The sequence below is a fragment of the Streptomyces sp. NPDC007863 genome (genome assembly GCF_040633895.1).
Classification (GTDB): domain Bacteria; phylum Actinomycetota; class Actinomycetes; order Streptomycetales; family Streptomycetaceae; genus Streptomyces.
Window position 1 is genome coordinate 168624 of record NZ_JBEYEI010000005.1, and the last position, 111731, is coordinate 280354.

Annotated in this window: 106 protein-coding genes, 1 tRNA gene and 1 pseudogene (2 of these 108 cut by a window edge); 37 read left to right on the forward strand and 71 right to left on the reverse strand. The window is 72.7% G+C overall.

Features of this window, described 5'->3' with window-relative positions; all coding sequences use genetic code 11:
• The 4 genes from ABZ621_RS09955 to ABZ621_RS09970 form a co-directional block, all read right to left on the reverse strand.
• Positions 1-307: the beginning of an aspartate kinase gene (locus tag ABZ621_RS09955; RefSeq protein ID WP_360602561.1), read on the reverse strand. The gene continues 962 nt to the left of window position 1, outside the view; 307 of the gene's 1269 nt are visible here — the first part of the coding sequence; the start codon lies at positions 305-307; the stop codon falls past the left edge of the window.
• A 115-nt stretch (positions 308-422) separates the two neighbouring features.
• Positions 423-1091, reverse strand: coding sequence for a DUF5063 domain-containing protein (locus ABZ621_RS09960; RefSeq protein WP_360602563.1), 669 nt, complete (start codon positions 1089-1091; stop codon positions 423-425).
• A 56-nt stretch (positions 1092-1147) separates the two neighbouring features.
• The gene (gene recR, locus ABZ621_RS09965; protein WP_360602565.1) at positions 1148-1747 is read right to left on the reverse strand and encodes a recombination mediator RecR; all 600 of its coding nucleotides are present in this window, start codon (positions 1745-1747) and stop codon (positions 1148-1150) included.
• A 58-nt stretch (positions 1748-1805) separates the two neighbouring features.
• Entirely contained in the window at positions 1806-2141 is a 336-nt protein-coding gene (locus ABZ621_RS09970) for a YbaB/EbfC family nucleoid-associated protein (protein WP_360602567.1), read from the reverse strand.
• A 288-nt stretch (positions 2142-2429) separates the two neighbouring features.
• On the opposite strand from ABZ621_RS09970, the gene ABZ621_RS09975 reads away from it, so the two are divergent.
• Entirely contained in the window at positions 2430-3134 is a 705-nt protein-coding gene (locus ABZ621_RS09975) for an SLATT domain-containing protein (protein ID WP_360603004.1), read from the forward strand.
• A 27-nt stretch (positions 3135-3161) separates the two neighbouring features.
• Here ABZ621_RS09975 and ABZ621_RS09980 read toward each other — a convergent pair whose 3' ends face one another.
• The 5 genes from ABZ621_RS09980 to ABZ621_RS10000 form a co-directional block, all read right to left on the reverse strand.
• Positions 3162-3812 (reverse strand): hypothetical protein, encoded by a 651-nt coding sequence (locus ABZ621_RS09980; protein WP_360602569.1) that lies wholly within the window; start codon positions 3810-3812, stop codon positions 3162-3164.
• Between the two features lie 112 nt (positions 3813-3924).
• A complete protein-coding gene (locus ABZ621_RS09985; protein ID WP_360602571.1) occupies positions 3925-4638 on the reverse strand; it encodes a GntR family transcriptional regulator in 714 nt (237 codons plus the stop codon).
• A gap of 113 nt (positions 4639-4751) precedes the next feature.
• A complete protein-coding gene (locus tag ABZ621_RS09990) occupies positions 4752-5828 on the reverse strand; it encodes a hypothetical protein (protein WP_360602573.1) in 1077 nt (358 codons plus the stop codon).
• Positions 5825-6493, reverse strand: a complete 669-nt coding sequence (locus ABZ621_RS09995; protein ID WP_360602575.1) for an NAD(P)H-binding protein — start codon at positions 6491-6493, stop codon at positions 5825-5827. The genes ABZ621_RS09990 and ABZ621_RS09995 overlap by 4 nt, the downstream gene beginning before the upstream one ends.
• Positions 6490-7431 carry a zinc-binding dehydrogenase gene (locus ABZ621_RS10000; RefSeq protein WP_360602577.1) on the reverse strand — a complete coding sequence of 314 codons (942 nt, stop codon included), beginning with the start codon at positions 7429-7431 and terminating at the stop codon, positions 6490-6492. The genes ABZ621_RS09995 and ABZ621_RS10000 overlap by 4 nt, the downstream gene beginning before the upstream one ends.
• A gap of 100 nt (positions 7432-7531) precedes the next feature.
• Between ABZ621_RS10000 and ABZ621_RS10005 the strand changes: the two genes are divergently transcribed.
• Positions 7532-8437: a LysR family transcriptional regulator gene (locus tag ABZ621_RS10005; protein WP_360602579.1), complete on the forward strand. Its 906-nt coding sequence runs from the start codon at positions 7532-7534 to the stop codon at positions 8435-8437.
• An 88-nt stretch (positions 8438-8525) separates the two neighbouring features.
• Here ABZ621_RS10005 and ABZ621_RS10010 read toward each other — a convergent pair whose 3' ends face one another.
• The 6 genes from ABZ621_RS10010 to ABZ621_RS10035 all read right to left on the reverse strand — a co-directional run bounded on the left by ABZ621_RS10010 (position 8526) and on the right by ABZ621_RS10035 (position 15632).
• Positions 8526-9614: a beta-ketoacyl-ACP synthase III gene (locus ABZ621_RS10010; RefSeq protein ID WP_360602581.1), complete on the reverse strand. Its 1089-nt coding sequence runs from the start codon at positions 9612-9614 to the stop codon at positions 8526-8528.
• Between the two features lie 26 nt (positions 9615-9640).
• Positions 9641-10348 carry an HAD-IB family hydrolase gene (locus ABZ621_RS10015; RefSeq protein ID WP_360602583.1) on the reverse strand — a complete coding sequence of 236 codons (708 nt, stop codon included), beginning with the start codon at positions 10346-10348 and terminating at the stop codon, positions 9641-9643.
• Positions 10348-11427 carry a ScbA/BarX family gamma-butyrolactone biosynthesis protein gene (locus ABZ621_RS10020; protein ID WP_360602585.1) on the reverse strand — a complete coding sequence of 360 codons (1080 nt, stop codon included), beginning with the start codon at positions 11425-11427 and terminating at the stop codon, positions 10348-10350. The genes ABZ621_RS10015 and ABZ621_RS10020 overlap by 1 nt, the downstream gene beginning before the upstream one ends.
• A gap of 92 nt (positions 11428-11519) precedes the next feature.
• Entirely contained in the window at positions 11520-12575 is a 1056-nt protein-coding gene (locus ABZ621_RS10025) for a ketoacyl-ACP synthase III family protein (RefSeq protein WP_360602587.1), read from the reverse strand.
• The gene (locus ABZ621_RS10030; RefSeq protein ID WP_360602589.1) at positions 12572-14071 is read right to left on the reverse strand and encodes an NAD(P)/FAD-dependent oxidoreductase; all 1500 of its coding nucleotides are present in this window, start codon (positions 14069-14071) and stop codon (positions 12572-12574) included. The genes ABZ621_RS10025 and ABZ621_RS10030 overlap by 4 nt, the downstream gene beginning before the upstream one ends.
• Before the next feature lie 88 nt (positions 14072-14159).
• Entirely contained in the window at positions 14160-15632 is a 1473-nt protein-coding gene (locus ABZ621_RS10035; RefSeq protein ID WP_360602591.1) for an MFS transporter, read from the reverse strand.
• 151 nt (positions 15633-15783) lie between these two features.
• On the opposite strand from ABZ621_RS10035, the gene ABZ621_RS10040 reads away from it, so the two are divergent.
• From ABZ621_RS10040 to ABZ621_RS10055, 4 genes are all read left to right on the forward strand, one after another.
• Positions 15784-16182 (forward strand): nuclear transport factor 2 family protein, encoded by a 399-nt coding sequence (locus tag ABZ621_RS10040; RefSeq protein ID WP_360602593.1) that lies wholly within the window; start codon positions 15784-15786, stop codon positions 16180-16182.
• Between the two features lie 34 nt (positions 16183-16216).
• Positions 16217-18685: an alpha/beta fold hydrolase gene (locus tag ABZ621_RS10045; protein WP_360602595.1), complete on the forward strand. Its 2469-nt coding sequence runs from the start codon at positions 16217-16219 to the stop codon at positions 18683-18685.
• A gap of 600 nt (positions 18686-19285) precedes the next feature.
• On the forward strand, positions 19286-20143 hold the full coding sequence (locus ABZ621_RS10050) for a helix-turn-helix transcriptional regulator (protein ID WP_360602597.1): 858 nt from the start codon (positions 19286-19288) through the stop codon (positions 20141-20143).
• A gap of 110 nt (positions 20144-20253) precedes the next feature.
• Positions 20254-21123 (forward strand): helix-turn-helix transcriptional regulator, encoded by an 870-nt coding sequence (locus tag ABZ621_RS10055; protein ID WP_360602599.1) that lies wholly within the window; start codon positions 20254-20256, stop codon positions 21121-21123.
• Positions 21124-21178: 55 nt separating this feature from the next.
• Here ABZ621_RS10055 and ABZ621_RS10060 read toward each other — a convergent pair whose 3' ends face one another.
• Positions 21179-22543: an aspartate aminotransferase family protein gene (locus ABZ621_RS10060; protein ID WP_360602601.1), complete on the reverse strand. Its 1365-nt coding sequence runs from the start codon at positions 22541-22543 to the stop codon at positions 21179-21181.
• Between the two features lie 161 nt (positions 22544-22704).
• Here ABZ621_RS10060 and ABZ621_RS10065 point away from each other — a divergent pair, with 161 nt between their 5' ends.
• Positions 22705-23607, forward strand: coding sequence for a hypothetical protein (locus ABZ621_RS10065; RefSeq protein WP_360602603.1), 903 nt, complete (start codon positions 22705-22707; stop codon positions 23605-23607).
• A gap of 4 nt (positions 23608-23611) precedes the next feature.
• Here ABZ621_RS10065 and ABZ621_RS10070 read toward each other — a convergent pair whose 3' ends face one another.
• Together ABZ621_RS10070 and ABZ621_RS10075 are read right to left on the reverse strand one after the other, a co-directional pair.
• Entirely contained in the window at positions 23612-24499 is an 888-nt protein-coding gene (locus ABZ621_RS10070) for a glycoside hydrolase family 19 protein (protein ID WP_360602605.1), read from the reverse strand.
• Positions 24500-24650: 151 nt separating this feature from the next.
• A complete protein-coding gene (locus ABZ621_RS10075) occupies positions 24651-25592 on the reverse strand; it encodes an NADP-dependent oxidoreductase (protein ID WP_360602607.1) in 942 nt (313 codons plus the stop codon).
• 216 nt (positions 25593-25808) lie between these two features.
• On the opposite strand from ABZ621_RS10075, the gene ABZ621_RS10080 reads away from it, so the two are divergent.
• Together ABZ621_RS10080 and ABZ621_RS10085 are read left to right on the forward strand one after the other, a co-directional pair.
• Entirely contained in the window at positions 25809-27371 is a 1563-nt protein-coding gene (locus tag ABZ621_RS10080; protein WP_360602609.1) for a substrate-binding domain-containing protein, read from the forward strand.
• Positions 27372-27456: 85 nt separating this feature from the next.
• Positions 27457-29367: a serine/threonine-protein kinase gene (locus ABZ621_RS10085; RefSeq protein WP_360602611.1), complete on the forward strand. Its 1911-nt coding sequence runs from the start codon at positions 27457-27459 to the stop codon at positions 29365-29367.
• 82 nt (positions 29368-29449) lie between these two features.
• Here ABZ621_RS10085 and ABZ621_RS10090 read toward each other — a convergent pair whose 3' ends face one another.
• Positions 29450-30733: an adenylosuccinate synthase gene (locus ABZ621_RS10090; protein WP_360602613.1), complete on the reverse strand. Its 1284-nt coding sequence runs from the start codon at positions 30731-30733 to the stop codon at positions 29450-29452.
• Positions 30734-30876: 143 nt separating this feature from the next.
• Here ABZ621_RS10090 and ABZ621_RS10095 point away from each other — a divergent pair, with 143 nt between their 5' ends.
• Positions 30877-31701 carry a diacylglycerol kinase gene (locus tag ABZ621_RS10095; protein ID WP_360602615.1) on the forward strand — a complete coding sequence of 275 codons (825 nt, stop codon included), beginning with the start codon at positions 30877-30879 and terminating at the stop codon, positions 31699-31701.
• On the opposite strand, the gene ABZ621_RS10100 is transcribed toward ABZ621_RS10095, so the two are convergent.
• Positions 31680-32225 carry a MarR family transcriptional regulator gene (locus ABZ621_RS10100; protein WP_360602617.1) on the reverse strand — a complete coding sequence of 182 codons (546 nt, stop codon included), beginning with the start codon at positions 32223-32225 and terminating at the stop codon, positions 31680-31682. The two genes, ABZ621_RS10095 and ABZ621_RS10100, sit on opposite strands and share 22 nt — an antisense overlap.
• Positions 32226-32300: 75 nt before the next feature.
• On the opposite strand from ABZ621_RS10100, the gene ABZ621_RS10105 reads away from it, so the two are divergent.
• Together ABZ621_RS10105 and ABZ621_RS10110 are read left to right on the forward strand one after the other, a co-directional pair.
• Positions 32301-33200 carry an ABC transporter ATP-binding protein gene (locus ABZ621_RS10105; RefSeq protein ID WP_360602619.1) on the forward strand — a complete coding sequence of 300 codons (900 nt, stop codon included), beginning with the start codon at positions 32301-32303 and terminating at the stop codon, positions 33198-33200.
• On the forward strand, positions 33197-34765 hold the full coding sequence (locus ABZ621_RS10110; RefSeq protein ID WP_360602621.1) for an ABC transporter permease: 1569 nt from the start codon (positions 33197-33199) through the stop codon (positions 34763-34765). The genes ABZ621_RS10105 and ABZ621_RS10110 overlap by 4 nt, the downstream gene beginning before the upstream one ends.
• A gap of 6 nt (positions 34766-34771) precedes the next feature.
• On the opposite strand, the gene ABZ621_RS10115 is transcribed toward ABZ621_RS10110, so the two are convergent.
• The 16 genes from ABZ621_RS10115 to ABZ621_RS10190 all read right to left on the reverse strand — a co-directional run bounded on the left by ABZ621_RS10115 (position 34772) and on the right by ABZ621_RS10190 (position 51304).
• Positions 34772-35971: a cytochrome P450 gene (locus tag ABZ621_RS10115; RefSeq protein ID WP_360602622.1), complete on the reverse strand. Its 1200-nt coding sequence runs from the start codon at positions 35969-35971 to the stop codon at positions 34772-34774.
• A 10-nt stretch (positions 35972-35981) separates the two neighbouring features.
• Positions 35982-36644, reverse strand: coding sequence for a response regulator transcription factor (locus ABZ621_RS10120; protein WP_360602624.1), 663 nt, complete (start codon positions 36642-36644; stop codon positions 35982-35984).
• Positions 36641-37909, reverse strand: a complete 1269-nt coding sequence (locus ABZ621_RS10125) for a histidine kinase (RefSeq protein ID WP_360603006.1) — start codon at positions 37907-37909, stop codon at positions 36641-36643. The genes ABZ621_RS10120 and ABZ621_RS10125 overlap by 4 nt, the downstream gene beginning before the upstream one ends.
• A gap of 137 nt (positions 37910-38046) precedes the next feature.
• Positions 38047-38916, reverse strand: a complete 870-nt coding sequence (locus ABZ621_RS10130) for an alpha/beta hydrolase (RefSeq protein ID WP_360602626.1) — start codon at positions 38914-38916, stop codon at positions 38047-38049.
• 123 nt (positions 38917-39039) lie between these two features.
• Entirely contained in the window at positions 39040-40260 is a 1221-nt protein-coding gene (gene kynU, locus ABZ621_RS10135) for a kynureninase (protein WP_360602628.1), read from the reverse strand.
• Positions 40253-41104 carry a tryptophan 2,3-dioxygenase gene (locus ABZ621_RS10140; RefSeq protein WP_360602630.1) on the reverse strand — a complete coding sequence of 284 codons (852 nt, stop codon included), beginning with the start codon at positions 41102-41104 and terminating at the stop codon, positions 40253-40255. Before ABZ621_RS10140 ends, kynU begins: the two co-directional genes overlap by 8 nt.
• Before the next feature lie 121 nt (positions 41105-41225).
• Complete coding sequence (locus tag ABZ621_RS10145; protein ID WP_360602632.1) at positions 41226-42134, reverse strand: DUF3152 domain-containing protein; 909 nt, start codon at positions 42132-42134, stop codon at positions 41226-41228.
• 61 nt (positions 42135-42195) lie between these two features.
• Complete coding sequence (locus ABZ621_RS10150; RefSeq protein ID WP_360602634.1) at positions 42196-42609, reverse strand: DUF3151 domain-containing protein; 414 nt, start codon at positions 42607-42609, stop codon at positions 42196-42198.
• Positions 42610-42659: 50 nt separating this feature from the next.
• The gene (locus ABZ621_RS10155) at positions 42660-44111 is read right to left on the reverse strand and encodes an MFS transporter (RefSeq protein WP_360602636.1); all 1452 of its coding nucleotides are present in this window, start codon (positions 44109-44111) and stop codon (positions 42660-42662) included.
• A gap of 37 nt (positions 44112-44148) precedes the next feature.
• Entirely contained in the window at positions 44149-45324 is a 1176-nt protein-coding gene (locus tag ABZ621_RS10160; protein WP_360602638.1) for a MalY/PatB family protein, read from the reverse strand.
• A gap of 74 nt (positions 45325-45398) precedes the next feature.
• Positions 45399-46421 (reverse strand): class II fructose-bisphosphate aldolase, encoded by a 1023-nt coding sequence (gene fbaA / locus ABZ621_RS10165; protein WP_360602640.1) that lies wholly within the window; start codon positions 46419-46421, stop codon positions 45399-45401.
• 232 nt (positions 46422-46653) lie between these two features.
• A complete protein-coding gene (gene pyrE, locus ABZ621_RS10170) occupies positions 46654-47202 on the reverse strand; it encodes an orotate phosphoribosyltransferase (RefSeq protein ID WP_359529726.1) in 549 nt (182 codons plus the stop codon).
• A gap of 10 nt (positions 47203-47212) precedes the next feature.
• Complete coding sequence (locus ABZ621_RS10175; protein WP_360602642.1) at positions 47213-48004, reverse strand: aldose 1-epimerase; 792 nt, start codon at positions 48002-48004, stop codon at positions 47213-47215.
• A gap of 91 nt (positions 48005-48095) precedes the next feature.
• Complete coding sequence (locus tag ABZ621_RS10180; protein WP_360602644.1) at positions 48096-48950, reverse strand: SRPBCC family protein; 855 nt, start codon at positions 48948-48950, stop codon at positions 48096-48098.
• Between the two features lie 72 nt (positions 48951-49022).
• Complete coding sequence (locus ABZ621_RS10185) at positions 49023-50711, reverse strand: polyamine aminopropyltransferase (protein ID WP_360602646.1); 1689 nt, start codon at positions 50709-50711, stop codon at positions 49023-49025.
• A 74-nt stretch (positions 50712-50785) separates the two neighbouring features.
• On the reverse strand, positions 50786-51304 hold the full coding sequence (locus ABZ621_RS10190; RefSeq protein WP_189944635.1) for a DUF2617 family protein: 519 nt from the start codon (positions 51302-51304) through the stop codon (positions 50786-50788).
• 585 nt (positions 51305-51889) lie between these two features.
• Between ABZ621_RS10190 and ABZ621_RS10195 the strand changes: the two genes are divergently transcribed.
• Positions 51890-53092, forward strand: a complete 1203-nt coding sequence (locus ABZ621_RS10195; protein ID WP_360602648.1) for a pyridoxal phosphate-dependent aminotransferase — start codon at positions 51890-51892, stop codon at positions 53090-53092.
• A gap of 61 nt (positions 53093-53153) precedes the next feature.
• On the opposite strand, the gene ABZ621_RS10200 is transcribed toward ABZ621_RS10195, so the two are convergent.
• Positions 53154-53684, reverse strand: a complete 531-nt coding sequence (locus ABZ621_RS10200; RefSeq protein WP_360602650.1) for a YbjN domain-containing protein — start codon at positions 53682-53684, stop codon at positions 53154-53156.
• A 331-nt stretch (positions 53685-54015) separates the two neighbouring features.
• Positions 54016-56601, reverse strand: coding sequence for an ATP-dependent chaperone ClpB (gene clpB / locus ABZ621_RS10205; RefSeq protein ID WP_360602652.1), 2586 nt, complete (start codon positions 56599-56601; stop codon positions 54016-54018).
• Between the two features lie 128 nt (positions 56602-56729).
• On the opposite strand from clpB, the gene ABZ621_RS10210 reads away from it, so the two are divergent.
• Positions 56730-57134 (forward strand): TIGR03618 family F420-dependent PPOX class oxidoreductase, encoded by a 405-nt coding sequence (locus ABZ621_RS10210; RefSeq protein ID WP_360602654.1) that lies wholly within the window; start codon positions 56730-56732, stop codon positions 57132-57134.
• Between the two features lie 104 nt (positions 57135-57238).
• On the opposite strand, the gene ABZ621_RS10215 is transcribed toward ABZ621_RS10210, so the two are convergent.
• Positions 57239-57568 carry a (2Fe-2S)-binding protein gene (locus ABZ621_RS10215; RefSeq protein ID WP_189944643.1) on the reverse strand — a complete coding sequence of 110 codons (330 nt, stop codon included), beginning with the start codon at positions 57566-57568 and terminating at the stop codon, positions 57239-57241.
• A gap of 345 nt (positions 57569-57913) precedes the next feature.
• Here ABZ621_RS10215 and ABZ621_RS10220 point away from each other — a divergent pair, with 345 nt between their 5' ends.
• Positions 57914-58894: a helix-turn-helix transcriptional regulator gene (locus ABZ621_RS10220; RefSeq protein ID WP_360602656.1), complete on the forward strand. Its 981-nt coding sequence runs from the start codon at positions 57914-57916 to the stop codon at positions 58892-58894.
• Positions 58895-58963: 69 nt separating this feature from the next.
• Here ABZ621_RS10220 and ABZ621_RS10225 read toward each other — a convergent pair whose 3' ends face one another.
• The 4 genes from ABZ621_RS10225 to dnaK are packed head-to-tail and all read right to left on the reverse strand — an operon-like array spanning position 58964 to position 63062.
• A complete protein-coding gene (locus ABZ621_RS10225; RefSeq protein WP_360602658.1) occupies positions 58964-59413 on the reverse strand; it encodes a helix-turn-helix domain-containing protein in 450 nt (149 codons plus the stop codon).
• A gap of 4 nt (positions 59414-59417) precedes the next feature.
• The gene (gene dnaJ, locus ABZ621_RS10230) at positions 59418-60593 is read right to left on the reverse strand and encodes a molecular chaperone DnaJ (protein WP_360602660.1); all 1176 of its coding nucleotides are present in this window, start codon (positions 60591-60593) and stop codon (positions 59418-59420) included.
• A gap of 34 nt (positions 60594-60627) precedes the next feature.
• The gene (grpE, locus tag ABZ621_RS10235; RefSeq protein ID WP_360602662.1) at positions 60628-61239 is read right to left on the reverse strand and encodes a nucleotide exchange factor GrpE; all 612 of its coding nucleotides are present in this window, start codon (positions 61237-61239) and stop codon (positions 60628-60630) included.
• Positions 61236-63062: a molecular chaperone DnaK gene (gene dnaK, locus ABZ621_RS10240; RefSeq protein ID WP_360602664.1), complete on the reverse strand. Its 1827-nt coding sequence runs from the start codon at positions 63060-63062 to the stop codon at positions 61236-61238. The genes grpE and dnaK overlap by 4 nt, the downstream gene beginning before the upstream one ends.
• A 246-nt stretch (positions 63063-63308) precedes the next feature.
• Here dnaK and ABZ621_RS10245 point away from each other — a divergent pair, with 246 nt between their 5' ends.
• Together ABZ621_RS10245 and ABZ621_RS10250 are read left to right on the forward strand one after the other, a co-directional pair.
• On the forward strand, positions 63309-63845 hold the full coding sequence (locus ABZ621_RS10245) for a sugar transferase (protein WP_360602666.1): 537 nt from the start codon (positions 63309-63311) through the stop codon (positions 63843-63845).
• A gap of 160 nt (positions 63846-64005) precedes the next feature.
• Complete coding sequence (locus ABZ621_RS10250; RefSeq protein ID WP_360602668.1) at positions 64006-66264, forward strand: heterodisulfide reductase-related iron-sulfur binding cluster; 2259 nt, start codon at positions 64006-64008, stop codon at positions 66262-66264.
• Positions 66265-66344: 80 nt separating this feature from the next.
• Here the strand turns inward: ABZ621_RS10250 and ABZ621_RS10255 are convergent, their stop codons facing one another.
• Entirely contained in the window at positions 66345-67055 is a 711-nt protein-coding gene (locus ABZ621_RS10255; protein ID WP_360602670.1) for a hypothetical protein, read from the reverse strand.
• A gap of 182 nt (positions 67056-67237) precedes the next feature.
• Between ABZ621_RS10255 and ABZ621_RS10260 the strand changes: the two genes are divergently transcribed.
• Positions 67238-68068 carry a Yip1 family protein gene (locus ABZ621_RS10260; protein ID WP_360602672.1) on the forward strand — a complete coding sequence of 277 codons (831 nt, stop codon included), beginning with the start codon at positions 67238-67240 and terminating at the stop codon, positions 68066-68068.
• 73 nt (positions 68069-68141) lie between these two features.
• Complete coding sequence (locus ABZ621_RS10265; protein ID WP_360602674.1) at positions 68142-68777, forward strand: hypothetical protein; 636 nt, start codon at positions 68142-68144, stop codon at positions 68775-68777.
• An 8-nt stretch (positions 68778-68785) separates the two neighbouring features.
• Here the strand turns inward: ABZ621_RS10265 and ABZ621_RS10270 are convergent, their stop codons facing one another.
• Both ABZ621_RS10270 and dcd read right to left on the reverse strand, forming a co-directional pair.
• A complete protein-coding gene (locus tag ABZ621_RS10270; protein ID WP_360602676.1) occupies positions 68786-69283 on the reverse strand; it encodes a phosphoribosyltransferase in 498 nt (165 codons plus the stop codon).
• Between the two features lie 14 nt (positions 69284-69297).
• Complete coding sequence (gene dcd / locus ABZ621_RS10275) at positions 69298-69873, reverse strand: dCTP deaminase (protein ID WP_360602678.1); 576 nt, start codon at positions 69871-69873, stop codon at positions 69298-69300.
• Between the two features lie 410 nt (positions 69874-70283).
• On the opposite strand from dcd, the gene ABZ621_RS10280 reads away from it, so the two are divergent.
• The 6 genes from ABZ621_RS10280 to ABZ621_RS10305 all read left to right on the forward strand — a co-directional run bounded on the left by ABZ621_RS10280 (position 70284) and on the right by ABZ621_RS10305 (position 76566).
• Positions 70284-70354: transfer RNA gene (locus tag ABZ621_RS10280), tRNA-Gly, on the forward strand.
• 239 nt (positions 70355-70593) lie between these two features.
• Positions 70594-71322, forward strand: a complete 729-nt coding sequence (gene cseB / locus ABZ621_RS10285; protein WP_360602680.1) for a two-component system response regulator CseB — start codon at positions 70594-70596, stop codon at positions 71320-71322.
• On the forward strand, positions 71319-72572 hold the full coding sequence (locus ABZ621_RS10290) for a HAMP domain-containing sensor histidine kinase (protein WP_360602682.1): 1254 nt from the start codon (positions 71319-71321) through the stop codon (positions 72570-72572). The genes cseB and ABZ621_RS10290 overlap by 4 nt, the downstream gene beginning before the upstream one ends.
• Before the next feature lie 144 nt (positions 72573-72716).
• Positions 72717-72950, forward strand: coding sequence for a hypothetical protein (locus ABZ621_RS10295; RefSeq protein ID WP_360602684.1), 234 nt, complete (start codon positions 72717-72719; stop codon positions 72948-72950).
• Positions 72951-73146: 196 nt separating this feature from the next.
• On the forward strand, positions 73147-73920 hold the full coding sequence (locus tag ABZ621_RS10300; protein ID WP_360602686.1) for an ABC transporter ATP-binding protein: 774 nt from the start codon (positions 73147-73149) through the stop codon (positions 73918-73920).
• Positions 73921-74007: 87 nt separating this feature from the next.
• Positions 74008-76566, forward strand: a complete 2559-nt coding sequence (locus ABZ621_RS10305; protein WP_360602688.1) for an FtsX-like permease family protein — start codon at positions 74008-74010, stop codon at positions 76564-76566.
• 709 nt (positions 76567-77275) lie between these two features.
• Here the strand turns inward: ABZ621_RS10305 and ABZ621_RS10310 are convergent.
• Positions 77276-77341, reverse strand: a pseudogene (locus ABZ621_RS10310) (cold shock domain protein CspD); the annotation flags it as partial.
• Positions 77342-77545: 204 nt separating this feature from the next.
• Between ABZ621_RS10310 and ABZ621_RS10315 the strand changes: the two are divergent.
• Both ABZ621_RS10315 and ABZ621_RS10320 read left to right on the forward strand, forming a co-directional pair.
• Positions 77546-79057 (forward strand): DEAD/DEAH box helicase, encoded by a 1512-nt coding sequence (locus tag ABZ621_RS10315; RefSeq protein WP_360602690.1) that lies wholly within the window; start codon positions 77546-77548, stop codon positions 79055-79057.
• Between the two features lie 1088 nt (positions 79058-80145).
• Complete coding sequence (locus ABZ621_RS10320) at positions 80146-80484, forward strand: MerR family transcriptional regulator (protein WP_033202319.1); 339 nt, start codon at positions 80146-80148, stop codon at positions 80482-80484.
• 148 nt (positions 80485-80632) lie between these two features.
• Here ABZ621_RS10320 and ABZ621_RS10325 read toward each other — a convergent pair whose 3' ends face one another.
• Positions 80633-81124 carry a DUF5994 family protein gene (locus ABZ621_RS10325; RefSeq protein ID WP_360602692.1) on the reverse strand — a complete coding sequence of 164 codons (492 nt, stop codon included), beginning with the start codon at positions 81122-81124 and terminating at the stop codon, positions 80633-80635.
• Between the two features lie 303 nt (positions 81125-81427).
• On the opposite strand from ABZ621_RS10325, the gene ABZ621_RS10330 reads away from it, so the two are divergent.
• The 4 genes from ABZ621_RS10330 (at position 81428) to ABZ621_RS10345 (ending at position 83992) form a co-directional block, all read left to right on the forward strand.
• Positions 81428-82033: a DUF5994 family protein gene (locus ABZ621_RS10330; protein WP_360602694.1), complete on the forward strand. Its 606-nt coding sequence runs from the start codon at positions 81428-81430 to the stop codon at positions 82031-82033.
• A complete protein-coding gene (locus ABZ621_RS10335) occupies positions 82021-82230 on the forward strand; it encodes a hypothetical protein (protein ID WP_360602695.1) in 210 nt (69 codons plus the stop codon). The genes ABZ621_RS10330 and ABZ621_RS10335 overlap by 13 nt, the downstream gene beginning before the upstream one ends.
• A gap of 112 nt (positions 82231-82342) precedes the next feature.
• The gene (locus ABZ621_RS10340; RefSeq protein WP_360602697.1) at positions 82343-82609 is read left to right on the forward strand and encodes a hypothetical protein; all 267 of its coding nucleotides are present in this window, start codon (positions 82343-82345) and stop codon (positions 82607-82609) included.
• A gap of 183 nt (positions 82610-82792) precedes the next feature.
• A complete protein-coding gene (locus tag ABZ621_RS10345) occupies positions 82793-83992 on the forward strand; it encodes a GAF domain-containing SpoIIE family protein phosphatase (protein ID WP_360602699.1) in 1200 nt (399 codons plus the stop codon).
• Positions 83993-84095: 103 nt separating this feature from the next.
• On the opposite strand, the gene ABZ621_RS10350 is transcribed toward ABZ621_RS10345, so the two are convergent.
• Together ABZ621_RS10350 and ABZ621_RS10355 are read right to left on the reverse strand one after the other, a co-directional pair.
• Complete coding sequence (locus tag ABZ621_RS10350) at positions 84096-85664, reverse strand: M23 family metallopeptidase (protein WP_360602701.1); 1569 nt, start codon at positions 85662-85664, stop codon at positions 84096-84098.
• A gap of 77 nt (positions 85665-85741) precedes the next feature.
• Complete coding sequence (locus ABZ621_RS10355; RefSeq protein WP_360602703.1) at positions 85742-86491, reverse strand: maleylpyruvate isomerase family mycothiol-dependent enzyme; 750 nt, start codon at positions 86489-86491, stop codon at positions 85742-85744.
• A 267-nt stretch (positions 86492-86758) separates the two neighbouring features.
• Between ABZ621_RS10355 and ABZ621_RS10360 the strand changes: the two genes are divergently transcribed.
• Entirely contained in the window at positions 86759-87427 is a 669-nt protein-coding gene (locus ABZ621_RS10360) for a M15 family metallopeptidase (protein ID WP_360603009.1), read from the forward strand.
• 27 nt (positions 87428-87454) lie between these two features.
• Here ABZ621_RS10360 and ABZ621_RS10365 read toward each other — a convergent pair whose 3' ends face one another.
• The 12 genes from ABZ621_RS10365 to ABZ621_RS10420 form a co-directional block, all read right to left on the reverse strand.
• The gene (locus ABZ621_RS10365) at positions 87455-88156 is read right to left on the reverse strand and encodes a 4'-phosphopantetheinyl transferase superfamily protein (protein WP_360602705.1); all 702 of its coding nucleotides are present in this window, start codon (positions 88154-88156) and stop codon (positions 87455-87457) included.
• Positions 88137-88871: a ceramidase domain-containing protein gene (locus ABZ621_RS10370; protein WP_360602707.1), complete on the reverse strand. Its 735-nt coding sequence runs from the start codon at positions 88869-88871 to the stop codon at positions 88137-88139. The genes ABZ621_RS10365 and ABZ621_RS10370 overlap by 20 nt, the downstream gene beginning before the upstream one ends.
• The gene (locus ABZ621_RS10375) at positions 88868-90142 is read right to left on the reverse strand and encodes a cation:proton antiporter (protein ID WP_360602709.1); all 1275 of its coding nucleotides are present in this window, start codon (positions 90140-90142) and stop codon (positions 88868-88870) included. The genes ABZ621_RS10370 and ABZ621_RS10375 overlap by 4 nt, the downstream gene beginning before the upstream one ends.
• On the reverse strand, positions 90139-91614 hold the full coding sequence (locus tag ABZ621_RS10380; RefSeq protein ID WP_360602711.1) for a DHA2 family efflux MFS transporter permease subunit: 1476 nt from the start codon (positions 91612-91614) through the stop codon (positions 90139-90141). Before ABZ621_RS10380 ends, ABZ621_RS10375 begins: the two co-directional genes overlap by 4 nt.
• A 157-nt stretch (positions 91615-91771) precedes the next feature.
• On the reverse strand, positions 91772-93208 hold the full coding sequence (locus ABZ621_RS10385; RefSeq protein WP_360602713.1) for a GNAT family N-acetyltransferase: 1437 nt from the start codon (positions 93206-93208) through the stop codon (positions 91772-91774).
• A 141-nt stretch (positions 93209-93349) separates the two neighbouring features.
• On the reverse strand, positions 93350-93913 hold the full coding sequence (locus ABZ621_RS10390; RefSeq protein ID WP_360602715.1) for an alpha/beta fold hydrolase: 564 nt from the start codon (positions 93911-93913) through the stop codon (positions 93350-93352).
• Positions 93914-93918: 5 nt separating this feature from the next.
• Positions 93919-95634 (reverse strand): chloramphenicol-biosynthetic FADH2-dependent halogenase CmlS, encoded by a 1716-nt coding sequence (cmlS, locus tag ABZ621_RS10395; RefSeq protein ID WP_360602717.1) that lies wholly within the window; start codon positions 95632-95634, stop codon positions 93919-93921.
• An 11-nt stretch (positions 95635-95645) separates the two neighbouring features.
• Entirely contained in the window at positions 95646-96284 is a 639-nt protein-coding gene (locus ABZ621_RS10400; protein WP_360602719.1) for a hypothetical protein, read from the reverse strand.
• Positions 96281-97678, reverse strand: a complete 1398-nt coding sequence (locus ABZ621_RS10405) for a long-chain fatty acid--CoA ligase (protein ID WP_360602721.1) — start codon at positions 97676-97678, stop codon at positions 96281-96283. Before ABZ621_RS10405 ends, ABZ621_RS10400 begins: the two co-directional genes overlap by 4 nt.
• 1 nt (position 97679) lies before the next feature.
• On the reverse strand, positions 97680-98378 hold the full coding sequence (locus ABZ621_RS10410; RefSeq protein WP_360602723.1) for an SDR family oxidoreductase: 699 nt from the start codon (positions 98376-98378) through the stop codon (positions 97680-97682).
• Between the two features lie 5 nt (positions 98379-98383).
• Complete coding sequence (locus ABZ621_RS10415; RefSeq protein WP_360602725.1) at positions 98384-99277, reverse strand: GNAT family N-acetyltransferase; 894 nt, start codon at positions 99275-99277, stop codon at positions 98384-98386.
• 35 nt (positions 99278-99312) lie between these two features.
• The gene (locus ABZ621_RS10420) at positions 99313-99624 is read right to left on the reverse strand and encodes a hypothetical protein (protein ID WP_360602727.1); all 312 of its coding nucleotides are present in this window, start codon (positions 99622-99624) and stop codon (positions 99313-99315) included.
• A gap of 423 nt (positions 99625-100047) precedes the next feature.
• On the opposite strand from ABZ621_RS10420, the gene ABZ621_RS10425 reads away from it, so the two are divergent.
• Both ABZ621_RS10425 and ABZ621_RS10430 read left to right on the forward strand, forming a co-directional pair.
• On the forward strand, positions 100048-100215 hold the full coding sequence (locus tag ABZ621_RS10425) for a hypothetical protein (protein ID WP_360602729.1): 168 nt from the start codon (positions 100048-100050) through the stop codon (positions 100213-100215).
• 117 nt (positions 100216-100332) lie between these two features.
• Positions 100333-100851 carry a thiamine pyrophosphate-binding protein gene (locus tag ABZ621_RS10430; protein ID WP_360602731.1) on the forward strand — a complete coding sequence of 173 codons (519 nt, stop codon included), beginning with the start codon at positions 100333-100335 and terminating at the stop codon, positions 100849-100851.
• 6 nt (positions 100852-100857) lie between these two features.
• Here ABZ621_RS10430 and ABZ621_RS10435 read toward each other — a convergent pair whose 3' ends face one another.
• A complete protein-coding gene (locus tag ABZ621_RS10435) occupies positions 100858-101904 on the reverse strand; it encodes a helix-turn-helix transcriptional regulator (protein WP_360602733.1) in 1047 nt (348 codons plus the stop codon).
• Positions 101905-102086: 182 nt separating this feature from the next.
• Entirely contained in the window at positions 102087-102566 is a 480-nt protein-coding gene (locus tag ABZ621_RS10440) for an SAM-dependent methyltransferase (RefSeq protein ID WP_360602735.1), read from the reverse strand.
• A 189-nt stretch (positions 102567-102755) separates the two neighbouring features.
• Here ABZ621_RS10440 and ABZ621_RS10445 point away from each other — a divergent pair, with 189 nt between their 5' ends.
• A complete protein-coding gene (locus tag ABZ621_RS10445; RefSeq protein ID WP_360602737.1) occupies positions 102756-103652 on the forward strand; it encodes an NAD(P)-dependent oxidoreductase in 897 nt (298 codons plus the stop codon).
• 15 nt (positions 103653-103667) lie between these two features.
• On the opposite strand, the gene ABZ621_RS10450 is transcribed toward ABZ621_RS10445, so the two are convergent.
• The 5 genes from ABZ621_RS10450 to ABZ621_RS10470 all read right to left on the reverse strand — a co-directional run bounded on the left by ABZ621_RS10450 (position 103668) and on the right by ABZ621_RS10470 (position 107459).
• Positions 103668-104105 carry a hypothetical protein gene (locus ABZ621_RS10450; RefSeq protein ID WP_360602738.1) on the reverse strand — a complete coding sequence of 146 codons (438 nt, stop codon included), beginning with the start codon at positions 104103-104105 and terminating at the stop codon, positions 103668-103670.
• Positions 104106-104265: 160 nt separating this feature from the next.
• Positions 104266-104676 (reverse strand): VOC family protein, encoded by a 411-nt coding sequence (locus tag ABZ621_RS10455; RefSeq protein WP_360602740.1) that lies wholly within the window; start codon positions 104674-104676, stop codon positions 104266-104268.
• Positions 104677-104769: 93 nt separating this feature from the next.
• A complete protein-coding gene (locus tag ABZ621_RS10460) occupies positions 104770-106092 on the reverse strand; it encodes a hypothetical protein (RefSeq protein ID WP_360602742.1) in 1323 nt (440 codons plus the stop codon).
• 63 nt (positions 106093-106155) lie between these two features.
• Positions 106156-106512: a GntR family transcriptional regulator gene (locus ABZ621_RS10465; protein ID WP_360602744.1), complete on the reverse strand. Its 357-nt coding sequence runs from the start codon at positions 106510-106512 to the stop codon at positions 106156-106158.
• 2 nt (positions 106513-106514) lie between these two features.
• Positions 106515-107459, reverse strand: coding sequence for a DUF1648 domain-containing protein (locus ABZ621_RS10470; RefSeq protein ID WP_360602746.1), 945 nt, complete (start codon positions 107457-107459; stop codon positions 106515-106517).
• A gap of 141 nt (positions 107460-107600) precedes the next feature.
• Between ABZ621_RS10470 and ABZ621_RS10475 the strand changes: the two genes are divergently transcribed.
• A complete protein-coding gene (locus ABZ621_RS10475) occupies positions 107601-108569 on the forward strand; it encodes a S8 family serine peptidase (protein WP_360602748.1) in 969 nt (322 codons plus the stop codon).
• Between the two features lie 43 nt (positions 108570-108612).
• Here the strand turns inward: ABZ621_RS10475 and ABZ621_RS10480 are convergent, their stop codons facing one another.
• Complete coding sequence (locus ABZ621_RS10480; protein ID WP_360602750.1) at positions 108613-109053, reverse strand: MarR family transcriptional regulator; 441 nt, start codon at positions 109051-109053, stop codon at positions 108613-108615.
• A 92-nt stretch (positions 109054-109145) separates the two neighbouring features.
• Between ABZ621_RS10480 and ABZ621_RS10485 the strand changes: the two genes are divergently transcribed.
• Positions 109146-109493, forward strand: coding sequence for a DoxX family protein (locus ABZ621_RS10485; protein WP_360602752.1), 348 nt, complete (start codon positions 109146-109148; stop codon positions 109491-109493).
• Between the two features lie 45 nt (positions 109494-109538).
• Here ABZ621_RS10485 and cobN read toward each other — a convergent pair whose 3' ends face one another.
• Positions 109539-111731 carry the 3' portion of a cobaltochelatase subunit CobN gene (gene cobN / locus ABZ621_RS10490; protein WP_360602754.1) on the reverse strand. Its footprint extends 1407 nt past the window's final position, so the window shows 2193 of its 3600 coding nt (coding positions 1408-3600); the start codon falls outside the window, past its right edge; its stop codon occupies positions 109539-109541.

The following is a 111731-nucleotide window of genomic DNA, read 5'->3' on the forward strand; positions in this document are numbered from 1 at the left end:
TGACACCCGCCTGGCTGCCGGTGAACGACTGGGCCTCGTGGCCCAGGTTTTTGATCGCCATCGCCAGCAGGGCCATGGAGATCCGCTCTCCGGCGGTCAGCAGCATGTCGAACTCACGTCCGGCAGGCATCGGAGACACCTGCTCGGCGAGATCGATCAGCTCGTCCGTCGTGTCGCCCATCGCGGAGACCACGACGACCACCTGGTGGCCGTTCTTCTTGGCTTCCACGATCCGCTTGGCGACGCGCTTGATGCCCTCGGCATCGGCAACGGAGGAGCCTCCGTACTTCTGCACGACAAGGCCCACGTGCGCTCCTCGCTCGGTCGGTGCCGCAGCCCGTGCTGCGGTCGGCTCAGTCTAACGAGCGACCGAAAAACACCGACCGGATATCACATCCTGAGACGCGGTGCTCAGAGAATGATCAAACCGGGTCCTGGACGCCCTTCATCCCCAGCGGTCCCGCGATCTCCCGCATCATCACCCGGCCCGCCTCCTCCGCGAGGTCGTCCTCGGTGAGGTCCTCGTCGGTGTCCAGGCCGTCGAGGGCGGCCAGGGGCTGGTCGAGGCGGACGTGGGCGACCAGGGACTGGAGGGCGCGGAGGGTGGCCGAGGCGGTGGGGCCCCAGTTGGAGAAGTACGAGAACTGCCACCACCACAGCGCCTCGGAGGTGCGGCCCTCGCGGTAGTGGGCGAGGCCGTGGCGGAGGTCGGCGACGATGTCCGCGAGGTTGTCCGAGATGCGGGCCGGGACCGGGGCCTTGCGGGGCTCGTACGGGTCGAAGACCTCGGAGAAGACGTCCACCGGGTCCAGCATCGCGGCGAACCGCTCCCGCAGGTCGTCCACGTCCGGCTCCGGGCCCGTGTCCGTCTCGTACCGCTCGTCCGGGAGGATGTCCGCGTGCGCGCCGAGCCGGCCGCCGGCGAGGAGCAGCTGGGAGATCTCCAGGAGCAGGAAGGGAACCGCGCTGTCCGGCTCGTCCCCCTTGGCGACCTCGGTCGTGGCGACGATGAAGCTCTCGACCGAGTCGGCGATCTGGACCGCGAAGTCGTCGGGGTTCTGCGTGATGGAGTGCAGCGTGGGGTCAGACATCGAGGAGCCTCCCTGAGAGCTCGCCGGCACCGGCCCGGTCCTCCCGCGCCCGGTCGTCATACATCTAGCAGCCTCCGCCCCTCGAAGGCACGGCCGAGCGTCACCTCGTCGGCGTACTCCAGGTCGCCGCCGACCGGGAGGCCGCTGGCGAGCCGGGTGACCTTCAGCCCCATCGGCTTGATCATCCGCGCCAGGTACGTGGCCGTGGCCTCGCCCTCCAGGTTGGGATCGGTCGCCAGGATCAGCTCGGTGACCTCGCCGTCCGCGAGGCGGGCGAGCAGCTCCCGGATCCGCAGGTCGTCGGGGCCGACGCCCTCGATCGGGCTGATCGCGCCGCCGAGGACGTGGTACCGCCCCCGGAACTCGCGGGTCCGCTCGATCGCGACGACGTCCTTCGGCTCCTCGACCACGCAGATGACGGTCAGGTCCCGGCGCGGGTCGCGGCAGATGTTGCACCGCTCCTGCTGTGCCACGTTCCCGCAGACCGCGCAGAACCGGACCTTCTCCTTGACCTCCAGGAGCGCGTGGGCGAGCCGGCGCACGTCCGTCGGCTCGGCCTGGAGGACGTGGAAGGCGATCCGCTGCGCGCTCTTGGGACCGACGCCGGGCAGCCTGCCCAGCTCGTCGATCAGGTCCTGGACCACGCCTTCGTACAACGGAACGCCCTTTCCGGGTGTGCTCTTGCCTTCTTACGGTAGTGGCTGGAAGTGCTCGCTAGAAGCCCAGGCCCGGCATTCCGCCCAGACCCTGCGCCAGCGGACCCAGCTTGGTCTGCTGGAGCTGCTGCGCGTTGTCGTTCGCGGCCTTGACGGCGGCCACGACCAGGTCGGCCAGCGTCTCGGTGTCGTCCGGGTCGACCGCCTTCGGGTCGATGACCAGGGCGCGCAGTTCACCGGAGCCGGTCACGGTGGCCCTGACCAGGCCGCCGCCCGCCTGGCCCTCGACCTCGGTCGCGGCGAGCTCCTGCTGGGCGCGGGCGAGGTCCTGCTGCATCTTCTGCGCCTGCTGGAAGATCTGCTGCATGTTGGGCTGGCCGCCACCGGGGATCACGGTCACTCCTCGTGGTTGAAAGTCGCCCGGTCACGTCTGGTACCGGTGTTCCGAGCCTACGTGGTCGGGGACCGCCCTGCCGCGACAACTCTTTCGAGTGAGAAACTGCGGGCTCCTCTACCTGATCAACACCCTCTTGCGGGCGGAAATCCCGGGATTCCGGGCCCGCCGCCCACCATTCGGCGGTAGGAAGGGCAGGCACCACGTGCACCGCACGTCACAGAAGGACACGAGCGCCACGAACGCTGGGCTGAGCAGAGGAGTCCCCCGGTGAGCCACCAGCCGGAGATGCAGCCGCCGGGGCAGCCCGGGGAAGACGTCCACAGAGATCTGACGGGGAAGCCCTTCCCCCTGGGCGACTGGGGCGAGCCCGCGGAGCGCCTCGACGAGCTCTACCGGTGGGTGGAGGCAGGCGCCCTGCGCACCGCCGAGTGGTACCTCTCGGACCGGGTCTGGAAGCGCCGCTGCGCCCGCGTGCTGCGGGTCGGCACGGCGCTCGGCGTGATCGCCGGGGCCGCGCTGCCGCTGCTCGACCTGACCGGGGTCGCCGAGGGCACGGCCGGCTGGGGCTATCTGTCGCTGCTGCTCGGCGCCGCCTGCATGGCCTGCGACCGGTACTTCGGCCTGACCTCGGGGTGGATAAGGGACGTGGCGACCGCGCAGGCCGTGCAGCGGCGGCTCCAGGCGCTCCAGTTCGACTGGGCCTCGGAGAGCGTGCGGGAGGTCCTCGGGCCGACGGAGGGCACCGCCAGCGAGGCCGCCGAGCGGTGTCTCGGGGTGCTGCGGCGCTTCTCGGAGGACGTCACGGAACTGGTCCGGGCGGAGACGGCGGACTGGATGGTCGAGTTCCGCTCGGGCCCGGCGCCGCTGGCGCTCCAGTCGGTCGGGGTCGTACCGGCCCGGCCGGAGGCGGCGCACCCGTCCGGCCGTTTCCCGCTGCCGCCGGGCACCCGGCCCAACATGCCGCGCCAGCGTCCCCCGGAGACCCGCTGAGGGCCTCCGGGGGCGGCGCCCGGAAGGTCAGCTGAGCATGATCATGGAGCCCTGGGCGAGGCTGCGGGTCGCCGCCGCGTGCAGCCCGAGCCAGACGTGCCGCTCGCGGGCGAAGGGGCCGTCGTCGTACGGGATCGGGGCGGCGGGCTCCTCCAGGCCGGTGGGCCGGGCGGGCGGGGCCGGGGCGGCCGGCGGGTTCGCCGGGTCGATGCCGAGGGCCGGGGCGACGAACTCCAGTTCCCTCAGCAGCCCGTGGGAGGAGCCGAGCGGACCGCCGCCCTCCAGGAGCTCGTCGTTGGAGAGCGGCACCGGGAAGTCGACCGGCACGTAGGCGCCCGCGTGGTCGTAGTGCCAGACCAGGTGGGACTGCTGGGCCGTCGCCTCGAACATCTCCAGGAGCTGCTCGTAGTCCCCGCCGAGCTCGCCCACCGGCTCCACCGGCAGCCCGCAGATGGCGAGGAGATAGGCCCGGCGCAGGAAGTGCAGGGCCTCGTAGTCGAAGCCGGCGACCGGGGCGACGTCGCCGGAGAGGCCGGGCATGTACGCGTACACGGGCACGGTCGGCTGGCCGGCGGCGCTCAGCACGGCGTCGTAGGCGGCGAGGTCTTCGGCGAAGGGGTTGTCGGGGCTGTGGCACAGCACGTCGACGAGGGGGACCAGCCACAGGTCACAGGCCAAGGGGCGCTCGCTCTCCGTCAGTTCCGGGGAGGGCCAGGGTAGTCGGCGGCGCCGACGACGCCCACCCGTGGGAGGCCTGCCCCGGGAAGGAGGGCCTCAACCCGGCGGCGGCTCACCGGCCGAGCCGGGCCTCCAGGCGGTCGGCCCATTCCAGGGCGTGCGCGTTGTAGGCGCGTACGACTCCGATGGCGGCGTCCGCGTCGCCGCGGGTCACGGCGTCGATCAGCTCGATGTGCCCCGACCACAGCCAGCCGTGGAGGGCGCGCTCGGCGCGCAGGTGGGGCACGGAGAAGGCCCAGGCCTGGACGCGGAGGCGGTGCAGGAAGTCGGCGATGGGGTCGTTGCCGGCGACGAGCCTGGCCAGGTCGCGCCAGTACCGCAGGTCGTAGCCGATGAGGACGTCCAGGTCGCCGGCGAGGGCGGCGCGGGCGGCGGCCTCGCCCCTGCGGCGTATCGACACCAGGACGACGCCGATGTCGGGGTCGGGCTCGTGGAGCACCGCCCCGGCCCGGGGGGCGTGGCCGCGGAAGATGCCGTCGGCGACGAGCATCCGGGCCTCGACCATCTGCCGGTAGTCGGCCACCGAGAAGCGGTGGACGCGGAAGCCGCGGTGCTGGTCGGAGTCGAGCAGGCCCTGGGCGCAGAGGTCGACGAGGGCCTCGCGGACGGGGGTGGCGGAGACGCCGTACTGCTCGGCGAGCTGCTTGACGGTGAACTCCTGGCCCGGCTGGAGACGCCCCGCGAGGACCTCGTCACGGAGCGCGTCCGCGATCTGCCGGCTGAGGGTGCTGCGGGTGACGGCGCTGTTCGCGGACGTGCCGGGCATGCGGATGGGGCCCCTCCGTGAGGTTCCGCACGACTCTAACGGATGCCCGGTCCGGGCCCTCCGGACCCGGCGCGCCCGGCACCGCCCGCGACCGGCGCCCCCGTGCCGCCCGCTCAGCGGGAGTCCGCCGCCAGGAACGGGAAGGCGCGGTCCCGGCGCACGGGCACCGCGAACGTGGCGCGGCTGCGGACCTCCATGAAGGCGTTGATGCCGTTGCGCCGCCGGACGCCGATGCGGCGGTCGTGCGTCGGCGCGTCGGCCGCGTTCATCGTCGCCCGGGTGGCGTTGAAGTCCTCCATGGTGCGCTGCAGCGACACGAAGTGGGTCCCGGGCGCCCCGTGGTCGAGGGTCGCGAAGTCCCTGCGGTTGATGCGCGGGACGCCGGCGAGCCGGGCGCGGCCGGTGGCCTGGGCGTGGCCCACGCGGCCGTGGTCGGCGGCCACCCGCGGCAGGCTGTCCGCGTCGCTCGTGGCGTCGTCGACCAGCTTCTCCGCCTCGTCGGCGCCGACGCGCGGCGAGTACATCAGGGCGCTGCGGGTGTCGGCGTCCTGTTCGTACCAACTGTCGACGTCGAGTTCGATGTAGCTGACGTGCATGGTGGTGCCGCCGCGCAGCGGGCCGGAAGGGACGGAGATCCGCTCCTCGGGGGCCTGGTTCCCGCGCAGTCCCGAGTGGAAGCCGAGCATCAGCGGCGCGCGGCCGGGGATGCCGGACCCGGGGCGGCGGGCGGCGGGCAGACCGCGCCCGACGAAGCCGGTGCGCACCTCGGTCAGCCGCAGCCGGCCCCGCTGGTCGAGGGGGCCGTCGCCGAAGAGCCGGCCGGTGACCTCGGCGAGGGTCTCCTCGTCGTCGGAGGCCAGGTGCAGGCAGGCGTCGAAGGATTCGAGGCGCGGGTTCTCCCAGCGGGCCATGGGGACGGGCCTGTTCACCGGGGACCGTACGCCGGTGTACGCCTCGAAGTAGCCGGGCCCCCAGCCCAGGCAGGTGAGCAACCCCTGGGGTCCGTAGGGGAGTTCGCGCTCCAGGGTGCGCAGTGCCGATTCCAGGTGCGCGGCGTCGGCGGGGGTGGGCGCGCCGCCGGTGAGGTCAAGGAGGAGGAGCCGGTGGAAGCGCGGCGCGAGCGGGCGGCCCTCCTCGTCGTGGCGGAAGGTGTCCTCCCAGGCGTGCTGGGCGGCGGGTAAGGCGGTCATGACAGCTCCTCCCGGTGGGGGTCGGCGTCGGCGGTGTCGGGGGCGTCCCGGCGCAGCCCGGTGAAGGCCGCGGCCCAGTCGGCGAGCGGCTCGCCCGGCTCGTTGAAGAGGGCGAAGGTCGTGCCGCGGGCGGACGGCTCCTCGACGGCGGCGATCATCGCCGCGGCGAGGTCCGCGCGGGAGATCATGCCGTCGGTGCGCGGGTCCTGGGTCAGGGTCAGGGCGTGCGAGCCGGGCGGATCGTCGGTCATCCAGGTGGGCCGGACGATGGTGTGGGGCGCGGGGCCCGAGCGCAGGGCCCGCTCGGCGGCGATCCGCGCGGGCAGCAGCGTGGCGACGGTCCGGTTGAGCGGGTGGGCGGGACCGTGGCCGACGGCGAAGGAGCTCAGCAGCACGAGGTGCGGCGGTGCCGGACGGGCGGCGGCCTCGGCGAGGAGCAGCCGGGTGGCGTGCTCGGTGTGGCGTACGGGGTCGCCCCGCTTCGGTACGAGGACGACGGCGTCCGCGTCGCGCAGCGCGGTCCGCAGGGCGGCCGCGTCCTCGACGTCGTCGACGAAGCGGACGTCGTGGCCCCGGCCGGCGGCGTGGTCGGCGACCCGGCGGCCGGTGGAGGCCGCGAAACCCGAGGAGACGACGGCGATGCGCGCGGCGGCCGGCGCGGTCACGGCGCGCCGCCGACGAGGAGGACGGCCTTGCCCGCGAGGCGGCGCTCGCGCAGGGCGGTCATCACCTCGGGCAGCCGCTCCCAGCCCTCGGCGCGGGCCACGACGGGCCGCATCCGGCCGTCCCGGACCGTGCGCAGCAGCAGGCCGAGGTCCTCGGCGACGGACTCGCCGGAGCCGAACACCCAGAAGGGGTGCAGGGTCTGACGGGCGTGCGGGACGAAGGAGGAGATGGAGAGGGCCGCCGTGCGCCCCGAGGAGGTGCCGAGGAGGACGAGGTGCCCGACGGGGGCGAGCATCCGCAGGGCGGCGGTCAGGACCTCGCCGCCGACGGACTCCAGGACGAGGTCGAAGGGGCCCTCGGCCTCGTCGAGCGAGGTGATGACGTGGCGGGCGCCGAGGGCGGTCAGGTCGAGCGTGCGGCGGCTGCCGTGCAGCGCCGTCACCTCGGCGCCCTCGGCGGCGGCGAGCTGCACCGCGAAGGAGCCCACGCCGCCGCTGGCGCCGGTGATCAGGACGCGGCGGCCGAGCAGGGGTCCGCCGCGCCGCAGCGCGCGCAGGGCGGTGAGGCCGGCCACGCCGAGGGTGGCGGCCTCCTGGGTGGCGACGCCGTCGGGGACCGGTGCGAGCCGGTCGGTGGGGACGGCGGTGTACTCGGCCCAGCCGCCGAAGTCGGCCATCGCCGCGACGCGGGTGCCGGCGGCCGGTCCGCTGCCGTCGGCGGCCTCCTGGACGACGACGCCCGCCAGGTCCTGGCCGGGCCGCCAGCCCTCGGCCCGCTTGGCGAACAGGCGCAGCTCGCCGCGGTTGACGGAGAACGCGCCGACGCGCACCAGGGCTTCGCCGGGAGCCGGGCTCGGCAGGGCGACCTTGCGCAGCTCGGGTCCTTCGGGCGTGCCGACGTAGGCGCGGATGGCCTCGGGAAGGGGTGTGAGGGTCATGTCCCCACGCTAGGAACGGGCGGCCCGGTGAGGGAAAGACCGGCTGGCTATGGATTCGGAAGCGCTGGTTATGAATGGGGGCGGCACCTAGGCTGACGTGGTGACTCCTGACGCCCGGCTGCTGCGCTACTTCCTCGCGGTCGCCGAGGAGGGCAACTTCACGCGCGCCGCCGAGCGGCTGCACATCGCGCAGCCCGCGCTGAGCGCGCAGATCCGCCGCCTGGAGAGCACGCTCGGCGTCCGGCTGTTCACCCGGACCACCCGGACGGTGCGTCTCACCGAGGCCGGGCAGGCCGCCCTCGAACGCGGTCCCGCCGCCCTGGAGGCGCTGGAGGAGGTCTGGGAGGCGGCCCGGCGCACGGGGCGCGGCGAGCGGGGGCTGCTGCGGCTCGCGTACAGCGCGACCACCGGGTACGGCACGGTGCCGCAGCTGGTGGAGGCCCTGGCGGAGCGCTATCCGGAGATCCGGGTCAGCGCGGAGATGACGCGGACGCCCGCCCTCGCGCAGGCGATCCGGGAGGGCCGCGCGGACGCGGGCGTGGTCCGCACCTCGCCCCCGGTCCCGGGGGTGCGGACCCGGCTGCTGCGCGAGGCGGCGCAGGGGCTGCTGGTCTCCGAGGACCACCCGCTGGCCGGCGTCGCGGCGGCGCGCCTGGCGGACGCGGCGGCGTACCCCGTGCTCGTCCACGCCCGCGAGGCGAACCCGACCGCGTACGACGCCCTCGTCGGCCTGTTCGCGGGGGCCGGGGTGCGCCCGGAACTGGTGGAGCGGCCGATCGCCTTCGATCCGACCCAGCGGCTGCTGCGCGACGGGCGGGCGGTCGGCCTGGTGCCGGAGACGTCCCGGGACGGGCTGGCCGACTGGCTGCGCTGGATCCCGCTGGAGGACGCGCCGCCGCAGCGGATCCACCTGGCGCTGCCGGACGGCCCGCTCGCGCCGGTGGCGGCCCGCTTCGAGGAGACGGCGCTGGAGCTGGCGGCGGCGGAGGGCTGGCTCCCGGTCTGAGTCCGGGGACGCTCCGCGCATGACGGTGCCCTCCCTTCCCGTACGCGCGTACGGGAAGGGAGGGCACGAACCGGGGGGAACCCCGGGTCTACAGGCCCGCCGGGAGCAGGGGGATCAGGCCCCGGTGGCGCTCGGCGAGCGGACGCGCGGCCCCTGCCGGGCGGGCAGGCGCCCCGGCGTGCGCGGTCGCGGCCCAGCCGACCAGGGCGGATCCCAGCGACATGCCGCCGCCGAACGCGGTGAGCACCAGCAGGTCGCCCTCGTCGAGGAGGCCGGCGCGGTGCACCTCGTCGAGGGTGACGGGCACGGACGCGGCGCCCGTGTTGCCGTACCGCTCCAGGGACAGGTGCATGGCGGCCGCGCCGAGCCCGAGCCGGGGCCTGACCTCGGCCAGCATGACGCCGTTGGCCTGGTGCGGGACGAGGTGCGCGATGTCCTCGGCCCGGGTGCCCGACCGCTCCAGGAGGGCGCGGACGGCGGCGGGCAGCCGCTCGTTCACGAACTCGCGCACGCCCCGCCCGTCCATGTGGAAGAAGTGCCCGCCGTCCTCCAGGGTCTCGGCCGACGCGGGCCGCCGGCTGCCGCCCGCGGGCACGCTGATCAGGCGGTGCGCGCCGCCTTCGGTGCGCAGGTCGGTCCGCAGGATTCCCCGCCCCTCGGGCACGGGCCCCAGTACGACGGCCCCCGCGCCGTCGCCGAAGAGGATCGCCGTCCTGCGGTCCGTGTGGTCGAGGATCCGCGAGTAGATGTCGGCGCCGATGACGAGGCCGTATCCGTGGCCGCCGTCCGCGCGGAGCATCCGCTCGGTGACGGCCAGGCCGTAGACGAAGCCGCTGCACACCGCGTTGATGTCGAAGCAGGCCGCCCGGCGCGCGCCGATCAGGTCCTGCACGATGCCGGCCGTCGCGGGCTGCGGGTGGTCGGGCGTCGACGTGGCCACGACGAGGTACGACACGTCCTCCGGGCTCAGGCCGCACTGTTCGAGGGCCGCCCGCGCGGCCGCTGCCGCGAGGTCCGAGGTGGCCTCGTGCGGGGCGGCCCGGCGGCGCTCGCGTATCCCGGTCTTGCGCACGATCCATTCGTCGGAGACGCCCGCGGCGCGGGCGATCTCCTCGTTGCCGACCACCTGTTCGGGCAGCCGGGAGCCGGTGCCCACGATCCCGACGGGGTTGCGCATGGCCTCTCCTGAGGGTGGATGGAAACTCATCGGATTCCGCTCGCCGCCGGCGCCGGTGCCGGGGCCGTCGCCAGACGCTCCCAGCCCAGCCGTGCGGCGTGTTCGGCGAGCACCGGGTCGTCGCCGACCACGACCGCCTTCCCGGCGAAGGCCAGCAGGTCGGCGTCGGTGCCGTGGTCGCCGTAGGCGGTGCACGCGGCCGGGTCCAGTCCGCGCACGGCGGCGACCGCGCGCGCCGCCCGGCCCTTGGCGGCCCCGATCATCGGGGTGACCACCTCGCCGGTGAGCACGCCGTCACGGGCCACGGGCCGGGTGCCGATCGCCCAGTCGGCGCCCAGGTGTTCGAGGACCGGGTCCAGGCAGGCGTGGAAGGAGCCGGACAGCAGGACCACGAACTCGCCCCGCTCCTTGTGCCGTTCGAGCCGGGCCACGGTCTCGCCGAGGAAGACGTCGCCGTCGGTCAGCAGCGCGTCGAACCAGGCCCGGCCGGTCTCGGCGAGCTCGGACCGCCGCTCGCCCGCGTACAGCCGGTAGTAGTTCCGGTTGATCTCCGCGCGGGGGACGCCGCGCGCCGCGTCCCGGTGCAGTCCCGCCGTCAGGCGGTCGTAGGTGCCGTCCGGCTCGCCGCGGCGGGCCAGGTGGAAACGGAGGAAGGAGAACATGCTCTTGACCCGGACGAGCGTCTCGTCCACGTCGAAGAAGGCCGCGCCGGGCCCGGCGCTCCCGCCCGCCATCAGCCCAGGTCCCCGACGCGCGAGAAGCTCAGGCCGAAGAGGCAGATCGACTCGCCGTCCTGCCGGGCGTCGACCCGCACCCGGAGCTGGTCCACGCCGGCCCGGTCGCCCTCGCCGTCGTCCTCGCCCAGCTCCACCACGCCGCCCTGCGTGTAGTACGCCCCGGTGGCGGCGTCGCGGTCGGACCGGAGGACTTCGCCGACCTCCGCCGTCAGCTCCGTGGCGTGCTCCAGCTCGCCGAAGCGGCTGAAGACCACCGACAGGTCCGTGGGGAAGGTCCGCGACGGGGACATGCCGTGCACTTCGAGCGCGCCGAACAGGGCGAGCTGGCGGGCCGCCTCGGCGAGCACCATGCCGGGCAGGTGGTCCTGCGGGTGGTCGAACATGCTCGGGTGGTCGCCCGGGACGCGCAGCAGCGCCTCCGCCGTGGCGCCCTCCCGCGTGGCGTGGTCGATCACGACGTTGTCGCTGTTCTTCCGGCCGACGCGGTACGGCTCGACCGAGCCGCCGCGGCCCGTGTGCGGGTACGCGTCCGAGCTGGGCAGCGCCTTGCCGTCGCGGTTGCGCAGCCGCAGCGCCAGGTAGTCCTCGGGGGACTTGAACCGCAGGCCGACCGAGGCGCGGCCGATGACGGTGCCCCGTACGTCGATGTCGATGTCGTAGTCGAGGCCGGTGGTGAGGCCCTCGCGTTTGCGGTGGCCGGACACGGCGACCCGCAGGGTCATCGCGCACGGCGCCGCGCCGACGACGATCCGCTCGGGACGGCTCAGGTGGATGCGCAGGTGGGTGAGGATGAACTTGTGGCCGGTGGGCACCCCGTAGAAGGCGTGCGCGCCGGCCAGGGCCGACTGCCGGCAGGCCTCCAGGAGCAGCACCGGGTCGTAGGTGCTGGGGCGCAGCAGGTGGTCGCCGTAGTAGGCGTGCGAGCGGGGCAGCTGGGCGCCCGCGAGGTAGCCGGTGTCGTCGATCGGCTTCAGGTCGGTGAGGAACACCTCGCCCACCGAGTCGCGGTGTACCAGGCCGCGGTCGACGGTGCGCGCGTAGCTCAGTTCGGGCGCCTCGGGAAGCGTTGCGGTCATGGAAGGAACCTGCCTTGTCGTGGGATGGGACGTGACGTGGTTCTCGGGGTGGAACGGTTCGGTGAGGGCTGCGGGACGGGACGGGGCCGGGCTCAAGCGGCCCGCTCCAGGAGCGCGCCGGTCCAGGTGAAGCCGGCGCCGGCGCCGAGCAGGAGCACCCGGTCCCCGGGCGCCGGCCCGTCCTGGGCGGTGAGGTGGTGCAGACCGGCGATCTGGTCGCCGGTGCCCAGGTGGCCGACGGTGCGGCCGAAGTCCCACAGGGACCGGTCCCGGCCGCCGGGGAACTCCGGGAAGTAGTTCTCGGTGAGCAGCGGGAGCCCCAGGTTGGGGTAGACGACGCGGCGCAGGGCGGGGTCGTCGCCGTCCGGCAGCAGCGCGGCGCGGATCTCCCGGACGGCCGCGCGGGTGCTGTCGCGCAGCTGGTCCTTGCCCCGCTCGGCCAGGTAGCGCCGCTTGGCCGCGCGGACGTCGTGTTCGGAGGCCAGCAGCTCGGGCAGTTCGGGCGCGGGGGCCTCGTCGCGGTGCAGGCCCTCCAGGTGCGGGGCGCTGACCGTGTGCCGGGCCAGCATCCGCCAGCCGCCGCGGCGGTCCCGCCCGGGCGGCTGCGAGGTGAGGACGGCGGCGGCCGCGCCGTCCCCGTAGACGATGCCGTAGTCGGCGGTGAAGCGGTCGAAGCCGGAGGAGGCGAAGCGGTCCGCGGCGACGACCAGGGCCGTGCCCCGGCCGCGCCCGCGGAGGAATCCGGCGGCCATGTCGAGGACGAGCATCTGGGCGTTGCAGCCCTGGTTGACGGTGAGCGGCAGCGCCTGCGGGCAGCCGAGTTCGGACTGCAGCCAGGAGGCCGGCGCCCACAGCCGCTTGTGGCCGTGGCGGTGTATCGACGTGATCACGACGAGGTCGAGTTCACGTGGCTCGACGTCGGCGGCGCGCAGGGCGTCGCGGGCGGCGAGGAGCGCCATGTCGGCCGGGTAGAGGGTGTCCTCCGCGCAGACGGCGGCGTATCCGGCGGAGCGGATACGGTCGCCCTCGCCGCTCGGGTCGTACGTTTCGGCGGCCTTCTCGACGTCGACGCGCTCGGGCAGGTAGCTGCCGGTGCCGGCGATCGTGACGACCTCGGCCTCGGGGGTGGTCGGGGCGGCCCGGTTCACGCGGCCACCTCCTCTCGTCGGGGTTCCGGTGTGCCGTCGGGCCGCCGCGTGCCCGGGGCGAGGACGGCCGCCACGTGCCGGTCGGGGCGGACCAGGACCGCGTCCGCCCCGGCGGGCAGCCACGCGGACTGGCGGGTGGTCAGGGCCAGGGGCCGGGTGCCCGCGGGGAGCACGCCGCGGTACGCCTCCGGGTGGATACCGGGGCGGAAGAGCGCGACGGGCCGGCTGGGGTGGGGTACGTGGCCGGGCACGCGGGCGCCCGGGACGAGCTGGTACGTCTCCCGGCGCGGCAGCGCGGCGGCCGGCCCGGGGGCGTACGTCGTGTAGAGCTGGCTCCATGCCTCGGCGTATCCGGCGAGCGTCTCCTGGACGCGCTGCCGCAGCTCCTGGGTGGTGGCCTCCCGCATGGCCTGGAGGAGGCCGAGGGCGCTGGTGGCCCGGCCCACCTCGGCGGCGGCGTGGCGGCGCTCCCCGGCGTAGTCGGCCAGGACGCGCTCGTCGGCCCGGCCCTCGACGAGGGCGGCAAGCCGCCAGGCGAGGGCGCTCGCGTCGGCGAAGCCGGTGTTCATGGCCTGGCCGCCGGCCGGCGAGTTGAGGTGGGCGGCGTCGCCGGCGAGGACGGCCCGGCCGCTGTGGAAGGTGGCGGCGAGCCGCTCGTGCACCTGGTAGTGGGCGAGCCGGTCGGTGCGCGCGAGGCGGAGGGTGGCGCCGAAGCCCAGCGCGTCGACGGCCCGGGCGAACGCGGCGCCGGTGACCGCCTCGTCGCGTCCGAGGAGTTCGGGGGCGGCGGGGCCGGCGATGCGGACGAGGCCGCCGGGCAGGGGCAGCAGCGAGACCGCGCCGCCGGGGCCGACGTACATGGCCGAGGCGTCGGGGTCGACGGCCTGCCGGGGGCTGCCCTCGGCGAGGAGGTAGCTCATGGGGTAGGTGACGCCGTCGAAGGCGATGCCGAGGTGCTGGCGGACGCCGCTGCTCGCGCCGTCCGCCCCGACCAGGTAGCGGGCCGGGAGGCCGAACACGCCCTGATCAAACTCCAGTTCGACGAGGAGGCGGCCGTCGGGACCGTCCGTCCGGTGGCCCGCGTAGCGGACCGGGCGGAGCAGCCGGCCGCCCCGGTCGGTGAACGCCGTGGCCAGGGCCTGCTCCACCACGGGCTGCGGGACGTTGAGGTAGTAGGGGTAGGGGGTGTCGAGTCCGGCGAACTCGACGGTGTGCGCGGCGCCGTGGTGGAGGTGGAAGGCGATGCGGTGCTGGCGCACCCCCTGCCGTTCGAGCCCGGCGCGCAGGCCGAGGTCCTCCAGGGTCTCCAGGCTCGCCGCGTGCACCATGACGGCGCGCGTCCGCGGGTCGATGCCCGGGGCCTGGTCGATGACGGTGCACTCGACGCCGAGGCGGCGCAGTTCGCATCCGAGCATCAGCCCGGTGGGCCCGGCACCGACGATCAGGACGTCGGTGCCGTCGCCCGGGAACGCCCCGGACTGGGGAGGGTGGTTCATCGTGCTCCTCTCGGGCGGAAGACGTGCGGGTGGCCGCGGCCGGGGCCGGGGGTGGACCCCGGCCGCGGGATCGGGGGGCGCCGGCCGGTCAGTCGGTGGCGGCGGCGCGGCGCTTGACGAAGAGCGCGACGAGCAGGCCGACGGCGACCAGGATCAGGCCGTTGGCGAGGATGGCGACGTTGATGCCGTGGAGCGTGGCGGCCTCGACGGAGGAGTCCCCGCTCGCGCGGATCTGGGCCACCGCGATGGCGCTCATGATCGGGATGCCGATGGTGATGCTGACCTGCTGGGTCAGGGTGGTGATGCCGGTGGCCAGGCCCTGCTGCTCGTTGGGCAGCCCGGAGGTGGCGGTGACCATGAAGCCGACGATGGCGACGACGTGGGCGTAGCTGCTGAGGAAGGCCAGGCCCAGCACGGCGTAGAGCCAGCCGCGGGCGTCGCCGGCGAAGTACAGCGCGCCGACGGTGAGGCCCTGGACGACCAGGCCGGCCACCAGGACCGGGCTGCTGCCGCCGAGGGCGCCGATCCAGCGCGGGGCGGTGACGCCGCCGAGGAAGGCGCCGACACCGAGCACGCCGAAGGTCAGACCGGTCGCCATCGCCGAGTACCCCAGCACGTCCTGGAGGTACAGGGTGATCAGGAAGATCATGGCGGTGAAGCCGATGAAGGTGGCGGCGCCGCCGATGTTGCCCCAGGTCACGCTCCGCAGGCCCAGGACGCGCAGCGGGGCCAGCGGCTCCGGGGCGCGCAGCTCGATGAGGCCGAAGGCGATCAGCAGGACGACGCCGACGGCGAGGGACACCAGGGTGGTCGAGTTCGCCCAGCCGTACTGGCCGGCCGCGGAGATGCCGTACACGAGGGCGATGAGGCCGGCGCTGACGGTGACGGCGCCGGGGATGTCCAGCTTGCCGCCGCGGCGCACCTCGCCCTTGGCGAGGAGCATCGGGGCGACGACGATCAGCAGGATGCCGATCGGGACGTTGATGAAGAAGCCCCAGCGCCAGCTCAGCACGTCGGTGAGCAGACCGCCGAGGATCGCGCCGCAGGTGAATCCGGCGGAGAGCATGGCGCCGTTGAGGCCGAGCGCCCGGTCGCGCAGCGGGCCCTCGGGGAAGGAGGTGGTCAGCAGCGCCAGGCCGGCGGGGGTGACCATCGCGGTGGCCAGGCCCTGGGCGACGCGGGCGGCGAGCAGCGGGCCCGACGCGTCCACCAGGCCCCCGAGCAGGGAGGCGACGGTGAGCAGGACGAGGCCGGCGAGGAAGACCTTGCGGGCGCCGACGAGGTCGGCGATGCGGCCGAACAGCAGGCTGAAGCCGGCCGCGCTCAGGGCGAAGGTGGTGGCGATCCACTGCAGGTTCTCCTGGGAGAAGTGCAGTTCGCGGCCGATGACGGGGACGGCCACGTTCATGATCGAGAAGTCCACGGCCAGGGTGAACTGGGCGCCGAGGAGGAGGAAGAGCACCATCGTCTGACGGCGCGTCATCTTCCCGTCGGCCGGCGCCGGGGGCGGCGCGGACGGCCGTCCCTCCAGCGTCTCCCCGGACTGGTTGATCGTTGACATGAGAGGCCTTTCGCTTCCTGTCGGTTGATTAGGCGTCGAGCATCCGGGGAAGAAGCGAAGGCGAGCCAGTACCCGCCCCTTCATATGGCTGCCGTGGGTACCACTGGCCGGGTCTGTCTCGTGACGCGATGCCGTGCGTACCGTTCCGGCCATGACCGCAGACACCCGTTCCACCGTCGAGGCGTTCTTCGCCCGCGTCAGCAAGGGCGACGTCGAAGGCGCCCTGGAGTTCATCGCCGAGCCGGTCGACTGGTTCACCCCCGGAGACACCGCGCTCATCCCCTGGATGGGCCGGCGGGAGAACCACTCCGACATCCGCGACTTCTTCCGGATGGCCGGCGAGAACATGACCCCCGAGTCCTTCGAGACCGTCCACACCCTCGTGGACGGCGAACTCGCCGTCGTCCTCGGCTCCTTCCGGTACCGCGTCGACGCGACCGGCAAGAGCTTCGCCTCGGAGTTCGCCCTCGAACTCCGCGTCACCGACGGGAAGATCACCCGCTACCACATGCACGAGGACAGCTACGCCATCTCCCTGGCCTTCCACTGAGCCGACCCGATCCGCGAGCACGCAGGAGACCACCATGTCGAACGAGAACGAGTGCGATGTGCTCGTCGTCGGCGCCGGCCCGACCGGACTCACCGCGGCCTGCGAGCTGCTGCGGCGCGGGGTCAGGGTGCGGCTGATCGACTCCGCGGCAGGCCCGAGCGTCTACTCCAAGGCCATGCTCGTCTGGCCGCGCACCCTCGACATCCTCGAGGACCTGGGCCTCTCGGAGCACCTGCGGGACGTGTCCGTGGAGCTCCGCCGGATGACGTACTACTCGGAGAAGCAGCCGGTGTCCCGGATGCGGATGACCGAGGGCATGGCCCCGTACTGCCTGCCCCAGCGCAGCACCGAGGAGATCCTCACCGCCGGGCTCAAGGGGCTCGGCGGCTCCGTCGAGCGGGGGGTGCGGCTCCTCGCCCTGCACGGCGTCGACTTCTCCGGCGCCATCACCCCCGGCACCGACGTCACCGCCACCCTCGAACACGCCGACGGCTCCGTCGAACGGTTCACCGTGCCCTGGGTGATCGGCGCGGACGGCGCCGCCAGCGCCGTCCGCAACCAGCTGGGCATCGCCTACGAAGGGGCCACGTACGAGAACCGCTTCCTCATCACCGACGCCCGTATCGAGGACAACCCGCTGGCCCCCGACGAGATCCACTACCACCAGTCCCGGCTGGGCGTCCTCGCGATCGTCCCGCAGCCGCACGGCCTGTACCGCTTCTTCACCAACGCGCCCGCAGGGCTCACCGAGGGCACCCTGGAGGACATGCAGCGCCTGGTCGACATGCGCGGGCCCGGCGGGCTGCGCCTCGTCGACCCCGACTGGGTCACCACCTTCCGGCTGCACCGCCGGCGCGCCGCCTCCTTCCAGCTGAGCCGGGTCTTCCTGGCCGGGGACGCGGCACACGCGCACAGCCCGATGGGCGGCCAGGGCCTGAACACGGGCATGCAGGACGCGCAGAACCTGGCGTGGAAGCTGGCCTCGGTGGTGCGGGGGCACGCGAGGCCCGAGCTGCTCGCCACGTACACCGCGGAGCGCGCTCCGGTGGCCGACGCGGTGGTCCGCGACACCGACCTGCAGACCCGCGCGGCCATGTGGACCGGCACCGGCCAGGTCCTGCTGCGCGACACCGCGATGAAGGCGCTCGACCGCACCCGCGCCCTCGACCGCTTCTACCTGCCGATCGCGGCCGGCCGGCGCTGGGTGTACGCACCCGAGCCGGGGGCCGCGCGCGAGCGGCGGACGCACCGCGCCACCTGGTGCTCGTTCCGGTCCACGCTGCGCAGGCACGCCCGCGAAGGGGCCGCCCTGCCCCGGGAACTCGCCGTCGACCTGGGCCTGGCCGGCCCCGGAGCCGATCCCGGCCCGTTCGCGGTGCTGGTGTCGCCCGATCCGAGGCGGGCCGCCGGGGCGGATCTCGCCGAGGCGGTGCGCCGGCTCGCGCAGCCCTTCGGCCGCGCGGTCCGCGTCGTGGACGTCACGGAGGCGCCGCGCCGCGGCGGGCGCGGCCGGAAGGCCGACCTCCCCCGGCGCGCGGCACGCGAACTGCACTGCGGACGGCCGGGTTTCCACCTGGTCCGCCCCGACGGACACATCGTCCTGCACGGACACCGTGAGGACCTCGACGAACTGCACGCGGAGCTCGGGCGCCTGCTGCTGCCCGGGCCCGGCACCGACCACGACACCGACCGGGCGCTCCGGTCCACCGATTCCCTCCTGGAGGCACCCATGGCCGTGACCGGCCGCTACGTCCCGCCCGCCCGCACCGTCGGAGACGGCCCGCACAAGGTGATCGTGCTGCACTCGCTGTTCGGCGGCCACGAGACCTTCAGCGCCTGGTGGCCGTACCTGGACGGGAGCCGCTTCTCGTACGCCTTCATGGACGCGCGGGGCTTCAGCCACGCCCGCGACGAGGCGGGCACGTACAGCACGGACGAGATCGCCTCGGACGTGCTGGCGCTCGCCGACCACCTCGGCTGGCAGGAGTTCTCCCTGATAGGCCACTCGCTGGGCGGCCAGCCGGCCCAGCAGGTGCTGCTCAAGGCCCCGCACCGGGTGCGCCGGCTGATCGGCCTCAGCCCGGTGCCGGCGTCCGGCATGCCGATCCCTGACGAGGACTTCCCGCTGTTCGCCGAGGCGGCGCACAAGGTGGAGAACCGCCGGATCGTCATCAACATGACGACGGGCGACAAGCTCTCGTCGACCTGGGTGAACGCCTGGGCGGACGCCTCGATGAAGGCGGTCGGCCCGGTCGCCTTCCGCAGCTACCTGGACTCCTTCCGCACCACGGACTTCTCGGCCCGGATCACCGGCTCCGAGGTGCCGGCCCTCGTGGTCGTGGGCGAGAACGACCCGGCGGTCACCGCGGAGGCGATGAACGGGACCTGGATGAAGCACTACCCCAACGGCGAACTGGCGGTGATCGGCAACGCGGGCCACTACCCCATGGTGGAGACGCCCATCGCGCTGGCCACGCTGCTGGAGGACTTCCTCGCGAAGTAGTCCGCGAGGAGGCGGCGGATATCCGGTATTCCACCTGTCGGTTGTCCGGATATCCGCCGCGATTCACCTGCCGCCCGGCAACCGCGGGCGCGCCGGCCGGCGTGGAGCCGGCCTTCCCCGGCGCCCCGGTCCTCAGGCCCCTGGTACCTCCCCCCACCAGGGGCCTGAGCCGTGCGGACCGGGCACGAGGGAATGATTGATTCCCGGAATATCAATCATTCGGTTTCTCCGGACACCCCTCTTGTCGCCGTCGGTAACTTCCGCCCCGCGAAGTCGACTTGATGGACTTCGGCCACTTGCTATGATCGCCGGACAACCGAATCACCGGGGCCGAGTTCGAAGCCTGAACGTTCAAGGGGCAACCGACTCGGCCCGGCAGGACAACAGGGGGAATCACATGGGGCTCGCCTTGCAGAGACCATGGCATTCGACACGCGCCGCGAATATGCCATCGAGAACGAACCCGTCCGGCGGCCCGTCGGGCCACCCGTACTTACCACCGCCCGGATCAAGACCGGCGGGGGATTTCCTCCTCGCGTGGATTAAGCGCACCGACCGGCCGCTCGTCACGCGCGGCGACGGCTGAGGGGGCGGTCATCCATGAAGAAGGCTACGGGGGAATTGGAACTCGGACGCTTCCTGCAGATCAGGCGCGGCCGGCTGAGTCCCGAGGACGTCGGGCTGACCGGTGACGCCGGGAAGCGCCGGCGGGTGTCCGGACTGCGGCGGGAAGAAGTGGCCCAGCTCGCCCGGGTGAGCGTCAACTACTACACACGCCTCGAACAAGGGCAGAACGGCACCGCCTCTCCCGAGGTGCTGGACGCCCTGGCGACCGCGCTGCGGCTGAGCCCGGACGAACGGGCCCATCTGCACGACCTCGCCGCCCGCTCCGGCCCGGCGCCGAGGAATCCGCAGCCCCTGACCGAGAAGGCCCGGCCGGCCGTGGCCCGGATGATCGCGGCGTACGAGAACGGGCCCGCCGTCCTGCTCGGGCGCCGGGTCGACATCCTGGCGTGGAACCGGCTCGCCCGGATCCTCTTCTCCGGCCACATCGACCTCGCCCCGACGGCCCGCGACGAAGACCTGCCCAACCTCGCCGAACTGGTCTTCCTCGAACCGGGGTCCCGCGCGCTCTATCCGCATTGGATGGACGAGGCCCACGAATTGGCGGGATATCTGCGTGTCATGGCGGGCCGATATCCCGGGGACCCCGAGCTTTCGGCACTCATTCACCGCCTCAACGACAAGAGTCCGGAGTTCGCCGAGATCTGGTCCGGACATGTCGTCTGGGACAAGACCCACGGCACCCGTTCCGTCCATCACCCCAAGGTCGGGCGGCTGACGCTGTCGTTCGAGACGCTCCGGCTTCCGGACGCCGCTGACCAGTGCATCGTCCTCTACCGGGCCGAATCCGGATCCCCGTCGGAAGCCGCGCTCGCCTCACTCCTCAAGGAATGAACCGACGGCCGCGCATGGCCGGATTAGGGAATGATCAATAGGGGCAGGCTGGGGGCTGGCGGGGCATTCCATGCCCATGGAACCGTGTTTCCATGAATGATGCAGCCCGCTTGGGCGATTTCCTCCGGTCCCAGCGCTGTCTCGTCACGCCCGAGAAGGTCGGCCTGCCTCCCGGCACGTCCCCGCGCCGCGTCCCCGGGCTGAGGCGGGAGGAGGTGGCGCTGCTCGGCGGGATCAGTCACGACTACTACGCCCGCATCGAACAGGGAAGGGCGCGGCGGGTCTCGCCCGCCGTCCTGGACGCGATCGCCCGCGCCCTGCTCCTCGACAGCACCCAGCGGGCGCACCTCTACTGGCTGGCCCACCAGGCCGCGGGCCGGGACGGCTCCGACGCGGTGCGGCGCGTCGCCTCGTCGATGCCGTCGCTGCCCGCGGTGGTGCTCAACCACCGCCACGACGTCGTCGACTGGAACCCGCTGGGGGGCGCGCTGCTCGCCTGGCACCTGCGCGGAACGGCGCCCCAGCCGGACCCCGCCGCGTATCTCGTCGTCCGGCCCAACCTGGCCCGGATGGTCTTCCTCGACCCCCGCACCCGGGCCCTGTTCGGACGGCGGGACCGGCCGGCGGCCGGGGTGGCGGCCTCGCTGCGGGGGGCCGCCCAGCGGTATCCGACGGACCGCCTGCTCACCGACCTGATCTCCGAACTGACCGAGAACAGCACCGAGTTCACCGAACTGTGGTGGCGCGCCGCCGCCGCGGAGGGCGCCGCGCCCGAGGACTCCTGCGGCCCGGTCACGTTCGACCATCCCGTGGCGGGGCGCCTGGAGCTGTCCGTCGTCACGCTGGAACACCGTTCGGGTTCCGGCGAGCGGGCCGTGGTGTTCAGCGCCGAGGCGGGCTCCTCCTCCGAACAGGCCCTCGCCCGGCTGCTCTCCCTGCTGCCCGGGCCGTCGCGGTGCGGCGCCCCGGAGAGCGGCTAGCGCCCCCGGTGGCCCCGGCGGCCCTCATGGCTGCCGGGGCCACCGGGACCGGCGGTCAGACCGTGTGCTCGTCGGCGACGGTGAGGGCCGCGTCGAGGGCCGCCAGGCCCTCCTTGACCTCGTCGTCGGAGACGTTGCAGGCGGGGACGGCGTGGGTGCGGTTCATGTTCACGAAGGGCCACAGGCCGTTCTTCTTCGCGGCGGCGCCGAAGGCGGCCATCGGGGCGTTCGCCTCGCCGGCCGCGTTGTACGGGACGAGCGGCTCGCGCGTCTCCTTGTTCCTGACCAGGTCGAGCGCCCAGAAGACGCCCATGCCGCGGACCTCGCCGACCGACGGGTGACGCTCGGCGAGCGCGCGCAGGCCGGGGCCGAGGAGCTGCTCGCCGACGCGGGCGGCGTTCTCGACGACCTTCTCGTCCTCCATCACCTGGATGGTGGCGACGGCGGCGGCGCAGGCCAGCGGGTGGCCGGAGTAGGTGAGGCCGCCCGGGTAGGGGCGGGTCTCGAAGGTGGCGGCGATCTCCTCGCTGATGGCGACGCCGCCGAGCGGCACGTAGCCGGAGTTGACGCCCTTGGCGAAGGTCATCAGGTCGGGGACGACGTCGAAGTGCTCGGCGGCGAACCACTTGCCGGTGCGGCCGAAGCCGGCCATGACCTCGTCGAGGACGAAGACGATGCCGTACCTGTCGCAGATCTCGCGGACGCCGGTGAGGTAGCCGGGCGGCGGGGTCATGATGCCGGCGGTGCCGGGGACGGTCTCCAGGATGATCGCGGCGATGGTGCCGGGACCCTCGAAGGCGATGGTGTCCTCCAGGTGCGCGAGGGCCCGCTCGCACTCCTGCTGCTCGGTCTCGGCGTAGAACGGCGAGCGGTAGAGGAAGGGCGCCCAGAAGCGCACGACGCCGGCGGAGCCGGTGTCGGAGGCCCAGCGGCGGGGGTCGCCGGTGAGGTTGATCGCGGTGGAGGTGGCGCCGTGGTACGAGCGGAAGGCGGAGAGCACCTTGTGGCGGCCGGTGTGCAGCCGGGCCATCCGGACGGCGTTCTCGACGGCCTCGGCGCCGCCGTTGGTGAAGAAGATCTTGTTCAGGTCGCCGGGGGTGCGCTCGGCGATGAGGCGCGCGGCCTCGGAGCGGACGTCGACGGCGAAGGCGGGCGCGAAGGTCGCGAGCTTCCCGGCCTGCTCCTGGATGGCGGCGACCACCTTGGGGTGCTGGTAGCCGATGTTGGTGTAGACGAGACCGCTGGTGAAGTCGAGGTAGCGGTTGCCGTCGTAGTCCCAGAAGTACGAACCCTCCGCGCCGGCCACGGCGAGCGGGTCGATCAGGCCCTGGGCGGACCAGGAGTGGAAGACGTGCGCGCGGTCCGCGGCCTTGACGGCGGCACCGGCCTGGGGATCGGGTTCGATGACATGAGGGGTCATGCATCCGAGGGTAAGGAACCGCAGGTGGGGCGGCCATGACCATCTTGTCCACCGAGAACGCGCCGGACACGACACTGTGCTCTGCCGGGCGGTCGGCTGCGGATTTCGTCGCGCCGCCGGAGGGTGTCTTCCGGCCGTGCGGGGCGCCTATGCTGCGCGCCATGGACAGGTCGGGGGGAACGGCCGCCACCAGGGTTTTCGGGTGGGGGATGATCGTCGGCGCGGTCGGCGCCGTGGGGTGTTCGCTGGCCGGGGTGTCGGCGTATCCGCCGCTGCTGCCGGAGGTGGCGCTCGCGGGGGTGTCGGCCCTCTGCGCGGCCGGGTGGGTGACGGCGTCGTACCGGGCGCGGGGGCGGGGTCACCTGGACGCGCCGCCGCGCAAGGAGCGGCGGGACAACAGGGTGCTGCCGTACCTCTTCGCCTTCGGGATCCCGGTGGCCACCCTGGCCGCCTTCCTCGTGGTCTTCACCCCGAGCAGCGCCCGGGGGCAGTGGGAGGAGCGGATGGAGGCGGCGGGGTACGGGGAGTACACGCTGCCGGTGGTGCGGCTGGCGGGGAAGCCGGAGTACGTCCCCGAGGGCGAGGACAACGACCCGTACTACCTGGCCGACGTCGTGGTGCGGGTGCCGTTCCGGGACGGGCCGCGCGAGGTCACCGTGGAGGGGTACTCCACCGCGCCCGAGCCGCCCGCGCCGGGCACGGAGCTGTCGGTGTACTACGCGCCGGGGGCGTCGGACGGGCCGGTGGGCGAGCACGACGAGGTTGGCGGGGCGGACTCGGCCATGACCTGGGTCCTGGCGATCTGGGTCTGGCCGTGGGTGATCATCGCCGGGTGCTGCATGAAGTCGTACATGGAGGTCTCCGACCTGCGGCGGATGCGCCGCTTCCGGCCGGTGGTCCATCTGCCCGCCCTCGGGATCCTGCTGGCCGGGGTGGTGCTGCTGCTGCCGAAGGCGCTGGAGTTCCGGGTGGCGGGGTACGACGGGCTGCCCGCGTTCGTCGCGGCCCTCACGCCCGCGCTCGCCCTGGCCTGGGCGGCCAAGGCGAGCTGGCGGACGTACTGAGGTCTCAGCAGTACAGGTTCGCGCCGGCCGGGACGCCGAGGATCTGGGTGAACTGCTGGTACTTGGTGACGCGGCTCTGGACCTGGGCGGGGTTGCCGCCGTTGCACTCCAGGGAGCCGTTGATCGCCCAGATGGTCTGGCCGAAGCCGGCGCCGTTGACCATGGCGTTGTGGGCGGTCATGGTGCCGGGGCCGTTCTGGGTGTTCCAGTACCAGAGGCCGGTCATCATGGCGACGTCCGGCTCGCGCTCGACCCGCCAGGGGTTGTTCAGGAGGTCGAGGCCGAGGGCGTCGCCGGCGGCCTTGTAGTTGAAGTTCCAGGAGAGCTGGATCGGGCCGCGGCCGTAGTAGGCGGCCTGGCCGGCCGGGCAGCCGTAGGGCTGGTTGGCGTCGCAGTAGTGCGGGTAGTTGGCGGTGTTCTGCTCGACGATGTGGACGAGGCCGCCCGTCTCGTGGGAGACGTTGGCGAGGAAGGCCGCGGCCTCCTGCTTCTTCACCGTGTCGCTGCCGGTGCCCGCGAAGGCCGGGTACTTCTTGGTGGCGGCGACCAGACCCGCGTACGTGTAGAAGGGGTTCCGGTTCGGGAACATCTGGTTGAACTGCGCCTCGCTGACCACGAATCCGGACGGGTCGGGGGTGCCGCCGCCGCCGTCGGTGCCGCAGACGCCCTCGTCGCGCCAGACGTCGGTGGAGCCGGGACGCTCGTTCTGCGTCCACCACTTCGCGTACCAGTTGTGGCCGTTGTACGAGGCGGTCATGCCGCCGGTGTAGACCTGGCCGGAGTTCCAGGCGGTGACGCAGGCGGGGGCCGCGCCGGCCGTGGTGGGGAGCAGGATCGCGAGCCCGAGCGCCGTACAGAGGGCGGCGAGGAGGGCGAGGAGACGTCGTCGCATGCGCTGTCGTCCTTCCGGTGGGGGGAAGGACAGCGAAGCGGCACTGGTCTGTACCTGTCAAGGTCTAGACCAAGATTGGCCCCCTGGGGCGGCTGCCGCCAGGGGGCGCGTCACGTCGAATCGACGGCACGTCAGCCTGCGTCCGGGGGCCTCAGATCATGAGGACGATCCGGCCCGGACGGTGACCCGCCTCCACCCGGCGGTGGGCCTCCGCCGCCTCCTCCAGCGGCAGCACGTCGGCCACCCGGGTCGCGAGGCCGCCCGCGCCGACCAGGTCGAGCAGCTCCTTCAGGAGCGCCGCGTCGGGGCGGCCGACGACCGCGTCCACCCGGATGTCCCGCTCGGCGACCGGGACCCGCTCGCCGGAGGCGGAGACGAAGACCCCGCCGTCCTTGACGGCCGGCAGCAGCGGATCCGCGATCAGCGCCGCGTCGAAGACCCCGTCCACCCGGTCGGGCGCGGAGCCGAGCACCCCGGCGACCTCCTGGGCCGGCGCCCCGCGCGGCACCACCGCGTCGGCCCCGAGGAGCCGCAGCTCGTGGGCGTCGTCGCCGTCGCCGAGGGCGATCACCCGGTGGCCCGCCCGCGCCGCCAGCTGCACCGCGAACCGTCCCACCACCCCGCTCGCCCCGGTGACGAGGAGCGTCGAGCCCTCCGGCAGCGCCATCAGGTCCAGCGCCTGCGCGGCGGTCACCGCGGAGAGCGGCAGGGACGCCGCCGCCGTGAAGTCCACCTCGTCCGGGACGGGGGCCAGCCACTCCGGCTCCACCAGGACGGTCTCCGCGTACGTCCCCGCACCGGTCCCCTCCTCCACCCAGGGCACGAAACCGGCCACCCGGGTGCCCTCGGGGAGCCCCGGAGCCGGGTCGATCAGGGTGCCCGCGAAGTCGTAGCCGAGGACGAAGGGCGGAGTCAGCGCGGAGAGCGCGGCGGCGTAACGACCGGAGCGGATCTTGAGGTCCGCCTGGTTGACCCCGGCGGCCTTGAGCCGTACCCGGACCCGCCCCGGGGCGTCCGCGGGGTCCGGCTCGGGGCGGCGCACCGACCTGAGGACCTCGGGTCCGCCGTAGGCGGTCACTTCGACGACACGCATGGGGTTCCTCCTCCGGAAGGCCCCCTCATGGCCATTACATCCACGCTCCGACGGCCCGGGCAACCCCTGCCGGGCCACCCGGACGACCCCGCCCCGGGACCCGGGAGGGGCACCGCCCCGGGACCCCGGAGGGCGCCGCTGAACGAGCGGCGAACTCCAGGTGTCGGGCCGCTACACCACCCCCGCGTTCGCACACCCGTCCGTACCGTCCCGGGCATGGAGTGGATAACCGCCGAGAACGTGATCGCCGTCGTCACCGCCCTCGTCGGCGTCCTCGTCTCCGTCGCCGCCGTCTGGATCGGCCGCATCAAGCCGGGCAAACGGCTCGGCTACCGCGTCCAGCTCAACACCCTCCTCCACACGGAGGGCACCCAGGACGGCGGGGTGATGACCGTCCGCGACGGCGAGGTGCTCGGCAGCGCCTCCGACGGCGCCACCCTCGTCCTCCTCCGCGTCGAGAACGACGGCGGCGTCGACATCACCCACGGCGACTACGCGCTCGACACCTCCGGTCACGCCCTCCGCTTCACCTTCGGCGAGGGCTCCTCCGCCGTCGACGTCCTCGGTGTCGTCGCCACCGTCCCGCGGGGGTGGGACTCGCTCCGCGACGACCTGAAGCACGAGCCGAAACTGCGCCGCTCCGGGAACTCCCTCCTGGTGCCCCGGGTCGCCCTCGCCCCCGGCCAGTACTTCAAGCTCCTCGTCCAGCTCGCCGGGCCCGCCACCGACGCCGCCATCGAGGCCCACGGCACCATCACGGACGGCAGGATCCTCCGCAACCGCTCCACCACCCCCGACGACGAGTCCGGCCGCTTCAGCCCCGTCGCCCGCACCGTCACCGTCGTCCTCACCGCCTGCGTGGTCGCCCTCGCCGCGATCATCGTCCGCGAGCAGACCCCGCCCCCGATCGGCTGCGCCCGCGGCAGCCTCACCGTCACCGGCTCCACCGCCTTCGCCCCGGTCGTCCGGGAGGTCGCGAAGGCGTACGAGAAGGACTGCGCGGGAGCCACCGTCACCGTCGACGCCGACGGCTCCACCGCCGGCGTCCGCGACCTCGCCGCGGCCGGGGCCGCCGTGGACGGCAAGGACTCCCCCGCCGTCATCGCCCTCTCCGACGGCCACGGCCCGGCCGGCTACCCGCGGCTGCGCGAGCACATGGTCGCCGTCTCCCTCTTCACCGTCGTCGCCCACGACGCCGTGCCCGTCGAGAGCCTCACCCTGGAGCAGATCCGCTCCCTCTACCGCGGCGACGTCGCCCGCTGGAACCAGCTGGAGGGCCCCGGACTGCCGGCGGACCTCCCGGACCTGCCCGTCCTCCTCGTCAGCCGGGACGCCAACTCCGGCACCCGGGAGGTCTTCCAGCGCCGCGTCCTCGGCCGCAACGAGCCCGCCAACTCCTCCCGCGACTGCTCCACCGTCGACGACAGGGAGGCGAAGGTCGTCCGCTGCGAACTCGACTCCACCGACCAGGTCCTGGCCACCGTCGCCCGCCTCCCCGGCGCCCTCGGCTACGCGGAACTCGGCGCCGGCTCCACCACGAAGGGCCTGCACGGCATCGCTCTCGACGGCCGCGGCCCGGTCCTGGACGAGCTGGGCTCGTCCCCGTACCCCTACCGGGAGATCGAGTACGCCTACACCTGGGGCGACCCGCCGACCGACTCCCTCACCGCGAGCTTCCTCGCCTATCTGGCGCGCGGACGCGGGCAGGACGTCGTGCGCGCCCGCGGGCACCTGCCGTGCGCCACCCCGAAGGGGCTGCGGATCTGCGGCGAGGGTTGACCGGCTGCCGGCCGGCCCGCCGACACCGGACCGTGACCCCGGCCTCGCCCCGGGCCGTCCGCCGCGTCTGGCATCCTCTTGCCACGTGGAGCCATTGAACGCGGAAGACCCGGTCGCCATCGGCCCGTTCCGACTCATCGGCCGTCTCGGGGTCGGCGGCATGGGCCGGGTGTTCCTCGCGCGTTCGGCCGGCGGGCGGACCGTCGCCGTGAAGGTGGTGCACGCCGAGCTCGCCGCCCAGGAGGAGTTCCGGCGCCGCTTCGCCCGCGAGGTCGAGGCGCTGACGCGCGTCGGCGGCAACGGCACCGCGCCCGTCCTCGGCTCCGACACCTCCGCCGCCTCCCCGTGGGTGGCGATCGGATACGTGCCGGGGCCCTCGCTGCGGACCGTCGTCGGCGACGAGTACGGACCGCTGCCGTCCGCCACCGTCCGCGCCCTCGGCGCCGGTCTGGGCCTGGCCCTCGACCACATCCACCGGGCCGGGCTCGTCCACCGCGACCTCAAGCCCTCCAACGTGCTGCTGACCGTCGACGGCCCGCACATCATCGACTTCGGCATCGCCCGGGCCGTCGACACCGTCACCGACGGCGGGCTCACCAGCACCGGCGCCGTCGTCGGCTCCCCCGGCTTCATGTCGCCCGAGCAGGTGCGCGGCGAGAAGCTCGGCCCGGCCTCCGACGTCTTCTGCCTCGGCTCGGTCCTCGCCTACGCGGCGACCGGCCGCTCCCCCTTCGGCACCTCCGACAGCGGCGTCCACGCGCTGATGTTCCGGATCGCCCACGACGACCCGGACCTGACGGACGTGGCGCCCGAGCTGACCGGGCTGATCCGGGCCTGCCTCGCCAAGGACCCGGCGCGGCGGCCGACGGCGGCCGAGATCGCCGAGACCCTGCCGGTCGCCGACCCCTGGCTGCCCGCCGACGTCCTCGTCCGCCTCGGCCGGCACGCGGCCCGGCTCCTGGAGGCGGAGAGCGCGGACGGCTCCGCGGGCCCTTCCGGGACGGAGCACGCCCGGGAGCGCACGGCGGGCGGCGCGGCGGCCGGCGCCCCGACGCCCGCGCCCGGCCCCGGCCCGGCGCCGGACCCCGAGCCCGTACGGCCCCGGTCCCGGCGCCGCGTCCTGACCGCCGCGCTCGCGGCCGCCGCCGTCGCCGCGGCGGCGGGCGTCGGCTACGCGCTGTGGCCGCTCGGCGGCCCCGGCACCACCACCCCCGACGGCAAGGGCACCGGCGCCTCGTCCTCCGGAACCTCCGCGCAGCCCGCCGGGGCCGTGCCCGCCGCCTTCATCGGCGCCTGGGAGGGCATCCTCCGGGGCACCGAGGAGAACCCGCGCGAGACCGTCCGGATCGAGCTCGTGCAGGGCGCCGTCGGCACCAAGACCGCCGTCTACACCCACGTCGGCGACGGGCGGCTGTGCATGGGCCGCTCGCGGCTCGTCTCCGCCGACGAGGACAAGGTCGTCCTCGGCGAGTCCGACGTGACCACCAGCGTGCCCGCCGGGCGGTGCATGGCGGCCGCCCACCAGACCCTCTCCCTGCGCTCCCCCGAGGTCCTCGAATGGACCTCGGGCGCGGCGCGGACCACCTTCCACAAGGCCCGCACCGGCGCGGCGATCCTGCCGGAGAAGTACCTGGGCCGCTGGAAGATGAAGCCCCTCGTCGAGGGCCCGGAGGCGGACCGCTACACCGACCAGGTGACGATCACCCAGGGCGCGGTCGGCGCCGCCGTCTTCCGCTCGCTGAGCGTCTACCCGCGCACGGACGAGGAGGGCAACACCCTGGCGGACGCCGTCAACTGCACCTGGACGGCCATCCTGGCGGGCACCACGCCCCCGTACGTCCTCGGCCCCATGGCCCTGGAGCCCGGCGCCGACCCGGAGTGCGTCCGCGACGACCCCGGCAGCTACCTGGTCCTGACGACGTACAAGGGCGAGGAACTCCTCCAGGTCTACCCCATGTACGACACCGAACCGGGCGAGTACCACCGCGAGGACTGAGCCTCCGGCGACGGCCGGGACGCGCGAAGGGCCCGCGCCCCCTGGGGGTGCGGGCCCTTCGTGTGCCGGTGCCGCGGGCTTCCTACAGGAAGGAGTTGATCTCGATCGTCTCGGTGCGGCCGGGGCCGACGCCGATGGCGGAGATCGGGGCGCCGGACATCTCCTCCAGCGCCTTCACGTAGTTCTGCGCGTTCTTCGGGAGGTCCGCGAAGGTCTTGGCCTTCGTGATGTCCTCCGACCAGCCGGGCAGGGTCTCGTAGATCGGCTTCGCGTGGTGGAAGTCGGTCTGGGAGTACGGGAGCTCCTCGACGCGCTTGCCGTCGATCTCGTACGCGACGCAGACCGGGATCTCCTCCCAGCCGGTCAGCACGTCCAGCTTGGTGAGGAAGAAGTCGGTCAGGCCGTTGACGCGGGTGGCGTAGCGGGCGATGACCGCGTCGAACCAGCCGCAGCGGCGGTCGCGGCCGGTGGTGACGCCGCGCTCGCCGCCGATGCGGCGCAGGGCCTCGCCGTCGGCGTCGAAGAGCTCGGTCGGGAACGGGCCGGCGCCGACGCGGGTCGTGTACGCCTTGAGGATGCCGATGACCCGGTTGATCTTCGTCGGGCCGACGCCCGCGCCGGTGCAGGCACCGCCGGCGGTCGGGTTCGAGGAGGTGACGAAGGGGTACGTGCCGTGGTCCACGTCCAGGAGGGTGCCCTGGCCGCCCTCGAAGAGGACGACCTTGCCCTCGTCGATGGCGTCGTTGAGGATCAGGGTGGTGTCGGCGACGTACGGGCGGATCTGGTCCGCGTACTGGAGCATCTCCTCGACGATCCGGCCGGACTCGATCGCGCGGCGGTTGAAGACCTTGGCGAGGAGCTGGTTCTTCTGCTCCAGGGCCGCCTCGACCTTCTGCTCCAGGATCGACTCGTCGTACAGGTCCTGGACCCGGATGCCGACGCGGTTGATCTTGTCGGCGTAGGTGGGGCCGATGCCGCGACCGGTGGTGCCGATCTTGCGCTTGCCGAGGAACCGTTCCGTCACCTTGTCGAGGGTGACGTTGTACGGGGTGATCAGGTGGGCGTTGCCGCTGATCAGGAGCTTCGACGTGTCCACGCCGCGCTCGTTCAGTCCGCTCAGCTCGGAGAGCAGGACCGCCGGGTCGACGACGACTCCGTTTCCGATCACCGGGGTGCACCCCGGGGAGAGGATTCCGGAAGGGAGGAGGTGGAGCGCGTACTTCTGGTCGCCTACGACGACCGTGTGGCCGGCATTGTTGCCGCCCTGGTAACGCACCACGTAGTCCACGGATCCACCGAGCAGGTCGGTGGCCTTTCCCTTGCCCTCGTCACCCCACTGAGCACCGAGCAGCACAAGTGCGGGCACAGGCGTACACCCCTTCCGGGCGGGGCATGTCCAAGGTCAGGGGGCGTACGCCGCCTCACCGGTGTGCCCCGGAATAGACGAAGCCCCTGGCGCAATAGCGCAAGGGGCTCTTGCACAAAGATGCTACCCGAGGAAGGACCGAGGTGTCGGATCACGACCAGCTGCTGGTCATCGTCGACCCGGTCGCCCGCCGAAGTGACGGCGAGTCCGTGCGGATCGCGAAGGATGTCCTGTCCGCGGGCGCGGAGGCGAAGATCTGCCTGCCGGACTCTCCCGAGGAATTCTCCCGCGCCCTGTCCCGGCGCGGCTCCCGGCGCCCCGTCGTCCTCGGTGACGACCGGGCGCTGCTGCGCGCGGTGACCCTGCTGCACCGGGACCGGGCGCCGCTCTCGCTGGTCCCGATCGGCCCGCCGGGCGCCCTGGAGGTCGCGCACGGCTTCGGCGTGCCGCGCGGCGCGGTGGCGGCGGCCCGGACGGTCCTGGACGGGACGGTGCGCAGCCTGGACCTGCTGGTGGACGACAGCGACGGGGTGGTCCTGGGCGAGCTGCGGGTGCCGGCCGTGCCGGTCCCGGCCGCCGGCACCGCCCCGTCCGTCTGGGGGACCTGCCGCTCCCTGGTGCGCACCCTGGTGCGGCCGGCGCCGCCGTTCCCCGCCGTCCTGGTGCACCGGCTGCGGGTGGAGGCGGACGGGGTGCTGCTCGCGGACGTGGACGCCCCGGTCACGGCGGTGACGGCCCGCCCGGCGGACACCGGCGACGGCACGGCGGAGGTGGCCGTCCATCCGGCCGGCGCCGACGGCACGCCCCGGCGCGCCGTCGCCGGGACCCTGACGGTCTCGGGACCGGACTTCCGCTACCGCGCGGACGGCCGCGTCGCGGGCCCGGTCCGGCGCCGCACCTGGACGGTCCGCGCGGCGGCCTGGGGTCTGACGCTGCCCCGGGAGCCTCAGGAGGCGGTCGGCTCCTGAGCGTTCCCGGCCGCCTGCCCGGCCGGCTGCCGGCCGGTCCGGCCGGCCGCCTTCCGTTCGCGCCAGCGGTCCATCAGGGTCAGCATCTCCTCCTGCATGAAGGCGAAGAAGTCGGCGGTCTCGGTGGTGCGGGCGCCGGCGGCGGTGTCGGAGCCGAGGGTGGCGGCGCCGTCGCGGAGGACCTTCTCCCAGCGGAGCAGGATCTGGTCGCGGCGGGTGAAGGTCTCGTACCAGATCTCGTTGTGGAGCACGTACCGCTCGCGGCGGGTGCCCGGTTCGCGCTCGCGGGCGACCATGCCGACCTGGGTGAGGTAGCGGATCGCGCCGGAGACGGCGGCGGGGCTGATCCTGAGCTGCTCGGCGAGCTCCGCGGAGGTGAGGGAGGCGGTCTCGGAGGCGAGCAGGGCGGCGAAGACCCGGGAGGCCATCCGCTGCATGCCGGCCTCGGTCAGCTCGCCGGCGAAGCGCTCCACGAAACGGGAGACGGCGTCCTCCTGCGGCGGGGTGCCTTCGGTGCTGGTCATGGGACGACTCTATACCGTTCCTTTTTACGGTTCCTTAACTTCACAAATTTGTGAAATGAGCGTACGTTCCGAAGCATGACGAACGCCATCAGCGTCACCGGCCTCCACAAGTCGTTCGGCCGCACCCACGCCCTCGACGGACTCGACCTCACCGTCGCCGCCGGCGAGGTCCACGGCTTCCTCGGCCCCAACGGCGCCGGCAAGTCCACCACCATCCGCGTCCTCCTCGGGCTGCTGCGCGCCGACTCCGGCACCGTCCGGCTGCTCGGCGGCGACCCCTGGGCCGACGCCGTCGCCCTCCACCGGCGGCTCGCGTACGTCCCCGGCGACGTCACCCTCTGGCGCAACCTCTCCGGCGGCGAGGTCATCGACCTGTACGGGCGGCTGCGCGGCGGCGGCCTCGACCGGACCCGCCGCGCGGAGCTGATCGAGCGCTTCGAGCTCGACCCCACCAAGAAGGGCCGCACCTACTCCAAGGGCAACCGGCAGAAGGTCGCCCTCGTCGCCGCCTTCGCCTCCGACGCCGAACTCCTCGTCCTCGACGAGCCCACCAGCGGCCTCGACCCGCTGATGGAGGAGGTCTTCCAGGACTGCGTCCGCGAGGCCCGCGACCGGGGCCGGACCGTGCTGCTCTCCAGCCACATCCTCAGCGAGGTCGAGTCCCTCTGCGACCGCGTCAGCATCGTCCGCAAGGGCCGCACGGTGGAGTCGGGCTCGCTCGCCCAGCTGCGCCACCTGACCCGTACCAGCGTCACCGCCGAGCTCGCCGGACCGCCCCGGGGGCTCGACCGGCTCGCCGGCGTCCACGACCTGCGCGTCGAGGGCCGCACGGTCCGGCTCCAGGTCGACACCGACAAGCTCGACCCGGTCCTCGCCGCGCTGCTCACCGCCGGCGTCCGCTCGCTCACCAGCACCCCGCCCACCCTGGAGGAGCTCTTCCTCCGCCACTACGCGGACACCGAGGTGGCGTCATGACCGCCCTCGCCGGCACCGGCACCCTCACCCGGCTCGCGCTCCGCCGCGACCGGCTCGCCCTCCCCCTGTGGGCCCTGGTCACCGGCGGCCTCGTCGCCTCCGGCCCCGGCTCCCTCGAAGGGCTCTACGGCACGGCCGCCGCCCGCGCCGAACTCGCCGCCTCCATGACCGCCAACAGCTCCATGCGCTCCCTCTACGGGCCGGTCTTCTCCGACTCCCTCGGCGGGCTCGTCGCCTGGCGCTTCGGCGCCTTCGCCGCCGTCCTCGCGGCCGTCGCCTCGCTGATCGTCGTCGTCCGGCACACCCGCGAGGAGGAGGAGACGGGCCGGCAGGAACTCCTCTCCGCCGGGGCGGTGGGCCGCCGGGCCCCGCTCACCTCCGCGCTGCTCGCGGCGCTGACGCTCAACGCCGCCACCGCCCTCCTCGTCGTCGCCGGGCTCGCCGGACAGGGCCTCGCCGGGGCGCTCGCCCTCGGCCTCGCCATCGGCGGCACCGGCATGGTCTTCGCGACCGTCGCCGCGCTCGCCGCGCAGCTCACCGAGAGCGCGCGGCTCGCCAAGGGCATCGCGGGCGGCGTCCTCGGCCTGGCCTTCGCACTGCGGGCCGCGGGCGACTCCGGCGACGCCTCCGGCTCGTCCGCGCTCACCTGGCTCTCCCCCGTCGGCTGGGCCGAGAACGTCCGCGCGTACGGCGGCGAACGCTGGTGGGTGCTGCTGCTGATCGCCGCGGCCGTGCTCCTCCAGACGGTCCTCGCGTACGGGCTCGCCGCGCGGCGCGACGTCGGCGCGTCCTTCCTCGCCACCCGGCCGGGCCCCGCCGCGGGCCGGCTCGCCACCGCCGGCGCGCTCGCCGTCCGCCTCCAGCGCGGCGCGCTGACCGGCTGGGGGCTGGGCTTCCTCCTCGGCGGACTCGTCTTCGGCGGCATGGCCGAGGGCGCGGCGGAGATCGTCGGCGACAACGAGAAGGCGCGGGAGATCTTCGAGCGGATGGGCGGCCAGGACGGGCTGACCGACGCCTTCCTCGCCACGATGGTCTCCCTCTTCGGGATGCTCGCCGCCCTGTACGCGGTCGGGGCGGTGCTGCGGGCGCACGGCGAGGAGACCTCGGGCCGGGCGGAACCGCTGCTCGCGGCCTCGCTCGGGCGGCTGCGCTGGGCGGCCGGCCACCTGGCCCACGCCTTCGCCGGCTCCGCGCTGATCCTGACCCTCGCCGGTCTGGGCCTCGCCCTCTCGTACGGCGACGACCTCGGCCCGATCCTCGGCGCGGCGCTCGTCCAGCTGCCGGCCGTGTGGACCCTCGCGGGGGTGGCGGTCCTGGTGTGGGGCGCGGCGCCTCGCCTCGCCGCGGCCGGGTGGGGCGTGGCGGGCCTGTGCCTGGCCCTCGGCTGGATCGGCCCGGCCCTGGACCTCCCGCAGTCCGTGCTCGACCTCTCCCCCTTCGCCCACCTGCCCAAGCTGCCGGGCCCGGACCCGGCGTGGACCGGGCCGCTCCTCCTCACGGCGCTGGCGGCGGCCCTTACCGCGGCCGGCCTGACGGCGCTGCGCCGCCGGGACCTCCAGCTCTGACGCGGGTCAGACCTCCACGAGGAGGGACTCGAAGCCGCGGATCACGTAACCGGGTTTCCGGACGGGGTCCGCGGCGAGCCGCATCCCGGGCGCCCGCTCCCGCAGGGCGCGGAAGACCGCGTCGAGTTCGAGGCGGGCCAGCGGGGCGCCGAGGCAGTAGTGGATGCCCGCGCCGAAGGTGACGTGCGGGTTGTCGGCGCGGGTCAGGTCCAGCTCGTCCGCCGTGGGGCCGAAGCGGGCCGGATCGCGGTTGGCGGAGCCCAGCAGGAGGGCGACCTGCGAGCCGCGGGGGATCACCGTCCCGCCGACCTCGATGTCGTCGAGGACCCACCGCTCGAACATCTGCAGCGGCGTGTCGTAGCGGAGGAGTTCGTCCACAGCTGTGGACAAGTCTCCGGCCGTGAGGGACGGCCAGGCGTCGTGGCGCAGCAGCGTCCACGTCCCGCCCACCGCCGTGTTCACCGTGGCCTCGTGCCCCGCGTTCAGCAGCAGCACGCAGGTGGAGACCCTCTCCTGCTCGGTCAGCTCCTCGACGCCGACCAGCGCCGAGACCAGGTCGTCGCCGGGCTCGGACCGGCGGCGCGCGATCAGCCGGCGCAGGTAGTCGGAGAAGTCGACGGAGGCGCGGACGGCCGCGCGGGCGGTCTCCTCCGAGGGGTTCAGCTCGAACATCCCGCAGATCGCCGCCGACCAGGGCCGCAGCATGGCCCGCTCCTCGTCGGACTCCGGGATGCCCAGCATCGCGGCGATGACCGCGACCGGCAGGGGTTCGGCGACCGCCGCCTGGAGGTCGCCGCCGCCCGCCGCGACCAGCTCCCCCACGAGACCGTCCGCCAGCTCCCGTACCGTCGGCGCGAGGCGTTCCACCGTCCGCGGGGTGAAGGCCTTCGAGACCAGCCGCCGGATGCGGGTGTGGTCGGCGCCCTCCAGGTCGAGCAGCCCGTGGTCGTTCAGGGTGTGGAAGGGCTCGTGCCGGGGGTCGGGCGCCGTGCGGCCGAACTCCTCGTGCGTGAAGCGGTGGGTGTACGTGCGCCCCAGGCGCCGGTCCCGCAGCAGCGCCGACACGTCCGCGTGGTGCGGGACCAGCCACTGGCGCGTACGCCCGTACCAGTGGGCGCGGCCGGCCTCCCGCAGCTCCGCGTAGGCCGGGTACGGGTCGGCGACGAACTCGGGGGACCAGGGGTCGAACTCGGCGGCGGCGTCCATGCGGGGGACGCTACCGCCCGACCTGCACCAGCCGCGCCTCGTACGCGAAGACCGCCGCCTGTGTCCGGTCGCGCAGGCCCAGCTTGACCAGGATCCGGCTGACGTGGGTCTTGATGGTCGACTCGGCGACGACGAGGTGCTCGGCGATCTCCTGGTTGGACAGGCCCTGCGCGATGAGGACGAGGACCTCCGTCTCGCGCTCGGTGAGTTCGCCGACCTGGGCGACGGAGGGCGCCCTCGGCGCGGTGTCGGCGGTCCGCGCGAACTCGGTGATGAGCCGTTTCGTCACGGTCGGCGCGAGCAGCGCCTCGCCCGCCGCCACGATCCGGACGCCGTCGGCGAGCTGCCGGGCAGAGGCGTCCTTGAGGAGGAAGCCGGACGCGCCGGCGCGCAGCGCCTGGTAGACGTACTCGTCGAGGTCGAAGGTGGTGAGGACGAGGACCTTCGCGTCCGCGTCGGCGGCGACGATCTCGCGGGTGGCCTCGATGCCGTTGAGTTCGGGCATCCGGATGTCCATGAGGACGACGTCGGGGCGGAGGGCGGCGACCTGCGCGACCGCCTCCCGGCCGTTGACGGCCTCGCCGACGACCTCGATGTCCGGCATCGCGCCGAGCAGCACCGAGAACCCCTCGCGGACCATGATCTGGTCGTCGACGATCAGCACCCTGATCACTGGTCGGCCCCTTCGCGCTGGACGGGGACGAAGACGGCGACCTCGTAGCCGCCGTCCTCCGTCGGTCCGTCGGTCATCTCCCCGCCGAGCATCGTGACACGCTCCCGCATGCCGGTGATGCCGTGGCCGGCGCCGGGGGACGGCTTCACCAGGCCGCGCGCGGGGCCGTTGGCGATCCGCAGGCCGAGGCCGCCGAGGACATGGCTGACCTCGACCTTCGCCGGGGCGCCCGGCGCGTGCCGCAGCACGTTGGACAGGGCCTCCTGGACGATCCGGTACGCCGACAGCTCCACGCCCTGCGGCAGTTCGCGCACCGCGCCGGTGACGGTCAGGTCCACGTCGAGCCCGGCCTCCCGGACGTTGGCGACGAGCCCGTCGAGGTCGGCGAGGGTGGGCTGCGGGGCGTCGGGGGCCTCGTAGTCCTCGGCGCGCACGACGCCGAGGATGCGGCGCAGCTCGGTGAGGGCGGCGACGGCGTTCTCCCGGATCGTGAGGAAGGCCTGCTCCAGCTCCGGCGGCGGGTTCTCCACCCGGTAGGGCGCGGCCTCGGCCTGGATGGCCACCACCGACATGTGGTGCGCGACGACGTCGTGCAGCTCGCGCGCGATGGTGGTCCGCTCCTCCAGCAGGGTCCGCTTGGAGCGTTCGACGGCGGTCACGGTCTGCTGGGCGGTGACCTCGCGGACCGCCTGGCGGCGGATCTGGACGACGGCGATGACCAGCAGGAAGAGGGCGGAGAAGAAGAGCATCTCGGCGCCGTTGAAGCCGTATCCGGAGCCCATGCTCAGGAAGAAGGAGGCGAAGGTGGTGTACGCGGCGGTGATCAGCCACATCCACGCGGCGGCCCGGGGGCCGGTCCGCAGGGCGACGATCACGAGGACGAAGAGGTGGGCGCCGAAGGAGTTCGGCGCCCAGGGCCAGCCGTCGTAGCCGCTCAGATAGGCGATGAAGGGCGTCGACCCTATGGACAGCCAGAAGGCCGTCGCCGGTCGGCTCACGGTGAGGAGCACGGCGGCCGTCGGCACCAGGCAGGCGACGAGGGCGACCGGTCCGACGGAGTCGTCGATCTCGTCGAAGCCGAGGAGGAAGGTCACCAGGGCGAGGAAGCCGATCGCCGCGTGCGGCAGCAGTCCGGCGTGCGGGCGCAGCCGCCGGGGCAGGAAGCGCAGCGCGGGGCTGTCCGGCGCGAGCCGGGGCAGCGGGCGGTAGGCGAGGGCGTCGCCGGAGAGGTCTTCGCGCAGACCGCCGAGCGCGTCCAGCGTCATGCGGAGCTCGGGACTGCGGCTGCCCGTGTCGGGGGTCTGTGTCGGATTCACGCCGACCACGGTACGGAACGGCCGGGGACGCCCGCGTCCCGCTGGATGCGGATCCCGGGCCGTCCCCCTTGAGTACTACGCGGGTCCTAGAACGCGAGCTGGGCGAGCTCCTCGGCGACGACCGCGCACGCGTCGGCCGCCGGGTCGATCAGCGGGAAGTGGCCGACGTCCTCCAGGAGCGTGAGGCCGACCGTCTCGCCCGCCTTCGCCGCCGCCTCGACGAAGGCGTCGGCGACCTCGGCGGGGACGGTGAGGTCCGCGCGGCCCTGGACGAGGGCGGTGGCGATGCCGGTGGGCAGCAGCCGCGCCGGGTCGGTGGCCGCGGCCCGCTCGTCGTAGGCCTCCTCGCCGCCGAGCAGCTGGATCACCGCCCCGCCGCAGACGTCGAGTTCGCGGGCCCGGTCGAAGTGGCCGATGGGGGCGAGGGCGACGACGCCGCGCAGCGCGGGCGGGGCGGGCAGCCGCCAGGGGGAGCCGGCGGGCAGCACGTGCCGGGCGGCGGCCCACAGGGCGAGCTGGCCGCCCGCCGAGTGCCCGGTGAGGACGGTGCGGTGCGGGTCGGCCTGCGGCAGATGGGCGGCGGCGAGTTCCGGTACGGCGTCGAGGGCGGCGGCCACGTCGTCGAAGGTCTCCGGCCAGCGGCCCGCGACCGGGGTCGTACCGCCCTGGTGGGGGAGGCCGGGTCCGCGCCGGTACTCGACGCTGGCGACGGCGAAGCCGCGGCGGGCGAGGAAGTCCGCGAAGGGGCTGATGTGCTGCCGGTCGTAGGGGGCCCGCCAGGCGCCGCCGTGCAGGACGACGACGAGCGGGGCGCGCCCGCCGCCGGTCCTGGGGGCGTACAGGTCGACGATCTGGTCGGGGTGGTCGCCGTACGCGGCGGTGGCGTCGGGGGGGACGGCCGGGTGCGAGAAGGCCGATGCCTCTTCGGCGGCGTCGCGCGCGGCGGGGTCCGGCATGGGGGGTTCCAACCTCTCGGTGACGGGGCCGAATCGGCCTGACCTGCGGGGACCGTATCAGGGTCCGGGCCCCGCAGATCAGGTGAAGATCATCCGATCTGACGGCAGGTCACCGGCCGTCCGTCAGCCGCGAGTCGGCCGTGCCGGGGCGGGCGTTCCGGCCAGGACGTCGGCGAGGACGCGGGCCGCGCGCTCGGCGTCCGCGAAGCCGACGTACAGCGGGGTGAAGCCGAACCGCAGGATGTCCGGGCGGCGCAGGTCGCCCACCACCCCGCGCTTGATCAGCTCGGGCATCACGGTGGGCGCGTCCGCGCAGGCCAGCGCCACCTGGCTGCCGCGTTCGGCGTGCGCCTCCGGGGTGACCGGGGTGACCCGGCCCTCGGGGACGTAGGCCCGCACGCACGCCAGGAAGAAGTCCGTGAGCGCGAGGGACTTGGCGCGGACGGCGTCGATCTCGACCCCGTCCCACACGTCGAGCGCGGCCTCCAGGGCCAGCATGGACAGGATGTCCGGGGTGCCGACGCGGCCCCGGACGGCGCCGTCGGCGGGCCGGTAGCCGGGCGTCATGCCGAACGGGTCGGCGTGCGAGGTCCAGCCGGGCAACGGCGAGTCGAAGCGGTCCTGGTGGCGCTCGGCGACGTACAGGTACGCGGGCGAACCGGGGCCGCCGTTGAGGTACTTGTAGGTGCAGCCGACGGCCAGGTCGACTCCGTGCGCGTCGAGGCCGACGGGCAGGGCGCCGGCGCTGTGGCACAGGTCCCAGACGGCCAGCGCGCCCGCCGCGTGGAGGGCGGCGGTGGTGCCGGGCAGGTCGTGGAGCCGGCCGGTGCGGTAGTCGACGTGGTTGACGAGCGCGAGCGCCGTCCGCTCGCTCGCCGCGCCCGGGATGTCGGCCGGGTCGAGGGGCACGATCCGGTGACCGGTCATCCGGGCGGCGGACTCGGCGATGTACCCGTCCGTGGGAAAGGTCGACGCGTCCACCAGGATCTCGTCGCGTCCCTCTCCCGCGAGGCGGGCCGCGGCGACGACCGCCTTGAAGACGTTCACGCTGGTCGAGTCGCCGGCGACGATCCGCCCCGCGGCGGCGCCGACGAGCGGGGCGATCCGGTCGCCGATCCGCTCGGGGGCGGTCCACCAGCCCGACTCGTCCCAGGAGCGGATCCGCAGCTCGCCCCACTCGCGGCCGATGACGTCGGCCATGCGGGCGGGGACGTGCGCGGGGAGCGCGCCCAGCGAGTTGCCGTCGAGGTAGACGGTCTCCTCGTCGAGGGCGAACCCGGCGCGGTGGCCGGCGAGCGGGTCGGCGGCGTCGAGGCGCGCGGCCTCCTGCTGGAGATCAGACATGGCTGCGGGCCGTCCAGAGCTCGGGGAACACGTTCTTCTGGGCGCGCTTCTCCAGCCAGGCCACGCCCGCGGAGCCGCCGGTGCCGGTCTTGGCGCCCATCGCGCGGCGGGTCGCCACGAGGTGGTCGTTGCGCCATCGCCAGACGAGTTCGGCGACGTCGCTGAGGGCCTCGCCGAGGCGGACCAGCTCCTCGTTCTCGTCCGGCGCCGCGTACAGGGCCGCCCACACGGCCTCGACCTGCGGCGAGGGCTCGTAGCGCTGCGTCAGGTCGCGGGTGAGGACGGACGCCGGCACGGGCAGGCCCCGGCGGGCGAGGAAGCCGAGCACCTCGTCGTAGAGGCTCGGCTCGTGCAGCGCCTTCTCCAGCTCGGCGTGGACGCGGGGCGCGCCCCGGTGCGGGACGAGCATGGACGCCGACTTCTCGCCGAGCAGGAACTCCATGCGTCGGTACATCGCCGACTGGAAGCCGGAGCCCTCGCCGAGCGCGCCGCGGTAGGCGTTGAACTGGGCGGGGGTGAGCTGGGAGAGCGGCCGCCAGGAGTGGTTCAGCGCCTCCAGCTCGCGGACCGAGCGCTTGAGGGCGTCGACGGCGACGGGCAGGCGGTCGGCGCGCAGGGCGCGGCTCGCGGTCTCCCACTCGTGGACGATGACCGTGAACCACAGCTCCATGACCTGGGTGGTGACCAGGAAGACCATCTCGCCGGGGTCGTCCGAGCGGAGGTGCTGGAGGTGGGTGAGGACGTCCGCCTGGACGTAGTCCTCGTACGGCGTCGTGCCGGCGAAGTCGAGATTCGGTGTGTCGACGACCGATCCGGCTGCGGGGGAATCGGGGGTGGATGACATTGCTGTCTCCTCGATACGGGCTACCGGGTAGCGGTCCGCTCCACCGTGCGCGCTCAGCGGCGCGCCACGGGAGCTCCGGTCCCCTCGGGAGGCGTGCTCCTTCGCACGCGTCCCAAGCGCATCATGACACGATCGGACCGGTGATGTAGATCCCCTCTTCGCTATACGGATAAGCGTTCGAACGACATCCGTTGAGGCCCTTGATCTGCTGCATCATCGCGGGCGCGGGCTGCCCCGGCCCCCCGCAGCCCATGTGCTGCCGGATCCCGATCTCGTGGCCGACCTCGTGGTTGATGATCAGGTGCCGGTACTCCTCCGGCGGTCCGGCGAAGGTCGGCGAGCCCAGCATCCACCGCTTGAGGTTCACCACCACGCCGTCGGCGGTCTCGCAGTTCAGCTCGCCGTGCGTGTCGAAGCCCTGGCGGGCGCAGAGCGCGTCGGCGGTGTCGGGGGTGGCGATCCGGATGACGAAGTCGGCGTCCGACGCCACCAGCTGGAAACGGCCCCGGCCGTGCGCGGCCCAGCCGCGCGGATGGGCGAGGATCGCCTCGATCTCCTCGGCGGTCCCCCGGGCCGGGAGGTCGACGCCGTCCTCGATCTGCACCCGGTAGCGGCGCAGGGTGCCGCTGGTGCCGGAGATCCTGCCGGAGGCGGTGACGGCGGTGAAGGTGCCCGGACCGGACTGCGGCACGGTCGGGGTCTTCTTCTTGGTCGCGGTCGGCGTCGGCTTCGGCTTCGGCTTGGGCTTCTTGCTCGGCGTGGGCTTCGGCGTCGGCTTCGGCTTCGGCGCGGCGGTCGTGGTGGTGGGCGCGGGGGCCACGGGCGCCTCGGATGGCGGGGAGGAGGCCGCCGCCTCCTCCCGCTTCTCCTGGAAGTGGGCGAGCGCCACGCCCGCGCCGAGCGAGACGCCCATCAGGACCAGGGTCGACAGGACGAGCCGGCCCCGGCGCGTGACGCGCGTCCCCGCGCGGCGGCTCCGCCCGCTCCGCCGGTCGACTCGACGCCGGTCGGACGCTCCCCGCTTGCCCACGACAGTTCCCCCCTGTTTCAGGCCGGTCCGGGGATCGTACCGGCCGGGGGTGACGGCCCGGTCAGCCCAGGGTCTCGGCGGCCGTCTCCGAGGAGTCCCGCAGGAAGGTCGTGCAGCGCTCGTACTCGTCCTTCTCGCCGATCTCGCCGGCGGCCCGGGCCAGCGCGTGCAGGGCCCTCAGGAAGCCGCGGTTCGGCTCGTGCTCCCACGGCACCGGGCCGTGGCCCTTCCACCCGTTGCGGCGCAGCGCGTCCAGGGCGCGGTGGTAGCCGGTGCGGGCGTAGGCGTACGACTCCACCACGCGGCCGGCCTCGAAGGCGTCGTCCGCGAGCTGCGCCCACGCCAGCGAGGAGGTCGGGTACTTCGCCGCGACGTCGGCGGGGGCGGTGCCCTGCGCGAGGGCCTCACGGGGGCCCGGGTCGTCGGGCAGAAGGGTGGGGGCGGGCCCCCCGAGCAGATTCTCATGCGTAACCATCCCCCCAGTCTGCCCCAGCCCCGCCCTTCCGTTGCGGGCATACCTCGCGGTTACTCGGAGCCCGGATCCAGGGGCGGGGCCGTGAGGGAGCAGTGGGTCTTGCAGGTGGGGTGGCAGGGGGCGGGACGGGGGGCCCGCATGGTGGCCCAGGAGAGCGCGGCGCCCAGGACGAGGACGCCGGCGCAGATGGGCATCGCCCGGTCGAAGGTCGCGTCGAACTCCGTCGCCGAGAGGTACGCCGTCGGCCCCATGCCCGTCAGCAGCGGCAGCGCCGCCACCGCGACCAGGCCCGCCGCCCGCGCCGCCGCGTTGTTGATGCCGCTGGCGAGCCCCGCCCGGGCGACGTCGACGGAGGCGAGGACCGTCGCGGTCAGCGGCGCGACCAGCACGGTCATGCCGAGGCCGAGCACGACGAGGGCCGGCAGCACGTCCCGTACGTACGAGGGGTCCTCCCCGACCCGCAGCATCAGCAGCATCCCCGCCGCGCACAGCAGCGGGCCGACGGTCAGCGGAATGCGCGGCCCGATCCGCTCCCCCAGCTCGCCGGACTTCGCGGAGAGCAGCAGCATCAGCACGGTCGTCGGCAGCAGGGCCGTACCGGCGGCGAGCGCCGAGTAGCCGGAGACGACCTGGAGCTGGAGCGCGGCGAGGAAGAAGAAGCCGCCGAACGCCGCGTACACGCACAGGGTCACCACGTTCACCGCGGTGAAGAGCCGGGAGCGGAAGATCGACGGCGGCATCATCGCCCGCTCGCCGCGCCGCCGCTCCACCACCACGAAGCCGGCCCCGGTCAGGAGACCGGCCGCGCCGGCCCACCAGAGCGCGTCGATGAGCCCGTAGGTGACGAGGCCGAGCGCCGCCGCGCCGAGCACCGCCCCGAGCACGTCGAAGCGGCGGCCGTGCGCCGCCTCGTCGCGGGACTCGGGGACGTGGCGCAGCGCGACCGGCACGCAGAGCGCGGCGACCGGCACGTTCAGGAGGAAGACCCACCGCCAGCCGGGCCCGTCGACCAGCCAGCCGCCGACGAACGGCCCGACCGCCGCCCCCACCCCGCCGAAGCCGGACCAGAGGCCGACCGCGCGGGCGCGGTCGTCGGGGTGGAAGCTCGCCTGGATCAGCGCGAGCGAGCCGGGGGTGAGCAGCGCTCCGCCGACGCCCTGGAGGGCCCGCGCGGCGATGAGCACGCCGGCGTTCGGCGCGAGGCCGCACAGCAGCGAGGCGACCGCGAACCAGACGACGCCGACGACGAAGATCCGGCGCCGCCCGTACCGGTCGCCGAGCGAGCCGCCGAGCAGGATCAGCCCGGCCAGCGTCAACATGTAGGCGTTGACGGTCCACTGGAGCGCCGCGAGGTCGGCGTCGAGGTCCTCGCCGATGTGCGGCAGCGCGACGTTGACGACGGTCGAGTCGAGCAGGGCCATCGCCGAGCCGAGCACGGTCGTGAGGACGATCCACCGCCCTCGGGCGGAGGCCATCCGTACCTCGGGGGCGGCCACGCTCATGCCTGCATGGTCCCCCGGCCCAGGAGCTCCTGCCTCCTCAGCCACCGTCGGTCCGCAGCCGCGTGGCCGCCCTGACCAGCGCGTCCACGCCCCGTTCGGCCTTGGTGCGCGGGCAGCCCACGTTGAGCCGGACGAAGCCGGGCGTGCCGTACGTGCCGCCGGGCATGATCGCGACCCTCTCCGTGCGGACCAGCTCCTCCTGGAGCCGCGTCTCGTCGATGCCCAGCGGCCGGAGGTCGATCCAGGCGAGGTAGCCGGCCTGCGGCGGGATCCACTCGACCCCCGGCAGGCCCGCGCGGAGCCGTTCCCCGACCATCTCCATCGTTCCGGCGACATAGCGGCGGAGCCCGTCGAGCCAGGGCGCGCCGTGCCGGTAGGCGGCGATGTGGGCGGTGAGCGAGAGGACGGCCGGGGAGGCGAGGCCCTCGGCCGTCTCCATCCGCCGCAGGAACTCGGTCCGCTCGTCGGGGTCGCCGATGAGGCCGTACGAGCCGGAGAGGGCCGGGAAGTTGAAGGCCTTGGTCCCCGAGGTGATCAGCGCCCAGCCGGAGCCGGGGCCCGGCTCGGCGATCCGGCTCCACGGGACGTGGCGGTGGCCGTCGGCGGTGAGGTCGGCGTGGATCTCGTCGCTGACCACGGTGACGTCGTGCCACTCGGCCAGTTCGTGGAAGTCGGTGAGCTCCTTCTCGGTCCACACCCGGCCCGTCGGGTTGTGCGGCGAGCAGAGCAGCAGCATCCGGCTGTCCGGGCGGGCCAGTTCCCGCTCCAGCGCCGCGGTGTCCCCGACCGGGACCCCGCGCAGTTCGCGCCCGAGCCCGGTGACGGCCTTGCGGAAGCCGTCGTACGTGGGGGTGTGGACGACGACGCCGTCACCGGGCTCGGTCCACATCTGGAGCAGCTGGGAGAGCTGGGAGAGCACCGACGGCGCGTAGACCAGGGCCTCGGTGTCGATCGCGGTGTCGTACCGGCTCGCGTACCAGTGGCGCACCGCCTCCCGGAAGCCGTCGGGCCCGCCGAGCCGCCAGTCCGTGTAGCCGAAGACCCCGTGGTCGATCCGGGCGCGCAGGGCGTCGAGGACCGCGGGCGGGGACGCGAAGTCCATGTCGGAGATGGTGAAGGGGAGCAGGTCGGAGACGCCGAAGCGGTCCGCGATCCCGTCCCACTGCACCGACCAGGTGCCCCGCCGGTCCCGTATCTCGTCGAAGTCGTCCATCGAACTCCTCACTCTCCTCGGGTACGCGAAGGGCCCGGCACCCGCGCGGGGGTGCCGGGCCCTTCGGTCACGGCTTACTTCAGCTTCTTGCCGGCCGAACGCAGCGCCTCGCACGCCTCGGTGACGCGGGCGGCCATGCCCGCCTCGGCGAGCTTGCCCCAGGTGCGCGGGTCGTAGGTGGACTTCTTGCCGACCTCGCCGTCGACCTTCAGGACACCGTCGTAGTTGCGGAACATGTGGTCCACGACCGGACGGGTGAAGGCGTACTGGGTGTCGGTGTCGAGGTTCATCTTGACCACGCCGTTCTCGATGGCGGTGGCGATCTCCTCGGCGGTCGAGCCGGAGCCGCCGTGGAAGACGAAGTCGAACGGGGACGCCTGGCCGAACTTCTCGGCGACGCCGGCCTGGAGGTCCTTGAGGAGCTCCGGGCGCAGGACGACGTTGCCCGGCTTGTAGACGCCGTGCACGTTGCCGAAGGAGGCGGCGAGCAGGTAGCGGCCCTTCTCGCCCAGGCCCAGGGCCTCGGCGGTGCGGATCGCGTCGTCGACGGAGGTGTACAGCTCGTCGTTGATCTCGTGGGTGACGCCGTCCTCCTCGCCGCCGGTCGGGGTGATCTCGACCTCAAGGATGATCTTGGCGGCGGCGGCCTTCGCGAGCAGCTCCTGGCCGATGGCCAGGTTGTCGGCGAGGGTCTCGGCGGAACCGTCCCACATGTGCGACTGGAAGAGCGGGTTCTCACCGCGGGCGACGCGCTCGGCGGAGACGTCGAGCAGCGGGCGGACGTAGCCGTCCAGCTTGTCCTTCGGGCAGTGGTCCGTGTGCAGCGCGACGGTGATGTCGTACTTCGCGGCGACGATGTGGGCGAACTCGGCCAGGGCGACGGCGCCCGTGACCATGTCCTTGCTGTACTGGCCGCCCAGGAACTCGGCGCCACCGGTCGAGATCTGGATGATGCCGTCGCTCTGGGCCTCGGCGAACCCGCGCAGCGCCGCGTGGAGGGTCTGGGAGGAGGTCACGTTGATGGCCGGGTAGGCGAACTTGCCAGCCTTCGCCCGGTCGAGCATCTCGGCGTAGACCTCGGGGGTTGCGATGGGCATTCGTCCGCTCCTTGTGATGTGCGGGTGTGCGTTGCTGTATCCCTGACCTAGGGCGACGTCATCGTCGGTGCCATCTTTCCAGACTCTTGTACGGGCTCCCACGGGCACCGCATGCCGAAAGGCGGGGTGTTTCACGTGAAACACCCCGCCTTTCGGCAAAAGCGCAGGTCAGAACCGCATGGGGCGAGGTCCGGGACCTAAGTCACGACTTCGCGGCGGTTCGTCCGTGCGACTAGGAGAGTCCGAGCTCGTCAAGAGCGAAGGCGTAGAGGTACGGGACGCCCGCCGTGCCGCTGATCTTCTCGCCGGCGCCGGTGGCGCGGTCCACGATCGTGGCGACGGCGACGACCTCGGCACCGGCCGCGCGGGCCGCCTCGACGGCGGTCAGCGGGGAGCCGCCGGTGGTCGAGGTGTCCTCGACGATCAGGACCCGGCGGCCCTTGATGTCCGGGCCCTCGACCTGGCGCTGCATGCCGTGGGCCTTGGCGGCCTTGCGGACGACGAAGGCGTCCAGGCGCTCGCCGCGCGCGGCGGAGGCGTGCAGCATCGAGGTGGCGACGGGGTCGGCACCCAGGGTGAGGCCGCCGACCGCGTCGAAGTCGAGGTCCTTGACCAGGTCGAGCATGACCTGGCCGACCAGCGGCGACGCCGCCCCGTCCAGCGTGATCCGGCGCAGGTCCACGTAGTAGTCGGCTTCCAGACCCGAGGAGAGGGTCACCTTGCCGTGCACCACGGCCTTGTCCTTGATCTGCTGGAGCAGTTCAGCGCGTACGTCAGTCATGCCCAGCAGCTTAAAGCCGCCGCCAGGACCAGACGCTCTCGACCTCCAGCGGGTCGATGGGGGTGACCAGGCGCGGGTGGGTGTTGAGGCCGTTCGGCGGGCCGGACTGCGGCTCGACGCAGACGGCGTCCTCGGGCTCGTCGTAGATCACCACCCACTCGGCGCGGCTGGTCACCTTCAGCTCCAGCTCGCCCGGCCAGGTGAGGGTGACGTCGACGCCGTCCGGCATGCCGAAGCAGTCGTCCCAGGGGCCGGGCAGCGGGGCGATGCGGCGGCCGGTGGGCAGGTGGTCCCCGCCGCGCTCCTCCTGCCAGCCGGGCGTGAAGCCGATGCGGACGTCCTCGCCGCCCGCGCCGAGGTTCCGCAGGAACCAGGGGTGCCAGCCGGCCTGTGCCGGGAAGGAGTCGTCGTACGCCTCCACCCCGAACTTCAGCGTCAGCCGGTCCTCGGCCAGTTCGAGCACCTGGGTGACGCGCCCCTTGTACGGCCACGGGTCGTCGAGCTCGCAGGTGAGGACGGCCTCGGCGGCGGAGGCCCGGGCCACCGTCCAGGCCCGGTCGCGGACGGTGCCGTGGATGGCGTGCGGGGCCGCGTTGACGGGCAGCTGCTGGGTGGTGGCCCCGTCACGGAACCGGCCGTTCTCGGTCCGGCCGCACCAGGGCACCATCGGGAAGCTGCCGTAGCGCTCGCCCTGCTTGAGGACCTCGGTGCCCGCGAGGCGCAGGCTCTCGATCCGGCCGCCGCGCTCGGCGTTGATGGTCAGCTCGGCGTCGCCCGCCGTCAGTCGCGTCAGGTTGCTCACGCCCCGACCCTAAGTCCTGGGGCCCGCCGGATTGGACCGTTTCAACGCGGGACTTTCCAGGAGCGCAGGCACGGGACTTTCCCGGGGCCTGTCAACGGCGGCGGCGCAGCGCCCTGGTGACGACGACGGCGGAGGCGAGGGCGAGGGCGGCGGCCGGGGCGACCCAGCGGAGGGTGGCGCCGGCGCCGCTCGGCGCGGGGGCGGGCACGGGGGCGTACCGGCCGCGCGGCGGCGCGTGGTCGACCTCCTCGGCGCTCCGGCCGATCATCGTCCGGCGGGCGTGGGCGGCCTCGGCGGCGGGCTTCGCCGCGGGGAACTCCTGCGCGGCGGCGGGTTCGTGGCGGACGTCCTCGCCGAAGCCGGGTTCCCCCGTGGGGTCGTCGCCGTCGAAGGCCCCGATGCCGGTGCCGTCGCCGGTCCCGAAGGAGGTCGCCCCGTCGGGTCCGGGCCCGGGCCCTGGCTCGGGGCGCGGCTCGGGTCCCGGCTCCGCGGCGAGTTCGGCCGCGAGGGCCGCGGCGGCCTCCACGAAGGCGTCCAGGAGGCGGTCGCGGGCGGCGTCGCGGGCCTCCTCGGGCTCCTCGGCGAGCCGGCCGGTGGCGGTGAGGGCGCCGGTGAAGCTGAGCCCGGTGCCTTCGGCCGCCGGAGTGAGGACGACGGTCAGGGTGACCTCGGCGGCGCCCTTGCCGCGGGCCTCGGTGCCCTCGCCCTCGTAGGTGATGGCACCGTCCCGGTCGACGATCCGCAGCCCGCCGCGGTAGGTGATGGTGTGCCCGCCGACCCGGAGCCGGAACCTCCCGACGACGTCCTGCCCCGACGGGGAGGCGTCCTCCGTGTCCGCGGAGGCGTCGCGCTGGAGGCCCGGCACGCAGCGCGCCACCCGCGCCGGGTCGGTGAGGGTGGCCCGCAGGGCCTCGGCCGGGACCGGGACGAACACCTCATGCTCCATGGGGCCCGAGCCTACTCAGCGGGGCGCCCGGCGTCGCCCGTTCCGCGGCGGACCCGCGCACCGGTCCTCCGCTCAGTTGCAGTACCGGGGGTGCACCAGCGTCGACGGCGCGAGCCCGGTGATCCGGGTGCGCTCGGCGCGCCGGGCGGCGGCGGGCAGGTCGCGGGGGGCGAGGGAGCGCAGCGGGGGCCCGTCGGCGGCGAGCCCGAGGGCGGGCGGCCGGTCGTCGCGGACGGCGAGCAGGAAGCCCCAGTCGTCGGGTCCGGCGCGTCCGGAGCCCGCCCGTCCGGCCCGGTCGGGTCCGGCCGCGAAGCCGGGGGTGCGGCCCTCGGTGCTGTACGGCCGGGTGGCGTAGCCGGCGGCGCGCAGCGTGGCGTCGGCGGTCCAGTAGGTGGCCGGCCGGCCGGTGGCGGTCCCGGCGTGCACGACGAGCCGGCCGCCGTCGGCGAGGACGCCCGCGGCGAGGCCGTAGAACTCCTGGGAGTACAGCTTGGTGCTGTGGGTGATCCCGGGGTCGGGCAGATCGGAGATCACCACGTCGTACCGTTCCTGCACACGCCCGGCGACGCCCCTCAGCCAGTGGAAGGCGTCGGCGTGGACGACTCCGACGCGCGGGTCGCGGAAGGCGTGTCCGTTGAGCGCGGCGAGCGCGGGGTCGGTGCGGGCGAGCCGGACGACGCCGGGGTCGAGCTCGACGACGGTGACGGCGCGGACGCCGGGGTGGCGGAGCACCTCGCGGGCGGCGAGGCCGTCGCCGCCGCCGACGATGAGCACGCGCGCGTGCGGCCCGTTCATCGCGGGGTGGACGAGCGCCTCGTGGTAGCGGTACTCGTCCTCGCCGGCGACCCGCAGCCGGCCGTCGAGGTAGAGGTCGGGCGGGCCCTCGGGGCCGCCGGTGACCACCACCTCCTGGAGCTCGGTGTGGACGGCGACCCGCACCCGCTCCCCGTACACGGCCCGGCGGGCGGCCTCCTCGAAGTCGTCGACGAGGACGGTCGCGGTGGCGAGCACGCCGAGGACGGCGAGGTTGACCCCGATGACGAGGGCCCGGCCGCGGGCCGTGAGGTCGCGGCGGAAGAACCAGAGCACCAGGGCGGCGCCCGCGACCGCGTTGACCGCGCCGGTGACGAGCGCCCCGGTGAGCTGGCCGAGCCAGGGCAGCAGCAGGAAGGGGAAGGCGAGCCCGCCGACGAGCGCGCCCACGTAGTCGGCGGCGAACAGGTCGGCGACGGTGCCGGCCGTGTCGTCGGGGTCGCCGGCCGGGGCGGGGCGCCGCGCCCGGCGCGGCCGGCCGGTGGCGGCGGACCGTTCCGGCGCCCGCTGTATGAGGGACATGAGCAGCGGGATCTCGGCGCCGATGAGGATCCCGATGGTGAGCGAGAAGGCCACCAGGACGCCGCGTGAGGCGCCGATCCAGGCGAAGCACGCGTACAGCACCAGCGCCGAGGTGCCGCCGACGAGCGCGAGGGCGCCCTCGATCAGGCCGAAGCCGACGGCGGCGCAGCAGCGCAGCCGCTTCGCGAGCAGCGAGCCCAGGCCCATCGCGAAGACCATCACGGACAGCACGACGGACGCCTGGGTGACCGAGTCGCCGATCAAGTACGAGGCGAGGGCGACGAGTTCGAGCTCGTAGACGAGACCGCAGGCGGCGCAGACGAAGACGACCACGAGGACCGGCCACCGCACCGTGGCGCGCGGCCGCGGCCGCGGCGGCGGTCGGCGCACCCTCGTGGGTGGCAGGGTCACGGTCGGCTCGATCATGCCGTAACGCTACGTCACGACTTCCTCGCCCTTTGTCACCCACACGAGTGCACCTGAGGCGCCGGAGGGGCGCATCAGAGTGTGGCGGGCATACGGGCGCCGATCCTGGTACGGGTGACCACGAGCTGGCCCTCCTGCGGGTAGGCGTGCCAGGTCCGCCAGCGCACCTGGCCCTCGTGACGCTGCGCCAGCATCGCGGTGAAGGCGTGCGGCGAGCCGGGGAAGGTGCCGGCCAGGCCGTGCGGATGGTCGGCGACCAGCGCGAGCAGCTCCTGCGCCCGGCCCGCGAAGGAGCCCTGCGTGAGCGTCTCGACGCGCGCCGCGAATTCGTACTCCCATTCGCCCACGCGCTTGGAGACGCCGAGCGGCAGCGGGGTGCTGCTGCCCGGCATGCAGGCGACGGTCTCGGAGCAGTGGCGGCCCTCCTCTTCGAGCAGGACCTGATGGGAGGCGCCCAGCAGCCGCAACTGCAGTTTCGCGCCGGAGAGTTCGAGATCGAGCACGGCGAGCGCGGGCAGCGGCTCGCGGCCAAGGGCCCAGGCCAGGTCGGCCGCGCGCGTATCGGTGTAGGAGGTCTTCAGGGTGGTGAGCATGGGTCGGCTCCGCAAACACGGTTTGACGGGTGGGCCGGGGGCGCCCCGGAGAGGGTCCAACGGGAGTGGGGGGAGGCGCCGGCTCGGGTCCACGCACGGTCCGAGGGCTGTCTCTGACACGAGCGAGAGAACCACGTACGCCGGGCGACTCGCAGCGTTTTTACCCAACTTGCCTTGGTTTCCATCCCCTTCGGGGACCCCACAGTTCAATTGTTCAAACAGAATCGATCGCCGATCGACCGACAGAGGCGCTCAGGACGCCAATCCCGCCCCGCTCCTCCCCCGTTGCCCCTCTAGGAACCCCCGCCACAGCCGCCTCCCCCGCAACTGGAGCCGCACGAGCTCGACCCGCCACAGCCGCTCCCGCCGTCGGACCAGCCACTGCCGCGCCGCTTCTTCCCCTTGCTCCCGCCGCCGACGCTCGACGCGGCGAGGCCGACGACCACCACGATCACGAACACGATGACCAGGAACGTCATCCTCATCACCCCCCGTACGGCGGCGCCCTGCCGCCTCTGCCCGGGGAATTCCCGCCCCGCCCCCGGCCCAAAGCGCACTTGAGCAAGTCCAGAGCTTCGGCCCAGGATGACCGCCATGACACGACCGCTGCTCAACCGCCGGCTCGCGGAGTTCGGGACCACGATCTTCGCCGAGATGTCCGCGCTCGCCGCCAGGACCGGATCGATCAACCTCGGTCAGGGCTTCCCCGACACCGACGGCCCCGAGGAGATCCGCGAGGCGGCGGTGCGCGCCCTGCGCGACGGCCGCGGCAACCAGTACCCGCCCGGCACCGGCGTCCCCGAGCTGCGCACCGCGATCGCCGACCACCAGCGCGCCCGCTACGGCCTGGAGTACGACCCCGACACCGAGGTCCTGGTCACCGCCGGCGCCACCGAGGCCATCGCGGCCGCCCTCCTCGCCCTGGTCGGTCCCGGCGACGAGGTGATCGCCCTGGAGCCGTACTACGACTCGTACGCGGCCTGCGTCGCCATGGCGGGCGGCACCCGGGTCCCGGTCACCCTCCGTCCCCACGAGGGACCCCGCGGCGGAGCCGCCGACGGACGCTTCGTCCTCGACCTCGACGAGCTGCGGGCCGCGGTCACCCCGCGCACCCGGCTCCTCCTCCTCAACACCCCGCACAACCCCACCGGCACCGTCCTCACCCGGGCCGAGCTCACCGCCGTCGCCGAGCTGGCCGTCGAGCGGGACCTGCTCGTCGTCACCGACGAGGTCTACGAGCACCTGCTCTTCGACGGCGCCGAGCACGTCCCGATCGCCACCCTCCCCGGCATGCGGGAGCGCACGGTGACCATCGGCTCGGCCGGCAAGACGTACTCCTTCACCGGCTGGAAGGTCGGCTGGATCACCGCGAGCCCGGAGCTGACCTCGGCGGTCCGCTCGGCGAAGCAGTTCCTCACCTACGTCTCCTCCGGCCCCTTCCAGTACGCGGTCGCCGAGGCCCTGCGCCTCCCGGAGGCGTACTACGACGGCCTGCGCGCCGACCTCCAGGCCAAGCGGGACCTGCTGAGCGGGGGCCTCGCCGAGGCGGGCTTCGAGGTCTACCGGCCGCGCGGCACGTATTTCGTCACCACCGACATCCGCCCCCTCGGCGCCGACGACGGCTTCGCCTTCTGCCGCTCGCTGCCGGAGCGGGCCGGCGTCGTCGCCATCCCGAACGCCGTCTTCTACGACCACCGCGAGGCCGGCGCGCCCTTCGTCCGCTTCGCCTTCTGCAAGCGGACCGACGTCCTGGAGGAGGCCGTCTCCCGGCTCAAGCGGCTGGGCTGAGAACGCCGGAAGCCGGGTCCCCCACGTGGGGGACCCGGCTTCCGGCGTGCCGGGACGGGGCTCAGCCCTCGTCGCCCTCGGTCTTCTCCTCCGGGGAGGCCAGACCGAACTGCTCGACGATCCACTTGTCGAACTCGATGGAGGCGCGGACCCAGCTCACCGTGGAGGAGACGAAGTGCTCCAGGGCGACACCGGTGCCGATCAGCATCTGTGCCTCACCGATGAGACGGAGGGTGGCGGAGCCGTCCTCCTCCTCGTGCAGGTGGGTGTAGACCTTCGGCCACAGGGTGCGGCGGTTCCAGTCGTCGATCGCGTCGAGGACCTTGGCGCGGTCGTCGGCCGAGTGCGGACGGTCGTAGAACGTGCGCACCGAGAACACCTGCTGCTCGTTCTCGCCGCGGAACATGAAGTAGGTGCGGAAGTCCTCCCACGGCGCCGCGAGGTCACCCTCGTCGTCGACGACGTACTTGAGCTCCATCTGCTCCAGGAGCTGCTTCACCAGGTCCTGGTCGGGGACGACGGGGCCCGCCGGTCCTGCCTGGGGCTGGGGCTGTCCCCCGAAATTCGGAATCGAGGACGGGTCGATGCTCACCGTGTATTTCCCTTCGTACGGATGTCGCCATCCTCCCCCATCCCGGCCGGTCCGTGGCAAGCCCCGCCGGTACGGATCCGCTGCGGGCTGACAGGATCCGCACCCATGGCGGCGCGAGGAAGCCGTGCCGCCGGCGGGTCCGGGTCCTGGTGCTCGCGGGGACGGTCCGCGGCGTGCCGCTCGCCTTCCTCGCCCGGGGCGCCCACCCGACCGGCGCGTCGGGCTCCTGTCTGGAAACCGCCTGTCCGGCGGGCGAACCGCCGCGCACGAGGACGGCGGCACCGCCCTCGTACGCCTCCGGGCCTTCGACGGCCGAGCCCCGGCCGGGCCCTTACCCGGCCCTGCCGACGATCAGGTCGTCCTCGAAGCGGTCCACGCGGACGGTGTCGCCGTCGCGGACCTCGCCCGCCAGGATCTCCTTGGCGAGGCGGTCGCCGATGGCCGTCTGGATGAGGCGGCGCAGCGGGCGGGCGCCGTACGCGGGGTCGTTGCCCTCCTCGGCCAGCCACTCCAGGGCCTCCGGGGTGACCTCCAGGGTGAGCCGGCGGTCGGCGAGCCGCTTGGCGAGCCGGTCGATCTGGAGGCGGGCGATGCGGCCCAGCTCGGCGCGGTCGAGCGCGGAGAAGACCACCAGGTCGTCGAGGCGGTTCAGGAACTCGGGCTTGAAGCTGGCCCGGACGACCTCCAGGACCTGCCGCTTCTTCTCCTCGTCCCCGGTCAGGGGGTCCACCAGGTACTGGCTGCCGAGGTTCGACGTCAGGATGAGGATGGTGTTGCGGAAGTCGACCGTGCGGCCCTGGCCGTCGGTGAGGCGGCCGTCGTCGAGGACCTGGAGCAGGATGTCGAAGACCTCGGGGTGCGCCTTCTCCACCTCGTCGAGGAGCACGACGCTGTACGGGCGGCGGCGGACGGCCTCGGTGAGCTGGCCGCCCTCCTCGTAGCCGACGTAGCCGGGAGGCGCGCCGACCAGCCGGGCCACCGAGTGCTTCTCGCCGTACTCCGACATGTCGATGCGGACCATGGCCCGCTCGTCGTCGAAGAGGAAGTCGGCGAGCGCCTTCGCCAGCTCGGTCTTGCCGACGCCGGTGGGGCCGAGGAAGAGGAAGGAGCCGGTGGGCCGGTCGGGGTCGGCGATCCCGGCGCGGGTGCGGCGCACGGCGTCGGAGACGGCGCGGACGGCCTCGGACTGGCCGATGAGCCGGCGGCCCAGCTCGTCCTCCATGCGGAGCAGCTTCCGCGTCTCGCCCTCCAGGAGGCGGCCGGCGGGGATGCCGGTCCAGGCGCCGACGACGTCGGCGATGTCGTCCGGTCCGACCTCCTCCTTGACCATGGTGTCCTTCTGGACCTCGCGCTCGGCCTCGGTGGCCTCGGCGAGCTCGCGCTCCAGGGTGGGGATCTCGCCGTAGAGCAGCTTGGAGGCGGTGTCGAAGTCGCCGTCGCGCTGGGCGCGCTCGGCGCGGCCCCGGGTCTCGTCGAGCCGTTCCTTCAGCTCGCCGACCCGGTTGAGGGACTGCTTCTCCTTCTCCCAGCGGGCGGTGAGGCCGCGCAGCTCCTCCTCGCGGTCGGCGAGGTCACGGCGGAGCTTCTCCAGGCGCTGGACGCTGGCCGGGTCGGTCTCCTTGGCGAGGGCCAGCTCCTCCATGCGGAGCCGGTCGACGGAGCGCTGCAGCTCGTCGATCTCGACCGGGGAGGAGTCGATCTCCATGCGGAGCCGGGAGGCGGCCTCGTCGACGAGGTCGATGGCCTTGTCGGGGAGGAAGCGGGAGGTGATGTACCGGTCGGAGAGGGTCGCGGCGGCCACCAGGGCGGAGTCGTTGATCTGCACCTTGTGGTGGGCCTCGTACCGGCCCTTGAGGCCGCGCAGGATGGCGACGGTGTCCTCGACGGACGGCTCGGCGACCAGGACCTGCTGGAAGCGGCGCTCCAGGGCGGGGTCCTTCTCGATCCGCTCGCGGTACTCGTCGAGGGTGGTCGCGCCGACCATGCGGAGCTCGCCGCGGGCCAGCATCGGCTTCAGCATGTTGCCGGCGTCCATGGCGGAGTCGCCGCCGGCGCCCGCGCCGACGACGGTGTGCAGCTCGTCGATGAAGGTGATGACCTGGCCGTCGCTCTCCTTGATCTCGGAGAGGACGGTCTTCAGCCGCTCCTCGAACTCGCCGCGGTACTTCGCGCCGGCGACCATCGCGCCGAGGTCCAGCGAGACGAGGCGCTTGTTCCGCAGCGACTCGGGGACGTCGCCCTTCACGATCCGCTGGGCGAGGCCCTCGACGACGGCGGTCTTGCCGACGCCGGGCTCGCCGATGAGGACCGGGTTGTTCTTGGTGCGCCGGGAGAGGACCTGGACGACCCGCCGGATCTCGTGGTCGCGGCCGATCACCGGGTCGAGCTTGCCCTCGCGGGCGGCGGCGGTGAAGTCCGTGCCGAACTTCTCCAGGGCCTTGTACGAGCCCTCCGGGTCGGCGGTGGTCACGCGGCGGCCTCCTCGGGCCTTCTCGAAGGCGTCCTGGAGCCGGCGGGCGGTCGCGCCCTGCTGGTCGAGGACCCGGCCGGCCTGCCCGCCCTTGGCGGCGAGGCCGATGAGCAGGTGCTCCGTGGACAGGAACTCGTCACCGAGCTTCTTGGCGCGCTCGGCGGCGTCGGCGATGACGGCGAGCAGCTCGCGGTTGGGCTGCGGCGGCGCGACGGTCGAACCGGTCACGCTCGGCAGGGCGGCGAGCAGCCGCTCGGCGCCGGAGCGGACGGCGGCCTGGTCGGCCTCGACCGCGGCGAGCAGATCGATGATGTTCTCGTTGTCCTGACCGGCCAGCAGCGCGAGAAGAAGATGTGCGGGGGTCAGGTCGGCGTGCCCCTGGGACACGGCGCGGCTACTCGCCGCGTTCAGCGCGTCCCGGCTCCTGTTGGTCAGTTCTGCGTCCACGTGCGGGGTCTCCTCCTGGGTGTGGTCCTCTGGGTGCTTCTCGTTCTCTGACTCATACAGCGTACATAAAGTTGAGTCTATTCCGCTCAAGGTATCGGAGGGGCGAACGGCGGGGGTAGTTTCCGGGCATGGCGACTGACCCGAGGAACCCCGCGGACTCGTACATCGGCTTCTGGCGCGAGTACCACATGTGCACGCTGACCACCCCGCGCCCGGACGGCACCCCGCACGTGGTGGCCGTCGGCGTCACCTACGACCCCGAGCACGGTCTGGCGCGGGTGATCACCAACAAGCACAGCAGGAAGGTCGCCAACGTCCTGGCGGCGGGCGCGGAGGGCGCGCGGGTCGCGGTCTGCCAGGTCGACAAGGGGCGCTGGGCCACCCTGGAGGGCGTCGCCCGGATCCGCACGGAGGAGGCGGAGGTCGCCGACGCGGTGGCGCGGTACGCCGAGCGCTACGGCCGCGTCCCGACGCCCAACCCCGACCGGGTCGTCATCGAGATCGCCCTCACCCGGGCGATGGGCCGCGCCTGAGGGCGGAGCCGGAAAAGCACAACGGCGCCATCGCGGTTCAGGTCCGCGATGGCGCCGTTGTGTGGGGGAAGCACCTGAGCGATCTACAACGACGGGGGAATCGCTCAGGCACTGCGGGGGGTGGCGGAGATGGTCTCGGATGCGAACCGCGCCTCGACCGGCTGGTGGTCGCGCTGGTCCAAGTTGACGAAGATCATGCCGTACCGGATGGCACAGCGGACGGGCTGAGGGGCGCCGCGCGGGCGGCGGAGGCACCGGTAGGCACGGATGTCCTCGTCGTCCCCGCGGACGACGACGATCGGCTCACCGAAGAGGGTGACCTTCAACGACTCGCCACGGCGCGGCACCGCGGTGACGAGGTCGATGAAGTGCCACCCCGACCGGTAGGCACTCGCCATCTCGCGACGGAAACGAGGGTCTTCGGGAACCGTCATGCCCTGACGGACCCCCAACCGGGGTCGGCGGCAGGCGCCACACCCCACCCGGGATCGGCGACCGTCGGCTGCAGCAGACCCCAGCCCGGGTCGGCCCTGACGACCTGCGTCTGCGAACCCCACCCCGGGTCCTGGGCCATCGAGACAGCGCCCACAGCTGCAGCAGCCATCAGCGCGGCACCGACTACGGTGCGTATGAGCTTCTTGGACATGACCGAGCAACCTCACTCGAAGGTGTGTAACTACCTGCTCCCCCGCAAGTCACGACGATCGCTCACTCATCCCGTTTCCACCACTCGCCCAATGCATCATGTTCCTGTAATGCAAGAGCCTGGGGGTGTACGTATGCGGATAGAACCTGACCAAAAGGTGCATTCTCACACGCACGCAGACCTGTGCGAACCGGGCACTCGGCTCTACTCGGAGGCCCTCAGAGAAGGCCGGATCGCCCGTTCGGAGATCTCGCCCGCGCCCTGCCTGATGGACCTGGACCTGCTGCGTCCCGACCCCGACGACGCCGAATGGCTCCGCCCCGTGGCCCCGACGGCCGCCCTCGCCCGGCTCCTGGACCCGCTGGAGAAGGAGATACAGGAGCGCCGGCGGATGACCGTCACCCTCGCCGACGCCTTCGAGCCCTTCATGGCCCTCGGCGCCCGCGACCCCTCGATGACCCACGCCATCACCGTCCTCGAAGGACTGGAGCGGATCAACGACAGCCTGGACCGCGCCGTCGCCGAATGCACCTCGGAGCTGCTCACCGTACAGCCGGGGAAGGGCCGCAGTGCCCAGACCTTCGGAGAAGCCCTGCGCCGGGTACGGCCGTTGCTCGGCCGGGGCATCCGGATGCGCACGCTGTACCAGCACACCGCGCGCCACCAGCCCATCACCCTGGCGTACCTGGAACGCATCGGCTCCGAGGTCGAGGTCCGCACGCTGGAGGAGATCATCGACCGGCTCATCATCGTCGACCGCAAGGTCGCCTTCGTCCCGGCCAGCCGCGACCGCACGATCGCCCTCGAACTGCGCCACCAGGGGCTCGTGGAGTACCTCGGCGGCGTCTTCGACCAGTTCTGGCTCCAGGCGACGCCCCTGGACGCCCCGGTCACCTACCAGCCGCAGCTCAGCGGGATCAGCGGCGTCCAGCGCTCCATCGCCCGGCTCCTCGTCGAGGGCCACGTCGACGAGGCCATCGCGCGCCGGCTCGGGATGAACGTCCGCACCTGCCGGGCGCACATAGCGAAGCTCGCGGCCACCCTGGGCAGCGGGAGCCGGGCCCAGCTCGGCTACCTCATCGCCCGCTCCGGCCTCCTCGAACGGGACACCTGACCGCCCCGGACGCGCCGAAGGCCCCTCCCCGGGCGGGGAGGGGCCTTCCAGGACCCGTGGCGCGCGCGGCTACTCGCCGCGCTTCGGCGCCGGACGCCAGACGACGAGCGCGCTGGTCTGCTGCACGTCGGTGTACGGCACCAGGTCGCGCCGGTACGAGGCGTGCACCTGGGCCTCGCGCTGGCGCATCGCGGCGGCCGCGCCGTCGACGGCCGCCGACAGCTCGGCGATCCGGGACTGGAGCGCCGCGACCTGGTTCTCCAGCTCGATGATGCGCTTGATGCCGGCGAGGTTGATGCCCTCGTCCTGCGACAACTGCTGCACCTGGCGGAGCAGTTCGATGTCGCGGGCCGAGTAGCGCCGGCCCCGGCCGGCCGTGCGGTCCGGGGAGACCAGACCCAGGCGGTCGTACTGGCGCAGGGTCTGCGGATGCAGCCCCGACAGCTGGGCCGCCACCGAGATGACGTACACCGGGGTCTCGTCGGTCAGTTCGTACGGGTTGCGTCTGCGTCCGTCCACCGCGTCAGGCTCCCTTCGCCGCCTCGAACAGCTGCGCCCTGGGGTCCGTCGAGGCGGTCGCCTCGCGGTAGGTCTCCAGGGCCTCGCGGGCCTTGTCGTCCAGCTCGGCGGGCACCGCGACCTCCACCGTCACCAGCAGGTCGCCGCGCGTGCCGTCCTTGCGGACCGCGCCCTTGCCGCGGGCGCGCATGGTCCGGCCGTTCGGGGTGCCCGCGGGCAGCTTGAGCGTGACCGCGGGGCCGCCGAGCGTCGGGACCTTGATCTCGCCGCCGAGCGCCGCCTCCACGAAGGAGACCGGCACCGTGACGGTGAGGTTGTCGTCCTTGCGCCCGAAGACCGGGTGGGCGTCGACGTGCACCACGACGAACAGGTCGCCGCTGGGCCCGCCGCGCTCGCCCGGGGCGCCCTTGCCGCGCAGCCGGATCTTCTGCCCGTCGAAGACCCCCGCCGGGATCCTGACCTGCATGGTCCGCGAGGACTTGGCCCGGCCGGAGCCCTTGCAGACCTCGCAGGGGTTCTCGGCGATCAGGCCGCGGCCCTTGCAGTCCACGCACGGGTCGGTCAGCGAGAAGCCGCCGCCGCTGCCGCGCGAGACCTGGCCGGTGCCGACGCAGGTCGGGCACACCCGGGGCGTGCCGTTCTTGTCGCCGGTGCCCGAACAGGCCGTACAGGGCTGCTGGCTGGACATCCGCAGGGGCACGGTCGCGCCCTCGATCGCCTCGGTGAAGCTGAGCGTCACCTCGGACTCGATGTCCTGGCCGCGCCGGGGCTGGGTGCGGGCACCCGCGCCGCCGCCGCGGTTGAACAGACCTCCGAAGACGTCCCCGATGCCGCCACCGCCGCCGAAGCCGCCGGCCCCGCCCTGGGCGCCCCCGAAGAGGTCGCCCAGGTCGAAGTTGAACGAGCCGGCGCCCCCGGGCCCGCCGGCCCGGAAGCCGCCGTTCCCGAAGAGCGCGCGCGCCTCGTCGTACTCCTTGCGCTTCTTGGGGTCGCCGAGGACGTCGTTCGCCTCGGAGATCTCCTTGAAGCGCTCCTCGGCCTTGGCGTCGCCCTTGTTGGCGTCCGGATGGTTCTCGCGGGCGAGCTTCCGGTACGCCTTCTTGATCTCGGCCTCGGTGGCGTCCTTGGGGACGCCGAGGACCTTGTAGTAGTCCTTCTCGACGAAGTCCTTCGTGCTCATCGACGTCCCTCCTCCCGCGTGCGGGTGTGGCTTCCTACTCGCTGTCCTGCTCGGAGTCCTCGGACTCCTCCGTCTTGCCCTGCGCCCCCGGCTGGGGCTCGGCGACGGCCACGCGGGCGGGCCGGATGGTCCGCTCGCCGATCCGGTACCCCGGCTGCAGGATCGCGACGCAGGTCGTCTCGGTGACGTCCGGCGCGTACGAGTGCATCAGGGCCTCGTGGATCGTCGGGTCGAAGGGCTCGCCCTCCTTGCCGAACTGCTGGAGCCCCATCTTGGCGACGACGGTCTCCAGCGACTCGGCGACCGACTTGAAGCCGCCCACCAGTTCGCTGTGGTCCCGGGCCCGGCCGATGTCGTCGAGGACCGGGAGCAGGTCGGACAGGAGGCTCGCGACCGCGATCTCCTTGACGGTGACCCGGTCCCGCTCGACCCGGCGCCGGTAGTTCTGGTACTCGGCCTGGAGCCGCTGGAGGTCCGCGGTCCGCTCGGAGAGCGCCGTGCGGGCCTGGTCCAGCTGCGCCAGGAGAGCCGTGTCCGTCACGTCCCCGGCCGGGGCCGCCGTGTCCTCGGTGGACTCGGCGGCCTCGGCGGCGTCGCCGGAGGGGACGTCGGGCTTCTCCTCGAAGCCCGCGGTCTCCTCGCTCACGCCTGGCCGTCCTTCTTGGGCTCGTCGTCGACGATCTCGGCGTCGACGACGTCGTCGTCGGCCTTGGCCTCACCGGCGGGGGCGCCGGCCTGGGCGTCCGCGTACATCGCCTGGCCGAGCTTCTGCGAGACGGCCGCGACCTTCTCGGTGGCGGTGCGGATCTCGGCGGCGTCCTCGCCCTTGAGCTTCTCCTTCAGCTCGGCGACGGCGGCCTCGACCTCGGACTTCACGTCGCCCGGGACCTTGTCCTCGTTGTCCTTGAGGAACTTCTCGGTCTGGTAGACGAGCGCCTCGCCCTGGTTGCGGGACTCGGCGGCCTCGCGGCGGCGGTGGTCCTCGTCCGCGTACTGCTCGGCCTCCTGGCGCATCCGGTCGACCTCGTCCTTCGGCAGCGAGGAGCCGCCGGTGACGGTCATCTTCTGCTCCTTGCCCGTGCCCAGGTCCTTCGCGGTCACGTGCATGATGCCGTTGGCGTCGATGTCGAAGGCGACCTCGATCTGCGGGACGCCGCGCGGGGCCGGCGGGAGGCCGGTCAGCTCGAACATGCCGAGCTTCTTGTTGTACGCCGCGATCTCGCGCTCGCCCTGGTAGACCTGGATCTGCACGGACGGCTGGTTGTCCTCGGCCGTCGTGAAGATCTCGGACCGCTTGGTCGGGATCGTGGTGTTGCGCTCGATGAGCTTGGTCATGATGCCGCCCTTGGTCTCGATGCCGAGGGACAGCGGGGTGACGTCGAGGAGCAGGACGTCCTTGACCTCGCCCTTGAGGACACCGGCCTGGAGGACGGCGCCGATGGCGACGACCTCGTCCGGGTTCACGCCCTTGTTGGCCTCGTTGCCACCGGTCAGCTCCTTGACGAGCTCGGCGACGGCCGGCATGCGGGTGGAGCCGCCGACCAGGACCACGTGGTCGATCTCGGAGAGGGCGATGCCCGCGTCCTTGATGACGTTGTGGAACGGGACCTTGCAGCGCTCCAGGAGGTCCGAGGTGAGCTGCTGGAACTGGGCGCGGGTGAGCTTCTCGTCCAGGTGCAGCGGGCCCTCGGTGGAGGCCGTGATGTACGGGAGGTTGATGGAGGTCTCGGTCGAGGACGAGAGCTCGATCTTCGCCTTCTCGGCCGCCTCGCGCAGACGCTGGAGCGCCATCTTGTCGAGGGACAGGTCGACGCCGTGACCGTTCTTGAACTGGGTCACCAGGTAGTCGACGACGCGCTGGTCCCAGTCGTCGCCACCGAGGTGGTTGTCGCCGTTGGTGGCCTTCACCTCGACGACGCCGTCGCCGATCTCCAGGAGGGACACGTCGAAGGTGCCGCCACCGAGGTCGAAGACGAGGATCGTCTGGTCGTCCTTGTCGAGGCCGTAGGCCAGGGCGGCCGCGGTCGGCTCGTTGACGATGCGCAGGACGTTGAGGCCCGCGATCTCACCGGCCTCCTTGGTGGCCTGGCGCTCGGAGTCGTTGAAGTACGCCGGCACGGTGATGACCGCGTCGGTGACCTTCTCGCCCAGGTAGGCCTCGGCGTCGCGCTTCAGCTTCTGGAGGATGAAGGCGGACATCTGCTGCGGGTTGAAGTTCTTCCCGTCCAGCTCGATCTTCCAGTCGGTGCCCATGTGACGCTTCACGGACCGGATGGTCCGGTCGACGTTGGTGACCGCCTGGCGCTTGGCGACCTCGCCGACGAGCACCTCGCCGTTCTTGGCGAAGGCGACGACGGACGGCGTGGTCCTGGCGCCCTCGGCGTTGGTGATGACGGTGGGCTCGCCGCCTTCCAGAACGCTGACGACGGAGTTAGTCGTACCCAGGTCGATGCCGACCGCACGTGCCATTTCGATTCCTCCAGCTGACTGACTTGAGTGGAACTGACTCAAGGATGCATGACGGCCCGCACGACGTCAACAGAGCTGAGTCGGGTCGACTCAACTCTTCGTCGGCCCGACCACTCAAAGAGACGCGGAAAGCGCGTCGGTCCCTGACGCGCGGCGCGAGAAGTGGCAGAGTCCCGGTGCCCCTTGTCGGGCAAAGCGGGCATATTCCACGAACATCCCATCATCTCAGCCGGAGGGGTCCGGGGCATGACGGCGAACCGTACGCAGCACAGGCACCGCACCTTCGACCTCAAGCGGGCCTTCGACCTCTTCGGCGGCACGGCCCTGCTCGTCCTGCTCTCCCCCCTCTTCGGCGCCGCCGCGCTCTCGCTCTCGCTCGCCCGGGAGGGGCCCGTCCTGCGCCGCCGCACGAGGGCGGGGCTGCGCGGCCGGCCCTTCACGATGCTGACCCTGCGCACCCGCGGCCCGCTGGCCGCGCTGCCGCTGCTGCTGCACGTCGTCCGGGGCGAGATGTCGCTCGTCGGGCCGTGCCCGCTCACCCCCGGCCACCCTGAGTGCACCGGCGAGGCGCGGCGCCGGCTCTCCGTCCGTCCCGGGCTCACGGGTCCGTGGCAGATCAGCGACCGCTCCGACCTGCCCTGGGAGGAGCGCGAGCTGCTCGACCTCCACTATGTGGACCACCACTGGCTCGGCATGGATCTGGCCGTTCTGGCGCGTACGCTTCCAGCAGTCCGCCGACGTCGCCTCCGTCGCGCCTCCGCCCGCGCGGCAAGGCTTGCCTGAGCGACACAGATCACCGCGAGGGCCGCTACAGCGCGGCGCCGGGAACCGGTAATCTCAGCACGGACTAATTAAGTTACCGCTTAGTAGGCTCAGGGCGAGTGAGGGCGAGGCGAGCACAGGCCGCCCCCGCCGCGCCCCAGGCCCGCCCGAGGAGCCCGTCATGCAACTCGCCGCGATCATCGTGTCGCTGACGCTGACCGTGGTCGGCGTTGCCCTGCTCGCTCGCGCCATCGGCCAGTTCGTCCGCTACTTCAAGCTCGGCCAGCCGGTCCCGGCCGGCACCCGTACGGACAACCCCTACCAGCGCAGCGTCACCCTGGTCCGGGAGTTCCTGGGCCACACCCGGATGAACCGCTGGGGCATCGTCGGCTTCGCGCACTGGTTCGTCGCGGTCGGCTTCCTGACCCTGCCGCCGACCCTCGCGCAGGCCTTCGGCCAGCTCTTCCAGGCCGACTGGACCCTGCCGGTCATCGGCGGCTTCCTGCCGTTCGAGCTCTACATCGAGTTCATCGGCGTCATGACGATCCTGGGCATCGCCGCCCTGATCGTCATCCGCCTGCTCAGCCTGCCGAGCCGCGCCGGCCGCAAGTCCCGCTTCGCCGGCTCCAAGGCCGGCCAGGCGTACTTCGTCGAGTACGTGATCCTCACCATCGGCCTCGCGATCTACGTGCTGCGCGGCCTGGAGGGCGCGATCCACCACGTCGAGCACTACGAGGCCGCGTACTTCGCCTCGTACCCGCTCGTCCTGGCCTTCAAGGGCCTGTCGCTCTCCACGCTCCAGACGCTCATCTACTTCACCGCCATGGTGAAGATCAGCACCTCGTTCATCTGGATGATCGTGGTCTCGCTGAACACCAACATGGGCGTGGCCTGGCACCGCTTCCTCGGCTTCCCGAACATCTGGTTCAAGCGCAACGCCACCGGCGGGACCGCGCTCGGCGCGCTCCAGCCGATGACGACCGGCGGCAAGCCGATCGACTTCGAGGACCCGGGCGAGGACGACGTCTACGGCGTCTCCCAGGTCGAGCAGTTCTCCTGGAAGGGCCTGCTCGACTTCTCCACCTGCACCGAGTGCGGCCGCTGCCAGTCGCAGTGCCCCGCCTGGAACACCGGCAAGCCGCTCTCCCCCAAGCTCCTCATCATGTCCCTCCGGGACCACGCCCACGCCAAGGCGCCGTACCTGCTCGCCGGCGGCGGCAAGGACATGGAGGGCAACGAGAAGGCCTCCGAGGAGCAGCTGAAGGACGTCCCCGCCGCGGCCCTGGCCGAGGCCGAGCGCCCGCTCATCGGCACCGCCGAGGAGAACGGCGTCATCGACCCCGACGTCCTGTGGTCCTGCACCACCTGCGGCGCCTGCGTCGAGCAGTGCCCGGTCGACATCGAGCACATCGACCACATCGTCGACATGCGCCGCTACCAGGTCATGATCGAGTCCGCCTTCCCGTCGGAGGCCGGCACGATGCTGAAGAACCTGGAGAAGAAGGGCAACCCCTGGGGTCTCGCCAAGAAGCAGCGCGTCGAGTGGACCAAGGAGGTCGACTTCGAGGTCCCGATCGTCGGCAAGGACATCGAGGACCTGTCCGAGGTCGACTACCTCTACTGGGTCGGCTGCGCCGGTGCCCTGGAGGACCGCGCCAAGAAGACGACGAAGGCCTTCGCCGAGCTGCTCCACATCGCGGGCGTCAAGTTCGCGATCATGGGCGGCGACGAGAAGTGCACGGGTGACTCCCCGCGCCGTCTGGGCAACGAGCCGCTCTTCCAGCAGCTCGGCCAGGAGAACGTCGCGATGCTGAACATGGCGTTCGGCGAGGACGACGAGGACGCGTCGACGAAGAAGCCGAAGTCGGCGAAGAAGATCGTCTCGACCTGCCCGCACTGCTTCAACACCATCGCCAACGAGTACCCGCAGCTCGGCGGCGAGTACGAGGTCATCCACCACACCCAGCTGCTCCAGCACCTCATCGACGAGGGCAAGCTGATCCCGGTGACCCCGGTCGACGGCCTCATCACCTACCACGACCCGTGCTACCTGGGCCGCCACAACAAGGTCTACACGCCGCCGCGCGAGATCATGTCGGCCGTCCCGGGCCTCCGCCAGCAGGAGATGCACCGCCACAAGGAGCGCGGCTTCTGCTGCGGCGCCGGTGGCGCGCGGATGTGGATGGAGGAGCGGATCGGCAAGCGCATCAACACCGAGCGCGTCGACGAGGCCCTGTCCCTCAACCCGGACATCGTCTCCACCGCCTGCCCGTTCTGCCTCGTCATGCTCACGGACTCCGTGAACGGCAAGAAGAACGACGGCAAGGCCAAGGAGAGCCTCCAGGTCGTCGACGTGGCCCAGCTGCTGCTCGACTCGGTGAAGACCCCGGTCGACCCCGAGCCGGAGGCCCCGGCGGAGGAGCCGGAGCCGGTCGCGTAAGACCATGAGAGCAAGGCCATGAGAAAGGGCCGCCCCACCTGGTGGGGCGGCCCTTTCTCACACCCGCTTCCTTCCCGCCGTCACCGCTTCTGGGCGTGGTACTTCGCGACGAGCTTGCCGTTCAGGTCGTAGACCCAGCTGTTGCCGCCCTGCTTCGGGGTGTCGACGACGACGAAGCGGTACGGGTGCTTGCCGGGCTGCACGGCGAGCTTGTAGGTCCAGCCGCGGTGCTGGGCGGTGAGGTGCTTCGGGTCGACGGTGGCGACGCGCTTGCCGTTGGTGAGCGACACCTGGACGCGGGGCCCGTTCTTGGTGTGCTTGGCGAAGGTGGCGACGGTCCCGTCCGCGAGCTTGACCTGGGGAAGAGCCCGGGGAGCGGGCTTGGGCGCGGGCTTCGGCTGCGGCGCGGGCTTCGGCTGCGGCTTCGGGGTGGGTACGGGCGCGGGGACGTCCTCCAGCCAGGAGCTGACGGTGCCGTCCGGCTGGAGCACGATGTGGAGCCCGTTGTTCTCCCCGTACGCGGGCTGTCCCCCCGTACTGGTCAGGCTGCCGATCAGCACGCCGTCCCGCCCCACGATGTCGGCGCGGTACGCGCCCTCGCCGGTCTGCCGCACCTGGGCGGTGGACCCGTCGGCCAGCGGCCAGCCGGAGACCTGGTCCTGTACGGCGGCCCCCGGGTCCCCGGAGGCGTCGTCGGCGAAGGCGGCGGCCGCCGGGAGGAGGAGGGCGACGGAGGTGCCGGCGGCGACGGCGGCGGTGCGCAGGACACGGGTACGGCGGTTGAGAAGCATGGAGAACTCCAGAGGGGTTTCGCTGCTGACCCCACCGAAGCTACGGACCCCGCATTGAGACGATACATCCGTTTTGTAACAGCGGCCGCACGGCCGTCCGGCGACCCTGCGACCCCCTAGGGGATGTCACAGCTCAGCACCGAAGGAGCGGGGCCGCCGCGGAAACGGGTACGTTCATTGACGTGGCTGGATTCAGGAACGGACGCGGCCGGGACAACCGCCCCCCGCAGCAACAGCATCGACCGCAGCAGGCGCCGTACGGGTACAACGCGCCCCCGCAGGGGTACCCGCAGCAGCAGTGGCAGCAACAGCCACAGCAGCAGCAGCCGTACGGAGAGCCGGAGTACTTCGGCGACCCGCACGCGCAGCACCACGCGGCGACGGCGAACAACCCTGGCCACACCCAGATGTTCAGCGTCGACGACCCGTACGGCCAGGCGGGCGCCTACCAGGCCCCGCCCGTCCCCGTCGGCCCCCGCCTGCCCTGGAAGGCCCTCCTGAGCGGCATCGTGCTGCGCCCGGCGGACACCTTCCTCCGGATGCGCGACCACGCGGTCTGGGGCCCGGCACTGATCGTCACCTTCCTCTACGGCCTGCTGGCGATCTTCGGCTTCGACCAGGCCCGCGAGGAGGTGCTGAACGCGACGATCTCCAGCACGATCCCGTACGTCCTGATGACGGGCGTCGGCTTCGTCCTCGCCGGCCTGATCCTCGGCGCGGTCACCCACACCCTCGCCCGCCAGCTCGGCGGCGACGGCGCCTGGCAGCCCACGGTCGGCCTCTCCATGCTGATCATGTCCCTGACGGACGCCCCCCGCCTCCTCTTCGCCCTCTTCCTGGGCGGCGAGAACGGCCTGGTGCAGGTCATCGGCTGGGCCACCTGGCTCGCCGCCGGCGCCCTCTTCACCCTCATGATCAGCCGCTCCCACGACCTCCCCTGGCCCAAGGCGCTGGGCGCCTCCGCCATCCAGCTGGTCGCCCTCCTGAGCCTGATCAAGCTGGGCACGCTGTAGCCCGCACACGCACGCACGCGAAGGCCCCCACCAGGATCCCGGTGGGGGCCTTCGTCCGCCTACGATGCCCGCCGTGACGACCTACAGCGGAGCCGTCTTCCACGACGGCGCGGCCGCCCGGCTCCTGGAGCTGGCCGCCACCTGCCGGCGCGACCCGTCGAGGACGCTGGAGGACGAGATCACGCGGTTCTGCCGGACCGTCAGGGAGAGCCCGCAGGCCGACTGGGCCATGCCGCTCCCCGCCGTCGCCGCCCTGCTCGACCTGATCTCGAAGGAGGTGGAGCGGGTGGACCCGGCGACCCTGTCGGCCGGATTCGCCGCCCTGCTCGCCGAGGCGGCCGGGGACACCCCGGCCCCCGCCCTCCTCCGGCGGCTGTCGGCGGCGCTCCGCCTCCAGGACCGGCGGCCGACCGCGGACTACGAACGGCTTCCGATGGCCCCCTGGGAGGCCGAGCTGAAGTTCGGCAGGATCCACCGGCTCTGGTGGTGGATGGAATCGGGCGAGTACGAGGACTTCGACGAGGGGGTGCGGGCGGCAGTCGCCTCCGAGCACCCGCACGGCTGCCGGACCGCGCTGGCCGCGCTGGGCGCGGAGCTACAGGAAGCGCTCCTCCTCGGCGGAGCGGCCGCGACGGCCCCCTGGGCGTCGCCCCCGGTACTGCGGGCGATCCTCGGAGCCGTGCGCGCCCACGTCGAAGAGGAGCACTGAACGCCGGCTCAGGCGTCGAGGACCTGGCCCTCGCGCTTGACGACGGGGGGCTCGACGGACCACGGGAAGTTGATCCACTCGTCCGTCTTCTTCCAGACGTACTCGCACTTCACGAGGGAGTGGGACTTCTCGTAGATGACGGCGGAACGGACCTCGGCGACGTGGTCGATGCAGAAGTCGTGGACCAGCTTCAGCGTCTTGCCGGTGTCGGCGACGTCGTCGGTGATCAGGACCTTCTTGTCGGAGAAGTCGATCGCGTCCGGGACGGGCGCCAGCATGACCGGCATCTCCAGCGTCGTCCCGACGCCGGTGTAGAACTCCACGTTCACGAGGTGGATGTTCTTGCAGTCCAGCGCGTAGGCGAGCCCGCCGGCGACGAAGACGCCGCCCCGCGCGATGGACAGGACGATGTCGGGCTCGTACCCGTCGTCGGCGATGGTCTGGGCGAGCTCGCGGATCGCCGTCCCGAAGCCCTCGTACGTCAGGTTCTCGCGCACTTCACTCATGTCCGGCTCCCGCCTCACACCTGGGTCCGATGGAAGTTCATGTACGAGCGGGACGCCGTCGGCCCCCGCTGGCCCTGGTACCGGGAGCCGTACCGCTCGCTGCCGTACGGGAACTCGGCGGGCGAGCTCAGCCGGAACATGCACAGCTGCCCGATCTTCATCCCCGGCCACAGCTTGATGGGAAGCGTCGCGAGGTTCGACAGCTCCAGCGTCACGTGCCCCGAGAACCCCGGGTCGATGAACCCGGCGGTGGAGTGCGTGACGAGCCCGAGCCGCCCGAGGGAACTCTTCCCCTCCAGGCGCGACGCGATGTCGTCCGGCAGGGTGATGACCTCGTAGGTCGAGGCGAGCACGAACTCGCCCGGGTGCAGGATGAACGCCTCGTCGCCCTCCGGCTCCACCTCCCGCGTCAGATCGAGCTGCTCGATCGCGGGGTCGATGTGCGGGTAGCGGTGGTTCTCGAACACCCGGAAGAAGCGGTCGAGACGCACGTCGATGCTGGACGGCTGCACCATGGATTCGTCGTACGGGTCGATGCGCACCCGCCCGGCAGCGATCTCGGCCCGGATGTCCTTGTCTGAGAGAAGCACGCCCCCACGATACGCAGAGGGCGCGGACCTCCCCAATCGGGATCGGTTCCGCGCCCACTCGGTTCACCCAGCTCAGCGCTGCTGAACCTCCACCGGCACCGCATGCCTCAACCGCGCACACCGCGGGCACCGGATGAGCCGCCCGGGTCCGATCCGCCCGGCCCCGAGCTGCTGAAGCGGAAACGATGCGGTACTGAACACGTGCCCTTCGGCACAGCGGACGACGGTGCGCTCCACGGAACCCATCAAGTCCCTTCCCCTACACACATGCTGGACGAGACAGCCACATTAAGGGATCAACAGGACACGCTCCACGCGGCACTCCGACCCACAGGGGCGACACGAACTACGCCGCCCGTGGCGCATGGGGTACAGTGTGCAACGATGCGACCGGCTCATTTGGCCGCAATGCGGATGTAGTTTAATGGTAGAACATGAGCTTCCCAAGCTTATAGCGCGGGTTCGATTCCCGTCATCCGCTCTTCTACGAAGCCCCAGGTCAGAGACCTGGGGCTTCGTCGTTGTCCAGACCTCCCGGGGCTTTGCATCCGGGGCGTATCGGGTGACGCTCGGGGGCGTATCGATCCCGGAAGGACGAGCCGCAGGCACGGTGGGCTGTCCGCTGTCCGTCGTATCGTTCCGATGGCGGCGTGGTCGCCCGCACGTCGGGAACCTGAACCTGGGCACCCGCACGTCGCCTTCCGAACAGGAGCCGTCCTCTTGTCCTCGCCCGACTCCCCCGCGTCCACCGCGCGCGTGCTCCTCGTCGAGGACGACGACCTGATGCGCCGGGCGTTCGCCGTCGCCCTGGAGCGTTACGGCTACGACGTGCGGGCCGTCGCCGACGGCCTCGCCGGGCTCGAAGCCTTCCGTGAGCACGACTTCGACCTGCTGATCCTCGACGTGATGCTGCCCGGCCTCGACGGGATCGGGCTGTGCCGCAGGGTCCGGGAGACCAGCCTGGTGCCGGTCCTGATGATGTCCGCGCGCGGCGACGGTCTTGACGTGGTCGCCGGGCTTGAGGCCGGGGCGGACGACTACGTCGTCAAACCGGTGGAGACGTACGTCCTGGTGGCCCGGATGCGCTCGTTGCTGCGGCGTGCCACGTACGCGCCCGTGCCCGTGGCGGGACCCGATCGGGCCGGAGGCCGTCCGGCCGCGGGAGACGTGCTGGAGTTCGGGGACCTGCGGATCGACACCGCCGGCATGGAGGTCTTCCTCTCCGGCGAGCCGGTGGCGCTGACCCCGACGGAGCTCAAGCTCCTGCTGGAGTTCGCCGCCCACCCCGGCATCGTGCTGGAGCGGCACACGCTCCTGCGGAACGTGTGGGAGTACGGCTGGGACGGGGACAGCCGCGTCGTCGACCTGTGCGTGCAGCGGCTGCGCCGGAAGGTGGGCCGCGACCGGATCGAGACGGTCCGGGGCTTCGGATACAAGTTCCGGCGGTGACCGTGCGTCCCCTCCGCGGGCCCTGGGCGGGCCGCACCCCACTGCGCCGGAAGATCGCCGCGCTCGCCGCGGCCACGGCCCTCCTCGTCGTGGCGGCGGTCGGTGTCCTGGTGCACCTGTGGACCGCCCAGGACATCCGCAGCCGGGGCGAGGCACGGGCGCTGAACACCCTGTACCCCGCCATGGACGTCTACCGCCGCACCGGCGTCCTCACCGACGGCGCCGCGCTCGACCCCGCCGGCCTGCCCGCCGCGCTGCGGGACCCGGCCGACGGCACACGGCACCACGTGTACGACGGGCGCGTCGAGGGCAACGTCGGGCCGAGTGTCTGGGCGGCCCAGCGGACCGGCGGTCCGGGCAGCCCGGTCCTCGCCGTCCAGATCAACCTGGGCGCCGACCGTGCCAACCTGTCTCGCCTCGACGCGGCCATGGCGGTCGCCTCCGTCGTCGCGCTCGCGGGCGCCGTACCCCTGGCCGTCTACGGCGCGGGGCTCCTGTCCCGGAGACTGAGCCGGGTCGCCGAGACCGCCGCACGGATCTCCGCCGGAGACCTGGACGCCCGCACGGGGCCCACGAAGGGCCGTGACGAGGTCTCGGACATCGCCGCGACCGTCGACCGGATGGCCGACAGCCTCGCGCTGCGGCTGCGCACCGAGCGCCGGTTCACCGCGGACGTGGCCCACGAGCTGCGCACCCCCGTCGGAGGACTGCTCGCCGCCGTCGACCTCCTGCCGCCCGGCGAGACCGAGGACCTGCTGCGGGCGAGGGTGCGCGACCTGCGCGACCTCGTCGAGGACCTCCTTGAGATCTCCCGCCTGGACGCGGGCGCCGAGGAGGCGGTCCGCGTCCGGGTGCCGCTCGGCTCCGTGGTCGCCGAAGCCGTCTCCCGTACCGGTCTCGACGCGGAGATCACCGACGACGGCAGCGCGCGGACGGTGGAGACCGACCCGCGCCGCCTGGAACGGATCGTCGCCAACCTCGTCGTCAACGCCCACCGCCACGGAGCCGGCCCGGTCCGGGTCACCGTCGACGGACCGACGGTCGTCGTCCGTGACCACGGACCCGGCTTCCCGGACGACCTGCTGCTCCACGGCCCGCGCCGCTTCCACACCGGTGCCCGGGAACGCGGCTCGGGCCACGGCCTGGGGCTCACCATCGCCCTCGGCCAGGCCCGGGTCCTCGGCGCCGAACTGCTGCTGGCCAACGCACCGGACGGCGGGGCCGTCGCCACCCTGCGGCTGCCCGCGTGACGGAACGGCCGTCGGTGGTCGGTACGTGGTGGAGCGGCCACTGATACACGGCGGCCCACGGGCCGATACGTTCCTCCGTCACCCTTCGAAGGACACCACGTCCCGTACCGGATCCAGCTCGGGACCCGCTTCGAGGAGGCCACCGTGAACCCTTCCTTCCGCACCACCGCCCTGTCCCGCAGCGCCCTGGCCGCCGGCGCCCTCACCGCCGTCCTGTCCCTGCTGCTCGTCATCGGCGGACTCACCGCGAACACCGCGGCGGGCGAGACGGGACAGCCGGCCGGAGTGCTCGGCGTGATCGGGCTGTTCCTCGGCGGGACGCTCCTGGCCGTCGGCGCGCTCGCCCGCAGGGTCGTCCCGCTGGGCGAGCGCCGGTAGAGGCGCGCCCCTTCAGGGCCTCCCCGCCGCCGCCCGCGCCCCCGACGCGCGGACACCGCGGGGAGGCCCTTTCCCGTATCCGGCCCGCTACACGGTTGCCGCATGCCCGAGCGGACACCGATACACGGGGGCCCAGACCCCGATACGTTCCCCGGACACCCTTCACGTGCGCTTTCCGTACGAGAAGAGGAGCCCCATGACCGCCGACCTCCTGCCGCCGCACCCGACGACCGGCATCGCGGCCGCCACCACCGACCTGACGAAGGTCTACGGCAGCGGCGACACCCGCGTGGTCGCCCTGGACCGGGTCAGCGTCGCCTTCCGGGAGGGCGAGTTCACCGCGATCACGGGCCCGTCGGGCTGCGGAAAGTCCACCCTGCTGCACTGCGCCGCCGGACTCGACTCGCCCACGTCCGGGTCGGTACGCGTCGGCACCACCGAACTCGCCCGGCTCGGGGACCGGCAGCTCACGCAACTGCGCCGGGACCGCATCGGGTTCGTCTTCCAGGCGTTCAACCTGCTGCCGACGCTGACCGCCCTGGAGAACATCACCCTGCCGATGGACATCGCCGGCCGCCGCCCCGACCGCGCGTGGCTGGACCGGGTCGTCGCCATGGTGGGGCTCGCCGACCGGCTCGGGCACCGGCCCGCCGAGCTGTCCGGCGGCCAGCAGCAGCGCGTCGCCGTCGCCCGCGCCCTCGCCTCCCGCCCCGCGATCGTCTTCGGCGACGAGCCCACCGGCAACCTCGACTCGCGCTCCGGGGCCGAAGTCCTCGGCTTCCTGCGGGACTCGGTGCGCGAGCTGGGCCAGACCGTGGTCATGGTCACCCACGATCCCGTGGCCGCCGGTTACGCCGACCGCGTCGTGTTCCTCTCCGACGGGCGCCTCGTCGAGGAGATGGCCCGGCCCACCCCGGACCGCGTCCTCGACCTGATGAAGAGCCTGGGCGCCCGCTCCCACGACGGCTGAGCCGCGCCCGCGCCGCCTCCCTCTCCGTACCGACCCGACCGGGCCGCCCCGGCTCCCCCGTCCTCCCTCGGAAAGCCTTCACGACACATGCTGAGAACAACCCTGCGCAATCTCCTGGCCCACAGGGCCCGGCTGGCCATGACCGTCCTCGCCGTCTGCCTGGGCGTCGCGTTCGTCAGCGGCACCCTCGTCTTCGCGGACTCCACCTCCGCAGCCCACCGCGCCGCCGCGTCGAAGACCTTCGCCGGTATCGACGTCACCGTGACCGAGAAGGCCCCCGTACCCGGTACGGACTCCGGACCGCGGGCCGGTGTGCTCGACGACGCGCTCGTCGCCCAGCTGGCCCGGGTTCCCGGCGTCGCCGCCGTACGGCCGTCGGCCGACGGCTCGGCCACCCTGAACGCGGCGGACGGCAGCCCCCTGCGGGCCGGCCGGGCCTGGTCGAACCTGGCCGGCGCGTACGTACCGGACAAGGGCGGCGAGGACAGCCGCCATCCGCTGGCCGAGGGCCGCGCCCCCGCGCACAGCGGCGAGGTCGCCGTGGACGGCGGCACCGCCGCCGCGGGCGGTCTCCGGCTCGGCGACACGGTCACCCTGGCCACGGACGGCCCGGTCATGACCGCGCGCCTCGTCGGCATCGTGACCACGGACGACACCCGTGTCACCGCCGGCGGCACCCTCGTCCTCTTCGACAAGGCGACCGCGCAGAAGCTGTTCGCCACCCCCGGTCACTACACAGGCATCGACCTGACCGCCACGCCCGGCACCACCCCGTACGAACTCGCCGACCGGGTCACGGCCGTGCTGCCCGCGGACCGTGCCGAGGCCACCACGGGCCAGGCCCAGGCCGCCCAGCAGGCCATCCTCGTCGACACCCTGACCCGCGGCTACGAGAAGGTCCCGATGGTCTTCGCCGGGGTCTCGCTCTTCATCGGCTCGTTCCTCATCGTCAACACCTTCACCATGCTGGTGAAGCGGCGCACCCGCGAGACCGCGCTGCTCCGGGCGATCGGCGCCTCACGGCGTCAGGTGTCGCGCTCCGTCCTCCTGGAGGCCCTGGTGGTCGGCCTGGCCTCCTCGGTGGCCGGCTTCCTGCTCGGGCTCGGCATCGCGGCCTTTCTGCCCCACGCCCTCGGCGGTGACAGCGCCCTGCCCAGCGGCCCCCTGGTGATCGGCCCGCGCTCGGTCGTGGCGGCGCTCGGCGTGGGCGTCGGCGTCACCGTGCTTGCCGCGTGGCTGCCCTCCCGCCTGGCCGCCAGGACCTCGCCCATGGAGGCGCTGCGCACGGCCGAACAGCCTTCTCCGGCACGGCGGTTCCGACTGCGCGGCGCGGTGGGCCTCGTCCTCCTCGCACTCGGCGCCGGCTGGCTGATCTCCCTCGGCGGCGCGAAGGACGCCTCGGAGGAGAACCTGCGCGCCGCGATGGCGGGCTGCGGCCTGTTCGCCGCCGGCCTGATCGTGCTCGCGCCGGTGATCGCCGCCCCGGTGATCCGGCTGACGGGGCGGCTGACCGGGCGCTTCGGCGTCACCGGCCGCCTCGCCTGGGAGAACGCCCTGCGCGATCCGCGCCGCACGGCGGCCACCGCCGCCACCCTGCTGATCAGCACCGGCCTCGTCACCGGCCTCGCCGTCATCGGACACTCCACCGGCCAGGCCCTCGATCGCCAGGCCACGGCCGGGCTCGGCGCCGACTACGTCGTCAGCACCCGCTCCACCATGACGGGCATCGACCCGGCCGCCGTACGACGGCTGACCGACACCCCCGGCGTGCGCGCCGCGCACCCGATCACCGACTCCACCCTGTTCACCGGCACCGGCGTCCGGCAGATCTCCGGCGTCGACCCCGCCACCGTGCGCGACACCATGAAGCTCGACTTCGTCTCCGGCTCCGCCGATGACCTGGCACCGGGCCGGATCGCCGTCTCCGCCACCCTCGCCCGGGAGAGCGGAGTGACCACCGGCGGCCTGTTGAGCGTCGAGATGGGCCGCGCGGGGAAGCCCACCTCGTACCAGGTCGTGGGCGTCTACCAGGACAACCCCATCGCCCACGACGCACTCGGCAGCCGCGGCGAGGTCGCGGCCGACAGCTTCCTGCCCGGCTCCGTCCAGCGCGTACTCCTGCGCACCGACGGCCCGGCGACGGCCGCACTGGAGAAGCGGCTGCGCACCGCCGTCGGCAACAACCCCCTCCTCACCGTGCAGGACCGCGACCAGCTCGTCCGCGAGGCCGCCGGCACCATGGGCGACCTGCTGAACGTGATGTACGGCATGCTCGGCATCGGCGTCGTCATCAGCGCCCTCGGCATCGTGAACACGCTGGCCATGTCGGTCGCCGAACGCACCCGCGAGATCGGTGCCCTGCGCGCGCTCGGCCTGGACCGCGCCGGAGTCCGCCGCATGATCCGCCTGGAGGCCCTGACCGTCGCCGGTTTCGGCACCCTCCTCGGCCTGGCGGGCGGCCTGTTCGGCGCCTGGGCGGTCGGCTCCCTCGCCGACGGCGCCATCGACCAGTACACCTTGGCCCTGCCCTGGGGCACCCTGCTCCTGGTGTGCCTGCTCTCGCTCGCGGTCGGCGTCCTCGCGGCCGCCGTCCCGGCCCGCCGGGCAGCCGCCCTGAGCCCTCTGGAGGCGGCCGCGCACGCCTGACGTCCGGCACGGGCTCGCGGCAGCCGGTGCCAGACCGGATCGCGCCGCCCCCGGCGTGCCCCAGGCGTGCCCTCCGGAGCGGTGAACTACGGTCACCAGCGGTGTCGAGCAGGCCGCCGCACACCCGCATCAGCGAGAGAAATACCAGTTCAGAGGCGGTTAGTGGTCCGAGCGACGGTGATTCCCAAGCTTATGGCGCGGGTTCGATTCCCGTCATCCGCTCTTTCATGAAGCCCCAGGTCGGAGACCTGGGGCTTCGTCGTTGTCCGGACCGCTCACGTGCGACGATCCGGAAGGGCGGCCTCGGCGGAGTGCATGCGCTGGGGCCGTTGTGACGACCGCCGCCACCGCAGGCGGTCGACCGCGTCGCTTCCGAGGCGCTGCGCTCGGAGTACACGAATACCTGCGCTCGCGGCCTGAGAATTTAACGACCATCGCAGAGAGAGTTTTTACCGGCGATGCACAGGGAGAAATATCAGACGCACACAGCCTGCGGCAACATGCTACTGTCGAACTCAGTTGCAGTTTTGGTACCCAAAACTTCAAGCGTCTCTCGCCGGCCGCGCGCCGAACGGAAGCGCTTTGTATTCCCGGTCACTTTCCGGTCAGGGCATCATCGCGGCGACACGGCGTCCGTACGGTACGGATTCCGTCGTACTGTGACGCGTCAGCCTCAGGCGGAGACGATGTTCTCGGCCGTCGGGCCCTTCTAGCCCTGCTCGATGTCGAAGGTGACCTTCTGGCCCTCCTGGAGCTCGCGGAAGCCCTGGGAGGCTCCAGCTGGACTCATTTCTCAGGCCTTTTACGCGAACCTGAGCCGCCCTCATTCCTTTCGCTCGCCCGCTTGCGCGCCGACAGTCATTCGACCCGGTTAAAGCCGCTTGCTTTTGCATTCCATTCGGCCCGTGCCTGTGATTCCCAATGCCGTTCATCCGCTGCCGGAATTCCTCGATACGCGCTGCATCAAGGAAGGTTCTGCATGAACCCCACACGCACGAACAACCGTTCCTCCCGCACCCGCCGCAACGGCGGTCACGCGTACGGCTCCACCACAGGTTCGCCCCGGAGCAGCCGCTTCGCTTCGTCCGCGCCGAGCCGTTCGGGCGCTCCGAGCCGCTCCGACGGTCACAGCCGTCGACCTGGAGCGGTGCAGGGAGAATTCGCACCACCGAAGACGATCACTCCGGCGCTGCCCGCCGTCGAGGCCTTCGCCGACCTCGCCCTGGACCAGCGCCTTCTGGCCGCGCTCACCGCACAGGGCGTGTCCGTCCCGTTCCCGATCCAGGGCGCAACGCTGCCGAACTCCCTGGCCGGCCGTGACGTCCTCGGCCGCGGCCGGACCGGCTCCGGCAAGACCCTCGCCTTCGGTCTCGCCCTGCTGGCCCGCACCGCCGGACAGGCCGCCGAGCCCCGTCAGCCGCTCGCCCTGGTCCTCGTCCCCACCCGGGAACTCGCCCAGCAGGTCACCGACGCCCTCACGCCCTACGCCCGCGCCGTGAAGCTGCGCCTGGCCACCGTCGTCGGCGGCATGCCGATCCGCCGGCAGGCGAACGCGCTGCGCGGGGGCATCGAAGTCGTCGTGGCCACCCCCGGTCGCCTCAAGGACCTCATCGACCGCGGTGACTGCCGACTGGACCGGGTCTCGATCACCGTCCTGGACGAGGCCGACCAGATGGCCGACATGGGCTTCATGCCGCAGGTCACCGCGCTGCTCGACCAGGTCCGCCCCGAGGGTCAGCGCATGCTGTTCTCCGCGACGCTGGACCGCAACGTCGACCTCCTGGTCCGCCGCTACCTCACCAATCCCGTCGTCCACTCCGTGGACCCCTCGCAGGGCGCCGTCAGCACGATGGAGCACCACGTCCTCCATGTGCACGGTGCCGACAAGCACCGGCTGACGACCGAGATCGCGGCGCGCGAGGGTCGGGTGATCATGTTCCTGGACACCAAGCACGCCGTGGACCGCCTCACCCAGGACCTCCTCGACAGCGGTGTCCGGGCAGCCGCCCTCCACGGCGGGAAGTCACAGCCGCAGCGCACCCGCACCCTCGCCCAGTTCAAGACCGGGCACGTCACCGTCCTCGTCGCGACGAACGTCGCCGCGCGCGGCATCCACGTCGACCACCTCGACCTCGTCGTCAACGTCGACCCGCCGACCGACCACAAGGACTACCTCCACCGCGGCGGCCGTACCGCCCGGGCCGGTGAGTCCGGCAGCGTCGTCACCCTGGTCACCGCCGGCCAGCGCCGCGACATGACCCGCCTCATGACCACCGCCGGCATCGTGCCCCAGACCACCCAGGTCCGCTCGGGCGAGGAGGCGCTCGCCCGGATCACCGGCGCGCGGACCCCGTCCGGCATCCCCGTGACAATCACCGCTCCGCCCGCCGAGCAACGCAAGCGCAGGGCGACCTCGCGAGGTCGACGCGGTCCCGCCACGGCAGCGAGGCGCGCCGGCGCACGGCGTTCCGCCGCCGGCGCGGCGGCCTGAGCCACACCGACCGGCTACGGCTGCGCGAGCGGGACCACCCCCTTCCGCCGCATCCTTCCCCGGGCCACCGTGCCCGTCCGCGGGCTCGACCCGATCCGGCACGCCTCCGCGCTGCTCGGCTCCCCCGCGGCGGCTTGATCGCCACCCACGGGCGAACGTGAGCCGGCACCCGAACAGCCGAGAGGGCCCGACCGGCACACGTCGGTCGGGCCCTCTCGCATATCGGTGGGCGGTGTCCGCGATCGAGACGCGGTGCATCCAGCCCGCCTCCGGGTTCCCCACCGTGCCCTGAAGGATCCGCGCCATGCGGAAGTGCAGACAGGCGGGCGGCCCGTCCCCCCGGCGTCGTGGCGGTGAAGACCCCCTGGTCTCTGGATCGCCCTGCCCGTTCCTTCCTGTCCGCTGCATCTGCCCCGGCATGGGGCGGTCGGTCCCCTGTGAACGCGCCGTACCCGCGCCCATCACTGTTCGAGGTCGATTACCTCGCCACCCGACGCCCAAAAATCTATATTGGCCAGAGTAGACATTGGGTGTCGGCGTCGCTATGGTTTCTCTCGTACCCAGAGAGACAGAAGGGCTCGGCAGAGACGAACTGCCGAGCAGCAGCACCTTCAGTTGCAGTACGCAGGACGGTGCGGCCGTGGAGTTTCGAAGCCATGTTGGTTGCAGGACGGCGACGGGACTGACGGCCGGACCGGGTGGCCCGCAGTGATCAGGGGCCGCCAGGAGCGGGACCGCGGTCATGGCAGATGCGGTACCCGTGCGTGCAGTACGCAGTACCCGGCAGTGAAGAGTGAGCAGTACCCCGATGGCAGGAAGTTGATCACCGAGGGAAGGACGGAGGAACGAAGCACCATAAGGATCGCCCGGACGAAGCTCCTGAGTCCGGGTACCGCAGGACATCGATAGCGAGGTGGTCTCCGGTCAAGCAACCGCGATCCCCGCACTCCCGACAGCAGCCAGGTCGGGTCTGCGGACACAGAAGGCCGACGCAGTATCAGGGTCGGCACGTGGTGTAGAAGTTCCTTCGGGGCCCTGGTGCCGTACGGCGCCAGGGCCCCTCAACGCGTTCCATGAGAGAGGTGCAGATGACAGCAGACGACTCCTACGGCCGACTCGACGACGACGACTACCCCGCCTACACCATGGGCCGCGCGGCCGAGATGCTCGGCACCAGCCAGAGCTTCCTCCGCGCCATCGGCGAAGCGCGCCTCATCACCCCGCTCCGCTCCGAGGGCGGCCACCGCCGCTACTCCCGCTACCAGCTGCGCATCGCCGCCCGCGCCCGCGAACTCGTCGACCAGGGCACCCCCATCGAGGCCGCCTGCCGCATCATCGTCCTGGAAGACCAGCTCGAAGAAGCCCAGCGCATCAACGCCGAATACCGCCGCGCCGCCGAAACGGCCGACCCGCCGGCCTCGGCCTGAGACGGTGCCCGCTCGCCGTACCTCGGCGGGCCCCCGCACCGAGGCGGGCACCTCCTCTGGTGCCGGGGTGTCCGACGTGTGCCGATCTTGTGGCCGCCGGGGTCCACCACGGCCTGGCTGCGCCACTCGCGGATGTCCGCCGTCTCGGTCATGCCTCTTCTCCGTCCTCGGTCGTCGGTGGAGGAAGCGTGGCGACGAGGAGCTCGGCGGCCTGGGTGATGTTGTCGGCGTGGACCGCGCGGGCCATGGCCGTGCGGGCGGCGTCGGGTTCCGTGTCCGGCGGGACCACCATCAGCGCGAAGTGGTCCTTGTCGCCGCGGGTGATCAGGACGGTGTCGTCGCCGACGGGGAAGGAGTCGAGGTGGACGACCCGTTCGTCGATGACCAGCCGGGTCGGAATCCCGTCCCACGCGGTCGCGTCCAGGCCGACCCGGGTGACGGGTCCGAGGTGTTCGGTCAGGACGGACACCAGCGCGGGAACCTCCTGCTCCACGTCGCGCGTGCGCGGCCACCACGCACCGTCGAGGACGCCCTGCCGGGAGTGCGTCGTCTCCAGCCGGAGCAGAGCCGTGCCGGGGCGTACCGCCTGGTGGATCTCGTCCGGCAGGAGCAACGGGGGCGGGATGTCGGAGTCGGCCATGGTGGATCCGCTCGTCAGTGAGGTGCCGCGGGCCCGCCACGGTGCTCCCGAGGGGGCGGCAGGCCGCCGACGGGGTGACGGTGGCGTCCTTTCACGGTAACCCCTGCGCCCGTACGCCCGCCCGTCGCCGCACGCCCGTTCGCACGAACCGGAAGTAGTTCCCCCTATCAGGCAGGAAACGGACTGATCGGACGTACGCTGGAGGTACCGGAAGTACTTCGAGCACCAGCTTCCACGCAGGTGTCATTTCCGGGGAACACGAAAAACCGGGCTGCCGACGGGCAGCCCGGGGGCAGGTCCGCCATGACCACCGTCCTCGACAGGGAAGCGAACCGCGCCCTCACCCCAGGACTTCCGGCCCGCTTGTCGCTCACTCCGAAGACCACGCTCGCCGGTCGGCTCGACGGCGCCTGGTGGCCCCGTTCACGCGATCTGGCAGCAGAGTTGCCGGCGCTGGTCGACACCCTCGAAGCACGCCGGGACCGCATCACCCGTGTCCTGGTGAACCCCCGCCACTGGCCCGTCGTCCCGCACAAGGTCGCCGTCACGGGCCACGTCCTGCACGTGGGCTGGTTCACCGAGCAGGACCCGGACAAGGTCATCCTGTTGTCCTACACGACCGGCCGCTGCGACCTGCTCGTGATTCCGCCCGAGACCGAACCCGCCTCCGCGGCACGGCTGATGGCCGCTGCCGCGCTCTCCGGCAGCGTTCTCACCGCGGGCGCGCTGATGTCCGGCGAGGCCGCGGCCGGCCGCCGTATGCGGGAGGCGCGGAGCAGCGAAGAAGCCTGGGAGAGCGAGGGCGGGGCCGTCCCGGCGCCCCGGCCTCACCCGGCGGCGCGCCCCGTCGTGGGCGCGCGGATGATTCCTCTGCCGGGGTACATGCGGGTGACGACATGGAGATCGTGATCACGCTCCTGGCCGGCGCGTTTCTGATCGCGCTCGGCACACGCCTGATCCACCGGCTGAACGCCCAGCACGACGCACGCATAGCGGCCCACCACTTCGGCGACCCCTACCCCTCCCTCAGCCGTCCCCCCGGTCACAGCAACCCCAGGCCGCCCGAACGGATCGCCGATCGTCGGCCTACGGGCACCTGGCCCTGACCTGCCTGACCCCAGACCACTCCTCCGGCCGAAGGCCGCGGGTGGGGCACCCGACCCCAGGGACGACCCACCCGCCGGCCTCTCGCCTTCGTCCCGAACGGAGCACGCCGTCTTGCACCCCACCGAGAACGAGTCCCTGCCGCAGGGGAGTTACGCCGAGATCCGTATCGTCTCCGCCACGCCCGAGGCCGCCCGCGCGGTCGCCGAAGTGATCCGCCGGTGCTTCGCCGGGGCGGAACAGCGCAGCTACCCCGCGCCGGGCGGCGGCACACGGCTCCACCTCACCGTCGACACCGAGACCGCCGCCGGACCCGCCCGCACCTGGCTCGCCACCAGCAGACCGCCCACCGGCAACGGCCATCACCCCGAGGAACCCTGACCGGGCCCACTCCATGAGCGGCAGCGGTACGGCCCTGTGTGGCGTGACCTGCCACCGAGGAGCATCCTGGAGGCCACATCGCTGGTGCGGGCCGCTCCGGTCCCCGGTGGCTGCGCGGGCGCGGCATCCGCCCCGTACGGCAGGACCGGGCGAGGTCATCGCCGCTCGGTTGGAGGCAACGGGATGGCCCTCGGACGGCTCGGGAAACCCGATCGCTCGGAGAGCTTCGGGGAGGGACTCCTGGGAACGGTCCTGGACCGGGCGCACGAGCTGCCGCCCGACCGGGTCGGGCTGGTCGTCGCCGAGACGGTGAGCCGACTGGGGGGCAGGAACCCGCAGATCCTGCTCCAGGACTACGGGCAGGACTGGCTGGTGCCCCTGGCTGCCGAAGGGCTGACGGGCGGGGAGCCGCTGTCCATCGACGGCTCCGACGCCGGCAGGTGTTTCCTCACGTCGCGCCCGGTCGAGCTGGCGCGGGCCGACGGGGTACGCGTCCACCTCCCCCTGCTCGACGGCGGCGATCGGGCCGGCGTCCTGGCCGTCACCCTGGACGCGGTCGACGAGGACGACCGCCGGCTCCTGCGCAGGATCGCGGGGCTGGTCGCCGACCTGCTGCAGACCAAGAACGGTCACACCGACCTCTTCTTCCGCACCCGCCGCGACGAGCCGATGAGCGTTGCCGCGGAGATCCAGTGGTCGCTCCTGCCGCCGCTGACCATGACCATGCCGCGCGTCGCCGTCGCCGGAGTCCTGGAGCCCGCGTACGACGTGGCCGGCGACAGCTTCGACTACGCCCTGAACGGCGATGTCCTCCACCTCGCCATGATCGACGCCATGGGGCACGGCCTCGACGCGGCCACCATGGCCACCGTCGCCATCGGCGCGTACCGGCACGCCCGCCGCATCAGCGTCGAGCTGTCCGAGATCTACCTCTTCATGGACCGGGCCATCGCCGAGCAGTTCGCCCCCGACCACTTCGTCACCGCGCAGATGCTGCGGCTGGACACGGCCACCGGCCGTCTCCAGTGGGTCAACGCGGGACACCCCGCCCCCATGCTGATCCGTGAACACCGCGTCATGGGCCGCCTGGACAGCCCCACCACCCTGCCCGTCGGATTCGGAGGAGCACAGCCGCAGGTCAGCAGTGTGAGGCTCGAACCCGGGGACCGCGTCCTCTGCTTCACCGACGGCCTGATCGAGGAGCACGAGAGCGGGCAGGATCAGTTCGGCGAGGACCAGCTGATCGACTGGGTGAACCAGCTGGAGAAGGCGGACCGAGGAGTCCGCGCGGTGGCACGGGACCTGTCCCACACGCTGAAGCGGGCGCGCGGCGAAGCCACCTCGGACGACGCCACTCTCGTCCTGGTGGAGTGGCGTGGCTGATCCGCCGCCGTGCCGGCGGCGAAGATCCGCTCGTGAACGAAGGCCCTGGTCGGAGACCAGGGCCTTCGTCGTCGTCCCGGCCGTCGGCACGACCGGGATCCGGTCAGAACTCCAGCACCTCGCGGTCGAGCGGGTACCGCGCACGGTGAGGGCCGTCGTGCGGCGAGGGCGTGATCGGCAGGACGCCGGTCGGCTGGGTGCCCAGGTTGTCGTCCCAGAGGCGGGGTTCGACCTGTCCGACCACGCGGAACTCCCGGAAGGTGAACGGGGGGCTGTCGGTCGGGAAGAACTCGGCCGTGGTCATCACCTGGAAGTGCAGGTGCGGCGTGGTCGAGTTGCCGCTGTTGCCGATCAGCCCGAGAACCCGGCCGGGTTCGACGTGGTCGCCTTCCCGGACCTTGGGCGAGCCGGGCTTCAGGTGGGCGTAGAGCAGATAGCGGCCCGGCGCGACCTCCACGGTGACGTGGTTGCCGACGGTCTCCTCGATCGGCGGGACCGGCGGGGTGACGGGCGGCGTGTTGTCCGGGATCCCGTCCTGGACCTCCACCACCCTGCCGCCGGCCGCGGCGACGACCGGCTGCCGGTAGCTCAGGTAGCTGGTGAGCCGCGTGGGGTCGCCTTCCCAGGTCCGGCCCCGCTCTCCGACCCGGTACCAGTCGATCGCGAAGCGCTGCGGCACGTAGAAGCGGCCGTTGATCGGGCCGAGGCCGCGCCGGTGGTGGGTGTTCCCGCAGCACGACTCGCTGGAGTACCAGGTGCCGGGGCGTACCGGCGCGTCCAGGTTCATCGGCGCGGTGCGGCCGGTCGGGGTGACCTGGACCGTCTCCTCGAAGGGGGAGGAACCGGAGGCGGTGACGACGGCACCCGAGAGACGGTGTTCGAGGACCTTGGGCACCCGCTGACCGCGGTCGAGGGCCAGGTCGAGCCAGATGACCCACTGCTGGGAGCCCGGGATGACGGTCGGCGTCGGCCCCGGGGGCGCCGGGGTGTACCCGTCCGCACCCGGCAGGGGATCACCCACGGGGTTGGCGGCATCGGCCAGCGCCTGGCCGCTCAGCGAGCCCACCACCCGGTGTGTGCGGGCGTCCCGGACCTCGACGCGGTCGAGGCGCACCCGCGTGCTGCTGGGCAGTGCGTTCGTGGTGAGCAGTTCGTACGAGAGGTGCGTCCTGCCGTCCGTGGCGGGGAACGGCGTCGGTTCGGTCATCACCGCCGCCGTCAACGGCGTGAACTGCGGGCCGGCTCCCGGGCCGGATGCGTCGGTCCCGTATCCGGGTGCCGTCGAGGCGGTCAGCATGCAGGCCGCGAGCACGGCGGTCACGAGCCCGCGACGTAGCGGGCTCCTGCCGGTGCGGTTGCGGGGGTCGCGCTCTGCCATGGTGCTCTTCCAGTGGTCGGGTCCCGGGCCGTGAAGGGCACCGGCACGCCCCGCGCCGAGGCGCATGCCCTTGTGTAACCCGGCGACGCGCCGCTGCGAGCCGAGGGCACCGGAGCCACGGCCGAACTGCACCCGTCCAGCCTCATCGACCGGCGAGCCCGGGTCACGGGCCGAGCCGCCCAGGACGTTTGCGACCTGGGGCTTCGTCGTGGCCGCCCAGGCGACGGCGGGGAGGGCCAGTCCGAGGGTGGCGGTGCGGCCGTAGTGGACCCGGCCCCGGATGAGCGTGGGCACCGTCTCGACCGTGACGCCGAAGCGGGGCGGGTACCAGAGGTTCCACGCCCCGCGGGATCGCGGGGCGGGGGCGGCCGTCAGCCCAGGGCGAGCCAGCGGATGCCGAGCCGTTCGACCCGCAGGGCCTCCGCTTCGTCGAGCGGCTCCCGGCCGGTGGCCCTGCGCAGGAAGTCGGCACGGCTCCACCCGAGGTCGTCGGCCGCCGTGGCGTGCTCCGCGCCGAGGAGCAGCTCCGTCACGGCGTCACCGGCCGCCGGGGTGAGCCAGGCCTCACGTCCGAGCGCGTCGGCCAGGTCGAGTCCGTGGACGGCGACTTCCACGACGCGCGTGCGGAGGAACTCCGACAGGAGCATGGCATCGCCGTGGCGCGTCCGCACGGTCCGGCCGTCCGGCTGGGCCCGGCACAGCCGGTCGGCCCGCCGCCACGTCGCGGCGAAGTCCTCGGCGCACGCGGCGCCGTCCGCCGGCCGCGCCGCACGGTCCTGGGCCAGGGCGATCCGCCTGCCGTTGGTCCGCGCCGAGAAGCGGTCGTCGGGGCGGTAGTAGTCCACCGCGGAGATCTCCGCGGCCGAGGGTGCCGGTGCGTCCAGCATCGCCGGGAGCCAGTCGATCACCACGCACACGTGCCCGAGCAGCTCGCGTACGGACCAGGGGGCGCAGCGCGTCGGGAGGTCCCACTCGGCCTCGGACAGTCCGGCCACGGCGTCGGTGAGGGCGTCGCATTCCCGCCGGAAGGCTTCGAGCACCCGGTGGTGGTCCGCTCCGTGCCGCTCCCCGCGCGTCCGCCGTTCGGCGGTGACGGGACGGAGGGTGATCTCATCCGGCATGGAACGGCTCCAGATCCTCTCGGCCGCGGGGATCGGACACCCCGCAACGGCCGCACGGACAACGACGCTTCTCGCTTCGCACTTCTCTGATCATCGACACGCGCGCCGGACCGGTCCCGGTTGCGGTCCGCCGGAGCCGATAGGTTCCCCGCCATGACCGAACCCGGAACCTCCGCGGGGCCGCCCGCCCCGATACCGACACCGACACCGACCGGGCGGCCCGTGCTCCCCCCGTCCGAGGCCCGGGACCCCGCGGGGTCCGGCGCCGTGGGCGAGATCGTGCTGATGGCGGACCCCAGGGTCGCCGCCGTCCCCGTGGCCGAGTCCGGCGAACGCCTCGTCGACGTCCGCCACGACGGCCGCCTGCTCGTCGACACCCGCAAGCAGGACCCGGCGGACGCCTTCGCCCATCTGCGGGAGGGCGTGCTGGCGCGGCTGGTCACGGCCCAGACGCTGCTTCCGGCGGGCCTGCGGCTGCTGTTCGTCGAGGGCTACCGGCCCCCTTCCCTCCAGCGGCGGTACTTCGAGGAGTACGCCGGTGAGCTGCGCGCCGCCCATCCCGAATGGTCCGCCGACCGGATCCACTCGGCGGCGAGCCGGTACGTGTCGCCCCCCGACATCGCCCCGCACAGCGCCGGCGCGGCCGTCGACCTCACCCTCGCCGATGCCGACGGACACGAACTGGACCTGGGCACGCGCATGAACGCGGACCCGGAGGAGAGCGCCGGCGCCTGCTACACCCACGCCCCCGGCATCGGCGAGGAGGCCCGCGCCCACCGCGAGCTGCTGGGCGGCGTCCTCACGGCCGCGGGGCTGGTGAACTACCCCACGGAGTGGTGGCACTGGTCCTTCGGCGACCGCTACTGGGCCTTGGCCACAGGACAGCCCACGGCCCTCTACGGCCCGAAGGAACTCGACCCCGCACGGAACCGCTGACCGGCCTCCCCTCCGCCGCCGGCGCCCTCACGCTCCCGTTCGGGTGGTCAGGGTGGTCAGCCGGCGGGGCGGGGTGGGGGCGGTCGGGTGGGTGGTGGCCAGGGAGGACAGGTGGTGGGGGGTGGGGAGGGGGAGGTCCTGGAGGTGGAGGGGGGTGGGGAACCGGGGGTGGGTCAGGAGGGGGGTCGTGGTGTCGAGGGAGGCGAACGGGGTGGCCAGACCGTGGCCGGTGAGCTTGGTGGCCGCCTCCTTGCGGGTCCACAGGCGGGTGAAGGCCGTCGGGCGGTCGGGGGGCGGGGTGGCCGCCAGGAGCTCGCGTTCCGGGGCGGTGAGGGATTTCGCCGCCAGGCGGGGGGAGGGCGGGGCGGTGGGGAGTTCCTCCATGTCGACGCCCACCAGGCCCCGCGTCACCACGGCGATCAGGATCCAGTGGGCGGTGTGCGCCACCGAGTAGTCCAGGGGGGTCGCCGTGAGCCAGCGCGGGCGGCCGTGGTCGGCGCCGCAGTGGTGGCAGGTGCGGTCGATGCGCACCCGAGGGGGCGGGGTTCCCGTGTAGTGGCCGGCCAGGAGGCGTTGGGACGCCCGGGACGTCGTGTAGGTGTCGCGTCGCGGGCCGGGGGGCAGGGCGGACGCCCGGGCCGCCTCCTCGGGGGCGAGGAGGCGGGGCCAGTCGCGGGGCGGGCGGGTCGGGGTCAGCCAGAGGTGGCACTCACCGGGGGCTGGGAGCACGCTCGGGGCCTTCGGCGGGGGTGGGGGTGGCGGACGTCCGGGTCTTCCAGTGGCGGACCAGGGCCAGGGACGCCAGGTAGATCACCAGGCCGTCCAGGAGGTGCCACAGGAAGTGGGTGCCCAGCGGGAAGTCGGAGCAGACGGACTCGTCGGCCGTACGGGCAAGCAGCGCGCCGGTGAAGGACGCGGTGGCGAGGGCGAACGTGCCCGCGTGGGTGCGGAGTTCGGGGCGGGGCGAGGTGCGCAGGACCACGGTCAGGGCCGCGAGGAGGAGCAGCACCGGGACGTACGTGCCCGACTTGTTGGGGACGTACGGGCCCACGACGACGATGAACGCGGCCAGGAAGGCGATGAACGCGAGCACGCCCAGGAAGGCGCGGGAGCGGGACAGGCCGTGGAACCAGTGCAGGTAACTGCCCAGGAACCACAGGACGAAGAGCGCGATCGGCGCGACGTCGAGGACCTGCGCCCAGCGGGTGCCGAGGGTGTGGAAGGCGAAGCTGCCCAGGCTGATGGAGGCCGCGAGCGGCACCGTGAAGGCGATGCTCACCGGGGCCTTCCGGCCGGCCGGGTCGGCGCGGTGGCCGGCCAGCATCCGCCAGATCGCCCACGCGGCGACGGCGAAGGAGAGGTTGCTCAGCGCGTTGACGGGTTCGGCCCAGAAGGCGGCCGAGGCCCGTTCGCAGTACTGGTCCACGTGCTCGTACAGGTTCATCGTCCGATTCCTACGGTCTCGTCGGCCGTCGCATGGGTGAGGGGGGCGGAGGCGGGGGCGGGAAGGGGGGCCTCTTCGGGAGGCGGCGGGGCGGCGGCGAGGAGGGGGCCGGCCATCGCCGTGGTCACGACGGCCATGACGACCATCATCGAGTAGACGGTCCCGTCGATCAGGCCGAGTTCGAGGCCGACGGAGAGGATGACGATCTCCGTGAGGCCGCGGACGTTCATGAGGATCGAGAGCGGCAGCGCCGACCGGTGTTCCAGGCCGGAGAGGCGGGCCCCCGCGTACACGCCGGCCGCCTTCGCCGCCACGGCGACGGTCAGCAGGGTGAGGAGCGTGACGAGGGTGGAGGCGCCGAAGCCGTCCAGGCTCACCTTCGCGCCCGCCACCACGAAGTACAGCGGCAGCAGCAGCGTCCCGGCCTGGTCCGCCGTGTGGATCAGGCGGTCGCGGAGCTTCTCCAGGCCGGCCCGCGGCATGACCGCGCCGAAGGCGAAGGCGCCGAAGATGTAGTGGACGCCCATCCACTCGGTGGCCGCGCACGACAGCAGCAGCCCGGAGACCAGGAGCGGGAAGAGCGTCGCCGGCGCCGACGGCCGCTCGGCCCAGTGGGTCAGCACCCGCTTCAGCAGGGGGCGTACGGCGCAGAGGAGGAGCAGGACGTAGACCGGCAGCAGGGCGATCCGCCACTGCTCGCCGCCGGCGGTCAGCGCGGCCACGGCGGCCAGGCCCACCCAGGCGACCAGGTCGCCGACGGCCGCGGCCGCCAGGGCGAGGCCGCCGAGGGGGCCGTTGGTGAGGCCGCGGTCGGCGAGGATCCTCGCCAGGACGGGGAAGGCCGTGACGGACATGGCGATGCCCAGGAAGAGCACGAAGCCGGTGTGGGAGCCGGGGGCGTACCGGGCGGCGAGCGGCAGCGCGACCAGGACGCCGACGACCAGTGGCACCAGGACCGAGCCGACGGCGACGCCGAGGGCGGCGCGCCGGCGGCCGCGCAGCAGGGTGTGCTCCAGCTCGTAGCCCACGACGAACATGAAGAGGGCGAGGCCCACCGCGGCGAGCGCCGAGAGGAGCGGCGCCACGTCCTTCGGGATCAGGACGGCGCGTACGGACTCGGGCAGGACCAGCGGGCCGCACAGGACACCGGCGACGATCTCGCCGACCACCGGCGGCTGCCGCACGGCGCGGGCGAGCGCGCCGAACAGCTTGGCCACCGCCAGGAGCGCGGCGAGGCTGAAGAACAGGTGGACCGTGGTCTGGCCCGTCATGGGGTCACCGCCAGGGAGGGAGAGGCTGAACCGTCCGGCTGCCGGGGCGGCGGGCTCGAACGGACGATCAGTGAGGCGGCGAGCGCCCCGAGGAGCAGGAGCCCGGCGGGCAGGTACACCGTCTCGGCGAGGGCGGCGCTCAGCGCGGGACCGGCGGAGCCTCCGGGCTCCCCCGACGCCGCCGCGCCGTCCGTCAGGCCCTCCGTCAGGCCGTGGGCGGCCAGCCGGGAGGCCAGGACGGCGCTGATCGCGGCGCTGCCGAGGACGGAACCCACCTGCCGGAGGGCGTTGTACGCGCCCGAGCCCGCGCCTGCCCGGTCGGCCGGGAGCCGCAGGGTGGCGGCCACGGCCAGCGACGGCCAGATGCAGGCGTTGGCGAGCCCGGCGAGGGCCGCGCCGGCCAGGAACCAGCCGAGCGGCAGGTCGAGGGTCATGAGCGCCGCGAACGCGGCGAGGGAGGCGGCGAACAGCACGAGCCCGACGAGGGGCACCGTGCGCGGGTGGAGGCGGTCGCCGAACAGGCCGACGAGGGGGACGAAGACGATGGCGGCCACGGCCATCGGCGCGAGCACGGCACCCGCCCCCGTCCCGGACAGCGCGCGGGCCTCCTCCAGGTACAGGTACAGCGGCACCATCACGGCCGTCACCGCCGCCGCGGCGAGGGCGACCGCCAGCGAGGCGGCGACGAAGGTCCGGTCGCGGAAGATGCCGAGCGGCAGCAGCGGATCGGCCTTGGTGCGGGTCTGGTGGACCACGAACAGGGCCAGGACGGCGAGCCCGGCGGCCGTCGCGGCCCAGGTCCAGGCGGTCCAGCCGCGGCTGCCGCCCTCCTGCAGGCCGAGGACGAGCGCGGCCATGCCGACGGTGCTGAGGACCAGGCCGACGGTGTCGAAGCGGTGCGGGCGGGTGGGCAGCACGGGCACGTACCGGACGGCCAGCGCGAGGCCGACCAGTCCGATCGGGAGGTTGGCGTGGAAGATCCACTCCCAGCCGGCCCGGTCCACGACCAGGCCGCCGAGGAGCGGGCCGAGGAGGTTGGCCAGTCCGGCGACCGCGCCCCACACGCTCATCGCGGCGGCGCGCCGCTCCGGCGGGAAGGTGCGGCTGATCACGGCCATCGTCTGCGGGGTCAGCAGCGCGGCGCCGACGCCCTGGACGGCGCGGGCCGCGATCAGCGTCCCGATGTCCTGCGACAGGCCGCACCACAGGGACGCGCCGGTGAACACGGCGAGTCCGGCGAGGTAGACGGGCTTGGGGCCGAAGCGGTCGCCGAGGCGGCCGGCGGGCAGCAGCAGGGCGGCGAAGGTGAGGAGGTAGGAGCTGGTCGCCCAGACCAGGGACGTGACGTCGGCGCGCAGGCTCGCCATGATCGCCGGGTTCGCCACGGAGACGACGGTCATGTCCAGGATGACCAGGAAGTAGCCGACGCAGAGCGCCGCCAGCGCCGGCCAGGGACGGGGTGGAGCGGACACGGGCAGTCCTCACGGGGCGGGGCGGGGCGGGCGGGCGGGACGAGCGGGACGAGCGAGCGGGCGGGACGAGCGGGCGGGCGGGACGAGCGGGCGGGCGGGAAGCGGCGGGGCTACGGGAGCGGCGGGAGGCCCGGCGCGTACGGGCCCGGGCCCGGGGTCACAGCAGGCTGCTCGTGATCCGCTTGACGCGGAACGGGACCCGGCGGACGCCGTGGACCAGGGCGGTCAGGGTGTGCGGCGACGAGGTGCGCAGGTAGTGGCCGACCACGGGGCCGAAGACGTACTGCCAGCGCGGCCAGTCGCGGCCCAGGCGGCCGAGCTGTTCGCCGATGTCGATCGCCATGACCCGGACGGTCTCCTTGGTGTACGGGTGCGTCTTGGCGATCGGCAGCTTGCGGCCGCCGAGGCGCTCGTACTGGGGGACGAGCTTGTCGATGGCGTCGAGGACGAGGTAGCGGCAGCCGAGGTTGAAGGCCAGCCGGGCGATCTCTCGGAAGAGGGCGAGGACGACGCCGGAGCCCCGGTAGTCGGGGTGGATCGCGAGGCGGGAGACCTCGACGAAGCCGCCGTTCCAGATGTGCGGCGGCAGGCCCTCGGTCTGCGCCTCGATCTCGCTGAGGGTCCGGTCGCCGCCGTTGACGACGATCCGGCCGGTGCCGACCGGCTTGTCGCCGAGCCGGCACACGATGCCGACCGCGTGCCGGTCGAGGCGGTCGCCGACCTCCAGGCTGTCGCCGACCTCGGCGAGCCGCCCGAAGTGCCGGTTGCCGGCCAGCCGGACGTCGAGCGCCTGCCGGTACGTGGCCTCGTTGGCGACCGTACGGATCGACAGGTACCGGTTCACCCGGGACGGGCGGACGCCGGCGGCCCGCAGCGCGGGGAAGCCGAACTCCGGCACCGTGCCGGCGAGGACGACGGCGCAGTCGTGTACGGACTTCCGGCCGGCGGTCCGGAAGGAGAAGCGGGCCTCGTCGCCGGACTGGCGGCAGGACGTGAGCCGGGCGGCGATCCGGCGGCTGCCCAGCCAGGGCAGCCACAGGTCGAGCGTCACGGACATGCCGGGCGCCAGCAGCCGGCCGGGGTCGTCGGCGGTGAACTCGCCTCCGTACGGGCCGAGTCGGCCGATCGTGACGCGCTGTGGCCGGGAGAAGAGGGTGGGGCTGTCGAGGCGGGCGGTGATCGGTTCCGCCAGCGTGTGGGTGTGGGCGTCGTCGCGGACGGCGGGAGGGCGGACCTCGACCCGGCCGGTCCGGTGGTCGACGGTGTGGTCGCGGCTGAAGAGGGGGACCGGGGCCCCGCCGCCGAGGCGCCGGCCGTCGCCGCGGAAGAGCAGCGAGAGGCGGGCGCCGGGCCGGATGCCGGACAGCCGGTCCGGTTCGGGCGCGGACAGGACGAGCGTCCCGTCCGCGGTGCGCTCGTCGAGGACGCACGTCACCCGCTGACGCCCGCACCGGAGCACGACCTGCGGCCGGTGCAGATCGGCCGGCCAGTACCGGTACGTCGCCGGGGCCGGCGGGTCCGCCGGGGCGGCCCGGTCCGCCGGATCCGTCGGGTCGGCCGAGGCGCCGGCCGGTTCGGCCTGGACAAGTTCCATCGTTGCTCCCTGCTGTTCTCCCGGGCGCGGACGGCCCTCGGGGGGTGTGGCCGGACCGGGGCGGCGCCGGCCGGGCGGAGCCTGGGCGGCTCCGCCCGCCGGTGGGCACGCCACCGCCGTGCCCGTGTGCCTGCCGGGCCGTCAGGCCTTCAGCTCGTCCTGGAAGAGCTGCCAGCCCTCGCTCCAGTCCCCCAGTCCGGAGGAGGCGTTGATGTGGCCGAGGCTGCCCACGTTGTGGAGGCGGGCGCCGAGCTGCCCGGCGGCGGTCTCGGCGTGCTCCAGGGATCCGTACGGGTCGTCCTCGCTGGCGACGACGACGGCCGGGAACGGCAGCGGCAGGGCGTACGCGTCGGTGGCGAAGCCCTCCGCCTGGGTGGGGAAGTTCTCGCCGGCCACGTCGGGCGCGGCGACCAGGAAGGCGGCCGTGACGTCGGCGAGGGCCGGGTTCTCGGCCTTCGCCCGGGCCCACTGCGCGAGGAGCGTGCAGCCGAGACTGTGGGCGACGACGATCTTCGGGCCCTGGACGGCGGCGAGGGCCTCGTCGAGCTCCTTCACCCAGGTGGCCGCGACGGGCTCGTCCCAGGAGGAGTGCTCGACCCAGACGGCGCGGTCGGTCTCGCGCTCGAACCACTGGCGCTGCCAGTGCTCGGGGCCGGAGTTGCCGATGCCGGCGAGGAAGACGAGGGTCGGGTTCTGGTTCGGCATGGTCGTCACACCTCGTACTCGACGCCGACGCCGTCGAAGCGCAGGCGGTCCTGGATGAAGACGGGCTGGTCGTTCTTGTCGTAACCGGTCACGAGCCCGGCCTCCATGAGCCGGATGACGATCTGGGAGCTGAGCTCCTGCTTGCCGGTCTCGCTCAGGCGGCGGATGACCTCCTTGTAGCCGAGGTCCTCCTTGAGGAGGGCCTCGAAGATCTCCCGGTGCTCCTCCTCCAGCGGCCACTTGACCATGTCGACGCCGGCCTCGTTGCCGATGACCTGCTTGCGCTGGAGCGTGAAGCCCTCCGGGTCCACCTTGTAGAAGGGCTCCAGGCGCACCTCGCCGCCGTTCCACTGGAGGCGCTTGATGCTGTTGAGGTCCTTGGTCAGGCGGCTGATCCACTGGACGCGGGCGACGTTGAGCTCGTCGTCGCTGAACTCGTCGCTCAGTTCGAGGCGCTGGTGGCGGCCGATGCCGATCATCGTGGAGGCGCGGTCGCGGAAGTCGGCGATCGACCAGTCGCTGCTGCCCTGGTCGGCCTCGACGAGGCGGTCGAACCACGCCTTGCGGCTGAGGCGCTCGTCGGCGGACTCGCTGATCCGGCGCTTGAGCCAGAACTCGGACTCCGGCTCGGTGAAGGAGGCGAAGGTGTAGAAGGAGGCCAGGAACTCGTGGTACTGCTCGTAGGTCTCGCCGTAGGTGCGGTTGTACCAGGCGTGGACCTCGTCGCTCTCGTCCGGGTTCTCGGTGATCCGGTCGATCGCGGCCGCGGCGGAGACCGCGGACTGGGTGGCGAGGTGGACGCCCTGAGAGAAGAGCGGGTCGGTGAAGCAGGCGGCGTCGCCGCTGAGGAAGAAGCGGCCGGCGGAGACGTACTCGGAGTCGTACGACCAGTCGTGGACGATCCGCACCTCGTCGACCATCTCGGCGCCGTCCAGGAGGGCGGTGGCGCGCTTGGCCTTGGCGAGGGTCTCGCGGTAGAAGCGCTCCGGGCCCAGCTCCTTGACCTCGGCGGACTTCGAGCGGTCGACGACCAGGCCGACGCTGTACAGGTCGCCCTTGAGCGGGATCATCCACACCCAGCCGTCCTCGAAGGTGATCGAGTACGTGGTGCCCTTGAGGTCGCCCTCGAAGGGGTCGGGCTTCTTGAAGTACGACCAGACCGCGAAGTTCTTGTAGAACTCGTCGTAGCGGCGGATCTTCAGCTGGCGGGCGAGCGGGCTGTGCGAGCCGCTCGCGTCGATGACGAAGTCGCTGACGACCGTGCGGGACTCCTCGCCCTGGCGGACGGTGAGCGTGACGGAGTCGGCGGCGGAGATGTCGACGTTGGTCACCGGGGTGGACTCGTGGACGGTGACGCCGCGCTCGCGGACCTCGTCGACGAGGAGCTGGTCGAACTCCTCGCGCTTGACCTGGATGGCGTGGTCGAAGACCCACGGCGAGGTGCGCGGGGTGCTGAAGGAGAACGTCCACGGGGCCTGGTCCTGGCCCCAGAGGAAGGTCGCGGAGGGCTTCTTCACGAACGCGGCGGCGTCGAGCTTCTCCTGGAGGCCGAGCCGGGTGAGGATCGACAGGGTGCCGGGGAGGAAGGACTCGCCGACGCGGTAGCGCGGGAAGGTGTCGCGCTCGAAGACCTCGACCTCGTGGCCGAGCTTGGTGAGGGTGAGTGCCGCCACGCAGCCCGCGGGGCCCGCACCGATGATGGAAACCTTCGACTTCTTCATGTGCTGTCTCCTCAGAGGGACTTGATGGTCTTGATGCGGCTCGGTGCGAGGTACGTGAGGCCGCTGGCCGCGTTCTCGAAGAGGCCGAGGCCGGCCTGGAAGCGGCAGTCGCTGCCGATGACGACCTCCGGGGCGACGGTGCACGCGAGCCCGAAGAAGTTGTCGTCGCCGACCTCGACGCTGTTGCCGCAGTGGAAGTTCGGTGCCAGGAAGTTGTTCGCGCCGAGGCGCGAGTGGTGCCCGACGCTGCTGAGGTAGTTGAGGACGTTGAAGGACCCGAGGGTCACGTTCACGCCCAGGTAGTTGTCGGGGCCGATGACGTTGCCGACGCCCTGCAGGGCCGCCGGGTCGACCCGGGAGGAGGGGTGGACGATGTTCTCGGCCGCCAGACCGTGCTTCACGACGACCTCGTCGATGAGCCGGCGCCGTACGGCCGTGTCCGAGACGGCGAGCACCACGGGGGTGCCGGGCTCCCACACGACCTCGTCGAGGCCGGTGCACAGCTCCGCCGGCGCGTGCGCCGTCTCGCCGTCCACGACGGCGTAGCGCGCGATCCGGTACGTCTCGGGTCCGGCGGCGGAGGCGTCCGCCACGTACCGGGCGACCTCCAGGGCGAACTTGCCCGCCCCGATGAAGACGAGCTCCTTCATGCGCGGATCCTCTGCTTCTTGAAACGGTCGGACACCCGCAGCTCCTCGACGAGGTTCACCTTGGCGGGCAGCTTGAAGGGCTCGACCTTGCCCTCCAGGAACTCGTGGACGTGCCGGCGGGCCTCGGCCCGGGTCATCGCGCCGCTCGGCTTGATGTCGACGCAGACGGACTGGCCGGTGATCGAGTTCGGCCGGCCGTAGACCACGCAGTCGTCGATGAGCGGGCTGCCGAGCAGGATCGACTCCAGCTCCAGCGGGAGGACCTTCTCCCCGCCCACGTTGATGACCTCCTTGGCCCGGCCCTTGACCTTGAGGAAGCCGTCCTCCTTCTCCTCGACGAGGTCGCCGGTGCGGAACCAGCCGTCCTCGGTCAGGGAGTCGTCGGGGTAGTTGAGGTACCCCATGAACTGGGTGCGGCTCTTGAGCTGCAGCTCGCCGTCGACGATCCGGTACTGCACGTTCTCGTCGGAGATCCGGAAGTACGTGCTCTCCGAGGACTCGCTGGTGGTCGCCGAGATGCCGGTCTCGCTGGTGCCGAAGGTCTGCAGCAGCCGGGCGCGCGGCAGCGCCGTGTGCAGGCGCCGCAGCAGCTCCTCGGGCATGGGCTCGGTGCCGTACGAGATCATCCGCAGGCTGCTCAGGTCGTGCTTGCGGTGGTAGTCGCCGATGAGGATGAGGTTGAGGAAGGTGGGGCTGGTGGGCAGCAGCCGGATCCCGTGCTCCTCGATCAGCGCGCAGATCTCCTCCGGGGTGCGCCGCGCGGGCAGCACCGCCGTGCCGCTGACCTTGAACACGCCGAGCAGCGAGTTGATGCCGCCGATGTGGTCGAAGAGCAGGAACATCAGGATGTTCGTGGTCCGCGAGCCGACGCGGTCGCCGGAGCCGGCCTTCTCCGCGACGAGCGTGTCGAGGTTGTGCAGGATCGCCTTGGGCGCGCCGGTGCTGCCGCTGCTCAGCAGGACGAGGCCCGCCGCGCCGGCCTCGACGAGCGGACGGTACGCCTCCGGGGTCTGCGCGCCGGGCTCGGTACCGTGCATGGGCTCGACGAGCAGCTCGGAGCCGTCGTCGGCGACCTTCACCAGGTGGCGCGGGGCGCAGGAGTCGTTGATGGTGCGCAGGGCGCCCTCGGTGAAGGCGACCAGCGGGACCACGACGTTCCGGTTCAGGTACAGGGCCAGCAGGGTGGCGATGGAGCCGAACGAGAAGTCGGAGTTGAGGACCACCGCCTCGTGCGGGGCGACGCCCCGCTCCCGCAGCCGGTCCGCCGTGGTGCGGATCGCCCGGGCCAGGTCGCCGTAGCTGTGCGTCCGCCCCTTGTCGATGACAGCGGGACGGTCTCCCAGCCGGGCGAACCTCTCCGTCAGTTCGTCGCGACGGTCCAGTTCATCGCTCATGTCAGTGGACTCCCCCCAGGAAGAGCGTTTCTCCGGTGACGAATCCGGATTGCTCGGAGATCAGGAAATCGACGGGGCCGAAGAGGTCCGCCATCGTGCACATCCGCTTGATGGCCTGCCGGTCGATCAGGGACTCGACCATGCCCGCGGGCAGGGTGCGGGTGAGCACGGTGCGCACCGGGGGCAGCCCGATGCCGTTGACGCGGATGCCGAAGCCGGCCAGCTCCTTGCTCATGACCCGGGTCAGCTGCTCGACGGCGCTCTTGCTCGCCGAGTAGGCGAGCTGCCCGTCGAGCGCCCACGGCACGGCGACCGTGGAGACGTTGAGGATCGCCGACGAGGAGCCGGGGCTCTTCTGCAGCAGCTTGGCCGCCTCGCGGCAGGAGTTGAGCACCGCGAAGAAGTTGATGTCGAAGATGTCCCGGACGGTCTTCTCCGGGGTCATCATGAAGTGGTTCATGCTGGACGTGCCGGCGTTGTTGACGAGCGCGTCGAGGTGGCCGAACTCCCGTCGCACCTCGCGGAACATGGCGCGCAGCGCCTTCGCGTCGGTGAGGTCCACCTCGTGGTGCCGGTAGCCGGGGTGGTCGACGGTGGACGGCCTCCGGCTGCAGCCGACGACCTGGTGGCCCTGTTCGACGAGGTGCTCGGCGAGCGCCTTGCCGACCCCGGACCTGGTGCCGGTGACAAGAATGTTCATCGTCGTCAGTGCAGCCGGTAGCCGATGAGCAGGGGAAGCGAGTACAGGGCGGGCCGCATGTCTTCGGGCTCCAGGGTCTTTGACTTGAACTGCGACGGGACCGCGCGGGGGACCAGGCGGGAGAACGCGGGCGGCGAGGCGGCGGCCGCGGTGTCCGCGAGCTCCGCTTCGTCGATGACGGTGAAGGCGAGGCCGAGCCGGAGGCACCAGCGGATCCGCAGGTGGTCGAGCGCCTCCAGGAGCATCGGCTTGTCGCTGACGTACAGGAGGCGGCCGAAGGGCACGAACCGGCGCAGGCGCAGCTTCTTGAGGATCACGTACAGGTACTCGGAGCTGTCCTTCCTGGTGATCAGGAAGTGCCGACAGCGGAGGTCGGCGTGGTCGAGGAAGATCCGCCGGTCGGCCTCGTCGAGGTGCTGCGCGATGACGTGCTTGCGGGTCTCCACCTTCCAGCCCCGGCCGAGGCTGCGCGGCGTCGGCACCGGCAGGAACTGCCGGACGCCGGTCTCCAGGTCCGCCCAGCCGAACTTGGCGCTGATGTCGTACACGGACTGTGTGGGCGTGTAGTTGACCAGGGTCACCTTGCGCAGGGACGTGACCGGCAGGAAGAGCTTGAGGCTCTCGTTGCGGTACTCCTCCTTCACGTACCAGCTGTGGATCTCGCAGAACTTGTGGGGCTCGCCCCGCACCTCCCGCTCGGTGAAGAGCGTGCCGAGGAAGCCCACGACCTCGTCGCCGTCCTCCATGACGTAGCCGTAGTAGCCCTCGCTGCCGCCCCAGACCGGCTGGAACATCCGCCGGCGCCACTCGAAGGGAATCCACGCCGAATTCAGCGTCGATCCCTTGAGGAGCAGGTAGACCTTGTACAGGTCCCCCTCCAGGGCCTTTCTCACCGTCACCGACATGTTCTCGCCTCTCCGCGGAAACCGGGCCGTCAGGCCGCGGTCTTCTCCGCGTTCTCGTTCATCTCTTCCTCGATGAACTCGATGAGCCGGCCGACGCTGCTGAAGGGGCTCACCCGACGGGAGACGGCCTTCTCCGAGGTCAGGGAGATCTCCACGTCGAATTCGTCCTCGATCGCCTCTTCCACGAGCGTGAGGAAGTTGACGAGGTGCATCGAATCGAAGACGCCGGCGTCCCCGTAGAGGCTGACGTTGAGGAGGTCACCGGTGGGGATCTTCTCGTCCCGCCGCTCGTTGACCTCCGCCACGACGTTCCCGATGAGACCGACAAGACGCTCGCGCATCGTTCTTCCCTTTCTGGTCCAACGCACTCAAGGCATTCAAGGCATTCAAGAACCGGGGAAGCTTCGAAGCTTTCGACCCGGGGCAGGAAAGCGGTCCTGGACGGACCGAGAACTCCCCTTCCCGGCCCGAGGCAATAAAGCGCGCACCCCCTCCGGAACGGCCCCCGAAGAGGCTTCCGGATCCGTGGGGATCGGCGGCGAGTGATTTCTATACGCACTCGGTGGCCGAGATCCAGTGGGTTGTCCGCATGACGAGACCTTCCCGAGATCTTTGTCCGGTTTCGCCGCCGAAGTGGTCTGACGCATCTGCGACTGTCGCGGATGCGGCACCCGGAACCGGTGTCTCCACCGCGCCCCGTGCACCAGAGTCGTCGGTGTCAGCAGGCGGCGCGTCCGCCGACCCCCGACGTGAGGAATCCAGCTGTGCCCCGTCCCCGCACCGCATGGTCGCCCGTCGTCCTCAGCGCCCTCGTCGTGGCGCTGTGCAGCATCGGCCTCGCGAAGGGCGGTGCGGGCCACGGCACGTCCGGCCCGGCCGGCCTCGCCGCCGACAGCTCCGGCGCCGTCCCGCTCGACCTCGGCTGGGACTGAGCCGGCGCCCCCGCAGCCACCGACGGGCACGGAGACTCCCCCTCCCGTGCGCCGGACACCCGACGTCCCGTCCCCCGGCAGTGGCCCCGACGACGCAGCCCACCGAGACCGGAACCCATGACCACGACACCCGGCACCGTCCCGCCGCAGAACATCGATCTCGCCGAGGCCGTGCTGCTCACCCTCGCCCGCCTGGGCTTCGCCCACTTCACGGGAGTGCCCTGCGCGATGCTCCAGGGGTTCTTCCGGCTCCTTGAAGACGCGCCGCGGAGCCCGTATCCCGAACTCCGCGACCTCGTCTACGTGCCCGCGCCGCACGAGGACGCGGCCATCAGCATGGCGACCGGCATGGCCCTCACCGGCGGTGACGCCGCCGTGTTCCTGGCGCACACCGGGCCCGGCCACGCGCTCGCCGGCCTCACCGCGCTGAACCAGGCCTACGAGGTGCCGCTCCTGATGGTCGTCGGACGCCCGGGGAAGGGCGCCGTGGAGGAATCCGACGGTCTGGTCGACCAGTTCGCCCCGCCCGGCGTCGTCCTCGACCCGCTGCGTCCCGAGGAGGCCGTCGGGGAGTGCTACCGGCTCATGCAGCGGACCCGGCGCCCCGCCGTCCTGATCGTGACCGAGCCGCTGTGAACCGGCTCAGGAACCGGGCGCCGGCTCGTCCTGCCGGAACGACTGGTCGAGCAGCCCGTGCTTGTGGATCAGATAGCCCGCGTGCAGCCGGTTCCGCGCACCGAGCCGGGTCATGATCTCCGAGAGGTGCCGCTGGCAGGTCCGGATGGACACGCCCAGCTTCCGGGCGATCACCTTGTCGTCGTCGCCCTCGACCAGGAGACGCAGCAGCGCCTGCTTGAACTCCTCGGAGGCGTCCACCACTTGGGCCCGCTGCTGCTGCAGGGGGAACTCGGCGGCGGCGTTCCAGGTGTTCTCGAAGATCTCCGTCATGAACTCCAGGACGCTGCACTCCCGGACCACCACCGCGCCGTGCGGAAGGCCCGGCAGGTTGATCAGCGCCGCCTCGCGGTCGAAGAGCAGCAGCCGGGACACGACCCCACTGGCGATCCGCACCTCGGCGCCCAGCTCGCTCACCATGCGCACGTAGTCGACGGTCGTGCCGTCGAACCGGGCGGAGTGCTGGTAGAGGGTGCGCATCCGCACCCCGCGCCGCAGCAGCCGCACCGTGCGGTCGTGCGCCTCCGAGATGCTGCCCGGCGGGCGGCTGCCGCCCGGCTGCACGGTGAGCACCTCGTCCTTGGCGCGCGCCGCGAGTTCGGTGATCACCTGCCGGGTCGTGGCCAGGTCGGAGAGGTACTGGAAGGCCGGCTGCTCCAGCTGTGCGAGGACCCCGGACTCGTACGCCGGCATCATCGCCAGGATCCGGGCGAAGGACTGGCTCATCTCCCGCTGGCTCTCGCGCAGTTGGCGGATGGCCGGCATCAGGAGCTGCGCGCCGGCGGTGGCCGGCGGGACCGCGCACAGGCGGGTCCCCTCGGCGTCCACGCTGCGCAGCAGCCTCAGTTCGCGGAGGGTCCTGACGACGTCCCGCGCGGTCTCCTGGGGGGCGTCCAGGACCTGCGTCAGTTCGTCCTCCGTCACGTGTTCCCGGGGCACCGCGTACGAGTAGGCGGCGTACTCCAGCTGCGCCTCCCCGGTGGCGTGCATCAGTTCAAGCCGCGCGACAGTCATGCAACCAGCCCCTCAATCACTGAGATCAGAACCAGCTCGCCCCGTTGCGAACCCCCTAGTTACCTGCGGGTTCTGCAGAGCGTAGAAGATCCGGCGGAGAATTCCAGGTCCTTCCACCATCCGAACAACGCCCCGGCGGTGTCCGGTTCCCGGCCCCCAGGCGGGGCCGGGGGCGGGCCGCGTCAGTAGTAGTGGCGCATGATCTCGGTGGCCCAGCCGGGCTGGGCCGTGGCGCCGCGGGGGCCGAACTCCGTCATGTAGGGCTTGATGTCGAGCACCGGGGTGCCGTCGACCGCGTCCAGCCCCTCCACGTGCACCTCGCGTCCGTCGACGCGCAGCAGCCTGCAGCGGGACACCCCGAGGCGGTTCGGGCGGTTCTTGCCGCGCTGCGCGAAGATGCCGACCAGCGGCCAGTCGGTGTTGCCGCGGGGGTGCCGGGCGCCCGTCTCCACCTTCTCCGCCGGGACCCGGTCGAAGTGGTAGACGACCTCCACGTGCGAGAAGGCGTCGAGTCCGGCGAGCGCGTCCGCGCCGAACCGTTCGTCCAGGCGGATCACGGCCGCCACCCCGCCCCACTCGTCGTCCAGGACCTCGGCCCGGCCTCCGACCACCCGCCCGACGGGCTCGGAGACGATCTCCACGGGGGTGCTGTTCTCGGTCATGCGCGCGCCGGCCTTCCACGAGACGGGACGATCACGGAACGGGATCCCGGAGCAGGAACCCGAACGGAACTCGAACGCCTCACCGTACGCCGGAAAGGGCGTGACCCGGATCACTCCTCCGGACCGTCACGGCTGTCACGGACGGCGGGGCCGCGCGGTCATGGGGGTGTAGCCATCTGGAGGTTGACCATGAGGATCCTGCTCGCCGGTGCCACCGGCGCCATCGGCCGCCCGCTGACCCGCGCCCTCGTCCGGGACGGGCACGAGGTGCTGGCCCTCGCCCGCTCGGACGGTTCCGCGGCGACGGTACGCGCCCTGGGCGCCACGCCCGTGCGGGCCGACGCGCTCGACCGGGAGGGACTGCTGCGGGCGCTCGACGGACTCTCCGCCGACGCGGTGGTCCACCAGCTGACCGCGCTCAAGGCGCCCAAGCTGAAGCTCACCGCGGACGACCCCAGCAACGTGCTGCGGGAGCGCGGCACCGCGCACCTCCTGGAGGCGGCGGGCGTGCTCGGGGCGGGCCGCTTCGTGACCCAGTCGCTGGTCCTGGGCTACGGCTACCGCGACCACGGCGACCGTCCGGTCACCGAGGAGGACCCGTTCGGGGTGCGCGGCGGCACGGTCGCGGACCATGTGATCACGGGGCTCGTCGAGGCGGAGGGCCGGCTGTTCGCCGCGGACCACGTGGCGGGCACGGCCCTGCGGTACGGCGTCTTCTACGGCCCCGGCACCTGGTTCGACCCGACGCCCGGCACCCGGCCGTTCCCGGTCCCGAGGGGCGGCGGCGGCACCATGTCGTGGGTCCACGTCGAGGACGCGGCCGAGGCGACCGTCGCCGCCCTGGAGCGGGGCCGCGCGGGCGAGGCGTACAACATCGTCGACGACCGTCCGTCGACCTGGGGCGAGCTCTCCGCCGCCCGCGGCGGACGCCGTCTCGTCCTCCCCGGCCGCCTCCTGCGCCTCGCCGTCCCCTACCTGGGCTCCCTCATGCTCGACACCCGTCTGCGCGTCTCCCACGCCAAGGCCACCCGCGACCTCGGCTGGACCCCCCGGTACCCGGACCACCGCGCGGGGATGCGGGCGTGACCGGCGGGGCGGGGGTCAGGCGGCGGCCCGCCTGATGAGGGCCTCGACGCGGGCCTCGACCTCGGGGGTGAGGGTGGTGAGGGCGAAGGCGGTGGGCCACATGTCGCCCTCGTCGAGGGCGGCGGAGTCGTTGAAGCCGAGGGTGGCGTAGCGGGCCTTGAACTTGGCGGCGCTCTGGAAGAAGAGGACGACCTTGCCGTCCTTGGCGTAGGCGGGCATGCCGTACCAGGTCTTGGCGGCGAGCTCGGGGGCGGCCTTCTTGACCAGGGCGTGGATGCCCTCGGCGAGCGCGCGGTCGTCGCCGGTCATCTCGGCGACCTTCGCGAGGAGGTCGGCCTCGGCGTCGGCGGCCTTGCCGCGGGCCTTGGCGGCCTTCAGCTCCTTCGCCCGCTCCTTCATCGCCGCCCGCTCGTCCTCGGTGAAGCCTTCGTTCTTCGTCGCCTTGGTGGTCATGACCGGTCCCCTCGTTCGTCGTTTCCGTGGATGTCCTGCGCTGGTTCCAGGCTAGGTTCGGGCGTTTCCCGGTGCTTCTCCGAAACCGACCGGTCGCCGTCCTCCCGTTCCCGGAGCCGTAGCGCCTCGGTGCGGGCCCGGGCCCAGCCGGGGCGGCACATCAGCGGAGTTCCTGAATGCGGATCAGGTTGCCCGCCGGGTCGCGGAAGGCGCAGTCGCGGACGCCGTAGGGCTGCTCGGTCGGCTCCTGCACGACCTCGGTGTCGCCGGCGGAGACCTTCGCGAAGACGGCGTCGAGGTCGGGGGTGGCGAGGAGGATCCAGCCGTACGTGCCCTTCGCCATCATCTCCGTGATGGTGCGGCGCTCCTCCTCCGTGATCCCCGGGTCGACGGCCGGCGGCGCGAGGAGGATCGAGGTGCCGGGCTGTCCGACGGGGCCGACGGTGATCCAGCGCATCTTCCCCTGGCCGACGTCGCTGCGGACCTCGAATCCGAGGACGTCGCGGAAGAAGGCGACGGACGCCTCGGGGTCCTCGTGCGGGAGGGCGGTGGTGTGGATGGTGATGTCCATACGGCCGACGGTAGTTCGCGGCCCCGGTGCGCGCTTCTCGGATCCTGACCGTGTCGGATCCTGACCGTGTCGGGGGCTACGCGGTGTCGGGGGCTACGCGGTGTCGGCGTGCTCCGGTTCCCCGGTTCCGGCCTCGGCCCCGTCCTCGTCCGCCAGGAAGTCCGTCACCGCCAGCGCGAAGAGCAGCGCGAGCGCCAGGCCGAACACGACCCAGCCCGTCGGGTGCGGCCACAGGACGAAGGCGAGGGCCGCGCCGCCGACCAGGATCCACACGATCCAGGTGTGGAAGCGGCGGACGAAGCCGCCGACCGGGCCGAGCCGCATGCCCGCCCGGTCGGCCGTGGAGCGGGTCGCCGCGATGCCCGAGTGCCACAGGCCGCGCGCCAGGACGGCCGGGCGGCTGGGGCCGGACAGCCAGGCGGCCAGCGCGACGAGCACGCCGAGGACCACGCACACCCGGACCGAGGTGCGCAGGAAGCGGATCAGGGTGTCGTAGACGGAGCCGGCGGCGGCCGGGGAGACGGAAGAGGGCAGCGCGTTCAGGTAGACCGTGCGGAAGACGGTGAGCGCGATCCCGAGGACGAGGGCCGCGAAGGCGAAGCCGAGGGCCGCGGCGACCAGTGCCCGGCGCCTGCGGACCGCGAGCAGCACGCCGCCCGCCACCAGCAGCACCGCGATGACCGGCAGCCACACTCCCATGGTCTGGAGCAGCGCGAAGCCGGTCTTCGCCTTGCCGATGTCGTCGGACCTGAGGACCGTGAAGTCCGTGTGGATCTCGGGGATCTTGCCGGCGACGGTGAGCCCGGAGTCGACCAGGCGCTCCTTGACCCGCTCGATGACGGGGGCCAGGTCGATCGTCACCGTGTCGGTCTGGATCTTCACGGCCCCCTCCTGGTCGCCCGTCAGGGCCCGGTCGAGGGAGGTGTGGATGGCGCGGTTGGCGTCGGTCCAGATGGTCTCGAAGGCCGGGGAGGCGACGACGTCCTGCGCGCGGTCGTGGACGAAGCTGGAGACCGCGCTCTCCAGGGAGTCGCCGAGCTTCCCGAGCGCCTTCTCCGCCAGGGGCCGCTCGTCGGGGGCGACGCCTTCGAGGAGCGCCGGGAGGTCGATGTGCTCCATGACGGCCCCGGTGACCCGGTTCGCCACGGCCGCCTGGACGTCCGGGTCGGAGGCGAGCGGGGTCACCGTCTGCACGTAGCGGTCGGTGTCGCCCAGGAGGTCGGCCGTCCAGGCGGCCACCAGGCCCAGCGGCACGAGGACGCAGCCGATGACCACGAGGAGCGCGGAGAAGAAGGAGCGCAGCCGGTGGTGCTCGCGCTTCGGCGCGCCCTGCCCCGAGGTGGCCTCCAGGGCGGCCACCCGGGCCCGCAGCCTGGTGAGTTCGTCGTCGCCGCTCACGCCGTCCGGTGTTCCCATGGGCCCACCCTGGGGCCGGGCCGCCGCCCCGGCCCACCGGGCGGCGCCGAACGGGTGAGCGGACTACTCCAGGCTGGTACGGGCCAGGTCGAGGAACTCCGCCTCGGTGAGGCCCAGCTCGCGGGCCTCGGCGGCGGCCTCGCGGAGCCGGGTGACGAGCCGGGCGCGGTCGGGGGCGGTGGCGCCGGGGACGATGAGGGCGCCGCGGCCCCGGCGGAGTTCGATGAGGCCCTCCTCGCGGAGCCGCTGGTAGCCGCGGAGGACGGTGTGGACGTTGACGCCGAGGGAGTCGGCGAGTTCGCGGGCGGCGGGGAGCCGCTCCCCGGGGGCGGCGGTGCCGTCGGCGAGGGCGCCGCGGACGCAGCCGGCGATCTGGTCGCCGAGCGGGACGGCGGAGGCGGGGTCGACGCGGAAGAGCACGGTCAGAGCCTTCCACGTCGTTCGACGAGGGTGTTGAGGAGGGCGGCGGCGGTCCGCGCGTCGGGCACGGTGACGGCGAACTCGCGGCCGTTCCCGCGCCGGACCACGAGGGCCTCGCCGGAGCGCAGGAGCACACCGGAGCGGTGGGCGCGGACCCGGTAGCCCCAGCCGCCGAACTCGCGCAGGGCGTCGACGTCGCGGACGTCGGCGGCGGTGATGTCGGCGAGCGGCACGTGGACGCGGGGCCGGGGGGTGAGCGTGGAGCGGACGGTGAGGCCGTGCCGGTCGGCGTGGACGCGGACCCGGGCGAGGGCGAGCCCGGGCACGCCGACGGCGAGCGCGACGAGGAGCAGCGGCCACGGGCCGAGGAGGGCGGCGACGGCGCCCGCGGCGAGGAAGAGCAGGCCGAGGGCGGTGAGCGGGGCGGAGGCGGTGGCCCGGGACCAGCCGGCGACCTCCCCGGCGCCGAGGTCGAGCCGGGGCGCGCCCGGCTCCGGCTCCGCGCCGGCCGCGTCGTGCTCCTCGGGCGGGACGAGCCGGGAGAGGGCGTGGCCGGCGAGGCCGAGGAGGGCGCCGGCGGCGGCCGCGACGGCGAGGTGGGAGAGCGGGGAGGTGACGGCGGCGGGGTCGGCCGCGTCGAGGTTGTCGTGGACGACGAGGCCGAGCAGGGTGCCGGTGAGGCCCGCGGTCAGCCAGGCGCCCCACAGCGCGTTCCGCCGGACGAACACGGTCCAGCCGGCGCCGAGCGTGAGCAGCAGCCCGGCGCCGACGGCGGCGAAGGCGCTCCGGCCGGTGAAGCCGTCGGCCTCCCCGCCGGGGGAGAAGTGGGTGGCGAGGCGGTCGGGGAGCCGGGCGGACCAGAGCGCGAAGAGCAGCAGGTACGCGGCGGCGGCGAGCACGAAGGGGAGCGCGGCGAGCAGTCGGAGCCGGAGCGGGACGTCGGTCATGGGACCTCCTTTGTTTGTACTCTACTAGAACAAGTCGAGTTTCCCATGGGAAAGGCGGGCCCCGGCCTCCGGATGCGGCGGCGCACGGCCGGTAGTTGACTGGCTCAGATACTGACGTAAGCCGTCGAATGGGGAGATTTCATGCGCCGTCGGTCCGCCGTCGTCCTCACCGCCCTGGCCGTCCTCACCGCCGCGTTCGCCACCGGCTGCGGGAGCGACGAGGAGCCCGACCCGCTGCGGAACCAGCAGTGGGCGCTCGACTCGCTGAAACTCCCGGACGCCTGGGGCACGGACCAGGGCGACGACACCGTCATCGCCGTCGTGGACACCGGCGTCGACCCGAGCCACCCCGACCTCAAGGGGCGGCTCGTCGACGGCTACGACTTCGTGGACGGCGACGACGACCCGAAGGACCTCAACGGCCACGGCACCCACGTCGCCGGCATCGCCGCCGCCCACACCGACAACGGCATCGGCATCGCGGGCGGCGCGCCCGGGGCCAAGATCATGCCGGTACGGGTGCTGGGCGCGGACGGCAGCGGCAGCGACGCGAACATCACCAAGGGGATCGTCTGGGCCGCGCAGCACGGCGCCGACGTCATCAACCTCTCCCTCGGCGAGTCCGGCCTGATGGCCCGGCTGCTCAAGGGCGGCGTCCTCAACGACGCGATCTCGGTCGCGAACGGCAAGGGCGCGGTGGTGGTGGCCGCCGCCGGCAACGATGCGACCCTGCTCCAGCCGTACGAGCTGACGACGCCGGTCCTCGTCGTCAACGCCGCCGACCAAAGCGGGCAGCCGGCCGAGTTCACCAACTTCGGCGCGCAGAACGCGGTGGCGGCGCCCGGGGTCGACATCCTCTCGACCCTGCCGACGTACACGGCCAAGGAGACCCTGAAGAACACGACGGGGTACGGCAGGCTCTCCGGCACCTCGATGGCCTCGCCGTACGTCTCCGCCGTGGCCGCGCTCCTGCACCAGCAGGGCCTGAGCCCGACCGAGATCATGACGGCCATCCGCGACACGGCGCGGAACCCGGCGCAGAACCCGAAGCTGGGCCTGGGGAACGTGGACGCGGCCGCCGCCGTGAAGGCAGCGGCCGACAAGAGCTGACCCCGGCGCGGGGGCCCGGGGCCCCCGCCGCGCCGAACCCTTCCTACGCGCCGCAGTCGTGACTGGCCGGGTCGACGACGACGCGGTCCAGGAGGCCGCGGAGCAGGGTCCGTTCGGCTTCGGTGAGGTCGGCGAAGAGTTCGCGCTCGGCCTCGGTGACGGCCTGGTCGACGCGGTCGAGGACGGCCGCGCCGGCCGGGGTGATCTCGACGATGTGACGGCGCCGGTCCGCCGGGTCGCGGCGCCGCTCGGCGAGGCCCGCCGCCTCCAACTCGTTCAGGATCGCGACCAGTTGGCTGGGGTCGACCTCCATGGCGGCGGCCAGGTCGCGCTGGCTCATGGGCGCGGGGGCGAGCTGCATGAGGGTCATCGCGTTGCGCGGGTGCAGCCCGGCGACGCCCAGGGCGGAGCGGATGCGGGCGCCGGTGAGCTCCCCGCGGAAGGAGAGGAGGAAACCGAGCCGGTCGGTCGGGAGGGCTGCCATGACGTCCACCGTAACAACAACGACATTGTGGAGCGAGATAAATCGTTGTTACGCTTCAACGATTCCTGTCCCTAAATCGTCGGAGCGTCCCCATGTTCATCGGTTACGTCGTCCTCGCCGTCCTGCTCGCGCTCGCCATGACCGGCTCCGCCGTCGCGACCTTCACCCGCAACCCCTCGGTCGTGGGAAGCATGACGAAGGTGGGCGTACCGGACGGCTGGCTGCCGTGGCTGGGCACGGCGAAGGTGGCCGGGGCGCTGGGACTGCTCGCGGGCCTGGTGATCCCGGTGCTCGGCGAGGCCGCGGCGGTCGGCCTGGTCCTCTACTTCATCGGCGCGGTCGTCGCCCACGTCCGCGTGAAGGACTACGCCCTCGCGCCGGCCCTCGTCCTGGCGGTCCTCCCGGCCGTCGCCCTCGGCCTCCGCGTGGCCAGCGCCTGAGCGGACCCCGCCGTCCCACGACGGAACGGCGGGGTGCCGGGAAGGCTAGGCGCCGTCCTCCAGGTCGCCTTCCGTCTCCAGGAAGACCTGGCGCAGCGCGGCCAGCGTCTCCGGGTCCGGCTTCTCCCACATGCCGCGCGACTCCGCCTCCAGGAGGCGTTCGGCGATGCCGTGCAGGGCCCAGGGGTTGGCCTCCTTGAGGAAGGCCTGGTTGGTCTCGTCGAGGACGTACTCCTGGGTGAGCTTGTCGTACATCCAGTCGGCGACGACACCGGTCGTGGCGTCGTAGCCGAAGAGGTAGTCGACGGTCGCCGCCAGCTCGAAGGCGCCCTTGTAGCCGTGGCGCCGCATCGCCTCGATCCAGCGCGGGTTGACCACGCGGGCCCGGAAGACCCGGGAGGTCTCCTCGACCAGGGTGCGCGTACGGACGGTCTCCGGGCGGGTCGAGTCGCCGATGTACGCCTCGGGGGCCGTGCCCCGCAGCGCGCGGACGGTCGCCACCATGCCGCCGTGGTACTGGAAGTAGTCGTCCGAGTCGGCGATGTCGTGCTCGCGGGTGTCCGTGTTCTTCGCGGCGACGGCGATCCGCTTGTACGCGGTCTCCATCTCCGCGCGCGCCGGCCGGCCTTCGAGCCCGCGCCCGTACGCGTACCCGCCCCACACCGTGTAGACCTCGGCGAGGTCCGCGTCGGTGCGCCAGTCCCGCGAGTCGATCAGCTGCAGGATGCCCGCGCCGTACGTGCCCGGCCGCGAGCCGAAGATGCGGGTGGTGGCGCGGCGCTCGTCGCCGTGCTCGGCGAGGTCGGCCTGGGCGTGGGCGCGGACGTAGTTCTCCGAGGCCGGCTCGTCCAGGCCCGCGACCAGCCGGACGGCGTCGTCGAGGAGGCCGATGACGTGCGGGAACGCGTCCCGGAAGAAGCCGGAGATGCGCAGCGTGACGTCGACGCGCGGACGGCCCAGCTCCTCCAGGGGGATCGGCTCCAGGCCGTTGACGCGGCGCGAGGCCTCGTCCCACAGCGGGCGGACGCCCAGCAGCGCCAGCGCCTCGGCGACGTCGTCGCCGGCGGTGCGCATCGCGCTCGTCCCCCACAGGGAGAGGCCCACCGAGGTCGGCCACTCGCCGTTGTCCTCGCGGTAGCGGGTCAGCAGCGAGTCCGCGAGCGCCTGGCCGGTCTCCCAGGCGAGCCGGGACGGCACGGCCTTCGGGTCGACGGAGTAGAAGTTCCGGCCGGTCGGCAGCACGTTGACCAGGCCGCGCAGCGGCGAGCCGGACGGGCCGGCGGGCACGAAGCCGCCGTTCAGGGCGTGCACGGCGTGCGTCAGCTCGTCGGTGGTGGCGGCGAGGCGCGGCACGACCTGCTCGCAGGCGAAGCGGAGCACGTCGTGGACCTCGGGGCCGTACGCGGCGGCGACCGCCGGGACCACGTCCACGGACCAGCCGGCGGCCTCCATCGCCTCGACCAGCTCGCGGGCCTTCGCCTCCGCCTCGTCGGCGGTGGTGCGGGTCGCGGCGCCCTCGTCCAGGCCGAGCGCCTCGCGCAGACCGGGCAGCGCCTGCGTGCCGCCCCAGATCTGGCGGGCGCGGAGGATGGAGAGGACGAGGTTGACCCGCTCGGGGCCGGTGGGCGCGCCGCCGAGGACGTGCAGGCCGTCGCGGATCTGGGCGTCCTTGACCTCGCACAGCCAGCCGTCGACGTGCAGCAGGAAGTCGTCGAAGCCGTCGTCCTCGGGGCGCTCCTGGAGGCCGAGGTCGTGGTCGAGCTTGGCGGCCTGGATGAGGGTCCAGATCTGGGCGCGGATCGCCGGGAGCTTCGCCGGGTCCATGGAGGAGATCTGCGCGTACTCGTCGAGGAGCTGCTCCAGGCGCGCGATGTCGCCGTACGAGTCGGCGCGGGCCATCGGCGGCACGAGGTGGTCGACGAGGGTGGCGTGGACGCGGCGCTTGGCCTGGGTGCCCTCGCCCGGGTCGTTGACGAGGAAGGGGTAGACCAGCGGCAGGTCGCCGAGGGCCGCGTCGGGGCCGCAGGCGGCGGACAGGCCGGCGTTCTTGCCCGGCAGCCACTCCAGGTTGCCGTGCTTGCCGAGGTGGACCATCGCGTCGGCGCCGAAGCCGCCGTCCTGCGCGCGCGCCGCGATCCAGCGGTAGGCGGCCAGGTAGTGGTGGGAGGGCGGCAGGTCGGGGTCGTGGTAGATCGCGATCGGGTTCTCGCCGAAGCCGCGCGGCGGCTGGATGAGGAC

What these genes read in the sequence shown, in the direction of transcription:
- ABZ621_RS10020 (WP_360602585.1), bottom strand. Translation starts at nt 11,427, where the DNA reads ATGACCGCAACGCTTCCCGAGGCGCCCGAACTGAGCTACGCGCGCACC.
- ABZ621_RS10195 (WP_360602648.1), top strand. Translation starts at nt 51,890, where the DNA reads ATGACCGCCATGACACGACCGCTGCTCAACCGCCGGCTCGCGGAGTTC.
- ABZ621_RS10305 (WP_360602688.1), top strand. Translation starts at nt 74,008, where the DNA reads ATGCTGAGAACAACCCTGCGCAATCTCCTGGCCCACAGGGCCCGGCTG.
- ABZ621_RS09975 (WP_360603004.1), top strand. Translation starts at nt 2,430, where the DNA reads ATGCAGCCGCCGGGGCAGCCCGGGGAAGACGTCCACAGAGATCTGACG.
- ABZ621_RS10410 (WP_360602723.1), bottom strand. Translation starts at nt 98,378, where the DNA reads ATGAACATTCTTGTCACCGGCACCAGGTCCGGGGTCGGCAAGGCGCTC.
- ABZ621_RS10325 (WP_360602692.1), bottom strand. Translation starts at nt 81,124, where the DNA reads ATGGCCGACTCCGACATCCCGCCCCCGTTGCTCCTGCCGGACGAGATC.
- ABZ621_RS10315 (WP_360602690.1), top strand. Translation starts at nt 77,546, where the DNA reads ATGAACCCCACACGCACGAACAACCGTTCCTCCCGCACCCGCCGCAAC.
- ABZ621_RS10080 (WP_360602609.1), top strand. Translation starts at nt 25,809, where the DNA reads ATGGAGTGGATAACCGCCGAGAACGTGATCGCCGTCGTCACCGCCCTC.
- ABZ621_RS09990 (WP_360602573.1), bottom strand. Translation starts at nt 5,828, where the DNA reads ATGACCGCCTTACCCGCCGCCCAGCACGCCTGGGAGGACACCTTCCGC.
- ABZ621_RS10180 (WP_360602644.1), bottom strand. Translation starts at nt 48,950, where the DNA reads ATGGAGCATGAGGTGTTCGTCCCGGTCCCGGCCGAGGCCCTGCGGGCC.
- ABZ621_RS10050 (WP_360602597.1), top strand. Translation starts at nt 19,286, where the DNA reads ATGAAGAAGGCTACGGGGGAATTGGAACTCGGACGCTTCCTGCAGATC.
- ABZ621_RS10210 (WP_360602654.1), top strand. Translation starts at nt 56,730, where the DNA reads ATGGCGACTGACCCGAGGAACCCCGCGGACTCGTACATCGGCTTCTGG.
- ABZ621_RS10430 (WP_360602731.1), top strand. Translation starts at nt 100,333, where the DNA reads ATGACCACGACACCCGGCACCGTCCCGCCGCAGAACATCGATCTCGCC.
- ABZ621_RS10015 (WP_360602583.1), bottom strand. Translation starts at nt 10,348, where the DNA reads ATGGCGGGCGGGAGCGCCGGGCCCGGCGCGGCCTTCTTCGACGTGGAC.
- ABZ621_RS10185 (WP_360602646.1), bottom strand. Translation starts at nt 50,711, where the DNA reads ATGATCGAGCCGACCGTGACCCTGCCACCCACGAGGGTGCGCCGACCG.
- ABZ621_RS10155 (WP_360602636.1), bottom strand. Translation starts at nt 44,111, where the DNA reads ATGAGCGTGGCCGCCCCCGAGGTACGGATGGCCTCCGCCCGAGGGCGG.
- ABZ621_RS10245 (WP_360602666.1), top strand. Translation starts at nt 63,309, where the DNA reads ATGACGGCGAACCGTACGCAGCACAGGCACCGCACCTTCGACCTCAAG.
- ABZ621_RS10300 (WP_360602686.1), top strand. Translation starts at nt 73,147, where the DNA reads ATGACCGCCGACCTCCTGCCGCCGCACCCGACGACCGGCATCGCGGCC.
- ABZ621_RS10030 (WP_360602589.1), bottom strand. Translation starts at nt 14,071, where the DNA reads ATGAACCACCCTCCCCAGTCCGGGGCGTTCCCGGGCGACGGCACCGAC.
- ABZ621_RS10330 (WP_360602694.1), top strand. Translation starts at nt 81,428, where the DNA reads ATGACCACCGTCCTCGACAGGGAAGCGAACCGCGCCCTCACCCCAGGA.
- ABZ621_RS10385 (WP_360602713.1), bottom strand. Translation starts at nt 93,208, where the DNA reads ATGGAACTTGTCCAGGCCGAACCGGCCGGCGCCTCGGCCGACCCGACG.
- ABZ621_RS09985 (WP_360602571.1), bottom strand. Translation starts at nt 4,638, where the DNA reads ATGCCCGGCACGTCCGCGAACAGCGCCGTCACCCGCAGCACCCTCAGC.
- ABZ621_RS10420 (WP_360602727.1), bottom strand. Translation starts at nt 99,624, where the DNA reads ATGCGCGAGCGTCTTGTCGGTCTCATCGGGAACGTCGTGGCGGAGGTC.
- ABZ621_RS10375 (WP_360602709.1), bottom strand. Translation starts at nt 90,142, where the DNA reads ATGACGGGCCAGACCACGGTCCACCTGTTCTTCAGCCTCGCCGCGCTC.
- ABZ621_RS10150 (WP_360602634.1), bottom strand. Translation starts at nt 42,609, where the DNA reads ATGGTTACGCATGAGAATCTGCTCGGGGGGCCCGCCCCCACCCTTCTG.
- ABZ621_RS10220 (WP_360602656.1), top strand. Translation starts at nt 57,914, where the DNA reads ATGCGGATAGAACCTGACCAAAAGGTGCATTCTCACACGCACGCAGAC.
- ABZ621_RS10355 (WP_360602703.1), bottom strand. Translation starts at nt 86,491, where the DNA reads ATGCCGGATGAGATCACCCTCCGTCCCGTCACCGCCGAACGGCGGACG.
- ABZ621_RS10100 (WP_360602617.1), bottom strand. Translation starts at nt 32,225, where the DNA reads ATGACCAGCACCGAAGGCACCCCGCCGCAGGAGGACGCCGTCTCCCGT.
- ABZ621_RS10075 (WP_360602607.1), bottom strand. Translation starts at nt 25,592, where the DNA reads ATGCGTGTCGTCGAAGTGACCGCCTACGGCGGACCCGAGGTCCTCAGG.
- dnaK (WP_360602664.1), bottom strand. Translation starts at nt 63,062, where the DNA reads ATGGCACGTGCGGTCGGCATCGACCTGGGTACGACTAACTCCGTCGTC.
- ABZ621_RS10400 (WP_360602719.1), bottom strand. Translation starts at nt 96,284, where the DNA reads ATGAAGGAGCTCGTCTTCATCGGGGCGGGCAAGTTCGCCCTGGAGGTC.
- ABZ621_RS10125 (WP_360603006.1), bottom strand. Translation starts at nt 37,909, where the DNA reads ATGACGCTGGACGCGCTCGGCGGTCTGCGCGAAGACCTCTCCGGCGAC.
- ABZ621_RS10320 (WP_033202319.1), top strand. Translation starts at nt 80,146, where the DNA reads ATGACAGCAGACGACTCCTACGGCCGACTCGACGACGACGACTACCCC.
- ABZ621_RS10070 (WP_360602605.1), bottom strand. Translation starts at nt 24,499, where the DNA reads ATGCGACGACGTCTCCTCGCCCTCCTCGCCGCCCTCTGTACGGCGCTC.
- ABZ621_RS10115 (WP_360602622.1), bottom strand. Translation starts at nt 35,971, where the DNA reads ATGGACGCCGCCGCCGAGTTCGACCCCTGGTCCCCCGAGTTCGTCGCC.
- ABZ621_RS10215 (WP_189944643.1), bottom strand. Translation starts at nt 57,568, where the DNA reads ATGACGGTTCCCGAAGACCCTCGTTTCCGTCGCGAGATGGCGAGTGCC.
- ABZ621_RS10060 (WP_360602601.1), bottom strand. Translation starts at nt 22,543, where the DNA reads ATGACCCCTCATGTCATCGAACCCGATCCCCAGGCCGGTGCCGCCGTC.
- ABZ621_RS10390 (WP_360602715.1), bottom strand. Translation starts at nt 93,913, where the DNA reads ATGCCGAACCAGAACCCGACCCTCGTCTTCCTCGCCGGCATCGGCAAC.
- ABZ621_RS10450 (WP_360602738.1), bottom strand. Translation starts at nt 104,105, where the DNA reads ATGACCACCAAGGCGACGAAGAACGAAGGCTTCACCGAGGACGAGCGG.
- ABZ621_RS10250 (WP_360602668.1), top strand. Translation starts at nt 64,006, where the DNA reads ATGCAACTCGCCGCGATCATCGTGTCGCTGACGCTGACCGTGGTCGGC.
- ABZ621_RS10470 (WP_360602746.1), bottom strand. Translation starts at nt 107,459, where the DNA reads ATGACCGACGTCCCGCTCCGGCTCCGACTGCTCGCCGCGCTCCCCTTC.
- ABZ621_RS10045 (WP_360602595.1), top strand. Translation starts at nt 16,217, where the DNA reads ATGTCGAACGAGAACGAGTGCGATGTGCTCGTCGTCGGCGCCGGCCCG.
- ABZ621_RS10110 (WP_360602621.1), top strand. Translation starts at nt 33,197, where the DNA reads ATGACCGCCCTCGCCGGCACCGGCACCCTCACCCGGCTCGCGCTCCGC.
- ABZ621_RS10270 (WP_360602676.1), bottom strand. Translation starts at nt 69,283, where the DNA reads ATGAGTGAAGTGCGCGAGAACCTGACGTACGAGGGCTTCGGGACGGCG.
- ABZ621_RS10000 (WP_360602577.1), bottom strand. Translation starts at nt 7,431, where the DNA reads ATGACCCTCACACCCCTTCCCGAGGCCATCCGCGCCTACGTCGGCACG.
- ABZ621_RS10345 (WP_360602699.1), top strand. Translation starts at nt 82,793, where the DNA reads ATGGCCCTCGGACGGCTCGGGAAACCCGATCGCTCGGAGAGCTTCGGG.
- ABZ621_RS10480 (WP_360602750.1), bottom strand. Translation starts at nt 109,053, where the DNA reads ATGGCAGCCCTCCCGACCGACCGGCTCGGTTTCCTCCTCTCCTTCCGC.
- ABZ621_RS10035 (WP_360602591.1), bottom strand. Translation starts at nt 15,632, where the DNA reads ATGTCAACGATCAACCAGTCCGGGGAGACGCTGGAGGGACGGCCGTCC.
- cmlS (WP_360602717.1), bottom strand. Translation starts at nt 95,634, where the DNA reads ATGAAGAAGTCGAAGGTTTCCATCATCGGTGCGGGCCCCGCGGGCTGC.
- ABZ621_RS10190 (WP_189944635.1), bottom strand. Translation starts at nt 51,304, where the DNA reads ATGCTCACCACCCTGAAGACCTCCTACACCGATACGCGCGCGGCCGAC.
- ABZ621_RS10140 (WP_360602630.1), bottom strand. Translation starts at nt 41,104, where the DNA reads ATGTCATCCACCCCCGATTCCCCCGCAGCCGGATCGGTCGTCGACACA.
- ABZ621_RS10445 (WP_360602737.1), top strand. Translation starts at nt 102,756, where the DNA reads ATGAGGATCCTGCTCGCCGGTGCCACCGGCGCCATCGGCCGCCCGCTG.
- ABZ621_RS10010 (WP_360602581.1), bottom strand. Translation starts at nt 9,614, where the DNA reads ATGCGCAACCCCGTCGGGATCGTGGGCACCGGCTCCCGGCTGCCCGAA.
- ABZ621_RS10455 (WP_360602740.1), bottom strand. Translation starts at nt 104,676, where the DNA reads ATGGACATCACCATCCACACCACCGCCCTCCCGCACGAGGACCCCGAG.
- ABZ621_RS10335 (WP_360602695.1), top strand. Translation starts at nt 82,021, where the DNA reads ATGGAGATCGTGATCACGCTCCTGGCCGGCGCGTTTCTGATCGCGCTC.
- ABZ621_RS10255 (WP_360602670.1), bottom strand. Translation starts at nt 67,055, where the DNA reads ATGCTTCTCAACCGCCGTACCCGTGTCCTGCGCACCGCCGCCGTCGCC.
- ABZ621_RS10440 (WP_360602735.1), bottom strand. Translation starts at nt 102,566, where the DNA reads ATGACCGAGAACAGCACCCCCGTGGAGATCGTCTCCGAGCCCGTCGGG.
- fbaA (WP_360602640.1), bottom strand. Translation starts at nt 46,421, where the DNA reads ATGCCCATCGCAACCCCCGAGGTCTACGCCGAGATGCTCGACCGGGCG.
- ABZ621_RS10130 (WP_360602626.1), bottom strand. Translation starts at nt 38,916, where the DNA reads ATGCCGGACCCCGCCGCGCGCGACGCCGCCGAAGAGGCATCGGCCTTC.
- ABZ621_RS10040 (WP_360602593.1), top strand. Translation starts at nt 15,784, where the DNA reads ATGACCGCAGACACCCGTTCCACCGTCGAGGCGTTCTTCGCCCGCGTC.
- ABZ621_RS10160 (WP_360602638.1), bottom strand. Translation starts at nt 45,324, where the DNA reads ATGGACGACTTCGACGAGATACGGGACCGGCGGGGCACCTGGTCGGTG.
- dnaJ (WP_360602660.1), bottom strand. Translation starts at nt 60,593, where the DNA reads ATGAGCACGAAGGACTTCGTCGAGAAGGACTACTACAAGGTCCTCGGC.
- ABZ621_RS09960 (WP_360602563.1), bottom strand. Translation starts at nt 1,091, where the DNA reads ATGTCTGACCCCACGCTGCACTCCATCACGCAGAACCCCGACGACTTC.
- ABZ621_RS10370 (WP_360602707.1), bottom strand. Translation starts at nt 88,871, where the DNA reads ATGAACCTGTACGAGCACGTGGACCAGTACTGCGAACGGGCCTCGGCC.
- kynU (WP_360602628.1), bottom strand. Translation starts at nt 40,260, where the DNA reads ATGTCTGATCTCCAGCAGGAGGCCGCGCGCCTCGACGCCGCCGACCCG.
- ABZ621_RS10485 (WP_360602752.1), top strand. Translation starts at nt 109,146, where the DNA reads ATGTTCATCGGTTACGTCGTCCTCGCCGTCCTGCTCGCGCTCGCCATG.
- ABZ621_RS10105 (WP_360602619.1), top strand. Translation starts at nt 32,301, where the DNA reads ATGACGAACGCCATCAGCGTCACCGGCCTCCACAAGTCGTTCGGCCGC.
- ABZ621_RS10405 (WP_360602721.1), bottom strand. Translation starts at nt 97,678, where the DNA reads ATGAGCGATGAACTGGACCGTCGCGACGAACTGACGGAGAGGTTCGCC.
- ABZ621_RS10460 (WP_360602742.1), bottom strand. Translation starts at nt 106,092, where the DNA reads ATGGGAACACCGGACGGCGTGAGCGGCGACGACGAACTCACCAGGCTG.
- ABZ621_RS10475 (WP_360602748.1), top strand. Translation starts at nt 107,601, where the DNA reads ATGCGCCGTCGGTCCGCCGTCGTCCTCACCGCCCTGGCCGTCCTCACC.
- ABZ621_RS10435 (WP_360602733.1), bottom strand. Translation starts at nt 101,904, where the DNA reads ATGACTGTCGCGCGGCTTGAACTGATGCACGCCACCGGGGAGGCGCAG.
- ABZ621_RS10065 (WP_360602603.1), top strand. Translation starts at nt 22,705, where the DNA reads ATGGACAGGTCGGGGGGAACGGCCGCCACCAGGGTTTTCGGGTGGGGG.
- pyrE (WP_359529726.1), bottom strand. Translation starts at nt 47,202, where the DNA reads ATGACTGACGTACGCGCTGAACTGCTCCAGCAGATCAAGGACAAGGCC.